Source organism: Pseudomonas sp. 86_A, assembly GCF_017491705.1.
GTDB classification, from domain to species: Bacteria; Pseudomonadota; Gammaproteobacteria; order Pseudomonadales; family Pseudomonadaceae; genus Aquipseudomonas; species Aquipseudomonas koreensis.
In genome coordinates this window covers 364,047-474,320 of sequence record NZ_JAFGYS010000001.1, presented here as the reverse complement: position 1 = coordinate 474,320, position 110,274 = coordinate 364,047, and the positions used below count along the sequence as shown (strand labels likewise).

Here is a 110,274-nt window from a genome sequence, read left to right as displayed (position 1 = left end):
CAAACGTGCGTCCGGGTCTGAAGATTCCGTTCGCCATGATCGGTGCCGAGCTGCCGGGCGACTTCAAGATCAAGAAGGCCAAGCTGCGTGGCGTCGAGTCCAACGGCATGCTCTGCTCGCAAGCCGAGTTGCAGATCGGTGAAGGCAACGATGGTCTGATGGAACTGCCGGCCGATGCGCCGGTGGGCGAAGACTTCCGCGTGTATCTGGACCTGGAAGACGCCAGCATCGAGGTCGACCTGACCCCGAACCGCGGCGACTGCCTGTCGCTGGCCGGTCTGGCCCGTGAAGTCGGCGCGCTGTATGACGCTCCGGTCACCCGTCCGGTGGTCATGGCCATTCCTGCCGTGCACGATGAAGTGCGTTCGGTGGAGGTGCTGGCGCCTGCCGCCTGCCCGCGTTACCTGGGCCGCGTTATCCGCAACGTAGACCTGTCCAAACCGACCCCGCTGTGGATGGTTGAGCGCCTGCGCCGCGCCGAAGTGCGCAGCATCGACGCTGCCGTCGACATCACCAACTACGTGATGCTCGAGCTGGGTCAGCCGCTGCACGCCTTCGATCTCGCCGAAATCAATGGCGGCATCCGTGTGCGCATGGCTGAAGAGGGCGAGAAGCTGGTTTTGCTCGACGGTCAGGAAGTCAGCCTGCGTAACGATACGCTGGTGATTGCCGACCACACTCGCGCTCTGGCAATTGCCGGCGTGATGGGTGGCGAGCACAGCGGCGTGTCCGCGACCACGCGCGACGTATTCCTCGAAAGTGCGTTCTTCGACCAGATCGCTGTGGCTGGCAAGGCGCGTTCCTACGGCCTGCACACCGACGCTTCGCACCGTTACGAGCGTGGCGTGGACTGGCAACTGGCCCGTGAAGCCATGGAGCGCGCCACTGGCCTGCTGCTGGAAATCACCGGCGGCGAAGCCGGCCCGATCATCGAAACTGTCAGCGAGCAGCACCTGCCGTCGATCGCGCCGATCACCCTGCGTGCGCAACGCATCACCCAGATGCTGGGGATGGAAATGGATTCGGCGCAGGTCGAGCGTCTGCTCAGCGGCCTGGGTTTGAATATTTCCGCTGACGGTGCAGGGCAGTGGCGCGTAGAAGTGCCAAGCCATCGCTTCGATATCAGCCTGGAAGTCGATCTGATCGAAGAGCTGGCGCGTCTGTACGGCTACAACCGCCTGCCGGTCCGTTACCCGCAAGCGCGTCTGGCGCCACAAGCCAAGGTTGAAGCGCGCAGCGAATTGCCTGAACTGCGTCGTCTGCTGGTTGCCCGTGGTTATCAGGAGGCGATCACCTACAGCTTCATCGATCCGAAGCAGTTCGAACTGTTCAATCCGGGCGTCGAGCCGCTGTTGCTGGCCAATCCGATTTCCAATGACATGGCTGCCATGCGCTCGTCGCTGTGGCCGGGTCTGGTCAAGGCGTTGCAGCACAACCTGAACCGTCAACAGGATCGCGTGCGTCTGTTCGAAAGCGGTCTGCGCTTCGTCGGTCAACTGGAAGGCCTGAAGCAAGAGCCGATGCTGTCGGGTGTTGTCTGTGGCAGCCGCCTGCCGGAAGGCTGGGCGCAAGGTCGCGACACGGTCGATTTCTTTGACGTCAAGGCTGACGTTGAAGCGGTGTTGGGCTTTGCCGGTGCACTGGATTCCTTCACTTTCGCCCCGGGCAAACACCCGGCGCTGCACCCGGGTCAAACCGCGCGCATCGAACGTGACGGGCGTGAAGTCGGCTTTATTGGTGCAATCCACCCTGAGTTGTCCAAAGCACTGGGCCTGGATCGTCCGGTGTTCGTCTTTGAGCTGGTTCTGGCGGAAGTGGCGTCCGGAAAAATGCCGCAATTCCACGAGTTGTCGCGCTTTCCTGAAGTGCGTCGTGACCTTGCATTGATCGCGCACAAAGACGTCGCGGCCTCGGCCGTGCTGGACGTAATCCGTGAAAATGCAGGCGAATGGCTCACGGATCTCAGGCTGTTTGACGTGTATCAGGGTAAAGGTATTGATCCTGATAGAAAAAGCCTTGCAGTTGGCTTGACCTGGCAGCATCCATCGCGCACTCTTAATGACGATGAGGTGAATTCGACGACGCAAAATATCCTCACCTCGCTCGAACAAAGGTTGAACGCCACGTTAAGGAAGTGACGTATGGGGGCTTTGACGAAAGCTGAGATGGCGGAACGTCTGTATGAAGAGCTGGGCCTGAACAAGCGGGAAGCCAAGGAATTGGTTGAACTGTTTTTCGAGGAAATCAGGCACGCTCTTGAAGACAACGAGCAGGTCAAATTGTCCGGTTTCGGCAATTTCGACCTTCGGGACAAACGCCAGCGGCCTGGCCGCAACCCGAAAACGGGGGAAGAAATCCCGATCACGGCTCGCCGTGTGGTCACCTTTCGTCCAGGGCAGAAGTTGAAGGCCCGAGTTGAGGCTTATGCTGGAACCAAGTCATAACGACGAACTACCCGTCATCCCGGGCAAACGCTACTTCACCATTGGTGAAGTCAGCGAGCTGTGTGCGGTAAAACCACACGTGCTGCGCTACTGGGAGCAGGAGTTTCCTCAACTCAACCCCGTCAAACGCCGCGGAAACCGCCGGTATTATCAGCGCCAGGATGTGCTGATGATCCGGCAGATCCGCGCGCTTCTTTACGATCAGGGGTTTACCATCGGCGGCGCACGCCTGCGTTTGTCCGGCGATGAAGCCAAAGACGACACCACCCAATACAAGCAAATGATCCGCCAGATGATTGCCGAGCTTGAAGATGTACTGGTGGTTCTCAAGAAATAAAAAGCTGCGTTTGAATACTTCCAGTTTTCAAACGCTTGCGATATATTCTTGAGCGCTCTTCGAGATGAAGAGCAGGTTTCAGACCAGTCGGGGCGTAGCGCAGTCCGGTAGCGCACTAGCATGGGGTGCTAGGGGTCGAGTGTTCGAATCACTCCGTCCCGACCATATATTTCAATGACTTAGCCGCTTTCGAGCGGCTTTGTCGTTTTTGCCATAGTGACTTTTCGAGTGACCTTGGCCTTTTCTTCACGCTTCCCTCCTTTTCAGAGTCGTCAGCGCTGGTGCGCGCGAGTCGGTTACCCGGGCGATCATGTGGTGCTGCACCTACATGGGCGTCGACGATGCGAAGGTCGCCCACCAGATCAATCAGGAGTTCGTGGAGCTGACGGCAGATCCGCAAATGATCACCGCATTGGTTGGACTCTGGCAGAACGGCGGCTTCGCCAAAGCGGACCTTCGGGCATACCTCCGCAAATTGGGCCTGATTGCGCCTGAACGCACAGACCAGCAAATCGATGGCGAGCTGGCAGAGCAGAGCGACGGGGTGGGCCTGGACGACGAGGACAAAGTAGATGGTGGCAAACCAAACAATCCTTGACGCCACGATCCGGCACGCGGTCTTCCTCGAAAAGCTGAAGGCTGGGGAGGTCGGCAAGTTTGCGCCCTTCCTGAAGGAGATCGACCGCTCGATTCGCGACCGGCTCACCCAGTCGGATCTGACCGAGTACAACGTGAAGCGGCTGGAGCGTTGCTGAAAGAGGTCGACAGTCTGTTGCTGGGCATCTTCGACCGCTACACCGCGCAATTGAACCTCGACCTGATCGACATCGCCAACTACGAGGCTGAATTTGAGGCGTCGAGCCTGGCCCGGTCGGCGCCGGTGGGTGTCTCGTTGGATGTGGTTGCGACCACGGCGGCGGCTATCCGCACCGCGGTGCTGACCAATCCCCTCAGTGTGCGCGGCACCGGTGGCGGCAAGCTGCTGAAGTCGTTCATCAAGGGCTGGACCAGTGCCGAGCGCGAGCGCGTCACCGGCACGATCCGGCAGGGCTTCTTCGAAGGGCAAACGAACTTCCAGATCATCCGCAACATCCGCGGCACTAAGCTGGCCGGATACAAGGACGGCATTCTTGCGACCACCAACCGCAACGCAAGCACGGTCGTGCATACCGCAATCCAGCATGTGTCGTCTCAGGCGCGCATGGAGGTGGCCAAGGCCAATACGGACATCGTGTCCGAAGTCGAGATGGTCGCCACGCTGGACAGCAAGACCAGCCAGCAGTGCCGGTCGATGGATACACGACGGTTTCCGGTCGATTCCGGTCCGAGGCCACCGTTTCACCCCAATTGCCGTACCACGTTCGTCCTGCTGACCAAGCTCAGTGAGATGTTCGCTAAGGGCGCTACCCGGGCGGCGGTGGGCGCAGGTGGAGCAGGGCAAGTCAGTGCGAGCTTCGCCTATTACCACTGGCTTCAGCTACAGCCTGCATCGTTTCACGATGTGGCAATCGGGCTGGTGCGGGCACAGCTTTTCCGCGAGGGCGGTCTGAGTGTTGAGCGCTTCGCGGAGCTGCAGCTTGATCGCAACTTTGCGCCGCTCACTCTTGCGCAGATGAAGGCTGTAGAACCTCTGGCTTTCGAAAGAGCATCGCTTTCATAAGTATTTCATCGTTGGCATTTAGCTTTCTGGTCCCGAAACTTGTCCATTAGGCCAAAGAACTGAATCGGCCATTCGGTCATGGCAATTTTGCTTTGCAGTGCAACTGCATCGACCTCAGCTTTGCTCTGGACATCCAGCATCGCTTTCACGGCGATTGTCACTTTGAGCGCTGAATTAGCCATTTCTGGCGGTGCATATGCAATTAACTCAAATCCCGAACGAATGACTTTCTCTGCATCAGGTCTCGATTCAGCGAAGGACAGCTTTTCGTTGGCCCCTCTACTGATTAAGTCTGCAATATTTCCCAGAAATACCTCGGTTTTTTCTCGAATTTTCATTTCTTGATTATCAATTCTTTGGATACAGCTCTGAGCAACGACCTGCTTCGTAGATTCGTGGCTGGCAAACCATGTTAGCCCCGCTCCGACAGCTGCCACCAAGCCCGTTATGAATGCTGCGTATATGGCCTCAGATGTCCGGTTTTTTTCTGTAGCGCCGTTATTTGCCTTAATTCGAAATACACGTCTCATCTTTTTCTCGTTGCTGAGTGGTTCTGCTCTCTGGGGCAGCTCATACAGCCTAACGGTCAATTTTTAAATTCCCACCGCTTCGGCGGTTTTTTTATGCCTGCAAAGCGGGCATCACATACCCAAGGGGTGCATCAACGTGGCAGAAGAAAACGAAATCGACCTGGAAAACCCGGCAATCAAGGCCGCTATCGCGACTGCCGTTGAGGCTCCGTATCTGGTCTGAAAACCAAGAACTCCGAATTGCTGGGCAAGCTGAAGGAAACCACCGGCAAGCTGACGCAGTTTGAAACCCAGTTCGAAGGCATCGACATCGACGCCGTCAAAGGCTTGCTCAGCCGGGCCGGCCAAGACGAAGAAACCAAGCTGCTGACTGAGGGCAAGGTGGACGAAATCTTCAATCGACGCACCGAGCGTTTGCGTGCGGACAACGACAAGCAGTTGAAGGCCCTCACCACCCGAGCAGAGAAGGCCGAAGCATTCGCCGCCAAGTTCCAGTGCAAAGTACTGGGCGACTCGGTACGCGGGGCAGCACTCAAGGCCGGCGCACTTCCTGAAGCAACGGACGACATCATCCTGCGCGCCAAGGGCGTGTTCTCGCTGAACGAAGAGGGCGAAGCGGTCGCCGTTGATGAATCCGGCCAGGTCATCCTCGGCAAAGACGGCAAGACCCCTCTGACCCCGGTCGAATGGGCGGAATCACTGCGCGAAAGCGCACCTCATCTGTGGCCAAGGGCTTCAGGGACACAAGCCCCGGGCGGGGGTGGCGGCCAAAAGACCACGGTGCTGGAGATCATGAAGTTCCTCGACCGGCACGCCGGCGCGAAAGCGTTTCTCTGGACAACGCCGCTCGGCGAACTCGGCCTGTTCACCTGCAAAAATCCCGCTCCCACACCAATGGGCGGCGGAGTCTTCAAACTCACCGCCACGTTCGAGCGGGCATTCCAACCATAAGGGGCAATCATGCCGCTGATCAGTGATATCCAGGTGCTTGAGCCTGGCAGCGAAGTGCTGCTCTTTGAATTGGACTGCACGGACTATGGCGCGGACGTGCTGCACTTCCACGGGCACGCGATACCGCACACGGCGGCCGAGCTGATTGCCGCAGGCGACAATGCCGACCAACTGCCGGCGAAGGCGATCTACTGGCAGGGCAACGAGTACAGCGCCTGGCCGATGCAGATCGACGGCATTGAGGCAAACGGTGACGGCACAGCCGTTCGGCCCACGCTGTCGGTCGGCAACGTCAACGGGCGCATCACCGCGCTCTGTCTGGCGTTCGAGGATCTGCTCGAGTTCAAGCTGACGATGCGTCACACGCTGGGCACCTACTTGGACGCGGCGAACTTCCCGGCCGGCAACCCAAAGGCAGACCCAACCCAAGAGACGATCGAGGTCTGGTACATCGACCAGAAAACGAACGAGGACGGAGAAAACGTCAGTTGGGAGCTTGCCAGCCCGGGCGATGTCGGCAACGAGTCGATTGGGCGGCAGGCCACGACCCTCTGCCACTGGTGCCTCACCGGCGGCTACCGCGGGCCGAACTGCGGCTACACCGGCCCGTACATGACCAAGGATGGCGTCGTAACCGATAACCCGGAATTGGACGAGTGCGACGCAACACTGGGTAGGGGCTGCATCCCACGCTTCGGCGAGGGCAACCCGCTGTCTTTCGGCGGCTTCCCGGCCGTTTCGCTGATCGCACGGAGCTGATGTGCGTAAACACATTTTGAACGCGATCCAGGCGCACGCGGCGGCCGAGTACCCGAAAGAGTGCTGCGGCCTGTTGATCGCCGTGGGCCGCAAACAGCAGTATTACCCGTGCCGCAACATCTCGACCGAGCCGAACGAAGAATTCCGGATCGACCCGGAGGAATACGCGGCAGCGTAGGACCTCGGCGAGGTGATCGGCGTGGTGCACTCGCATCCGGATGCCACCAGTCGCCCGTCACCGCGCGACCTGGCCATGTGCGAGGCGACGGCCATGCCGTGGCACTTCCTCAGTTGGCCCGAGGGCGATCTGCGAACCATCACACCGTCCGGCGAGGTGCCGCTGCTGAAGCGGCCCTTCGTCCACGGCGCGTGGGACTGCTGGCAGGTCTGCGCCGACTGGTACAAGCGCGAGTGGGGGCTGGAGTTCGAAGCCTTCAAGCGCGCCGACGGCTGGTGGGAGAGCAAAGACAACACCAGTCTGTACGAGGCGAACTGCGAAGCCGCCGGCTTCTATCGGGTCGACCAGCCGCAGCGCGGCGACATGATTGTGATGGAGGTGGGACGGACGGTTTACCCGAACCACGCCGGGATTTTTCTCGGCGCCGATCCAGCGTTGTCCGGCGAGGATGCCGCGACCTTCGGCCCCGGCCCGTTTGTGTTGCATCACTTGTATGGCAGGCCGTCGGAGGTCATTGTTTTCGGTGGCCCGTGGCTGGACCGAACACGCCTGATTCTCAGGCACAGGGGGGCAGGATTAAGCACATAATGTCGAAGAGTTTTCCGTGGTGGAGGCAAAGACCGTCGAATGATAATCTCATTTTTTTCAGACGATGAATCGCAATGCTCGACAAGCTTCTAACTACTGCACTTGCATGCGCTGTTTTGCTCAGCTCCCCATCTGCAATGGCTTGGACTGATGACGGTGGGAAGATAGTTTTTAGTCGTGGCGAAATAGACCATTGTTCGCAACTAGCCCTCGACGCTGGCGCGATAATGCTCGGCAGGCAGGCAAATGAGCCGCCTTATTTTGATCGAGACCAATATGAAGTGCCATCAGCGGCGAGAAAAAGCATGCGGGAAAGTTTGTCACGAATGGTGCTTACCTACCCCGTACGAGACACTGCTGAAGAAAGGCAGAACGATCTTAAGGACTTTATGAAGTCGGCGAAGCTGATCTGCATAAAAGCCTATATGGAGTCGGTTCCTGCGAGCCCTCACGCACATACAGCAGCACCCTGACCCTTTCGGTGCACAAATTTTTGCACGCTTCCAGCGGGTGTTACATTGCCAGCATTTCCACAGGAGTGAACTGAATGAAATTGATCGTAGGGGCGTTGGCGGTAGCGCTGTTGGCGGGGTGTTCTCCAAAGAGGCAACCACTCGATAATCGTGACCCTTGCCTAGATTCGGCCCCCCTGAAAGCTCAGGTTTTAAAGCTTGCTTAGATCGTCGAGCCCAAGCTCTGAAGGACCTGCTTGAGGGCACTGGTAGAAAACAGTATCAAATAGTTTTCGATGAGAAGGTCGATCCCTGACTCGAAACCACAAGCGCAACTGTAATTGGTATTGGAGCAGTAGCGCTGCGTGCTTCAGCCGATCTGCAGTCGGAGCCGTAAATGGAGCTGTTTCGCTTAAACGAACTCTTTTTCGAGCACAATTGCGTAGCTGCGATGAATCTCGAAATGGTGGATTTCAAATACAACCTCACGCTGACTATGTCTTCCTCGGAAGACCCAGAGACAGAGGGTGTAACGGCTGTTTTTCATGACGTCAGCGCACTGAACCTAAGCGGTTTCGGTGGCGGACTGACCCAATTCATGGACCTCGTTGTGACTCGCATCGACGATGGTCTGGATAAAATCAGGTACGAGCTGAGGGATATTGAGAACGAAAAAATCTCGTTCTATTTCTTCACCTTCACCATGCGAGACCACAAGGAGTAAATATGCGGATTTTGATAGGAGCGCTGGCGTTGGCGCTGTTGGCGGGGTGTGCAACTTCGCCGGTGCCATCTGGAAAGGCTGACCCTGTGCCGAGCTCGCGCCTGTTCGCGTATCAGAAGCCGGCCTCCGGTGACGCAGTCTTGATCGTTACCCGTGATTCCGGTTTTGTCGGTAGCGGCTGCAACACATCCGTGAGCATCGACGGGCGAAAAGCTGCCGAGATTGGTTCTGGTGAAACTGCAAAGTTCTACGTCGCCGCCGGTGAGCACATCGTCGGCGCATCATCATGCGGTAGCGGGCTTAAAGAGCGAGAAGCCAACATAAAGACTGGTGCAACAAAGAAATTCAGGATATCCATCGACTCATCAATGAGCATGGATTTATCACCCACGATGCAATGACAAAGCCGCCCACGGGCGGTTTTTTTATGACCGGAGAAAGCTGTGGCAGCGACGGCAAGCAACAACCCAGCCATGACGACCATTCTTCTTTCAGGCCCGCTTATTAAGCTGTTTGGTCGTGTCCATCAGCGCGAGCTTGGCAGCAAGTCCGTTGGCGAGGCATTCAAGGCGTTGAAGTGCACCATCGAAGGATTCGAAGGCGCCATTAAAGATCTTGAGCGCAAAGGGATGCGTTTTGCGATTTTCAGAAACCGGAAAAACGTGGCTGAAAAAGACTTCGGCCTCGGCGGTACCCAAGAGATTCGTATCGTCCCCGTCATTTCCGGTAGCAAGCGAGCGGGCCTTCTTCAAACGATCATCGGCGCAGTTCTGGTCGTGGCCGGCTCGTACTTCGGCCAGCCCTGGGCTGTGCAGTTGGGTGCTGGACTGGTGGCTGGTGGCGTGATTCAGATGCTCAGCCCTCAAGCGAAGGGCCTCAAGCAAAGCGCTTCCCCGGAAAACGCACCGTCCTACGCCTTCGGCAGCGGCAAGAACACCACGGCCAGCGGCAACCCGGTACCGATCTGCATCGGCGAACGCCGGTGGGGTGGGATGATCATCTCGGCCTCGATCTTGGCCGAAGACAAAGTGTGATCCATTGACAAGTTGACCCATTGTCGGTACTTTTCAGGCAATGTGGACATTTTAGTAAGTAGGGCGCTTAAAGGCGCTTTTTTTGTGCCTGCTGAAAAGCGCTCGGTGGGGGCTTTGACAAAAAGTAGGGAAAAATGGCACCATTTCGCCATGATGTGACAGAAGTATCTAAAGCGCCTTGAGCGCTTTTTTTGTGTCCGAAAGTACGCGCCCCCGAAGTTGTTCGGACCTGTCGCCGCCCGACTCACACAAACCTTATACGTTCCAGAAATACAGTTATTGGCGTTTGAGATCGAAAATTCTCACCAGCGCCGAGACAGAAAATAGTCGGGAAACCGACACCCTGAACCGGAAATGATCGACAGGTCATCCGGGCAGTAAATAAGCCTCGGAAGCGCTTCTGCGCACCGGGGCTTTTTTGTGCCCAAGAATCCCTAAGGGGATACCCGTGCAGGCTAGGTTCGCTACCGAAAAGGGTCGGTTTCGCTCCGCCTACGCCTCTGCCTGCACAACTTTCCAGGCGGAAGGAGCTCACCATGAACAACGTCATCCCATTTCACTACGAAGGTCAGGCTGTCCGCTTTAATAGCGAGGGCTGGATTAATGCCACTGATGTGGCGAAGCGATACGGTAAAAAGCCCGTTAAATGGCTCGAACTCACCAGTACGAAAAACTACATGGCGGCACTGTCGCGACACCTTGGTTTTGATGTCCGTAATTCGGACTTCAAATTGGTGGAGACATCTAGGGTCAGAGGGATGGCGGGTACTTGGTTGCACCCCAAACTTGCCGTCGCTTTCGCTCGTTGGTTGAACGATGACTTTGCGGTGTGGTGCGACCTGCATATCGATGCATTGTTACGAGGCGAGCTGAATGAAAAACAGCAGTTTGATCGAGCGTGCAAAAGGCTGGGTGAAGCGCAAGCCGTTGCAAGCCTTAGCGGAAAGGAGCTCGCCAAATTTCGGTGGAAGAAGCCTGGACTTGTTCATGATGTTGAGTATTGGCGTGATCAGCTGCAGCTCACTTTAGGGCTCGACGCTGCATAGCGCACCAGCAACAACAAGATGCCCGCCATTGAGCGGGCTTTTTTTCGCCTGGAGGAAAGCATGGGCGCAGCGGAACAGATCGAGATTTACGGTGAGAAGGGCGGCAGCAGCAAGCCGAAATCGCCGGTCGAAGCCAGCGACAGCCTGCGCTCGACCAACCTGGCGAAACTGCTGATCGCCGTAGGCGAGGGTGAGTTCGACAGCGTCCCAACCGATTACGACATCTACCTGGACAACACGCCGATCCGCGATGCCAGCGGCAACTACAACTTCCCGAACGTGAAGTGGGACTGGCGCCCGGGCTCGGTAGATCAGACCTATATCCCAGGCATTCCGTCGGTGGAGAATGAGACCTCGCTGAACATCGAGTTGCGCAGTGATGCGCCGTGGGTGCGCTCGATCAGCAACACCCAGTTGTCGGCGGTGCGCATGCGCCTGGCGTGGCCGGCGCTGCAACGGTCCGATGATGAAGGAAATGTCGGCGGTTACCGTATCGAGTACGCGATCGACGTCGCCACCGATGGTGGCGCCTATCAGCAGGTGCTGGTGGACGCCGTCGATGGCAAGACCACTACGCGTTACGAGCGCTCGCGCCGTATCGATTTGCCGGCCGCCACCACTGGCTGGCAGATCCGCGTGCGCCGCCTGACGCCGAACCAGAACAGCAACAAGGTCGCCGACACCATGCTGGTGGCCGGCTACACCGAAGTCATCGACGCAAAGCTGCGCTATCCGAACACCGCGCTGCTCTACATCGAATTTGACGCCGAGCAGTTCACCAACATTCCGGCCGTGACGGTGAAGTGCAAAGCCCGGCGCTGGATGGTGCCGAGCAACTATGACCCGATCTCCCGGACCTACACCGGTACGTGGGACGGGTCGATGAAGTCGGCCTGGACCAATAACCCGGCGTGGATCACTTACGGGATCTGCACCGAAGAGCGTTTCGGCCTGGGCAAGCGCATCAAACCGTTCATGGTCGACAAGTGGGAGCTGTACCGGATTGCCCAGTATTGCGACCAACTGGTGCCGAACGGCTTGGGTGGAACCGAGCCACGCTTTCTCTGCGACATGAACTTGCAGGGCAAGGCCGACGCCTGGTCGCTGCTGCGTGATATCTCGGCGATCTACCGGGGCATGACCTACTGGGCGCAGGGCCAGCTAGTGATGCAGGCCGACATGCCGCGCGCGCAGGACTTCGACTACGTCTTCACCCGGGCCAACGTGATCGACGGCAAATTCTCCTATGGCAGCGCCTCGGCAAAGACCCGGTACACCCGGGCACTGGTCAGCTACGACAACCCGGCCAACAACTACGACACCGACGTCATTCCGTTCGCGGATCTGGAACTGCAGCGCCGCTACGGCGACCGGCCGACCGAGCTGAGCGCCATCGGCTGCACCCGCGCTTCCGAGGCCCAGCGCCGCGGCAAGTGGGCGATCTTGAGCAACAACCAAGACCGCACCGTATCGTTCAAGACTGGCATGGAGGGCGTTATTCCGCTGCCTGGTCACATCATTCCGGTGGCTGACTCGCTGCTGGCCGGGCGGGAGGTCGGCGGGCGGATCTCGTCAGCGGCTGGCCGCGTGGTGACGCTTGATCGCGATACCCAGGCCAAGGCCGGCGACCGGTTGATCATCAACCTGCCGGGAGGCCGCGCCGAGGGCCGCACCGTGCAGAGCGTCAATGGCCGTGCCGTTACCGTGACTGTCGCCTACAGCGAGCCACCGGTCGCGCAGCTGCAATGGGCGCTCGACGCCGATGATTTGGCGATCCCGCTATACCGCGTGCTGCGCACCAAGCGCACCACCGAGGGCGACTTCGAAATCAGTGCGCTGCAGTTCGAGCCGAGCAAGTTCGCTCACATCGATACCGGCGCGCGCCTGGAAGAACGGCCGATCAGCGTGATTCCGATCACCGTCGTACCGGCGCCGGCGAGCGTGAGCCTCACATCGACGTCGTCGGTGGTGCAGGGCTTGGCAGTGGCCACCATGACCATCAGTTGGCCCGCCGTGGATGGCGCAGTCGGCTATGACGTGGAATGGCGCAAGGACAGCGGCAACTGGATCAAGGTCCAGCGTACCGGCATGACCAATGTGGACGTCGTCGGCATCTACGCCGGTGTCTACGTGGCCCAGGTGCGGGCGGTAAGTGCGTTCGATATCTCGTCGCAATGGCGCAATTCGATCCTGACCAACTTGAAGGGTAAGCAGGGGCTGCCGCCGGCGCTCAGCTATCTGACGGCAACGCCGCTGTTGTTCGGCATCTACCTGAAGTGGGGTTTCCCTGCTGGCGCGGAGGATAGCCAGCGGACTGAAATCTGGTATGGACCCACGACGCAGCTTGATGCGGCAACGAAGCTGACAGACCTGGTCTATCCGCAAAGTGACTTCTCCATGCTCGGCCTTCGCGCTGGCGTGACGTTCTACTTCTGGGGACGGATCGTCGACAAAATCGGCAACATCGGGCCGTGGTATCCGATCGGCATGGGTGTGCAGGGGCAGTCGAGCGCGGATGCGGCGGCAATTCTGGAGATGATCGCCGGCGAGATCGGCCGCACGGAGTTGGGTCAGGATCTGCTCGACGAAATCGACAAGATCCCCGGCCTTCAGGCTCAGATCGATGCGCTCGACGGATTGAAGGGTTACGACCCAGAAGCCACCTATGAAGAGTACGACCTGGTGGTGCAGGGCAAGCGTATTTATCAGGCTACCGGCCCGGTACCAGTCGATAAACCACCGCCAAACCCGCTCTACTGGCTGGACGTTGGTCAGACGGTGGGAACGGTAAATGGCCTTGCTCAGCAGGTGGCGACAAACACCGCCGAGATCATTGAGATCGATGGCGTTGTTACTGCCCAGGCCACGGCCTTCGAAGCCCTTCGCGCCTCTTATCGAGACGACGACGGCGCAGGCGATCTCGCGGACGCGATCAAAAGCTACACCAGCACCGCTTCGCTTGCGTCCGAATCGAAGGTTCGAGCCTCCGAGAACGAGGCAATGGCAAGGCGCGTAACGACGTTCGACGCGAAAATCGGAGAGAACGCGGCGAACATCACCGAACTGGAAGAGGTGGTGGTTACAAATCAGCAAGCCACTGCGCAGCAGTTGAGCCAGCTGAGCACCACTGTAGGAAACCAACAAACGGCGATTGAACAGAACACGTCGATCGTCAACGACGTGAATGGAAAGATCACCGCAAGTTGGTCGGTGAAGATGCAGTACAACTCAGGCACTGGCCAGTACATCGCAGCGGGTATTGGTCTCGGCATTGAGAATACTGCTGCTGGATTGCAAAGCCAGTTTCTCGTCGCAGCTGACCGGTTTGCCATCGTCAATACGATTGCCGGCGGTGCCATCTCGGTGCCGTTTGCGGTTCAGGGTGGGCAGGTGTTCATGAACTCGGCGTTTATCGCCGACGGAACGATCACCAACGCCAAGATCGGCAGCTACATCAGCTCCACCAATTACATCGCCGGCCAGCAAGGCTGGATTCTCAACAAAGACGGAACGCTTGAAATCAACGGCATCGTGCCAGGTCAGGGGCGACTGGTGATTAACTCGCTGAACGTTTCGGTTTATGACGCCAACAACGTGCTGCGCGTTCGTCTCGGCTATTTGGGGTGATAAATGGCACACGGAATGCGGATTTGGGGCGCCGACGGCGCCCTTCAGGTCGATGAGAACTCTTTCACCATTCGGGTAGTGTTGTCGACGCTGGTGACTTTCACTAACGCGGCGAAGACCAACCAGGACTTTTCGGTCCCCGGTGTTGGGCCGGCGAACGGCTGTGCGATTGTGATCCCAATCGGTACGTATACCAACCAACAACAGCAGTTCGAAACTGAACTCGTCGACAACCTGGCAAGGGTCTACAACCACACGCGAGGGTACGCCAGCACAATCGCTTCGGGGACGATGAGACTAATCGTGATGAGGTTCAACTGATGGCGGGATACGGCCTTCAATTCACAAACAACAGCAACGTGGTGACCATCGATTCCGAGTTTGCCCGGTTGATGGTCATTGCCAGCGGGAGATATGCACCGACTGAAGAAGGCGGTATGGGCTCGACAACTTACTTCGATAGGCCGGTGACATCGCAAGAGCCGCCGCTGGTTTTTGTCCGCCCGGACAACAGCGCTCTAATTGCAGGTCTGAGCAATGTGCGGTTGATAGGATCGGCCGGGAACTGGACTGGGTTCTATGTTCGGACTTACAGCAGCGCCACTGCTCAGCCGAACGGCCGCTATTTCGTGGCCGCGTTTGCCGCACAAGCTGTCGCCCAGTACGGCATGCGGCTTTGGGACGGAACCGGAAAGATGCTGTTCGACTCCGGAACGCCTAACGCCATATTTACGCGTTCTTTCCAGAGCTGGACATACATTAAATCGGATCAGGATGATCAGGGCCTGTACCGAAATTACTACTCTGTGCCGTTCAGCTTTCCCCAAAACGAATTCATGCTCATCAATAATTTTGGAATGACCATGGTTTCTGGTGGGCCGATCCCAAGGCAGTTGTATTGCACATGGGATTTCTCAGGGAACACGCTCTACGCAGTCACGGTTGCAGCCAACAACCCATTCGCCTTTTTCCTGCCGTCAGTCTTTGCGAAGCAGGCGGTCTAAACCAATCAATAGGAACACGCCATGCCCTGGTACAAAACCGGGACGGTTTCTGTCGTCCAAAATTCCAATGCGGTGATCGGTGCAGGTACTGCTTTCATTGCCAACAGCCGGGTCGGCGACGGCTTTCGCGGGCCGGACGGTCGCTGGTATGAGGTGACCAACATCGCCAGCAATACCGCTCTGTCGATCTCGCCGAACTACGAAGGCCAGACAGTGGCTGGCGGTTTTTACTCGATCATGCCTGTGCAGGGATACCAAAAGGACCTGTCCGACCAAGTGCGCGCCATCCTCAATGACTACGGGGAGAAGCTGGCGGCGCTCGGCACCACTGGCAACTACGACATTTTGCCGGCCAGCAAGGGCGGCACCGGAATCGACAATCTTTCAATTTTCATTGAGGGATTGTTGGGTGCTGCGGATGCGGGCGCTGCGCGATCAACCCTTGGCTCGGCCAAGTCGGGCGCCAACAGCGACATCACTTCCTTGTCAAATCTGACGACAGCGCTGTCTCTCGCTCAGGGCGGAACCGGTGGTAAGAATGCTGCAGATGCCCGTACTGGCCTTGGGCTGGGCAGTGCGGCGATCGCCGCGATTTTAGGCACGGTCTCTCAAAGCGGTGGCGTTCCCACAGGCGCGATCTTTGAATTCGGATCGAGCGCTGCCGGCTCCTGGGTGAAGTTTGCCTCCGGGCTGATGATCACCGTGCAGTCGTTGAACCTGACCTTGAGCTGGAGCGCGGTGGCAGCGAACCGATATGCAGGTCGGGTGGTAGGGAATACGCCCGCAGCGTTCGCCGCTGCACCGCTGCTGTTCGTTCAAGTGCGAGATCCCTCTGTCGCAGGTCGCGCAGCGTGGTGCCCTGGGGCAGATGCAACCAATGGCAATACTTTCAGTGTTTTCCTGGCTTCTCCTGCTGCATCGACGGTCACGTCCAGCATTATTTTCAATATTTTCGCAATTGGGAGGTGGTTCTGATGAGGATTGAATTGTGCCCTTTACGGAGCGACAACACCCTGAGCGTTATACGAAGCGGTGATTCGCTTGAGATCAATGGCGAGGTGTTCGACTTCTCGCCACTGGCAGACGGTGACACCTTGCCGGCAACCGAGATCAACTCGCAATGGTTTGCAGGCCAGGTCGATCGCGTCGATGGCAAGCTGGCGCTGACTATATTCTTGCCGCTTCCTATCAACTTCAGTCCAGAGCAGGCATATCCTGAGCCGCTGCTCGATGTTCCTGACGGTGCTGTGAACCTGCCTCAGCCATTGTCAGATCCTGCTCTTGCCGTGGAGGCTGCCGAATGAATATCGATTGGAGCAAAGTGGTCACCAAGGCGATGAAGGATTCTGTTCTGGCTGCTGAGGCGCTTGCTCTGGCAAAAGCCTAGCTTGCGGCCCGCAACAGCACTGCAGTGTCACAGATTGCCCGCATTCAGGATCGAGTCGACACGATTGGCTTCGGGATTGAAGCAGGGGAGGCAACTGATGAGGATGTTGCCGAACAGGCTTCACTGCTCATCACGCTGAAAGCCTGGAAGGCTTACAAATTCGCGCTGGGCAAGATCACGGTTCAGCCAACCTGGTATCAGGCTCCCGTGTGGCCAGCAGAACCTCCGGTCCCTGAGATTGTGGCCGCGCCAATGCTGAGCGCCGCCGAAACGATGTGATCCGACACGATCAACGAAACCCGCCATCCGGCGGGTATTTTTTTGCCTGGAGAAAAGTGATGACTGCAACCGATAAAGACCGCGACATCCTTGCCCGAACGATTTGGGGTGAGGCACGCGGCGAATGTACGGCCGGACAGATCGGCGTGGCATGGACATCGGCACCGCAACCGCAACCGCAACCGCGAACGGCTTCGTGGGGGAGATCTTCCTGAGCCCATGACTACTGATAACCAGCTATAGCATCAGAATCAATCTCTCCATATCATCGCGACCTACAGGATTGCTATCGATCGTTTGTGATGTGGAGAGGGTTAGTGAAAAACAGGGATTTGAGCGTTGATGTTCTGCGCGGTCTGGGAATATTGTTGGTTGTTTCTGGGCATGCAAGTAGCGGGGCGACAATGGTCGCCTTCGCACCTTATTCTTTTCATATGCCGTTATTTTTCTTTGTTTCCGGTTTGTTTTTTTCTGAGTATAAAGTTGATGGCGTCATATCCACTATAACTAAGAATGTAAGAGCATTGCTGTTGTACTCGACTGCTTTCTATTTGTTTTATGCTGTCGTCTGCTGGGTTATTTCTCGTATCGGTTTCGATGCTTTCGCTCAGCCGTTCAGCCTTGAACTCTTGATCGGTAATCAATTCACAACGGGTGGGGCGTATAAGTTTACTTCTGCTTATTGGTTTATTCCCTGCCTGTTTTTTGTGAAGGTGTATTTCTCTGTTATCCACTCTCGCTTGGCTGTTTTATTTGAAGGGTTCGGCGAAAAGGTGGTGTCAATAGTTTTTTTCTGCTTGTATTTATTGCTTGCTTTTCTAGCAGTGATTTACAGCATGAAAATGTATGCTGAAAACTATGCTCCACTTGACAAGATAGTCTTATATCGCTTTATGTTTGCGATGTTTTTCTATTACCTAGGCTCGGTTGTCGCCAGGTATAATATTCAACGTTTTTTCAGCAATGTGCTCGTGTTGGCTGCGATATATGTGGTGCAGCAACAGCTGCTTGTGTTCTCCGGGAATCTTGATTTTTGGATGCAGGTTTCAAAATACCAAGCAAATTATTTGCCAGTGTTCGGCAGCGTGTTGGGGATAGCGTTTTTTTACGGGATAGCTCAAATTGTATCTAGCAACAAGTCGTTCGCCAAAATTCTCGGTTATATAGGTGAGAACTCCTTTCCTATATTGCTGCATCACCTGTTCGGATTTTTTGTTTTGAATGTCCTGCTCTGTGTCTTTGGTGTTATAAAGCCATCAGCTGTAACAAGTCAATACTATCAGCTTGATACCGTTCATTCGTGGCCTTTCTATATTGTTGCCGCAGTTTTGTACTCGCTGGCATTTGATCGATACATTGTTGTTCCGATTAAAATGTTTATCAAAAGGCGCATTTTTGGCGCTTCAGAAAAAGTGCCAGCCTGAATAGTAGTATTGAACACTTAAACCCGCTTCGGCGGGTTTTTTATTGTCTGGAGAAAAGCATGTCCATCACCGCGCAGCAGCTGCTGCAGATCCTCCCGAGCGCTGGCAAGCAAGCCGGCGTTTTTGCACCCCTCCTCAACGCAGCTATGCAGCGCTACCAGATTGTCGGCACGCTGCGAGTTGCTGCGTTCATTGCCCAGATCGGTCACGAAAGCGGTCAGCTCGTGTACGTGCGCGAGATATGGGGGCCGACTGCGGCTCAGCGTGGCTACGAAGGCCGCAAGGACTTGGGCAACACCGTGGCAGGTGACGGACTCAAGTACCGTGGTCGCGGCTTGATCCAGGTGACCGGGCGGGCAAACTATGCCAAGTGCAGCGAGGCGCTGGGCCTGGACCTGATCAACCACCCGGAGCTGCTGGAGCAGCCGCAGCATGCCGCGATGTCGGCGGCGTGGTTCTGGGCCACCAACGGGCTGAACACCTTGGCCGATGCAGGCGACAACGCGAACATCGGCAGCATCATCAATACCGGTCGACGCGGGCGCGTGCCGAATGGTGCAGATGATCGCGCGGCGTTGTACGCCAGGGCGCTGAAGGTGCTGGCGTGATTGCCGTTCCGGGGAGAACGGCGGGCGCTGTGGCGCTGGTGCTGATCGGCGCCGGCAGCGCCTGGCAGTTTCAGGACTGGCGCTACGGGAAGCAGTTGGCCCAGCAGGCCCAGCAGCACGCCGAAACCCTCAATCAACTGACCTCGGCCGCCGCCACCGCGCAGCAGGCCGAGCAGGACAAGCGTCTGGCGCTCGAGCAACGTCTGGCGGCCAGCGAGCAAACCCACTTCAGGAAAATGACCGATGCTCAAAAGGACCAAGATCGCCTGCGCGATCGCCTTGTCACTTCTGATTTGCGGTTGTCAGTCCTCATCGACGCAACCGACGCTGCCAAAGGCTGTGGAGTGCCAGCCACCGCCGGCGCCGGCGGCGTGGATCGTGCAGCCGTACGAGCCCGACTTGCCCCGGCGCATGCTCAACGAATTATCGCCATCACCGACGAAGGCGACCGGGGGTTGATCGCGCTGCAGGCGTGCCAATCTTACGTTCAGGAAATATCCCGCTGATGTGGGAAGGGGGACGCGAAAGAATTCTCGCCCTTCAGACTCTGAATCTCTGTCGCCAGGTGAGAGATGTGCCTGTCCTTCGCCATCAGCTCCCAGTTAGTTTTGATCGTGATGTCGTTTGCTCGCCGGTTGGCATCGGCAGCTTCAGCCTTGGCTGCGATCAACTCAGCCCGTAGAGAATTCCTTTCCGCCGTGAGCGCATCGTTGTCGCGCACCAATCCCTGGATATTTCCCACTGCTCGTTCGAGCATGAGAGTGAGCGCTTCGAATTCGTTCTCGTACATCCGGAGTTGATGCCGGCAGGTTTCGAGCGAAGTCGGGTTACCGAGCCAATCGTCGGTTTCTTCTATATAGAGGGGATCCACGGATGACGCCTTTGCTGTGTACTGTTTGGATATACAGTGATCGAGGCGTGACAGGTGGGCGAGGGCGAGGCGAGAAGCTGTAGGATTTTTGATTGGTGTACGTCGGCAGGAAGCCGGGGAGGGAGCAGAACACCGTAGGAAAATACAGCGCTAAGTTGTTGATTCTTATAGCGAGTACCTTCGATTTTTTACCCTGCTAATTTTGGTGTGTTTCCTTTATCTATCAATAGGTTGCGTTTGTTTCGGGGTCACCTTGACATGGTAGCTCCCGTGCGGCGAGGTGCTTGAGCAACGTTTTTTCCGAAGGCATGATTCTATTGTGCCAGTACCTTGAAGTATTGTATGACCTCGGTTGAGCAGGCACGTATAGCCTGACCTAAAGAGGAATCGGTAGTGAGCGAAGTTTTAACGTTGGAAGCGTTTCCACATTCCATAATGGTAAAAGAGGGAGAGGAACTGGCGCAGCAGGGTAGGGAAGCTGTGGAGTGGCTCCGGACTTTAGGGGTATCGACACCAGCCGACCGCTACCATGGGTATGTGCGGGCTATTGAAGCTTTCGGGAAATTTCAAGGTGATGAAGCAGCAGTAAGAAAAACAGCGGACACTTTTGTTAATGCCAATGCCGAACTATATGAGCTGATCAGGGTTCGCACAGCCCTCTTGCAGGTCGACTCGCAGGGATACCTAGATACGCTAAAAAGGATATCGCAAGGACAGCCGTTTCGACACATCGCGGATAACGATCCAGGAAGGGACTACCTCTTCGAGATGTCTATCGCAGCCCGTCTTTTAAATGCTGGGCATGAGGTAGATCTAAATCAGATTGCTGATATCGTCGCTCAAGTCAATGGGCGAAAGGTTTACGTAGAAGCAAAGCGTATAAAATCCAAAAGTAAGGTTGCTTCTAGAGTTTCGGAAGCAAATAAGCAATTGAAGAAAAGGTTAGCTCAGGATAAATCGAGTACTTCCCGGGGGATTGTAGCTGTCAATATCACGGATGTGATATCTCCTAATTGCGAGACTGTCCTTGTCCAATCCGAAAGTCATTTGCGTGACAAGCATTCTCGCGTCTTCAATGGATTTATCACAGAAAATCCGGACTCCTTTCATAAAGGAGAGCAGTCGAAATGCCTGGGCGCATTCATTGAATCAAGCTGGCAAGGCTGGATTTGGGACGGCGATTCAGATCCGAGACTCTTTTTCTGTCGCGGTGCTACTTTCAAACTTTATCGAGTAACTCAATCCGAGGAGGATTATGTTCGGGATTTCATCCCAAAGCTTGCCAATCAGTTTGGTTGAATTCCTCCGGTCGGCTTCCTCGGGTCGTGCGCAAAACCTCCTCTGGAGGCCGCGTATTTCCGTTTGCATAATCACAAAAAAACAGATGTTTTGTTATGGCTAAAAAAGGATTTTGTCATTATAAAACAATGACTTAGGTCGCTACAGTTCCCAGCATGGGGTGCTAGGGGTCGAGTGTTCGAATCACTCCGTCCCGACCATATATTTCAATGACTTAGCCCAACTCTAGTGAGTTGGGCTTTTTCATGCGCGGGAGTTTTGCGGGGCGGCTCAAAAATCACTGTACGCAAGCAGGTCAATGCAGAACCCTGCGGCTCTCGCCAATCCTGATTCGGTCCAGCGCCCGATTCAACGCGTCCAGTGCATCCAGAAGCGCTTTTGCCTCTGCTTCTCGGCCGTCGCCCCACAGGCGCTCTGCCATTTTATTGAGCGCCTGGATCGAGCGTTCGATATCAGCGGCGGTGGTCGCAGCGGCTGGGGTTTGCGCGGGTTTCTTGGGCATTGGTTATTCATCTGCAGGACATTGACGATCCCCAACATGATCGGCGTTCACTGCAGCTCAATCCAGTGCTTACTGTTTCGGCTTGCTCTGAATATCTTCTGAATCGCTGGAGGTTGCTGCGTCTTTCTCGGTTTCTTTCGATTCTGCACCGGAGTTCGATCCCGAGGCTTCTTCCCCCTTTTTGTTAGCTTTTTCTTCGTTGGACTCGGACTGGTTGCTGGCCTGATTTACGCCCGGGATGGCGGTGGGCGGCGCGGCAGAGCCTGCTTTTTCAGCGGCCAGTGAGAGACCTGTGCCAGTCAGCATCAGGCTTGCCAGCGCCAGGGTAGCGATCGTCTTGTTCATGTCCAGGCCTTCCGTATGAGGGATGTACTGCATTGGAGGCGCTGCACGGGCCTGCGTGCGGCTCACTGGACGAGCGGTAGGCTTTGAAACAATGCGGCAAATTGCTGGCCCCCAGGTTTTGCCAGAGCGGGCAAACTCGCCTTTTTTCAAAAGGTTAGGTTGGCCATATGCGGACGATTGTCATAACCGTTGCAACGCTTTCCCTGGCTGCGTTCGCCTCGGGAGTCCAGGCGAAAGAGTTGAGCAAGAGTCATCGTTTTGCCTGTACGTGGGGTTCGGACATTGCCGCCGGTGCCCAGCAGTCGAAGCTGTCGGGGATCTCGTTGTACGGCGCGCGTAAACAACTGCAGGTGCGCAAGTTCCAGCAACCGTGGATGCGCATGACGGCGATGGGCATTACCGAGCAGACGTACAACAGCACGTCGAAGCTCAAACCTGCGGCGGTCAAGCAGACCTATTACGAACAATGCGTGCGGCACGAGCTGGCCCAGCGCTAATCAAAAAAGCCCAACCTGAAGAGGTTGGGCTTTTTCGTGCCTATGAAACGTCGGCGTCACTTGTCAGTCTCGCAATTGACCATCCACGCCACGCCAAAACGATCGACCAGCATGCCAAAACGCACGGCCCAGAATGTCGTCTGCAGCGGCATGTCGACCCGACCGTCCTTGGCCAGCGCGTTAAACACCCGCTCGGCTTCGGCAATGCTGTCGACATTGAGGGAGATCGAGCAACCGTTCATGCCCCCGGTCGGCCGGTCAGGTGTGGTGTCGGAGGCCATGATCATCTGGTCGCCAACCTTCAAGCAGGTATGGTTGATGAGGTGGTGGTGCTCTTTCGACACGTGTTCGGCGGCGGGTGTTTCGCCGAAGGTCATCATCGCTTCGAGTTTGCCCTGCAAGGCTTGTTCGTAAAAGGTGAAGGCCTCGCGGCAGTTGCCGTTGAAGATCAGGTAGGGATTGATTCGCATGGTGGCGTTCCTGGCAGTAGGCGCGGAGAGAGGCGATTTTCGCCAGGTTCCGCGAAAGGCGGTTAAACCATAGCAAAGCATTGGACGTCGCAATGGTCAGCGTTTTTCCAGATGTTTTTCTTCTGAAAACGCCGCGCTTCAGCACGGATAAAACCTGCGGAGTACCATGACACCCTGTACGACCTATCGAGCTTGATCTGCCATGCCTTTGATTTCCCGCTTCAACGCCCTGTTCGATCAGGCCCGGCGCGCCTTGCTTCTGGTCTGGGCGACATCACGCGGGTTGTTTCTGGGCCTGGTGCTGGCGACGTTGGTTGCCGGTGTATTGCCGGCATTGGCCGCTTGGCTGGGCCAGCGCATTGTCGACGCGGTGGTGGCGGCGATGCAGTTGCATGCGCAGCAGGGCGATGCGCCGCTGTGGCCGGTGTTGCGTTATGTGCTGATGGAGGCGGGGGTGTTGGCGCTGTTGTCCGCTACGCAACGGGCGTTGTCGGTCCAGCAGTCGCTGTTGCGGGTGCAATTGGGGCAGAAGGTCAACACGCTGATTCTGGAAAAGGCGCAGACCCTGTCGCTGGTGCAGTTCGAGAACTCCGAGTTCTACGACAGGCTGGTTCGCGTGCGCCGCGAAGCTTCGACCCGGCCGCTGGCGTTGGTGATGAAGTCGCTGGGCCTGATCCAGAACCTGATCATGCTGATCAGCTTTGGTGTGCTGCTGGTGCATTTTTCGCCGTGGGCGCTGGTGCTGCTGGTGGTCGGCGCATTACCGGTGTTCTTCGCCGAAGCGCATTTTTCCGGCGACGCTTTCCGTTTGTTCACCCGTCGCGCCCCAGAAAGTCGGCAGCAAAATTACATCGAAACCTTGCTGTCCCATGAGGCCTACATCAAAGAGGTCAAGCTGTTTGGCTTCGCCCCGTTGCTGTTGCAACGCTATCGGGACACCTTTGCCAAGCTTTATGCCGAAGACCGGCGCCTGACTTTGCGTCGCGATGGCTGGGGTTTCGGTCTCGGCTTGCTCGGCACTGGCGCGTTCTATCTGGCCTATGCCTGGGTGGTGATCGACGCGGTGCACGGCAACATCAGTCTGGGCCAGATGACCATGTACCTGGTGCTGTTCAAGCAGGGGCAGAGCGCAGTCAGCAGCAGCTTGAGTGCAATCAGCGGCTTGTATGAGGACGGTCTGTACCTGTCGAACCTGTACGAATACCTGGCTGAACCGGTGCTGGCCGATTCCGGTCACCTCACTGTCGGCGCGCAACCGGGCGATGGTCTGCGCTTTGAAAATGTCGGTTTCCGCTATCCCGGCGCCAACCGTGCGGCGCTCGAAGGCATCGATCTGCATCTGGTGCCGGGCAAAAGCATTGCGCTGGTAGGGGAGAACGGCTCAGGCAAGACCACATTGATCAAACTGCTGACCCGTCTTTACCGGCCCGATCAAGGCCGTATCCTGCTCGATGGCAGCGACTTGCAGGATTGGGAGGAGACCACATTGCGCCGGCGTATCGGCGTGATTTTTCAGGACTACATCCGTTACCAGTTCACCGTGGGTGAAAACATCGGTGTCGGCGATACTTCGGCGTTCGATGAAGAGTCACGCTGGAAGTCCGCGGCTACCGAAGGCATGGCGGCGCCGTTCATTGAGGGCCTCGATCGTGGTTATGCCACGCAGTTGGGCCGCTGGTTTGCCGGTGGCCAGGAATTGTCCGGTGGGCAATGGCAGAAGATTGCCTTGTCCCGGGCGTACATGCGCCGTGACGCCGACATCCTGATCCTCGACGAACCGACCTCGGCGCTGGACCCAGCGGCGGAAGCGGCGGTGTTCGAGCATTTCAGCCAGCACACCGAAGGTCGCATGACCTTGTTGATCTCCCACCGTTTTTCCAGTGTGCGCAACGCCGACCAGATTTTGGTGCTGGAGGGTGGGCGGATAATGGAGCAGGGCGATCACGACAGTCTGATTGCCGCCAACGGACACTACGCCAGCCTGTTCGACTTGCAGGCCCGTGGCTATCGCTAGGAGTCCTGCGCGCTGCGCGCCACCGCCGGCCCGGCCACGTGGGGCGCGGATCTGGACTGCATCAGTGCATCGATCGCCTTGCGGTAATTCTGCCCGCCCAGCGCCATGCTGTTGTTGTGCGTGGCACCCGGTACCAGCAGCAGTCGCTTGGGTTGTCGGGCGGCGTTGAACAGTTGCTCGCTGAAGCGCGGCGGCACGAAAGCGTCGGCCATGCCGTGCACCACCAGCAGCGGCATGTGGATCTCGGCGATCTTGTCGATGGAGTCGAACTTCTGCGACAGCAGCCAGCGCACCGGCAGCGAAGTGTTTGCCACGGCGGCAGCCACATCGGCGAGGGAAGTGAAGGTCGATTCGATCACCAGGCCTTTGACCGGCAGCGGCGTATGGTCCCGGGCCGCGTCCTGGCCGAGTTCGGCCGCCAGATCAATCGCCACCGCACCACCCAGGGAGTGGCCGTAGATCAGGCGTTTGCTCGGGTCGGGTTGCAGCAGTTTGAAGCGTTCCCACGCCACCCGGGCGTCTTCGTACACGCTGCTTTCCGAGGGCAGATCACCCTTGCTCTGACCGAAACCGCGATAGTCGATGGCCAGCACCGAGTAGCCCGCCGCGCGCAATTGCTCGATGCGGAACAACTGCCCGGTGAGGTTCCAGCGCACGCCATGCAGATAGAGGATGGCCGGAGCGTTCGGCCGCTCCGCCGGCCACCACCAGGCATGAATGTTCTGCCCGGCCTTGAAGCTCTTGGGCTGCAAGTCGAGCTCCTGCACGCTGCCCGGCAAGCCGTGATACCAGCCAGCGGTGCCCGGTTCGATACGAAACAGCAGCTTGCGCTCGGTGTGTTCGAGGACGGCACAACTCGTCGGCACGCCAATGATCAGCGCAGCCATACAGGCGAACGCCAGACGGCGGCGACGCAGACGAGTCATGAAGGACAGGAACATTAAACGGTTCACCACAGCGCAGACAAAGAAGGCTTTTTACCAGAAGGCTTGGTCTGCGCGTGACTTTTTCGACCGCCGTGCGCCCTTAACGATTACAAAATGCTGCGGCTCAATCCACCCGCAGCACGATTTTGCCGATGTGGTCGCCGCCTTCCATGCGCGCGTGCGCCTGCGCGGCATCCTGCAGCGAATAGACCTTGTCGATGATCGGCAGGCAGCGCCCGGCCGCCAGCACCGGCCACACGTGTTGGCGCAGGTTTTCGGCGAGTTCGGCTTTTTCCGCTGCGGTTCGCGCACGCAGCAGCGAACCGGTGATCACCGCGCGCTTGGCCATGATCCCCAGCAGGTCGACATCGTTGGCCTTGCCGCCACCGAGAAAGCCCAGCATCACCAGCCGGCCATCCATCGCCAAGGCACTGACATTACCGTTGAGGTACGAGGCACCCATGATGTCGAGGATCGCGTTTACGCCCTTGCCGGCAGTTTTCTCTGCGATGACGGTGGCGAAATCCTGCTCGCGATAATTGATCGGCTGCCCACCCAGTTCGCTGATCGCCGCGCATTTTTCCGCGCTGCCGGCGGTGGCGAAGGCCTCGATGCCAAACTCGCGGCACAGCATCAGCGCGGTCGTTCCGATGCCGCTGGTGCCGCCGTGAATCAGCACCCGCTGACCATGCTGGGCATCACCGAGGCCGAACAGGTTGGCCCACACGGTAAAGAAGGTTTCCGGGATGGCGGCGGCCTGAATCCAATCCAGCCCCTCGGGAATCGGCAGGGTCTGCCCGGCGGGCACCGTGCAGTATTCGGCGTAACCGCCACCGTTGGTCAGCGCGCAGACCTTGTCGCCCACGGCAAACTGACTGACACCGGCACCCAGCGCCACGACTTCGCCGGCCACTTCCAGGCCGGGGATCGGGTTCATGCCGGGTTTCATCGGGTATTTGCCGGCACGTTGCAGGGCGTCCGGACGATTGATCCCGGCAGCCCGCACGCGGATCAGCACCTCGCCGTCCGCGGCCACGGGTAGCGGCACACGCTTGGGTTGCAAGACCTCGGGACCACCGGGTTGAGTGATTTCGATGCGGGTCATTTCATTGGGCAGTGTCATATCCGGTCCTGTTGCGTAGGAAGTCTGTAGGTGGGAGTTCAAGGGGCGGTAATGATTCCCTGTAAAAGCATCCAGCCTTGAGCATTGAGGTGAGGATATCGGCTATTGTTGCTGCTTTGGCGCAGCGATTTGGCGGCACAGTGATGCAAATCTGCATCAACAGGAGTTGAGATGAATTGGGATGATGCGCGGGTGTTTCTCGCAGTCTGTCGTGAGTCGACGCTGCGCGGGGCGGCGCGAGTGCTGGGCGTGGATCAGGCTACGGTCGGTCGACGGATCACCGCGCTGGAAAAGTCCTTGAGCGCGACGTTGTTCCTGCGTACGTCCGACGGCTACGCGCTGACCGCGGTCGGTGAGGCGGCGCTCAGATCCGTCGAGAAAATGGAGCATTCGGCGCTAGAACTCGAGCGGCAGATCCAGGGCCTGGATGATCGTCTGACCGGCACCGTGCGGGTCAGCACCACCGATTCGCTGGCCATCGATTTCCTGATCCCGGCCATCGCCCGCCTGCATGCACAGCATCCGGACGTGCGTGTGCAACTGGACGCCTCCACACAGATCCTCAGCCTGGCCAAGCGCGAAGCGGACATTGCCGTGCGCAACGCCCGTCCTGACAACCCGGACCTGATCGCCCGGCGAATCGCGCGCTGGCCCACCGGGCTGTTCGCCGCGCAGGCTTACGTCGATGCTCACGGTAGCCCTGAGCCGGGCAGTGCCTTCGCGGGGCATGATCTGGTGGTCTATCAGCCATATCTGCAGAGCAATAAAGACCTGACGCTGGTGGGGGAGCCGATCAGTCGCGGGCGTATTGTGGCCAGTCTCGGCTCCAGCCTGTTGATACGTCGTGCGATTGCGGCGGGCATTGGTGTAGGAGAAATCCCGGTGTACATGGGCGAGCGCGACGGGCTGGTCAGGCTCTGGCCGCAGCGTACCCGGCCGCAGCCCTATGAAGTGTGGTTGGTGACCCATGCGGATCTGCGCCACACCGCGCGGGTGAGGGCGGTGATTGAACAGATCGTCGAGGTGTTTGCCTCGGAAAATGAGTAGCGCGCACTGGCATCGGCGAACTCACAGAGCCTGACGAAACGGCCTACGCCGATAGCAGAAACCGCTGGCTTGTAGGCCGAAGGACCGAGGGCTATCGTTTCAAAGGCTGGTGCAAGGCAGCACGCTTGCACTGGTGTGACATACCACGGACGGTATGGGTAGCCCGATAAAGGTGTCGAATTGGAAGCCAGGGAATTCAGTCACGTTCAAAGCAGTGACACAACGAGTAAAGGCCAGGGAATGCAAGTCATGGGCGCCATCAGTCGCGAAGAATTCAATGCCAGGATCGAGACCATCGAGACACGAATGGATGCTCGACTGGACGCGGTATCAATGAAAATCGACGGGTTTTTATCTGTTCAGGTAGAGCGAGACAAACGCTACGATCTGATTACGCAAGAAATGCGCAGGATTGCTGACGGCGCGCAGGACGCAGCAAGGCAAGGGGCGACCGTCAAAGCCAATGTCTGGGCAGCAACCGCCGTCCAGTTACTGGGGATAGTCGCCATCGTCGTCGGTGCTTATTACGCCAATCAAGCGAATATGTATGTCGCCATACAAACGACCTTCGCGGCGGTTCAAGCAGGCAAGGACGCTCACGCACCAAAACCGTCGGTGCTGCCAACGCCACTGCCTCCACAATAAAAAACGGCCTTCAAAAGAAGGCCGTTTTTGTAGGCGTTACAACCCTGCGTCATGGCATTTGCGGCAATTCCTGCGGCCGCAGATCAAACACCAGTACTTCGGCATTCACGCCGTTGCTCAAGGTCAGTGCCTGTTCTTCACGAACCCGCACGCCGTCGCCTTCCTGCAACTGTACGCCGTTGAGTTCAACGCCGCCCCGCGCCACATGCACGTAGGCGTAGCGATTGGCTTGCAGTTCCAGCGTCGCGCTTTCCTTGCCGTCGAACAGGCCGGCGAAGACCCGTGCGTCCTGACGTACCTTCAGTGAGCCATCAGCGCCGTCGGGCGAGATGATCAGTTGCAGGCGACCGCGTTTTTTCTGCGCGCTGAAGTGCTCCTGCTGGTAGCGCGGCTTGGCGCCGGCCACTTCCGGCACGATCCAGATCTGCAGAAAGTGCACCGGCCGGGTCGCCGAATGGTTGAACTCGCTGTGGGCCACGCCGCTGCCGGCACTCATCAGTTGCACGTCACCAGGGCGAATTACCGAACCGGTGCCGAGCGTGTCCTTGTGCTCCAGCGCGCCTTCCAGCACGTAGGAGAAAATTTCCATGTCGCGGTGCGGGTGCTGGCCGAAGCCCTTGCCGGCCGCGACGCGGTCGTCGTTAATCACCAGCAGGTCGGAAAAACCCTGCTCACGCGGGTTACGGTAGCTGGCGAAAGAAAAGGTGTGGAAGGACTTCAACCAGCCATGATTGGCAAGGCCGCGATCGGAAGCTTTACGAAGCGTCAGCATGATGATTCTCCTTGCGGGACGTTGATTCGTCCGAGTGAGGAGAAGGTTACTGTTAACCGATCCGCGCAATAAGTAGGTGGAATCTGAAACACTGTCCTGCTCAGGTTGACAGTTTTGCGGAGTCGATCACGCATTCTTTTCGCCGCGTGCCACGCACTTGGCCATAATGCGAGGTCTGGTTCCCTTCCTAGATGGCAGTGATGTTCACCCATGAAAACCGTGGCAATGGTGCTGTTCCCCGACTTTCTTCTGCTCGACATGGCCGGTCCCATGGAGGTGTTTTCCGTCGCCAATCGCTACCTCAAACCCGAAGATCACTACCACTTGCTCACCTTGGGGACCGAGCGCGGGATGCTGCGCGCCTCCAATGGCGTGCATGTGCAGACTGACCTCCATATTGACGACCCGTACCCGGCCTGCGACCTGCTGCTGGTGCCGGGCGGCCCGGGTGCCTACAACGAAAGACACCCGGCGCTGCTCGCCTGGCTGCAACGGGCGGTGGGCCAGGCCGGCTGTTACGGTTCGATCTGCACCGGGGCTTTTGTGCTCGGGCATGCCGGTCTGCTCGATGGCTATCGCGTGACCACCCACTGGAACTACACCGAACGGTTGATCAAGGCGTTCCCCAAGGCGCACGTGGAGACCGACCAGATCTACACCGAAGACCGCCATCTGATCACCTCCGGCGGCGTGACCGCCGGCATCGATCTGGCGTTGGCCGTGGTCGCAAGGGACCACGGGAAAAAAGTCGCCCAGGACGTGGCCAAGGTCTTGCTGGTGGTGATGAAGCGTCAGGGCGGGCAGGCGCAGTTCAGTCCGCTGATGGCGGCGGTGGCCCCGCAGGAAACCGCCATCACCCGGGTCCAGAATCATGTGTTGGAACACCTCGACCAAGCGTTCACGGTCGAGCGCATGGCCGCTCTGGCGAACATGAGTACCCGGCACTTTGCCCGGGTGTTCGCCCGCGATGTGAACATGACGCCGATGGAGTTTCTGCAAAACGCCCGTATCGATTGCGCGCGCAATCTCCTGGAAACCAGTGAGCTACCGTTGAAGACCGTGGCCTATAAAAGTGGTTTCGGCAGCGTGCGCCACATGCGCTTTCTGTTCGTTGAAAAGCTCGGCCTGACCCCGGCGCAGTACCGCGAACAGTTCAGCTAGAGCGGTTTTGTCCGTGCGGGGCACCCGGATGTCCGTGCTGCGCCCCGTCCGGAGGTTGTGCCGTCACCTGCGCCTGCCAAGATAAAGCTAACGCTTGGAAGGGAGAGGCACCGGACGCCGAGAGCATCATGCTCGCGGCCGCTGGCGCTGGAAAACGGCATGAACAGCCACAACGATTTGCCCGCTGCATCGGTCCTGCATTTCGGGCCATACGCTTTTCATCTGCGCCAACGGCTGGTCCTCGACGGTGATCGGCAGTTGCGCATGGGCGGGCGGGCCCTCGATATCTTGCAGGTGCTGGTCGAGCGCGCCGGGCGGGTGGTGCGCAAGGAACAACTGATTGCCTTGGTGTGGCCGGACAGTGTGGTTGAGGAGATCAACCTGCGGGTGCACATCGCGGCGTTGCGCCGGGCGCTGGGCGACGGCGAGAACGGCCAGCGCTACATCGTCAATGTGCCGCAATGCGGCTACAGCTTCATTGCCCCGGTGCACGGCCAGAGCGTCGCGCAAGGGGGGTTCGAAACCCTGCAGGCGCCGCAGCATAATTTGCCCGCACGCCTGACCCCGGTCATCGGTCGCGATTCGCTGGTCGGCGGTCTGGTGCGGCAAATGCCGCTGTGCCGGCTGATGACGCTGACCGGTCCCGCCGGTGTCGGCAAGTCCACGGTGGCACTGCGGGTCGCCGAGCTGCTGCTGCAGCATTATCGCGATGGCGTCTGGTACCTCGATCTGTCGGCTACCGAGGATGTCCCGTCGTTGCTCGACCACCTGCTGCAGACCCTCGACATCTCGTTCGAATCGCTAGCCTCGCGCCATGCCTTGCTGGTGCTGGATAACGGCGAGCGGCGTCGCGAAGCCTGCCGTGCACTGGTGGAGCGACTGCTCTTGGCGGCGCCGCGTCTGGCGCTGCTGGTCACCAGTCGCGAACCGTTGCAGGCCGACCTCGAGACCGTGCAACCGATTGCACCATTGACCGTCCCCAAAGCGTCGACTCCAGGCAGTGTCGACGAGATCATGGGCTATTCGGCGGTGCAACTGCTGGTCAGCCGCGCCCGCGCCCGTCAGCACGATTTCAGCCTGCGTGAGCAGGATCTGCCCATCGTGGGCGACATCTGTCGGCGGCTCGACGGCTTGCCGCTGGCTATTGAATTGGCAGCCGCACAGGTCGATGCGCTGGCGCTGGTGGGGCTGCAGACGCAACTGGACAACGGTCTGCGCCTGCTCAGTCATGGCCGACGCACCGCGGTGCCAAGGCTGCAGTCCATGAGCGCCGCGCTGGGCTGGAGCTATCAGGATCTGCGGGCCAGCGAGCAACGGGTCTTGCAGCGGCTGTCGGTGTTCAAGATGGCGTTCACCGAAGAAGCCGCGCAGCGGGTGCTTGACGGTGCGCATCTGACCGCAACCATCGAGCGCCTGGCCGCCAAGTCATGGCTGATGGTGGAGCGGGGCAGCGATCCGCTGCGCTATCGGATGCTCAACACCATTCGTTGCTATGTGCGTGAACAGCTGCAAACCAGTGATGAACTGAGCGCTATCGTGCAGCGTCATGCCCTGTATCAGGGAGTCAACCGATCAGGCGCGGGCGTGCAACTGGCCGCGCAACGCGTCGAGCAGTAAGCGCACCTTGCGCAAGTCCGGGGTGGCATAGCCTTCACTGAAACGTTGGTAGATCGGCGTTAGCAGATCCAGCGCTTCACGGTAGCGTGATTGGCGCTGCCACAGCTGGGCCAGCGACGTTGCGCTGCGCAGCTCCCAGGCCAGGGCACCCTGGGATCGGGCGATGGCGAGGGCGTTTTGCAGCAGGGCTTCAGCCTGCTCGCGCAGGCGTCCCTGCGGACAACCCGCCTCCTCAGCCAACAATCGCTCAGCTTCGGCCCGCAACACTTCTGCGGTGCTCCAGCCCGCCGCGCCACTGTGTGCCCGCTGCAGCAGCGCGTCATCGATGTAGCGCGCATCGAGCGTGACCATCAACTCCTTGATCAACCCGTCCGCCGGTGGAACCGGCTGTGCCAGGCCGTCATCGATGACCTGCGCATAGTGCCGTCCCCACGTGTGGAACAGCAGCACCGAGTGCTTCTGCGCCTGCTCCAGCAACAGCTGCAACAGCGCGCGGGCGGTGGTGGCGTCGCCGTTGTAATGCGCGATCAGGCAGCTGGCCAAGGCCAGGGTGTAGCAGATCGAGGTGCCGTGGTTGATCTGCACGGCGATGTCCAGTGCCTGCCGGGCGCTACGCCACGCCTGTTCGGGAAATCCTTGCAGCCACAGGACCCGGGCGAGAATGGTCAGCGACGCCACGCTCTGGTCGTACTGCACGCCAAAACCGTGGGTGAAGCGGTTGCGATGGCCGCTGTGGGCCATGCGCTGGATCACTTGCTCGGCGCTGAGCCGGGCCTGTGGCTGGTCGCCGGCAAAGTGCAGGGCCAAGACCCGCAGGCGGTGGGTGCTCAACGACAGCAGCGGATCGTCGTGACCGCGCAGACGATCGAACTGTTCGCTTTGCTGCAGTGCTGCCTGGTAATGGCCGCAACTCAGGTTGACCGCGAGGTGTCCGGATATCGCGCGCAACTGCCCGGCGACATCGCCATGTTGCTGCGCCAGCGCGTTGGCTTGGGTAAATGCCTCGATGGTTTCCGGCGCGCCGCCCCAGGTGTGATAACCGGCGCTGCCGAGTGCCAGTTGCAGGGCAATTTCCAGCCGAGGGCAGGGCTGCTCGGCGCCGGCGAGCAAGGTCAGGGCCAGACGCACATGAGCGCCATATTCCTTGAGCAATGACAGCTCCTGCCACAGCGCGGCGGAAGTGGCCGTCAGGCGGATTCCGAGCGGGCGCGTACCGGCGCCGTGCAAACTCCAGTCGAGGGCGGCGCGCAGGTCTTCCAGCCCTCGGGCGTAGCGTTCGATCCATTGCGTGGTCGGGGTGTGCTCCCACTCGGTTTGCGCCTGCTCCATCAAGGTCAGACAGCGTTCGGCGTGGCGCTCGCGCAGGGTGTCGCGTTCGCCGCTGAGCTCGAGTTTTTCCAGCGCGTAATGGCGCGTGGTGTCGAGCAAGCGGTAGAACACCTCTTCATCGCCGACATCCACATTGAGCAGCGATTTGGCCACCAGTTGCGTGACCGCCGCGAGCACCTCGGTGGGCTCGATGTGCTGGCCGACAACCACGGCCGCGGCCGATGCCAGGCTGAAGCTGCCGCGAAACACCCCGAGGCGGCGCAGGCAAGTCTGCTCGCAGGGGGTCAGCAGGTTGAAACTCCAGTCCAGCGTGGCATGCAATGTCTGATGCCGCGCATGGCGTTGGGGGTTGCCCGCCGCCAGTGGATGCAGGTGATCCTGCCATTGCTGCAGCAAGCCGCTCAGGCCCAGGCTCTCGACCTGCGCCGCGGCCAGCTCCAGCGCCAAAGGAATACCGTCCAGGCGCCGGCAGATTTCAATCGCCAGCGGCAACTCGGCGTCGCTCAGTTCAAAGTGTTCGTGGGCGACCATGGCTCGTTCGACGAACAACTGCAGGGCGGCGAAGGCCATTGCCTGCTCGCGATCAAGGTCGGTGGAAGGGCAGTCGAGCGAGTCCAGACGCTGCACGAACTCGCCTTCGGCGCGCAGGCTTTCACGGCTGGTGGCCAGAATGTGCACCTGTGGCGCACCGCGCAGGAGGTTTTCGGCGAGCTGCGCGACGGCATCGATCAGGTGCTCGCAATTGTCGATCACCAGCAGCATCTGCCGCGCGCGCAAATCGTTGATCACCGCCGCCAGTGGCTCGCCGTCGTGCACCGCCAGATTGAGCAGGGTCGCCAGTTGCGAGGCGATCAGCGCCGGATCATTGAGCGGCGCCAGATCCAGCAGGCGGATCCCGTCGCGATAGCGTCCGATCAATTGTTCGGCGACGCGCAAGGCGACTGTGGTCTTGCCGATCCCGCCGGGGCCGACCAGGGTGATGCAGCGTTGCAGCGGTAGTTGCTGCATCAGGCTGTCGACCAGCGGCTGGCGGCCGATCATCCGCGTGTGGCGCAACGGCAGATTGTGCCGCGCCGGGGCCGCTTCGCGCAGACGTTGATCAGCGGCCTGCACGGTCAGCGGGGCGACGAAGCTGTAGCCGCGCTGGGCCACGGTGACGATATAGCGCTGGCCCGACTGACCGTCGCCCAGCGCTTTGCGCAGGGCCGCCATGTGCACCCGCAGATTGATGTCTTCGACCACGCTGTCCGGCCACACGCCGGCAAGCAACTGCTGTTTGCTCACCACTTCGCCGGCATGCGCCAGCAGCATCAGCAGAATGTCCATGGCCCGACGCCCCAGACGCAGCGGCTGGTCACCTTCCATGACCAGCCGTTGCCCGGTGTAGATCCGGTAGGGGCCGAAGCCAATGGCCTGATTCGGGGAAAGACTCAACAGCACACTCCTGCGGTGATGCGACGATCCCGGCACAGAGCTGCTGCGTGAAGACGCAGACCGTCTGGTGCAAGGTATCGGAGCATATTCCTCAGGTTTGGCCATCAGTGCAACGGCAGGCGCTTGGGTCACGCTCAAAAGGTCATGGGCCGGGTCCGGGGGTCTTTTTTTTCACGCGTGACCTGACAGCGCCAGGCGAACGGATTGATCCCTTCGCTGCGAGTGAACATGTGACAGAAATGCGCCTGATCGCAGAAGCCGCATTCCAGGCTGATCTGCGTCAGGCTCAGGCCGGTGTGGCGGATCAGCAGCTTGGCGCGGGCGATCCGCTGTTCGCGGATCCAGTCCTGCGGCGCCTGGCCGGTGCTGGCCTTGAACGCCCGGGAGAAATGGCTGCGCGACAACGAGCAGGCGCGTGCCAGCTCGGCCACTTCCAGGCTTTCTCCGAGGCGTTCGAGGATCAGTTGTTTGACCTGCCGCTCCCGCTGCGGGCTGAGGCCGCCGACGGACGGCTTGCGGGGTTCGCTGGCAGGGGCGAGGGCGACGGTTTGCTGTAAATGAGCCATGGCCAAAGTCCGTGTCGTGAGGGCAAAACAACGCTGCGCAGAGGCTTTCATTGTTAAGACGCAAGGCGTCGGCTGACGAGTTAATCGTTGTTAATTCGCAGGCCTGACCCGGACGCAAACTGCCGTTGATCGGCTAAAGTGCTCAGCACTTGCGACTGGTTTTAAAAGGAAGTGTCACCCATGAACCGTAACGATCTGCGCCGCGTCGACATGAACCTGCTGGTGATTTTCGAAGCGCTGATGTTCGAAAAGAACCTGACCCGCGTCGCCGAAAAACTGTTCATGGGCCAACCGGCGGTCAGTGCCGCGTTGGGGCGGTTGCGCGACCTGTTCGATGATCCGTTGCTGCTGCGCAACGGCCGCAGCATGGAGCCGACCGCCCGCGCGCTGGCGATCCTGCAAGAGCTGCAACCGGCGATGGACGTGATTTCCGGCGCGGTCAGCCGGGCCAAGGAGTTCGACCCGGCGAGCAGTTGTGATGTGTTCCGCATCGGCCTGTCGGACGACGCCGAGTTCGGCCTGTTTCCACCGCTGCTGCGACAACTTCAGCAGGAAGCGCCGGGCATCGTCGTCGTGGTGCGGCGCGCCAACTACCTGCTGATGCCGGCACTGCTGGCGTCCGGGGAAATCTCCGTCGGCGTGAGCTACACCACCGATCTGCCGGCCAACGCCAAGCGAAAAAAGCTGCGTGACATTCCCTGCAAGGTGCTGCGCGGTGACGACCGGCCGGGGCCGCTGACCCTCGACGAATACTGCGAGCGTCCGCACGCGATGGTGTCGTTTTCCGGCGACTTGAGCGGCAACATCGACCTCGACCTGGCCAAGCTCGGCCGCCGGCGTAGGGTGGTGCTCGGTGTGCCGCAGTTCAGCGGCTTGCGCGCCTTGCTCGCCGGCACCGAAATGATCGCCACCGTGCCGGACTACGCCGCCTGTGCGCTGGTGGAAGGCTGCACGTTGCGCGCCGAAGACCCGCCGTTCCCGATCGATGCGGCGCAACTGTCGATGGCCTGGAGCGGGGTGCACGACAACGACCCGGCCGAGCGCTGGCTGCGTTCGCGGATCAGCCAGTTCATGGCGGCGCCGCTGGATATCCCGCCTGCCTGACATCTTCCCCGTGCAGGAGCTGCCGAAGGCTGTCGCGTCTGTTGCTAACTGAGCACATCCATTCAATTTTCCCCCGCCCGCACCGAGCATGATTCAACCCGATAAAAATTAAAGGGTGGGGGTCATGACCGCATCACAACGCGATGAACGGGCACAGAACATCGGTCTGCTGTTTCTACGGGTCAGCGGCGGATTGTTTCTGCTGTGGGTTCACGGCTTGCCCAAGCTGCTGAACTTCAACGCGCAATTGCAGCTGATCGAAGACCCGTTCCACCTCGGTGCCCACCTGACCTTATGTCTGGCGATCTTCGCCGAAGTCCTCTGTCCGCTACTGATCGTCGGCGGGGTGCTGGCGCGATTGGCCTGCTTGCCTATTCTGTTTGTGCTGCTGGTAGCGCTGCTGGTCGTGCACCCGCAATGGAGTGTGGCCGAGGGGCAGTTCGGCTGGCTGCTGTTGATCCTGTTCGCCACTGTGTTCATCGCCGGGCCGGGACGGCTGGCGCTCAATGTTCGCCTGCCCGGAGTACTGCGTTATGCCTGAAGCCCTGAGTCAAAAAACACCGGGGGCCGAGGAAATCGTCACCCTGATCGTCAAGCACCGGGTCAAGGCCGGATTTGAACAGCCTTACGAGGCGTGGCTGCGCAACATCGTCCGGGTCGCCGGGCTGCGCGAAGGCCACCTGGGGGTGGACGTGGTGCGCGGCAAGCTTGCCGGCCTCGACACCTACACCTGCGTGCTGCGCTTTCGCTCCACCGAGGCCATGCAGCTGTGGCTGGAGTCGCCACAGCGTCAGGCGCTGGTCGACGAAGCGGCGCCGATGCTCGCCGATGGCGACCAGACCGAAGTCGCGCCGATCAATGAATTCTGGTTTGCCCCGCTGGCCGATGCCGCTCGTCCGCCGCCGCGCTGGAAGCAAGCGCTGATCACCTTGCTGGTGATTTTTCCGCACACGCTGCTGGTGCCGCTGATCTGGGGGCCGCTGCTGAAGTGGCATCCGCTGCTTTCCAATTACGTGGTCGCCACGTTCCTGATCACCCTGACCATCGTGCTGTCGGTGGTGTACGTGTTCATGCCCCGCGTGACCCGATTGTTCGCGCCGTGGCTGGAGGCCGGGCAGCCCCATGCCCACCTCGAACCCGGCAAACAGCCGTCACGCTGAACCCCATTCATCTACTCGAAAGGAACCGCGATGAACGCCGATCTGATTCTGTTCAATGGTCAATTTCATACCGTCGACCGCAGCAAACCGTTGGCCAGTGCGGTGGCGATCAAGGACGGCCGCTTTGTCGTCGTCGGTAACGACACCCAGGCCATGGCCCTGCGCGGTCCGGCCACGCAAGTGGTCGACCTGCACGGGCGCTGCGTGATCCCCGGCCTCAACGACTCGCACCTGCACCTGATCCGTGGCGGCCTCAATTACAACCTCGAACTGCGCTGGGAAGGGGTGCCGTCGCTGGCCGATGCCCTGCGCATGCTCAAGGAACAGGCCGACCGCACGCCGACCCCGCAATGGGTGCGCGTGGTCGGTGGCTGGAACGAATTCCAGTTCGCCGAAAAACGCATGCCGACCCTCGAAGAACTCAACCAGGCCGCGCCGGACACCCCGGTGTTCGTGCTGCACCTGTACGACCGCGCGCTGCTGAACCGCGCGGCACTGCGCGTGGCCGGCTACACCCGCGACACGCCGAACCCGCCGGGTGGCGAGATTGTCCGGGATGCCAACGGCAACCCGACCGGGATGCTGGTGGCACGGCCGAACGCGATGATTCTGTACTCGACGCTGGCCAAGGGGCCGAAGCTGCCGCTGGAGTATCAGGTCAACTCGACCCGCCAGTTCATGCGCGAACTCAATCGCCTCGGCCTGACCAGCGCGATCGATGCCGGCGGTGGTTTCCAGAACTATCCAGACGACTATCAGGTGATCGAACAACTGGCCAAGGACGACCAGTTGACCGTGCGCATCGCCTACAACCTGTTTACCCAGAAGCCCAAGGAAGAGCTCAGCGACTTCCAGAACTGGACCGGCAGCGTCACCTTGCACCAGGGCGACGACTACCTGCGGCACAACGGCGCCGGCGAGATGCTGGTGTTCTCCGCCGCCGATTTCGAAGACTTCCTCGAACCGCGCCCGGATTTGCCGCAGACCATGGAACAGGAGCTGGAACCGGTGGTGCGCCACCTGGTCGAGCAGCGCTGGCCGTTCCGCCTGCACGCCACGTACAACGAATCGATCAGCCGCATGCTCGACGTGTTCGAGAAGGTCAATCGCGATATTCCGTTCAACGGTCTGCCGTGGTTCTTCGACCACGCTGAAACCATCACCCCGCAGAACATCGAGCGGGTGAGGGCGCTGGGCGGTGGTATCGCGATTCAGGACCGCATGGCGTTCCAGGGCGAGTACTTCGTCGATCGCTACGGCAAGCAGGCCGCCGAAGCCACGCCGCCGATCAAACGCATGCTTGCCGAAGGTGTACCGGTGGGCGCCGGCACCGACGCCACGCGGGTCTCCAGCTACAACCCGTGGACCTCGCTGTACTGGATGGTCAGCGGTCGCACCGTCGGCGGTCTGGCCTTGTACGAAGAAGGTCTGCCGCGCACCACCGCGCTGGAACTGTTCACCCACGGCAGCGCCTGGTTCTCCTCCGAACAGGGCAAGAAGGGCCAGATCAAGGTCGGGCAACTGGCGGACCTGGCAGCGCTGAGCGCGGACTTCTTCCATGTCGAGGAAGAAGCGATCAAGTGGATCGAGTCGGTGCTGACCGTGGTCGGCGGCAAGATCGTCTACGCCGCCGGCGATTTCGAAGACCTCGGCCCACGCTCGATACCCGTGCTGCCGGACTGGTCGCCGGTGGTCAAGGTGCCCGGTCACTGGCGGCCGACTTCACCGTTGCAGGCACAAGTGCACCAGTGCGTCGGTGCCTGCGCGGTGCACTCGCACAGTCATGAAAAAGCGCGTCTGTCGAACGCGCCGGTCAGCGACTTCGCCGGGTTCTGGGGCGCGTTCGGCTGTTCCTGTTTCGCCTTCTGAAACGTACAAAAAAAGCGCCGGCCATCCGGCACGGCGCTTCCTGCAACATCCATCCCAAGGAGTTTCCCATGAGCGTTCCCTACAAGCGTCTGAACAAAGATGATGCGGTCGTGCTGCTGGTCGATCACCAGACCGGTCTGATCTCGCTGGTGCAGGACTTCACCCCCAACGAGTTCAAGAACAACGTGCTGGCGCTGGGCGACATCGCCAAGTTCTTCAAGCTGCCGACCATCCTCACCACCAGCTTCGACGCCGGCCCCAACGGCCCGATCGTGCCTGAGCTGCGCGAACAGTTTCCGGATGCGCCGTTCATCCAGCGCCCGGGCCAGATCAACGCCTGGGACAACGAAGACTTCGTCAAGGCGATCAAGGCCACCGGCCGCAAGCAACTGATCATCGCCGGTGTGGTGACGGACGTTTGCGTAGCGTTCCCGACCCTGTCGGCCATCGCTGAAGGCTACGAAGTGTTCGTGGTCACCGACTCGTCCGGCACCTTCAACACTACCGTGCAACAAGCCGCATGGGCGCGGATGACGGCGGCCGGTGCACACCTGCTGAACTGGTTCGCCGTGGCCTGCGAGCTGCAGGGCGACTGGCGCAACGACATGGAAGGCCTGGCGCATCTGCTGTCCGAACGCCTGCCGAACTACCGCAACCTGATCAACAGCTACACCAAGTTCACTGCCAAGTAATTGCTTGAACGGGAATGCCCGCTTGATTGCGGGCATTTTTATGTTCAGTAAAAAGAGCCGCAACCCACCAGCCCCCTGTGGCGAGGGAGCTTGCTCCCGCCGGGCTGCGCAGCAGTCCCCCGACATCTTGTGAGCGCTGCGCACTCAAGCGGGAGCAAGCTCCCTCGCCACAAGGTTCGGCGTTCAACTGTTTGATGGGGCTAGCGCTTTTGCAGCCAACCCAAAAACCCACCCTTGCGCATCTGCACCGGTTTCGCCATCAGCGCGAGGCGGCTGTTCTGCTGTCGCACGGCCTGCAGTTTGTTCAGTGCCTGGCCGACTTCGCTGCGCTGTGCCATGCACTGGCGGGTCAGGGTCTTGTCGAGGCGGTAGATGATGCTCGAGGTCAACGCGGTGAACGTGGCTTGCGACGGCGTATCGGCGAGCATGCTCTGTTCGCCCATGACTTCACTCGGCCCCATGCGCCCGGCTTCGGTCTGGCCGCTGCCATCGGGCACGGTCGCACTGACCACGCCAGTGGCGATCACGAACAGACTATCGGGCACTTCATTCAGCCCCAGCACCACCTGACCGGCCGCGTACTGCTGCGCGACCATCGATTCGGCGAGGCGATCGCGTTCCTCATGGCTCAGCGAACGGAAGACTTTCACTTCATCGAGCAGCGCCCGGGCGCGGGTCGAGGGCTCGATCACGCCATCGGGATGCCGGGAAATACCCGCCGCTTCGAGATGCCGGTGGGCGAGGTCGAACAATTGATTGCGCACTTCGCCTTTCTTGCTCAGTTCACTGATGAAACCGCTGGCGACATACTCCGACATCTCCTCACCGGCCTCTTTCAACACGGCTTTGGGCGGCGGATTCAACAGCAGGCTGCTGCTGCCTTGGAGAGTGCGGTCGAGGGCGTCGAGCACCCGCCGAGGGCGGATATGGTTCGGCACCTTGATGCTGATGGACACACCATGCAGGTTGGTCGGGCGACTGAGATTGACGATCTTCGCCTTGGCCGCCACCGAATTCGGCACCACGGCCAGGGTCCCGGTGCTGGTCAGCAGGTGTGTGGCGCGCCAGTCGATGTCGAGCACCTTGCCCTCGACGCCGTCGATCACCACCAAGTCGTCCACCTGATACGGCTTGGTGGTGTTGAGCACGATCCCGGAGAACACGTCGCTCAAGGTGCTCTGCAACGCCAGACCGACCACGATCGCCACCACCCCGGACGTCGCCAGCAAACCTTTGACCGGCAACTCCAGCACATAACCGGCGGCCGCGACGATCGCCGCCAGAAACACCAGCGCGCCGATCACGTCCTGCAACAGCCGACCGCTGTGACCGATGCGCCGCATCAGGATCAGGCCGATGATTTCGGTGAGCACACGTGCCGCGTACAACCACCAGAGAATGCCCAGCGCCGTCGCACCCAGTTGCGCCACTGGGTCATCGGCAAACACCGGCGCGAGCAACGGGCTGATGCCGGCGTTGATGATCAGCGCACTGAAGCCGAGAAACAGCGCCAGCCGAATACCGACTCGCGGAGCGCGATGTTTGAACGGCGCGAGGTGCCAGAGCAGGGCGTCGAGCAGCAGCAGGGCGGCGCTCCAGGACAGCGGGTGGGCGAGGAGGAAGGACATGACAGGTTCCACGATGATGAGCGCTGCTGTGGCGAGGGAGCTTGCTCCCGCTGGGTTGCGCAGCAGCCCCAAGAAACTCTGCCAGGCAGAGATTTTGTGAGTGCTGCGCACTCAAGCGGGAGCAAGCTCCCTCGCCACACAGAAGGGTTAACCAAAAAATCTCGCCACACCGTGAGGTGTAGCGAGACATTGGGCTCAGTTCAGATGCGTCTTCAACTCAGCCGCCGCCTGCCGCACGGCCGCTTTCACTTCCGGAATCTGGCTCAGCGGATTGAGCAGGCCAAAGTCATGAATCATCCCGTTGTAGCGCACCGAGGTCACCGGCACGCCCGCTGCATCCAGATGCCGTGCGTAGCCTTCGCCTTCATCACGCAGCACGTCGAACTCGGCGGTCTGCACCAGCGCGGCGGGCAGGCCTTTGAGCTGGTCGCTGCTGGCGTTCAGCGGCGAAGCGTGGATCTGACTGCGCTCGGCCGGGTTGGTGGTGTAGTTGTCCCAGAACCACTGCATCATGCCTTTGGTGAGGAAATGGCCCTCGGCAAACTGCTGGTACGAGCCGTCGTCGAACTGCGCGTTGGTCACCGGCCACATCAGCAGCTGGAAGCGCAGCGCCGGGGTTTTCTGTTCCTTGGCCATCAGCGCCACGACCGCCGCCATGTTGCCGCCGACACTGTTACCGGCCACCGCCAGACGCTTGCCGTCGACACCGATGTCCTTGCCGTGCTCAGCCACCCATTTCGTCGCGGCGTAGGCCTGGTTGATTGCGGTCGGGTACTGCGCCTCCGGCGACGGCGTGTAATCGACGTACACCGCCACGGCGCCAGAGCCGACCACCAGATCACGAATCAGGCGCTGGTGGGTCGGGTAATCGCCCAATACCCAACCGCCACCGTGGAAAAACATGAACACCGGCAACTCACCCTTGACCTTGGCCGGGCGCACCACTTTCAGGTTGATCGTCTGGCCATCGACGGTGATCGCCTTGTCGCTGACTTCCACCCCGGAGAGGTCGACTTTCACCGAAGCCTGAGCCCCGGTCAGCACCGCACGCGCGTCTTTCGGGCTCAGTTGCTCCAGCGGTTTGCCACCGCCGGCGGCGAGGGCTTCGAGGAAGGCCTGAGTGTTGTGTTCGACACCCGGGCTGCCAGCGGCAAACGCGTTGCCGATGGACAGGGCGAGGAGGGACGCAGTCAGGGTCTTTTTGATGTTCATGCTTAATTCCTTTTTTGATGAGTTGTGTGCCCTGTAGGAGCTGCCGAAGGCTGCGATCTTTTGATCTTTAAAAGATCGCAGCCTTCGGCAGCTCCTACAGGTTTGGGGTTGTTCTCAAACCGTGAGCACAGATTAATGAGCTGCCTGAAAGTGAAAAAGCGGCTATAAAGCGTTTAACTGTCCACCAGAGAGTGACAATGAACCCGTTCGAAGACATGCGTATTTTTTGTCAGGTCATGGACTCCGGCAGCTTCACCGCCGCGGCCGATCAATTGGGCCTGTCCAAGCAGTTCGTCAGCCGTCGTTTGATGCAGCTCGAAGAGCGCCTCGGCGTGCGGCTGTTGAACCGCTCGACCCGGCGCCTCGACGTCACGCCACTGGGCCAGAGCTACTACGAGTCGGCGCTGCGCCTGCTGGGCGAAGTCGAACAGGTCGAGCAGGGCATCGCGGGGCAGACCGCCGAGCCGCGCGGGACGATTCGCATCAGTGCGCCGCTGTCGTTCGCTGTGGCGCATCTGGGCTGTCTGCTGCCGCTGTTCCTGCAGCGCTATCGCGAGGTCACCGTGGAAGTGGACTTGAGCGACCGTCCGGTGGACCTGCTTGGCGAAGGCTACGACCTGGCGCTGCGCATCGGCGTGCTGGAAGACTCGACGCTGATCGCCCGGCGCATCGCCTCCATCGAACGGGTGTACTGCGCCAGCCCGGCGTATCTGGCCGAACGCGGTACGCCGCTCAACCCCGAAGACCTGCACGGCCACGACTGCCTGCCGTACGGCCACGGTCGCTCGGTGCAGTGGCGGTTCAATGCCGGGCAGGGCAAGCCGCTGTTGGTGAATGTCACCGGGCGCATGCGCGTGAACAACGGCGAGTTGCTCAGGGACGCGGCGGTGCAGGGGATGGGGATTACCTATCTGCCGACGTTCATTGTCGGCGCGGCGCTGAAGGATGGGCGACTGGTGCCGGTGCTCGACGACTACCGCACCGAGCCGCTGACGTTATCGGCGGTGTACCCGCAGCATCGCCAGGCTTCACGTCCGGTGCAGGCGTTGGTCGAATTCCTGCGTGAACGTCTCAATTCGACAACCACCAACTCCCTGTAGGAGCTGCCGCAGGCTGCGATCTTTTGATCTTGCTTTTAACCAGAATCAAAAGATCGCAGCCTGCGGCAGCTCCTACAGGAGGTGTATTTCAATTCGGAATGTTTAAAGGTTGTGAAGCAAACGCGGAAGCTTCCCACACTGTTTTCAGGTTGTCCCTAGGACGTCCGGTCTCTAGCCTGTGTTGGTCGCTGCCAAATCAGCGACCGGGCCTGGAAATCCGATGACAGAAGCGCGCACATGCGCCATTCATAACGTATCCTTGCGCGCCTTTGAGGTGTGCGCTCCGTTATGGCGGCTGTGCGCGGGAGACCCTAGGGTCTGCCGGGTTTGCTCTCTGTCCCGGATTTCCAGCCTGCGTACAGCTGCCACCCATTCGCCTGGAAATCGAATGGGGCCCAGCTATAACCATCGCACAGAGTAGATCACCATGAAAAAACCTACGCCCAATCCCCCCGAAACAGACACCGACCCAACATCCCCCTACGCCGCCATCGACAGTCAGAAGCTCCACGACGCGGCCGAACGCGCACTCGATTACTACCTGAATCCGACGGCCGAAATCATGGCCACGCCGTACTCCCCCAACGAGATGTTCTTCGTCAATCCCAACGCCAATACCGAGTCGCTGCTGGCCAACGCTTACGAATCCTTGGCCTGCGCCTCTGTCATGCTCGGTGACTTCGCCGCGCTGCTGCAAGGCACGCATCGCAAGACCCTGCTCGGCATCGCGCAAGTGGTCATGCTCGGTGAGCTGGCGGTGAACAAGGCGCTGGATAACGTCGAACTTCCCACATAACACCCGTGTGGGAACGAGCCTGCTCGCGAACGCCGTGGTTCCGGCCGTGAAGATGTTGGCTGTCCCGACGCCTTCGCGAGCAGGCTCGCTCCCACAATGGATCCACGGCGCGGCTTACAAAGTCGCAACAACCGCATCGATCCGGCTGTTCTAGACTCGGCACCGCTCAATCACGAGCAGTACCGGAGTGCGCCATGGAAGTGCTCAACCCTAAAACCGCCATCGACAGCAATCGACAAGCGTGGAACGATTCCGCTCGCCATCACCGTGAATCGGCACAATGGCAAGCGTTGCTGAACGACGTGTCACGCGCTGATTTCTCCTGCCTCGACGACACCTTGCACGGCCTGCTGGAGCAGGTCGGTGTGCACGGTCAAGAGCTGATTCAACTCGGTTGCAATAACGGCCGCGAAAGCCTGTCGCTGTTTGCCCTCGGCGCGCGCAGTGTGGTCGGCGTCGATCAATCGGAGGCGTTTCTCGAGCAGGCTCGCGAGTTGAACCAGCGCTCGCCGTACCACGCCGAATTCATCGAAAGCGATATCCATCACCTGCCGGCCTCGCTGCACAGTCGCTTCGACGTGGCGCTGATTACCATCGGCGTCCTCAACTGGATGCCCGACATCGGCGAGTTCTTTCGCCACGTGGCGTTGACCCTGAAACCGGGCGGCAAACTGGTGATCTACGAAACCCATCCGTTTCTGGAAATGGTCGACCCCGACGCCGAAGACCCGTACCGCCTCGCCAGCTCCTACTTCCGCGCCGAGCCATTCGTGCAGCAAGAGCCGATCGTCTACGTCGGCAAGGTCGAGCAGCAGGCCGCCAAGTCCTACTGGTTCGTGCACACCCTCGGCACCATCTTCAGCGGCGCCATCGCGGCCGGGCTGAACATCGCGCATTTCAAGGAATATGCGCATTCGAATCGGGAAGAGGTGTATGACCAGTATCTGAATCGCGAGGCGCAGATGCCGATGTGCTTCACCCTGGTCGCCAGCAAGACCTGAGAGTTCGTTGCCCCGTCTGGCCCCATCGCGAGCAGGCTCACTCCTACAGTTGATCGGTGTCGTACACAAGATCCCTGTGGGAGCGAGCCTGCTCGCGAATGCGGCCTCACTGCCGCCGCAGATTCCAAGGTCGGCTCAAGCCTGCGTCACCGCACTCACCACCGACCGTTCCGGTTTGCGCAGCGTTTCCAGGCGTGAGCCTTCGTAGCGGCTTTCGCGGTAGAAGCGCCAGCGGCCGAACAGGCCGTAGACGTGGGTGATGCGTCCCTGTTCGTGGTAGCCCATGCGCAGGTGCAGTTTCATCGCCGGGATGTTGCGGGTTTCGCAAGTGTCCACGACGGTGTGGCAGCCCTGGGCGGCCATGGCTTCCCAGAGGGCGACTTGCACGTCCACCGACAGGCTGGTGCCGAAATACGGCCGGGCCATTTCGCCGCCGAATTCGAAGAACTCACCGGGTTTGACCGGGAACCAGCAACCGTAATAGTGGCGGTCGTGGTAGTCGCGAATGCTGCCCCAGATGAACGCCACCGCGTGGCCGTCGGCATCGAGGTACATGTGCCCGGTGTGGCCTTCGGCGGCGAGTTCGGCCATGGTCTCGACGCGGTCACCGAAATGTTTGGCGAACGCCCCGGTGTTGTGCGGCGTGATATCGACTTTGCGCAAACCGTCATACGGACGCAGTTTGTGCGGCGGCACCGGCGTCACCAGATCGCGCTGCATCCACAGCAACTCCCAATGGAAGAACACGTAGCGCTTCCACAGACTGGCGAAGAAATGGCGAAAGCCTTTTTGCCGGATACGATCACGCAGTTTTTCGATGACGTTCATGTTGCCCTCCTTGGCCTGGGCCCGGTGTGGTGGTTGTGGCTGTTGTGGGGATGAATCAATCGAGTGCCGCAGCACCCCGTAAAAAATCCTTGTTCAGATCGGCGTAGGACACCCGTGGCACCCCCGTCAGGCGCTGCTCCAGCACGCGACTCAGGGATTCGTCGGGGTTGAGGTAGGCATCGCCGAAATCGCTCCCGAGCTGATTCGGGTGGGCGACGATTTCCAGCACGCCGTCACTCGGCGCCGGGGCGTTGCGCAGGTCGACTGGCGTACACACGTAATCGGCGGTGGCCCCGGCCAGACGTTGCAAACGCCAGTTGAGTAAACCTTTGAATATTCGTTTGGGCAGGCTGAGGTTGTGCCCCAGGTTGCGCGCCAGGCGAACCGGCACCCCTTGATGGGCGGCAAACCGCGCGACGATTTCGCCGATCGGCCAGATGTTGTGCACATGCTGGTGCGAGTCGATGTGGCTCGGCCGCACGCCGTGCTCGACACAGCGCTGCCACTGCGCCTGCAGCTCTTCGCGCACCGCGTCGCGATCCTCACGGTTCAGCCACAAGCTGTGACGCGGCAAGCTCAGATCAAACACCCCGTGGCCATCGCAGAAGGTGCGACTGCGCAGGATCGCCGCACTCAGCGGCCGGCCGTACGTCAGGTTGAAATGCAGACCGACGCGACCTTGCAGCGAAGCGTGCCGAGCCAGGGCGCAGGCCGCTTCGAACGCCGGCATGTTGGCCATCGCTGTCGCAGAGCTGATGACCCCGGCCTGAAACGCCGCGAAGATCACGGCGTTTTCGTTCGGGCTGAGACCGAAATCGTCAGCGTTGACTATGACTTGGCGAGGCATGTTCGCCCTCCGTGGTGATCGTGACAGGTTGTACGACCGGCGCAGGTCTGGCGGCGCGTCTGGCCCGCCATTGCTGCACCGTCGGTTTCAAGCGATGCCAGAGGCGCAGCCCCAGCCCCAGCAGCAGGCCGCTGGGCCGCCAGGAATAGAAGCTCCAGCGCCAGTGTTCGAGTTGTCCGGTCATGCGTTCGTGCAATTGGTGGCTGGAGTTTTCCAGGCTGACCCGCGAGGCATCGATCCAGCGCCAGTGCTCGTCCAGCCCCCAGCGAATCCATTCCTCCAGCAGCACGCGGCCGCTGCCCAGGTCGGCGTATTGCGGCAGGAACGCGAGGTTGTAGTCGTACAGTCGGCCGTGTTCGAGCAGGCCGAGGCGATAGCTGATGCAGCGCCCGTTGAGTTCCAGGGTGACCACGCGCACAAGGCCTTGGGCGGCGAGGGCGGTGAAGGCATTTTCGATGCATTGCCGGCTGCGTTCGCTGGCAAAAATCCCCACGCCTTCGTCACCTTTCCAGCTCACCGCTTCGACGTCGCCGAGCACCTTCAACAACGGCGGCATGCTCAGCGCGTCGGGGGTGATGCGTCGCACTTCGGCGCCACACGCGGCGATCCGTTTGCGCGCGCGGCGCAGCTTGTAGCGCGGGTCGCCGGAGACCTCCTGATGATCGGCCTCGCTGACCAGGTGCACCGGCACCCGACAGCTCAGGCGTCGCTCGCCAGTGGAACTGGCGGCCATCCATGGGGTGAGGGCGCTTTCTTCCCCGGCCGGTTCGGACAATTCGTTGAGTTGCAGCAGCGCGTGGGGCAGCCGTTGGCGGATCAGCCGCAAGGCCTGGCGCATGCCTTGGTCATCGAGCAGTGACAGCAACGCCAGACGATCGGCCAGTGGATAGCCCAGATGATGCAGGACCCGGAACGGCACCCCGGCAACGCGCTCACGACCGGCCACCAGCGGCAGGCACAGGCGCAATTCGTCGGCTTCCCAACCCAGCAGAACGTGCAACCGTTGACCCTCGCCCAGGGTCAACTGCGCGGCACGCAACCAGCCGAGGTGGTTGAACGGTGTGGAGTCTGTCACCCGCAGACGCAGCGCTTCATAGGCGGCTGCCGGGAAGTCGGCGGCGCACAGCGAGGTGCGCCATTCGAATCGCGCCGTCATGGGCTCAGGCCGCCGTTGCTTGGACAGGTGGACGGGACGGTTTGCGCAGCGCATCGAGCCGCGAGCCGCTGTAGCGGGTTTCGCGGTAGAAGTGCCAGCGACCGAACAGGGTGTAGACGTTCATGATCCGGCCTTGCTCGGTGTAGCCCATGCGCAGGTGCAGTTTGAGCGCCGGGATGTTGTGGAACTCGCAGACGTCCACCACCTTGTCGCAGCCCTGTTCCGCCATGGCTTTCCACAGCTGCAGTTGCAGGTCTACCGAGAGTTCGGTGCCCCAGTAGGCGCGGGTCAGTTCACCGCCGAATTCGAAGAACTCGCCGGGTTTCACCGGGAACAGGCAACCGTAGTAATGCCGGTCAAAATAATCCCGCGCACAGCCCCAGATGAACGCCACGGCATCGCCCTGATCGTCCAGGTGCATGTGCCCGGTGTGGCCTTCGTTGGCCAGCTCGGCCATGGTCCCGACACGGTCGCCGAAGTAGCGGGCGAAGGCGCTGGCGTTGTCGGCGGTGATCTTCACCACCCGCAGCGGCGCATAGGGTTTGAGGCTGTGCGGCGGCACCGGGCTGACCAGATCGCGCTCCATCCACAGCAGTTCCTGATGGAAAAACACGTAATGTTTCCACGCTTTGCCGAGGGTGGCGCGCAGGCCTTTTTGTTTGATGTGCTGGCTGAGTTTGCTGACGATACCCATGTTCTGTACTCCGGCGTTCCGGCAGGGCGAACGACTGTGGCGAGGGCGCTTGCTCCCGCTCGGCTGCGCAGCAGTCGCCAATGGGGGTGCAAGTGTTGGGGCCGCTTCGCAGCCCGGCGGGAGCAAGCTCCCTCGCCACAGGTTTGTGTCCGCCATGCATTGTCTGAAATTCAGGTTCATGACGCGCTCCAGCTCAGGGCGAACAGGGTTTCCCCCGGCAACTCGAAGCTGACGCGTCCGTCGCGGCAGGCAAAGGGCGCGTCGCGGCTGCGGTTGTCCGCGCCGAAGTAACGCAAGGCGCCATTGTTCAGCGGGCACTTGGCGCCGCTCAGGTCGACACGCTGCAAGCGCGTGCCTTTGTTCACGCCGAGCAGGCCACGCTGGTCGTCACCGGCCATCGCCAGCACATCGACTTCAAAGCCATCGTTCTCCAGCCACAGCACCTTGTGCAGCCAGTGCCGGGCGATGAACTGCTGGGCGAAGCCGACCGGTTTCAGCTCGAAGCGATCATCGCCCAACACCCGCAGCATGCCCTTGGGGTACTGCGGCTCGTCGGCGGCCTGAAACCAGTTGAGCATGCTCAGCAAGCCGTCCTGCGACGCGTTGATCACCACCGACGCCCACCACAGCGAGGCGTAGTGGGTTTCCTGATCGTAAGGACTGAGGCTGGAACCGCTGGACAGGTTGGTCTGGTCCAGCAGCAAGGCTTTGCGCGGGTGGCCCAGGGCGTCGAGGCCCACCAGTTCCGCGGCGCGGCGCACACTGGCGCGGTAGACGCGGGTGGCGAGCAGGTCGCGGATCATCCATTCGTGCCATGCCAGCGCATCCACCTGATCGGCGGACTCGCTCAGCAAACGTCGCGCCCAATCGATGCCGCGCTTGTCTGCCGCGTTGTCGGCGAACGGCCCGTTGACCAGCCGCGAACTGGCCGGCATGGCGATGCGCACCCCGGCCTTGGCGTTCGCCGGATCGCTGCGCACCTGCCGGGCCATGCTGGTGAAAATTGCCCGGTATTGCTCGAAGCTCGAATAGTTGAGGTTCGGCTCGTCGGCAAAACCGATGTAGTGCGTGCCTTTACCGCCCAGCGCGCGGGTGCCGGCCAGCCAGGCATCGAGGCCGCTGTTGCTTTGCACGTCGGCGCGCAAGTCAGCCTGGCGCTGACTGCCGGCAAGCAGGGTGATGTCCTGGCGGATGCCGAAGCGATCCTGATAGACCTGGCGGAACGCGTCTTCGAAATGCGGATTCTTCGCCGTGACATCGACAAAGCTGTAGTAACTGCCGGCGGTGGGTTTCAGTGCATCCAGTGCGGCATGGCTGGCGGCGGGCGGCAGCACGTAGGGCAGGGCGATACCCAGATCCGGCGTGCGTCCGAGGATTTTCTCGTGCAGGGTCAGGTGGATCTGACCGGTCTCTTCGCGCACCGGTTGGAGTTGCTGCGCCGTCTGCGCAAACCGGTTGGCCGTGCCGTCGAGCCAGAACGCCGCTTTGCCGCTGCCTTGCAGGCGCAGGCGCCAGACTTGCTCGCGCGCGCTGACCGGCAGCGCCACTTGATCGAACTGCCAATAGGCGCGGTACGGTTTGAGCGCCAGCGTCAGTGATTGGTCATCGCCCACCCGCTGCGCCTGCAAGGCGTTGACCCCACCATGGAACTTGCCGGCGAGCACCGCGTGTTCCCCCGGCGCGACTTTGAAATACAGCTCGTCGCCGTTCTGCGTCTGCGCGCTGAAGTGCACCTTGGCCGGCTCGAACAGCGCCACGGTGTGCTCGTCGTGTTCGACCCGGTAATTGCGGAAGCTGTAGCCGGGGATTTCCAGGCGATAACTGGCGGCGCCCGGCAGCAACGGCCAGCTCTGGGTGCCACGGGTTTCGCTGGCCTTGATCAGGCGTTCGCCGTGCAATTTGCCTTGGCCGTCGAGCAGGTACAGGTGCTCTTCGTTGGCGGCGGCCTGCCAGGCCGGGGTCCAGCGCACGGTCACGGTGTCGGGGCGATCGGTTTGCAGGTACAGGCTGCCGTCACGGATTTCGCCCCAACGCATCGACGCGGCAAAGGCGTCCAGCGACAGGCCGAGACCGAGCAGCAGGGCCAGGGCTTTCATACGGCCTTCCGGTGCAACATCTGCCACATCGGCGCGACGTCGCTGGGCAGGATGATCAGGGTTTGCCAGAACGGTACGCCACTCAAACGGCAGTACAACACCAGCATCGCCACGGTCACCGCCAGATAGGCAATCGACGAGGCCGCTGCCGCGCCAACGATGCCGTAGGCCGGGATCATGATCAGGTTCAGCGCCAGATTGAGCAGGGCGCCCAGGCCCATCAGCAGCGACACCGTGCCGGGACGGTTTTTACCCAGCAGGTCCAGACGCAGGATGCTCGCGTAGCACAACCCGAGCAGCCCCGGCAGCAACGCCAGCAGTGCCGGATACGCCGGTTGGTAGGCAATGCCGAACAGGGTGACGATCAGCCAGTTGCCGATCACCGCCATGCACAGGCACGCGCCAAGCATCACGGTGGCGGTCAGGCGCAGCGCCAGTGGGGTGACCTTGTCCATGCCTTCGTCCTGTTGCAGCAGGCGCTTCATCAGCGGCGTGGTCACCGCTTCCGGAACGATCAGCAGCAGTTCGGCAGCGGCGCTGGCCATCGCGTAATGACCCAGCGCGGTGCTGCCGAGCAGGGCGCCGATGAACAGGTAATCCGAACGCAGAATCACCTGCTGGAACAGCAAATCCGGATGGCTGCGCGCGCTGTAGCGCAGCAGTTCGTTCTGGCTGGCGCGATCCCATTGCAGTTGCAGCGGTTGCGCGTGTTTGAGCCAGACCCAACCGGCCAGCACCACCAGGCTGATCCCGGCCAGCCAACTGATCAGCGCGGCTTCCAGCGCCGCGCTTTTCCACATCCAGAACAGCGCGAGAAACAGCAGCAACGGCGCCAGCGATTCCACCAGACGCAAGGCGTTGAACGCGACCACGCCGCCGGATGCGTTGTGCAACGTCAGCAGGCCGCTTTTCAAAACGGTCAGCGGCACCGCCAGCAGCAACAGCCAGGCGAGCAGACCGAGTTGCATCGTCACATCTAGCTCACTGCCAAACTCACGCGTCAGCGCCACCACCAACAGGGTCAGCAAAGCGGCAAGCAGACAACCGAACACCAGCACCTGACTCAGCAGCAGGCCCATCGGCCGTTGCTTGGCCGCCTGATAGCCGACGGCCGAGTTCAGCCCGCCACTGGTGGCGGCGCTGATCAAGTCCGGCAAGGTGCTGAGCAGGGCAAACAGCCCGCGTTCACTGGGCCCGAGGATCCGCGCCAGCAGCACGTTGCGCAGCAGACGCAGGGCGATCATCGCCAGTTTGGTGCCCATGCTCAGCGCCAGATGCTTGAGGTAGTGGCTACGACTCATGGCCGGTTGCCGCGAAAGATGCGCCACGACAGCAATTCCGGATTGCGTGCGGTGCGCTGGCTGACGCCAAAACGTGGCAAGTTCAGCGGATCACCTTCGCCGCGATAGATGCCGGTGCCGGTGCCCAGGGCAAACGCATAGTCGTGCGCGGCAATCTGCTTGCGCACGCGTTCGTCGTTGTTGCCATTGGGGTAGCAGTACACCGGCAGGGGCCGGTTGCAGCCGTTGTTCAAGGCGTCACGGCTGCGACTGATTTCTTCGTTCAGGCGCACGTCGTCCAGTTCGGTGAGGATCGCGTGGCTGGCGCCGTGCGGGCCGAAACGCACCAGGCCCGAAGCCTCCAGCGCGCGCACTTGATGCCAGTCCAGCGCTTGCGGCAATGACTCCGGCGGACATTCGTCGGTCAGGCGTTCGAGCATCTGCGGTTCGACGGTCTTCAGGCTTTGCAGGTAATGCAGCAGCGACAGGCTGCGTCGATCGACGTCGATGTCATCGACCAGCACTGGCAACGGATGCCCGATGGAGTGCAGGCACTCGATCAGGTGCATGCGCGCCTTTTCGCCGTGGCTGCCCCACAGGGTTTCACCGAGGCTTTCCCACCAGAAGCGCTGGCGGCTGCCGATGAAATCGGTGGAGAGAAAGATGCTCGCCGGCACCTGATGCTTTTGCAGCAGCGGGAAGGCGTTGACCGCGTTGTCGCGCCAGCCGTCGTCGAAGGTCAGCGCTACCCGTGGGCGTTCGCTGCGCAGAGCGTTCGGCGTGAGGATGTCCATCAGCGGCACGCAGTCGAAGTGCCGGCGCAGCCACACCAGGAGGTGCTCGAAGGCTTTCGGCCCGACGCACAGTTCATTGCGGTGTGGCAGGTCGGCGGCGCGGTCGTTGGCCAATACCCGGTGCAACATCAGGATCACCCCGGCGCCGTGCAATTGGTTTCGTCCGACGGGCGAATTGAGGTAAAGCCAGCCACTGGTGCGTTTTATTAATTGTTTGATCGCCATGGCTTGAGTCCTCTAACGGTTCTGTTCGGGATTCCACTGGGCATATCGGTGGCCACGCAGGAACTGCCACAGGCCGAGACTCATCCCGGCGAGGGTGACCAGCAGGAACGCGGCCAGACGAAACGGTTTGGGCAAGCGATGTTGCGAGTCCAGCAACCCGGCCAGCGCAATGGCGTAGCCGAACAGTTGGGCGATCAGGGCCAGTCGATAGAAACCGTGGTCGTCCCACAGCCAGAAGTTGCTCAGCAGCAACGGCAGCAGGAGGATCGGTGCCAGGCGGCGGATCAGCTTGTGGCTGATCAGCGCCAGCGAATACAGGCCATGTTTGAGTGGGTTGAGCAGCTCACTGCGTTGGGCGAGGCTTTGCAGGCCACCGACGGTGACGCGCTGACGGCGGCGGAACTGCTTGTCCGCTTCGTCCACGCCGTGGTCGATCACTTGCGCCTCGGGCACGTACACAATGCGCTTGAACGCCACCGGTGCACAGGTGCTGAGAAAGAAGTCGTCATTGACCTCCGCCGGCACGCTCTGGAACAGCTCGCGACGCAGCGCGAGCAGGGCGCCGTCGGCCGAGACCATGCAGCCGGTGCGGTTCTCGACCCGGCGCAGCCAGCCTTCGTAATGCCGATACAGGCTGTCGCCGACGCTCAGGCCGCCGCCGGTCACCGGAATCACCATGTGCCCGGCGCAGGCGCCGACGTTCGGGTCATTCAGTGGCGCGAGCAGGTAGCCGAGGGTTTCCCGCGACCATTGGTTGTCGGCATCGGTGAACACCAGGATGTCGCCGGCCGCCAGCGCCACGCCGGCATTCAGCGTCGCCGCTTTGCCCTGGCGCGGCAGGTCGAGCACGCTGATGCGCGAATCAACCACCTTGTGCGCGCAGGCCACGGTGTCATCGGTGGAGCCGTCGCTGGCGAGAATGATCTGCAACGTGGCCGGTTGGTAATCCTGCGCCAGCAGCGTGCGCAACTTGTGCTCGATGTGCCGCGCCTCGTTGTGCGCGGCAATCACGATGCTGATGTTCAGCGGTGGCGCCGGGGTGTGGCGCCAGGCCGGGAACAGCGGCGCCAGCACGGTCAGCAGCAGCGGATAGCCGAGGTAGGCGTACACCGGCAGCAGCAGGCACAGCCAGAAAATGAATTCAGCCACGGGCAGGCCTCCTGGCGGTCCAATGACACAGACTGAGTAGCAACGCCGCGCCCGCCAGATGCAGGCGCAACCAGTGCAGGCCCCACAGTTGCAGGGTCAGGCCCACGTCGTGATGGCGTGAACTCTGGCGAATGCTCAGCACCAGTGCCGGTATCGTGGTCAGCAGCACCATGACGGCGGCGTGATGCGGGAAGCCGTTGAGCAGCGCGGAAATCGCCAACAGGTCGAGCAGCCACGCGCCGAGCGAGAGCAGCGGAAAGCGCAGCAGCCGCAAGCTGAAACCGTGGGTGCGCAGCAGTTGCAGATGACTGCCCTGACGCCACATTTCCTTGCCCATCCACTCGCGCCAGTTCATCTCGTAGCCCCAATGCAGGGCCACGCTGCTGTTCACCGACAGCAGCCGCGCGCCTTGTTCGTGCAGGCGCAGGGTGAATTCCTTGTCCTCGCCGGTGCGCAGGTGTTCATTGAACCCGCCGACCTTGTCGAACCAGCGCCGGCGCATCAGCAGGTTGGAACTGGGCAACCAATCCACCGCGTGCGACCCCTGACTCGACGGGCGTAGCGTGCGCCGTTGCCAGGCGGCGGCGTACCACGGCGCGGCGGCGGGGGTGTGCAGGTCGAGACCGAAGACGTCGGCCTGACCCTCGGCTTGCAGTTCGAACAACGACTGGAGCCAGTCCTCGGGCATCTCGACGTCGGCGTCGATGAACGCGATCCACTCGCCGCTCGCCAGCAGTGCGCCGCGATTGCGCAGGGCGCCGATCAGCAGCCCCGGCAGCACCAGCACCTGCGCGCCAAATGCGCGGGCGATGTGCGGACCGTCGTCGTCCGAGCCGTTGTCGACCACGATCAATTCGCACTCGAGATTGGCCGCATGCGCGGCTTTTTGCGCGGCCAGCAGCGTGCGACCGATATGCCGGGCCTCGTTGTACATCGGGATGATGATGCTGATCCGGCTCATGCGCGGGCCTCGCTCAGGGGGGCTTGTTCGGCTTTGAGGCGCAGGACGCTGGTCAGCGCGAGCATGATCCACACGTATTTCTGGTTCGGTGCGCTGAGGAACATCAGGAACAGGGTCAGCGACAGGAAGCTCACGCCGAGGTGGGTCATCAGGTCCGCCTGTTGCCAGTCACGTCGTTGCAGCCACGCGGCGCGGGCGCGGATCAGGTTGTACAGGCCCAGGCCGAGCATGCCGACGAACAGCAGGCCGGCAGGAATCCCCAGTTCACTGAAGATTTCCAGGTAGGTGTTGTGCGCACGGCGGTACAGGTCGCCGATCTTGCGGTTGGCGGAAAACGCCTTGGCGTACCCGGTGGTCGCGTAGTGCAGCGGGAAGGTGCCGGGGCCGGAGCCGAGCAGCGGGTTCTCGCGGATCATCTGCCCGCCGACCACGATGTACGAGGCGCGGCGGCCGAGGGATTCGTCGTCGTGGCCCTTGGCCCCGGCACTGAGCACGCTCAGGGATTGAATGCGCGCGATGTAACCGGCGGGCATCGCGTAGATCGCCAGCGGAATCACGATGGCCGCGCCGAGCATGGCGAACCCCAGGTGCCGTGGGCGGATCCGGGTCAGTTGGGTGCGGTAGTGCCAGCCGCCGATCAACAGACTCAAGGCCACCACCACCAGCCCGGAGCGCGACTCGGTCTTGGTCATGCCACCGAGCAGCAGCAGGCAGCAGGCGCCCCAGAACAACCGGTGCAGCAGGTTCGGCCCGCGAATCACCAGCAGCAGCGCCAGCGGAATGGCGAAGGCGATCAGCAGGGCGAAGGCGTTGGGATCTTCGAGCAACCCGGCCGCGCGCCCCTGGTCCTGGAATTTGGTCGAGAACATGGCCATGGCGCAGGTGGCGCTGACACTCAGGGTCACCAGTCTGGCGAACAGGTCGAGGTTCAACTCGCGACCGATCAGCAGGGTGATGACAAACAGGATCAGGCCGACGCTCAGCTCGCGCAGATGCCCCAGCGACATGCCCAGGTCATCGGTGTTGAGCAGGCTGAGGAAATACAGGACCAGAAACCACAGCAAAAACCGCCAGATATTGCTGCGCAGACGCTCGGAGGGAATCTGGTGCATGGCCAGTTGCAGCATCAGGATCACCGCCAGTGACGCGCCGATCAGTTTGCTCCCGGACAGCGCACTGTCCTTGAAGAAGCCTTCGAACGGCACCAGCGCGGCAATCCCCAGCAGGCCCCAGGTCGGCTTGCGATACAACACGGTGAAACCCACCAGGGCAAAGACTGCGCCCGGCGCCAGAAACGGATAAGGGCTGGCGAGCAGACCGATGCACACCAGGCCGAGCAGAGTGACGATCGAGAGCGGGAAAATCATGCGCGTGCCTCCCGTGCCGTGCGGATGTACAGCTGCGACCAGCGTTCGGCCAAGGCCTTGAGGTCGTAGCGATCCTGTTGCGTACGCTTTGCGTTGTCGCACAACTGCCGGGCCAGATCCGGCTCGATCAGCAGGTTGTCGAGCTGGCGGGCGAGGGCGGCGCTGTCGGCGGGTGTCGCCAGCAGGCCGTTATGTCGATGTTCCAGCACATCCGGAATACCGCCGACGGCGAACGCCACCACCGGCACGCCGGCCTGCATGGCTTCGAGCAGAATCATCGGCGTGCCTTCAGTGCGCGAGCTGATCACCAGGGCATCCAGGCGCTGCCACCACGGTTGCATGGCGGTCTGGTAGCCCGGCAGGCGAATCCGTTGCGACAGTCCGGCGGCGTCGATTCGCGCCTGCAGCCTGTCGCGTTCCGGGCCGTCGCCGAGCATCACCGCATCCAGTTGCGGATGCTGGTGACACAGCGGAATCAGCGCATCGAGAAACAGGTCCGGGCCTTTCTCGCTGCTCAGGCGCCCGACGTAACCGGCCAGCCAGCGCTGGCGGTCAACGGTGCTGATCAGCGCGGCAGCGGCCGGCAATCCGTTGGGGATCACCTGCAGCTTTTCCGCCTGCACGCTGGCCTGACGATGCAGCACGGCGATGCTCTCGGCCACGCACACCACGCGGTCCACCGACGCGGTGCGGCACAGCTGCAGACTCAGCCAGGTGTAGAACTTCTGCTTGTGGCTGCGCGGGGTGAAGCCGTGCTGGGTGATGACCAGCGGCAACCGCAACAGCGTCGCGCCGACCCAACCGAACAGCAGCCCCTTGAAGTTGTGGGTGTTGATCAGCGGCTGTTCGCTGCGCCGGGCGCGCAGGTGACGCAACAACTCACCGAGTCCGGCACAGCCACGGCAGTCCACCCCGGCCTCGCGAAAGCGCGCGATCAACGCTGGCGGTGCATCGAGAAACAGCACTTGGTGCTGCCCGGGGGTCGCCAGACAGTGATCGAGCAACATGCGCTCGGCGCCATAGAAGCCGCCGCTGCTGAGCAAATGAATGATCGGCAGCGCGGCGTTCGGGGTGGACAGCGTGTTCAATTGCGCACCCAGTGCACAAAGCTCGGCACGGTCCAGTTCTTGTGCGGATTGCTCGGCAGCACGTTCTCGTCGTTGATCACCAGCAACACCGGCAGGCCCAGTTCGTGGGTGATTTGCGCAGGGTGTTTGAAACGGTGATCGAAGAACTCACGCACATAGACCAGGGCAATCGCCAGCAGCAGCCCGGTGAACAGCCCGAACGGGATGATCAGCAGCGGTTTGGGGAAGGCCGGCTCCGTCGGTTCGAACGGCGGGCTGAGGACCTTGGCGTTCGACAGGTCGTCGTTGAGCGCACCGGCCGTGCTGCTTTCGGCAAAGCGCTGCGCGTAGGTCGAGAACGCCGTGTGCAGCGCGTCGATTTCAGTGTCCATCTGCCGCAGCTTGCTCTGGGTCTGCTGCAACGTGTGGATGCGGTTCTTGAAGTCGGCGATGCGCGCGGTTTTCTGATTGATCACCTGTTGCACCACGGCCAGGTCGTTGGTGCGCTCCTGAATGCGGTTGCTCACCACTTTGAGGAACTGCTGGCGGGTGCGGGCGATCTGCTCGCGGGTCAGCAGCATCGGCTCGCTGCCGGGCTGGAACACCGCAAGGTCATTCATGTAGCGGCTGACCTGGGTGGTCAGTTGCTCGCCCAGTTGTTTGACTTCGCGATCCTCGAACGCCACGTTGTCGACGGTGGTGGTGAAGGTATAGGGGAAGGTGTAGTCGTTGAGCTTGTTGGTGCTGGCGGCGGCCAGCGCGGTTTTCAGGTATTCGAGCCAGCGCTGGCTCTGCAACAGGCGGTCCTGGTACAGGTTCAGGGCTTGCTCTTCGGTGTTGATCGCGTTCAGGCGGAAGGTGATTTCTTCCTTCGGATCGGACGAGCCGACACTTTCCAGCAGGGCCTGGCGATTGCCTTCCAGGCCGTCGAGACGCACCTGATACAGGTGCTTCTTGGTTTCGTAGAAGGATTGCGGCAGGTCGATCGATTGCAGCGCCTGACGGCTGCCCAGATAGTTTTGCAGCAGGGTGGCGACGAACGTCGTGCCCTGGTGCGGATCGGGGAAGCTGTAGACGATCGAGATCACGTTGGAGCCGGGCAGGGTCTCGATCTTCAGGCTGTCGAGGGCCTGTTGAGTGAGGCCGTCGAGCACGGTGTCGCGCACCGGGTCGGTTTGCAGCCCGAGCATGTTGCGCAGCGGGTTGATCACATACTCACGCAGCGGCGAGGAGACGTAGCGCCGGAACGGGTCGCTCACCAGTTTGGCGAACATGCCCACCGGCGGGTTGTACTCGCCCTTGTCGCGCAGCTCGCTGATGGTCTGGCGGATCAGCGCCGGTGACCGCAGGATATTGCTTTCGGTTTCCATGTCCGCCAGCGACGGCGGAATGAAGGTGGCGTTATCGACCGTGAGGGACGTGGTGGCGTCACCCTGGGAGAGTTTTTTCGACTGCACGATCACCTGGGCGGTGATATCGAAGCTCTGTTTGAGCACCAATGGCAGCAGCAGGGCGATGACTGCAAAGATCAGGAAGACCCGTTTCACCAGTTGCTTGTTGGCGAAGAAGATCCTGAAGAACTCATGCAGGTAGTTTTCCTTTGGATTCATGATCGTTCACCTGGGAGTCAGTTACTGCTGCTGCTTTTGTTGTCGACGCGGTAGCCGAAGCTGAATCCCACGCCCTGGAACAACACCACGTCTGCCAGTTGCCGAGCCAGATCGCCGGCACTTGCCAGTTTGGTTTTCGGCACGAACAGCATGTCGTCGGGTTGCAGGTAGGCGATCTGCGACGCGTCGCCCGCCAGGGCTTTTTCCACGTCGTAGTGCACGGCCTGCACCTGATTGCCGTTGCGGCGCATGATCACCACCGAGTCCAGACGCGCCTTGACGTTGGTGCCGCGCGCCAGGGTCAGCGCTTCAAGCACCGACACCGGACGGCGGATCGGATAGGACCCCGGCTGGCCGACTTCGCCCAGCACGTAGATCTCGTTGCCGGCGGTGGATTTGAGCAACACATCGACGCTCATCCGTCCCGGCAATTGCGCGTACTTCTGGTTGAGGAAGGTTTCCAGTTGATTGACGGTCATGCCTTGCAGCGGCACGGCGCCGATTTCCGGGAAGCTTGCATAGCCGTCGGTACCCACGGTGATCTCGCGGCTCATGCCGGTGGCCGGGTGATTGAGGGCGCTTTTCAGGTTCTGCTCATTGGTCAGCGGGCTGATGATTTGTACCGTCAGCTGATTGCGGTTGGGCTGGAACAGCTGCTTGCGCTGATAGGCGCGCTGGATTTCATTGCGCGCCTCATCGCTGGTCAGCCCGGCGATTTTCACCGAGGTGTTGGCCCCCGGCAGGTTGATGGTGCCGTCGGGCAGCACCAGTTGGTTGCCGTTGAGCTGGCTGGCGGCGGTGAAGTTCAGGCCGATCTGGTCACCCGACTGCACGCGGTAGGCGTCCGAGCCGCTGGTGCTGATGTGGAAGATCACATCCAGCACGTCTTGCGGGCGCAGGGTCTGTTCGACCTTGGGCATATCGGTCGCCTGGGCGTTGGCCGGCGTGGCGGTGAGGATATTCACCGGCATGTTCTGGGTTTCGGAAGTGCTGGAGCAGCCTGCAAGCGGCAGCATCAGCAGAACAAGTATCTTGGCGTTCATGGCGTCATCCTTCGCGTTTGCTTACAGGTTTTTGTAGAGCCACTTGGGCATGTAGTACTTGCGGCGGTTGAACACGCTGCCGACCACTTTTGCCCCGGCCTGGGTCAGGCGTTGCACGGCGGCCTGGGCGACTTCCCAGCGGGTGTCTTCGCCGCGCACCACAAACACCACGCCATCGACCTGAGTGCTGAGCACCAGCGTGTCGGCGGCCGAATACACCGCGTCACCGTCGATCACCACGAAGCGATACTGGCTGCCGAGTTGATCAAGCAACGGCCCCAGGCGCTCGGCCGTCAGGTGTTCCAAGGTGCGGATCGGCCGGCCGTTGGGCAGCACATCGAACGGCAGGCTCGACACCTGTACCACGCAGTCCTGCAACAGCGGCGTGTTGTCCGGGTTGAACAGCAGGTCGCGCAGGCCGCGCTCCTTGCCCAGATTCAGTTGCTGGGTGAGGTTGCCCGCCGACTGGCTGGCATCCACCAGCAGCACCTGGCCGCTGCTCATCTGCGCCAGTTGGCTGGCCAGCGCCAAGGCACTGGTGGTGGTGCCGGCGCCGGGGTTGGCGGCGGTCAGAAAGAGGATCCGCAGATCCAGGTCCAGCACGGTCGAGATCAGGTTCGATTCGCTGGGGTTGGCAATGCTCAGGCTTTTGTTGGTTGAACCGTCCATTAGCTTGCTCCGTGGCCGCTGAATACTTTGAAGGGGGTTTTCAACAGGATCTTCAGATCAAGCAAAAGGCTTTGCTCGGCGATATAGCTGAGGTCCAACTCAACGCGCTGGTCGAAGTCGATGTTGCTGCGCCCGGAGATCTGCCACAGGCCGGTCATGCCGGGGTAGATGCTCAGGCGCGCGAGATGGCTGTCCTTGTAGCGGTAAGCGTTGAACGAGGTCGGACGGGGGCCGACCAGGCGCATGTCACCGGTCACCACGTTGATCAGGTTGGGCAGTTCGTCGAGGCTGGTGCGCCGCAGGAAACCGCCGATCCCGGTGATGCGTGGGTCCTTGTCGATCTTGAAATCAATGGCGTCGACCCCGTGCTTGTTGAGGTGGCGCAGCGATTCCTTCAGCTCTTCGGCGTTGCACACCATGGTGCGGAACTTGTACATGCCGAATTTGCGGCCGCGATAGCCGGTGCGTTTCTGCACGAACATCACCGGTCCCGGGCTGGTGAACTTGATGGCCAGCGCCAGCCCCAGCAGCAGCGGCGAGCACACCACCAGAATCACCAGCGCACCCAAGCAGGCCAGCACGCGGTTGGTGCGCGACAGCGTCCACGGCCGGCCACCGTCTCGGCCGGTCAACCAGCCACGGCCCTGCATGTGGATGGCGGTATCGAGGCGCATTCGATGCTCGGGATCCATGCGCTTGTCGCGGCGCATCTGATGGATCGGTACACCTTGCTCATGTCCAGTCATGGGGTCCTCCGCTGATGTTCAGCCGCGAGCGGCGCGTGGGCGATAGGCAGTGGGGTAGTAGTCGCGAAACCAGGCGATGAAACGCCCCAGTCCTTCATCCAGCTCGATCCGGGGCTGGAACCCGGTGGCCTGGGCCAGATCGTCGGTCTCGGCACAGGTGTTGAGCACATCGCCCGGTTGCAGGGGCAAGAGCTCGACAATGGCTTTCTGGCCGAGGTGTTTTTCCATCAGCGCCAGATAGGTTTTCAGCTCCACCGGGTGGTGGCCGCCGATGTTGAACAGGCACCACGGCGCCATGCTGCTGCCCGCGTCGGGGTGTTCGCGGTCCCACTCCGGGTGGTTGTGCGGCGGATGGTCGGTGAGGCGCGCGATGCTTTCGACGATGTCGTCGATGTAGGTGAAGTCGCGCTGGTGTTCGCCGTAGTTGAACAGTTTCAGCGGCGTGCCTTCGGTGATCGCCCGGGCGAACTGGATCGGCGACATGTCGGGCCGACCCCAGGGGCCGTACACGGTGAAAAAGCGCAGGCCGGTGCTGGGAATGCCGAATAGGTGGCTGTAGCTGTGGGCCATCAGCTCGTTGGCTTTTTTGGTCGCGGCGTACAGCGACAGCGGGTGATTGACGCCGTCGTGCACCGAATACGGGGTGTGCTGGTTGGCGCCGTATACCGAACTCGACGAGGCGTAGATCAGGTGCTTGACCGGATGATGCCGGCAGCCTTCAAGAATGTTCAGGAAACCGCAGAGGTTGCTGTCCAGATAGGCCTTCGGGTTTTCCAGCGAGTAGCGCACCCCGGCCTGCGCCGCGAGGTGGATCACCACTTGCGGCTGCTCGCGGACAAACAGCGCCTCAATTGCGGCGGCATCGGCCAGATCAATCCGCGCCAGCGGGAAATGCCCGACCTGATCGCGAACCCATTGCACGCGATCGTGTTTGAGTTGCGGATCGTAGTACCCGTTGAAATTATCCAGACCGACCACCGCATGCCCGTCGCGCATCAGCCGCAACACGCAATGGGCGCCAATGAAGCCGGCTGCGCCGGTGACCAGGATTTTCATGGGCGCAGTCCTTGCGGAGCGATGTGGCGCAGGCCGATGCCGCTGTAATGCAGGCCGGCGGCAGCCACGTGTTCCGGGTTGTAGAGGTTGCGACCGTCGACAATCACCTTCGAGCGCAGCTTGCTTGCCAGCAGCTCGAAATCGACCACGCGAAAATTCTTCCACTCGGTGCAAATCACCAGCGCGTCAGCGTCTTCCAGGGTGTCGTCGCGGGTGGCGCACAGGTGCAGGTCGTTGCGATAGCCGTACAGGCGCCGGCATTCGGACATGGCTTCCGGATCGTAGGCCTGCACGCTGGCGCCTTCGGCCCACAACGCGTCCATCAGGTAGCGGCTGGGGGCTTCGCGCATGTCATCGGTATTGGGTTTGAACGCCAGGCCCCAGATCGCGATCGACTTGCCGGCCAGGCCTTGCGGAAACTGCGCCTTGAGTTTGCTGAAGAGGATGTGCCGCTGGCTGTCGTTGACGTCGGTCACGCTGCGCAGCAGTTTCAGCGGCATGCCGTTGTGTTCGGCGGTGTGCAGCAGGGCACGCAGATCCTTGGGGAAGCACGAGCCGCCGAAGCCGCAACCGGGGTAGATGAAGTGGTAGCCGATGCGCGGATCGGAGCCGATGCCTTTGCGCACGGCTTCGATGTCGGCGCCCAGCAGTTCGGTGAGGTTGGCCAGTTCGTTCATGAAACTGATGCGTGTGGCGAGCATCGCATTGGCCGCGTACTTGGTCAGCTCGGCGCTGCGGTTGTCCATGAACATCAGTTTTTCGTGGTTGCGGCAGAACGGCGCGTACAGCTCGCTCATCTGCTCGCGAGCCGCGTCGTCACGGGTGCCGACGATGATCCGGTCCGGGCGCATGCAATCGGCGAGGGCGCTGCCTTCCTTGAGGAACTCAGGGTTGGACACCACTCGCACCTTGAGGCTGCTACGGTCACGGCGCAGCAGTTCTTCGTTGGCCTTGGCCGCGACCTGGTCCGCCGTGCCGACCGGCACTGTCGACTTGATGATCAGGGTGCGATCAGCCTCCATGTACGAGGCGATCTGCCGGGCCACATTGAGCACGTGGCTCAGGTCGGCGGAGCCGTCCTCATCAGCCGGAGTACCCACGGCGATGAAAATCAGCTCGGCATGCTCCACCGCGTCACTGGCCTGGGTGCTGAACAACAAACGCCCGGCCTTGATGTTTTCTTCAAGGGTGGTGGAGAGTCCAGGCTCACTAATAGGCGGCACGGCTTGTTGCAGTTGCTTAATTTTATTGGGGTCAATATCAACACATAAAACCCGATGCCCTACATCTGCAAGTGCGGCGGCTTGAATTAATCCGACATAGCCTGTGCCAAATACGCTCACGTCCATCTGCGCACCCTCGATAGAGCGAAAAGAAGAAGTTCGGAAGAAGACTGTAAAAGGGGTATAGCGCAGGGTTTGGAAAGCGTGTCAGCAAAATGACATGTTGCACCTGTATAACACTTGAGCGCTTTTTGGCGATTGGCCATCAAGTCATTGCTGCGATTGGATTTGTTGTTTTTCTGCAGATTTGTTCAGAATTAAAATAAGCGATGGACGGTTGTAAGTCACTAATTTAAAGGCTTGTAGCGTCTCGTGTGTGTCAGATTTGAGTCACCGTTTTTTTGACGCTTTCTAAAAGAAACAGTCAATTCTTGCGCTTTGATGGCCGGGTGCTAGTGTCAGGTTCTGACCGACAAACCTTTGACTCTCTGCCGTTTTGCACGTCCGGTGTCGCCATGTTCAGATATGCCAAAGAATTACTTTTAATTGTTTATTTACTCCTTTATTCCGAATATTACATTGAGCGGTTAAATGCTATCGGCGTCAGTTTTGCTGTACTTCTTTTTGGCGCGATGTTTTTGGCGCTTACTTTAGCGTTATATCTAACGGCTTATATTCGCCAGGCGCTCATTCGCCACCTGTTCGCAATAGCACTGTTTGTCTCGGCGGTGTTTTTTGATGTCTATACCCGGGTCACCGCGGATTACCTGAGCTACAGCAGCTTTGTGTCGCTGGTGTACTCCGGCGGCTTCCTCCAGGAGGCCGCCTACCAGTATCGCGACGCGATCATTCACGGCGCGCTCAGTGGCCTGCTGTTGCTGTTCGGCATCGGTCTCAAGCCGCGTCATGCACTGGTGGTGCCCAACGCGTTGCGCGTGGCAGCGCCGGTTTGTGGCGTGTTGCTGTTGAGTACGGTGTTGTTCCTGCGGGCGGGCGAGGGCGCGCGCGGTTTGCCGATCATGTACACGCCGCTGGCCTATCTGAACCTGTTCGCCTATGAAGCGCTGCACAACACGGTCGGCCCGCGTGAGCCGGTAACGTTGGCGCGCAACACCGCGGCGATCAATCACGACATCGTGCTGATCATCGACGAAAGCATCTCCGGCAATTACCTCGACATCAATGCGCCGTTCGGGGTGCACAGCAACCTCAAGCAGGCGCACCCTGGCGTCGACATCTTCAACTACGGCTACGCCGCGTCCATCGCCAACTGCAGCGCCGACACCAACGTCACCCTGCGCTACGGCGGGACCCGCGCCGATTACACGCGGATCAACAGCACCCTGCCGTCAATCTGGCAGTACGCGAAGAAGGCCGGATTGCGCACCGTGTACATCGACGCCCAGCGCACCGGCGGCAATTTGCAGAACCTGATGACCGACACCGAGAAAAAGGACATCGACCAATTCGTCCAGTTTGACCAGACCAGCGTGCGTGACCGCGACATGACCGCCGCCGCGAAGCTGATCGAATTGCTCAATGATGATCAGCCGGAGCTGGTGGTGATCAACAAGGTCGGCGCGCATTTCCCGGTGCACGACAAATACCCCGATGCGTTCATGGCGTATCGTCCGACGCTGCCGCGCGGGCAGTTCACCGAAGTGGCCGATACCGGCAAGCGTGACGGTTTCAACGGCCAGCCGGACGATTGGGTGCTGTACCGCAACGCCTACAAGAACACCGTGCTGTGGAACGTCGGCGAGTTCTTCGCCCGGGTCTTTGCCCAGGCCAAGCTGAATAATGCGCTGTTGATCTACACCTCCGATCACGGTCAGGACCTGCATGAACGGGGCAACCCCGGGCTGAATACGCACTGCGGCGGTGACCCGGTAGAGGAAGAGGGGCTGGTGCCGCTGGTGGTGATCCAGGGCGATCAGTTGCACGGGCCGGACTGGGCGCAATCGTTGCCGGCGAACAAGGATCGCTCCAGCCACTACAACATCTTCCCGACCCTGCTGCAGGTCATGGGCTACGACCTGGCGGGAATCGAGGCGGTGTATGGCAAGCCGCTGACGGTGCCGACGGCGGATGACTTCACCTTCAACTACCGCTTCAATGCGCGGTTGGGGGCCAAACCTGAGTGGAAGCACATTGACCTGAACACCATTGTCACGCCGGGTGAGGCGGCGAGCCGTGTGGCAACCGGGCAGTGAGATTTGCGTTGGGCCAGCGGGCCTCATCGCTGGCCTGCCAGCTCCCACAATTGGAATGCGATCCCTTGTAGGAGCTTGCCTGCAAGCGATGAAGCCAGATCAAACACCACTGATCTGAAGAGGTCGCAATCCGCTATCCTTGCCCCACACTGACCCAACGGATGGCGGCATGCTTCAGGTTCAAGGCGTGTTCAAAAGTTACCTCACCCCCCAAGGCCCGTTACCGGTGCTGCAAGGCATCGACCTGACCCTCGAGCCCGGCAGCAGTCTGGCGCTGATGGGTGAATCCGGCAGCGGCAAAAGCACTTTGCTGCACCTGATCGCCGGCCTCGACAAGGTTGATCGCGGCAGCATCCGCAGCGGCGAGCATCGGCTGGAAAGCATGAACGAAGCGCAATTGGCCGACTGGCGGCGCACTGAAATCGGTCTGGTGTTCCAGCAGTTCAACCTGATCGGCAGCCTGCGGGTCGAGGACAATCTGGCGTTTCAGGCGCGTCTGGCCGGGCGCCATGAGCCGCGCTGGCAGGCGCATCTGGTGCAGCGTCTGGGGTTGGGCGAGTTGCTCAAGCGTTATCCCGAACAGTTGTCGGGCGGCCAGCAGCAGCGGGTGGCTTTGGCCCGAGCCTTGGCGTCGCGGCCGAAACTGCTGCTGGCTGACGAGCCGACCGGCAGCCTCGACGAAGCCACCAGCGATGAAGTGCTGCGCCTGTTACTCGAGTTGCTCGACGACACGCCGACCACGCTGTTGATGGTCACCCACAGCCCGCGCGTTGCGGCGCGGCTGGCGCAACGGGTGGTGTTGTCCAGTGGCCGGCTGACGTGAACGTTTTCTGGCAAACCCTGCGCGCGCTACTCAGCCATTGGCGGCGGCATCCGGTGCAATTTTTCAGTGTGCTGACCGGGTTGTGGCTGGCGACCAGCCTGCTGACCGGGGTCGAGGCGCTGAACAGTCAGGCCCGCGACAGTTACGCCCGGGCCAGCCAGATGATCGGCGGCGAACCTCAGGCCAGTCTCGCCACGCCGAGCGGTGCGACATTCACTCAGCAGTGGTTTGTCGATCTGCGCCGCGCAGGCTGGCCGGTTTCGCCGCTGTTGCAGGGGCGGCTGCTGCTCAAGGAGCACGACAATCAGCGTCTGCAACTGATCGGCATCGAACCGGTGTCACTGCCGGCGGACTCCGCAGTGGCCGGGCAGGCGATGCCGATCGAGCGCATCGTCGAGTTCTTCTCGCCGCCGGGCGCTACGTGGATTTCGCCTGAAACACTGCAAGCCTTGAACCTCAGCGAAGGCGCCACGCCGCAAACCCTCAACGGCCAGACCCTGCCGCCGCTGCGCGCGCAAAAGGACATGGCGCCGGGGGTGATGCTGGTGGATATCGGCGTCGCGCAAACCTTGCTCGACCAACCCGGGCAATTGTCGCGGTTGTTACTGCCCAAGGATTTTCAGGCCGAGCTGCCGGCCGCGTTCCAAGGGCAGTTGCAGCTCAAAAGCAGCGCCGAAGAAAACAATCTGGCGCGCCTGACCGAGAGCTTTCACCTGAATCTCGACGCCTTGGGATTTCTCTCGTTCGTGGTCGGGCTGTTCATCGTTCACGCGGCCATTGGTCTGGCGCTGGAACAACGGCGTGGATTGTTGCGCACCCTGCGCGCCTGCGGGGTGAGTGCGCGGATGCTGATCGGCAGCCTGATCGTCGAACTGGGCGTGCTGGCGCTGGTCGGCGGAGTGTTCGGCGTCATCAGTGGCTATTGGCTGGCGAGTGTTTTGCTGCCGGATGTCGCCGCGAGCCTGCGCGGTCTGTACGGTGCGGAAGTGGCGGGGCAGTTGCGTCTGAGTCCGTGGTGGTGGTTCAGCGGTATTGGCTTGAGCCTGTTCGGCGCGTTGCTGGCCGGTGCCAACAGTCTGTTGCGCGCGGCACGCTTGCCGCTGTTGGCGGTGGCGGATCCGCAGGCCTGGCATCAGCAGCATGCGCGCTGGTTGCGGCGCCAGGGTTGGCTGGCGGCGTTGCTGGGACTGATCGCGCTGTCGGCGTTGCTGTTCGGTGACAGCCTCGGCAGTGGATTTGTGTTGATGGCCGGGCTGCTGCTCGGTGCGGCGCTGGCGTTGCCGGTGGTGCTCAGCGCGGTGCTCACTCCATTACTCGGGCGCAGTCGCTCGGTGCTCGGCCAGTGGTTTCTCGCCGACTGTCGCCAGCAACTGCCGGCGCTGAGCCTGGCGCTGATGGCGCTGCTGCTGGCGCTGGCGGCCAACATCGGTGCCGGCAGCATGACCGCCGGTTTTCGCCAGACTTTCAACGACTGGCTCGAACAACGCCTGAGCGCCGAGCTTTACCTCAACCCGGTCAATCCGGCGCAATCGCGCGAGCTGTACAGCTGGCTCAAACAGCAACCGAGCGTCAGCGCGGTGCTGCCCAACTGGCAGGTGGCGGTGACCCTGCAAGGCTGGCCGGCGGATGTGTTCGGGGTGATCGATCATCCGTATTACCGGCAGCACTGGCCGCTGCTCGACGGGATTGCCGGGGATCCGTGGGCGCACCTGGCGAACGACGACGCGGTGATGCTCAGCGAACAACTGGCGCGGCGCCTGAAGGTGCGCGCGGGTGATCATCTGCGCCTGCCGACCCCGGGCGGAGCGTGGTCACCGCGCATCGTCGGGATCTACGCCGACTACGGCAATCCCAAGGGACATCTGCTGGTCAACAGTAATCATCTGCTGCGCCTGTGGCCGGCGCTGACACCCAACCGTTTCAACCTGCGCATCGCACCGCCCGACATCCCAGCGTTTTTGACTGCGCTGCAAACGCGCTTTCAGCTCGATGACAGTCGCATCGTCGATCAGGCGCGGCTCAAGGGTTGGTCGGTGCAAGTGTTCGAACGCACCTTCGCCGCCACCGCCGCGCTGAACAGCCTGACCCTGGCGGTGGCGGGTGTGGCGCTGTTCATCAGCCTGCTGACCCAGAGCCAGAGCCGCCTCGGACAACTGGCGCCGCTGTGGGCCTTGGGCGTCACGCGCCGCCAGTTGATGCTGCTCAACCTCGGCCAGACCTGGCTGCTGGCGGTGCTGACGCTGGTGCTGGCGCTGCCGTTGGGGATTGCGTTGGCCTGGTGCCTGGACGCAGTGATCAACGTGCAGGCGTTCGGCTGGCGTCTTCCGTTGCGCATATTCCCGCTGCAACTGTTGCAGTTACTTGGGCTGGCGTTGCTGGCGACGCTTTTGGCTTCGGCGTGGCCGCTGTATTCGTTGTACCGCACACAACCGGCGGACCTGCTGAGGACGTTTGCCCATGAGGATTAGCCTCGTTGCGCTGTGTCTGGCGCTGCTGCTGGTTGGCTGTGATCAACCGCAACCTGATCAAAAGGGCTTCGCCGGGCTCGGCGATCAGGCTGCGCAATTCACCCCGGTGGTGCCGGGGCGGGTATTCAGCTTCCCGGCGGATCACGGCGCTCACGAGGGATTTCGTATCGAATGGTGGTATGTCACCGCCAACCTCAAGGACCCGCAGGGCAATGATTTCGGTGTGCAGTGGACGCTGTTTCGCAGTGCTTTGAAACCGGTGCCGCAGCAACCGGGCTGGGGCAATCAGACGATCTGGCTCGGGCATGCGGCGGTGACCTCGGCCACCGCGCATCATGCCGCGGAGCGTTATGCCCGGGGCGGCGTGGGACAGGCCGGGGTGAACGTGGCACCGTTCGAGGCATGGATCGATGATTGGCGCTTTGCCGGTCAGGCACCGGAGCCGTTGAGCGACATGCAACTCAGCGCGCGCGATCAATCGTTCGCCTATCAACTGCACCTCACATCCAGTCGGCCGCTGGTGCTGCAGGGTGATCACGGCTTCAGCCAGAAATCCGAGCAGGGCCAGGCCTCGTATTACTACAGCCAGCCGTTTTTTCAAGCCAGCGGCACCCTGCAAATCGACGGCCAGACCTACACCGTCAGCGGCCCGGCCTGGCTGGACCGTGAGTGGAGCAGCCAGCCGCTGACCGCCAATCAAACCGGCTGGGACTGGTTCTCCCTGCACCTGGACAGTGGTGAACACGTCATGCTCTACCGCATGCGCCAGAAGGACGGCGCACCGTACCTCACCGGTACCTGGATCGCGGCCGACGGTCAGGCGCAAACCCTGCGCAGCGAACAAATCAAACTTGTCCCGCAAGACACCGCGACAGTTGCCGGCCGCGCGATGCCGGTGCGCTGGACCATCAGCATTCCCGACAAACACCTCGACATCAGCCTGTCGGCACTGAACCCCAACGCCTGGATGAACCTGCGCATTCCTTACTGGGAAGGGCCGGTGCGGATCAGCGGCAGCCATGGCGGGCGTGGCTATCTGGAGATGACCGGCTACTGACCGGTGCACTGCAACTAATGTCGGAGCTGCCGCAGGCTGCGATCTTTTGACTTTGATCTTGAAAAAGATCGCAGCCTTCGGCAGCTCCTGCAGGGATTGGGTTGAACTCCGTTTCGTCGCGCAGCCTCTACACCGTAATACCGTGGAGGATTGAGCATGAGCGACGACCTGCAACCCCCAGACCTCACAAGCTGGCAGCGCCTGTTCGACGACCAGACCTACTGGCAGCAATCCCCCGACGCTCACTATTTCGATCTGCAACGCATCGCCGACGACCTGCTCGGCCAGGGCGCGATCGATCTGGAGCAGTGGCAGATCCTGCGCGCCAAGGCCGATGACCTGCACAAGGATTCGCCTGCTGTGAACGTCGCCCGTGAACTGGATGATGCGCGGCGCGAAAAATTCGGGCCTTGATGCGCGATAAATGAATGAGGATTCAGTTTCACATAGTGCAAAAGAATTGCATAAAGAAGGCCCCTTGTGGGGCCTTCGTCGTTTCATCCCGATAGCCGCCTGTTCGATACGCCTGGTTCCCAGGTAGCCAAGGCAGAATCCTGCGGGCGACCTTTGCAGTCGGCGCCGGCATCGAGGATGGCCAGCGCCTGCGAGAACAGTCGAAGTCCCATAGGCGCCAATTCCCGGCGCCATAACACTTGTGGCGTGTCGTCTGGTCGGATGTGACACCAGTCCTGGGCGAGTATCGGGCCGGTGTCCGCCCCGTCATCCAGCCAATACACCGTGCCGCCCGTCACTGGTTCCTTCATGTGAATAGCCCAATGAACCGCGTCCCGTCCTCGGTGCCTTGGCAGCAACGAGGGGTGATAGCCCAGCGCGCCATGCGCGGCCTTGGCGCGGACTTCTTCATTTACATATACGTGGGCGTGAGCGGTGAGGATCACGTCGCATACCGGCACCTGGTCAGCGTCCAAACAACCCTGAGTACAGCCGACCGGCACGCCGTGCTGTTGTGCTGCAGCATAGAGGCGGTCGTATTCTCCATCGGCGCCGAGTGCCGGGCTGATGGCTATCACCACCTGGTGACCTTCAGCCAGGCAACGTTTCAAAAGCTCGGCCGCCAGCCACTTCTGGCCGATGATCGCTACTCGCATGCGCTCTCCCCAAGGTAACGAAAACCCTGAACCGCCCGGAAGTGGCCACCGAAACCGCTGCCGGCGCTGGCGTGTCGGCCGAGACGGCGGTTGCTCTCCTTAAGGCTTTGGCGGCTCTTGGCGTAGTTGCCGCCTATCAAAGCGGCCGAGACTTGTGTCCAACGCTTGTCCCGGCGAAGCGCGGCCGCGAGTCCGGGGTGGCTCGTATGGAACAGCGTGCGTAACGGGCGGCCGTAGCGGTTACTCCCTTCCAGCCACTGGCCGCACAAGGCGTTCAGGAAACGCATCCCGACCCCGGCGCCTTGCCACTCAGGCATCACCACCAGGCGGCACGCCCGCGCCTCAATCAACCCCGGCCGGGTTGAAAACGCGATATGTGCCACCGGTTCCCCGTTGACCCAGCCGACGTAGTGCGTGGACGCGACCATCGGGGGCAGCTTTAGATAGTGATGCGGCTCAAACAGGGCATAGTCGCGCTGCTTAGCCTCGCGGATCTCAAGCTCAAAGCCTGGTCTTGGCCGAAGCCACCCCCGATGAAATTCGCCGGTACCGGTGTCGTAAACCCAATCGGGCTGCACCCAGTCGAGGATGTCGTAGTGGCAGGACAGGAGAACGACCTGCCCGGACGTCCGGCGCCAAGCCTTGGCGAAAGCGGCAGCGCCCACGCGAGCGATCTGCCGGTCAACTACCGAACTGAACTCATCGACGACAGCCATGCCGGGCGCTTCACAAACGAGCCTGGCCAGGTTCGCCCGGAACTGTTCCCCATTGGACAGCACCGCAAAAGGTCGAAGCCAGGTCGGCACCGAGCCCAAGCCAACGGCCGAAAGCGCGCCGGTCACATCATCGAAAGACCCCATCGGATCTATCGCATCAATGATCGGCAGGTTTTTCGGCCAACGCGGGTTGTAGAGCGCGCCGATGGCCTTGCCCAGCGTCGTTTTGCCAGAACCTGACGGCCCGACAATGACGCCGATCTTCCACGGCAAATCCTCAATCGGCAGATCGGACGCGATGTCGACATCGCAGCCCGATTCCACGTTGAATAAGGATTTGACCCGAGCGGCCCGGTAGCTATTGAAGTCGGAACAACGGTGGGAAACCTGAACCTTCATACGCACACCACCCGGACTTTGTAGCCAAGGGACTTGAGCTGTTGAAAGGCGCTCTGTTGCTCTGATTCATTGGGACAAACCACGATGACGCCGAACTGCGGTTTGTATTTGAACCCGTTACGGCCTGGGGCTTTGCGTTGCTTTTCCATGACAGCCTCTATCATCGGCGCTCGGCGGCGCTTGAGAAACGAGGCTCACGGCCTTCTGGTGGTTGAATGCCCCGCAGCGGGGGCACTTTATTTGAACTTCGCTCGGCGGCAAAATCTTCGCGAGCAACCTACGGCACTGACCACAACGGACTTCTTGCATCATCTGCAAACCTTTTGCACTTCTGGTAGGCTCCCGTCCGCTCGCGCGAGCGAGGGGGCCTAGGTCGGTTCGCAGGCTACATCTGCCTACAGACGGCCGGTTCAGGTGCTCCAACACTTGAACCGGCCGCCCTCTTTTATCTCACCACGTGCACAGCTCGCCCACGGGCGGAAGCATCCATAAATGCTGCGGCGTTACCCGGCGCAGACTTTCACAGCGGTACCAAGGCTCGCCCGCTTCGGCCGCCGACCAGGCGATCAGCTCGGAACAGAACCAGGCGTCCCGCTCCTGCCAGTCACGATGCAGGCCAAGGCCGAGGACGGCTGTCCAGTCATAGGGTTTGCCGAGTTGGCTATGGGCGGCCTCAATGATCCGCTGAGGATCGCGGGCCGGCAGTTCAACAAGGGTGGAATCGCTCGCCCGGCTGATAGCGTCCTTGAGCTTGATCTGTCGCACGCCATAGACCGGCGTAGCTTCAATCACCTCGCCATTGGCCACCAAAGCCACGTGGTTCCAGCGTGACCAGGTGGCCGCCCTGATTAGGGCGGCCATCGGACTGCGGGAGCGGCTGAACAACAATTGAATGGCACTCATGGTTGGCCTTTCGCGTTACCGACGCCTGTGGCAGCGTCCTGAATGGCTTCAATTGCGGCCGCAGCAACCTGCTTTGCCTCTTCATATGTGCCGGCTGCGATCTTTTGCCGAATCAGCTCTTTCGCCTGCAGCCGAAGTTCACGAATGAGGTAAAGCACCTCCGCGTATTGCGCGGCCTCGGCGAGGATGCTGTCGGCGGCTTCGGTGGCCGTGCGCCCATTGATAGCCCACGCCGCGACAGCGCGCGGCACAGCGTCGGCGGGATACCCGGCGTCTTTAAACAACTGTGCCTCGGATGCCGCCCGGTCGTACTCAACTGCTCGTAACGGGTCACCAGCGACAGCCTGGCGCACTTTGTCGGCGAAAAAGTCCACCTTTGAACAGAGTTCATAGTCCGTCGGCGCCGGCTCTCCATCGTGAACCCAATGGCCTACCCATTCGCCCGTGTCCTTGTTTCTTTTGCCAACGAAACGAGGATTCCAGCATGGCTGCGGGAGTGGCGCGGCTGTCCAATCCGAATACCCGGCGTTGTCTTCCGCTGTATGAAGAAAGCCACCGGCTGCGCTAATTACAAAAATCATGTTTGCCTCCTAAGCGGCTTGCACGCAGAAACTTAACTGGCAGGCGTATCCACTCGCGCCAGCAGTAGAACCAATCGAATAATCGAGAACGACTTCTCCGCTCACCTCAGCCCGCCATGACAGAAAGCCGAAGCCCAAGGGGCTTTGCGTCACCCAGTCACCGGTTCCACAGACCCGAATGAGGGGCCGGAAGCCCGGCGGGAGAGTAAAAATCAGAAGCGCGCCGTTGCCATTACTAATCCACCTGCTGATATCAAGGCTCACATAGACGTTGCCGTTTGCTTTCCAGAAGCGGGACGAATTGCCGTCCGCAAAACCGTTCACCAGCGCCGGCACGCCAATATTGGGCGCAGAAAAGGCTGCAATGGCGTTGTTCACCACTTGGTTTGTTTGGGTGGCGGTATAGGTGTCAGCGATCCCATAGCCTGCGAGAGTGGTTGGCTTTCCGCTGGTGATTTTTGACCAGTCCAAGCCAGGAATATCTGCTGGTGAAAGCGCTGCATTACCGACAACCAAACCTTTAGCGTTGACGGTGACCTTCGAATAGCTGCCCGCTACTACGCCTGAGTCGACAAGCGTTATGGCTATGCCGACGTTAGCTGTCCCATCGAATGCCGCGCTGCCACCCGCCGCCCCGCTGATGGAGATACTTCGGGGAGTTTCGAGTTTACGTGCCACGAGGGCCGTTCCGTTTACCCCCGACGCGCCGTCAGTAATTCCGTACCCGCCAAGTGTTGTTGGCTTGCCGGAGGCGATCTTGCTCCAGTCCAAATTCGGGATATCCGAAGCGGCCAGCGCGCTACCTGCTGTCACCAGCCCTTTAAGGTTCACGGTGACTTTCTGGTAGGTGCCTGCCGCAACGCCGCTGTCAGCAAGGGTTAGCGAGATATTTGCATCCGCGCTGCCGTCAAAGTTGGCGCTGCCAGTGGCGGCCCCGCTGACAGACAACTTGCGCGCCGTTGCAAGCCTGGTGGCCTTGAACGCGGATATTGTGCCGTCGACAAGCCCTTCGAACTTCGCCCTCAGCCACACGGTTCGGCTCGCAAGGGCCCTTGCCGCCTTGTTAGCGATTCCGTCAGGGCCGCCAAGCACCGGATCTGCCGTCTCGATCTGGTAAACGCCTTCTGCCCATTCGGACGGCTCAGGTAGGTTTGCCATCAGTTGCTACTCCCGTGGTTGTATTGACCGTCGTAATTCGCCAAGCCGTTGTACCGAAGCGGTACAGCCTGATAGTCGAGGTCGACCAATCGGCAGCGCGCAGGAGCGACGGTGAGAAGAAGGCGGCGCAACATGGCCGCTTGTTCGTTGGTGATGACCCGCTCCAGAAGCGCCACCCGATAAAGCGACCAAACCGAATCGCTGTCCGCACCGGGGCTTACGCCTTCGTCGATTCGGATTTCCCCGAAGCCCAATACTCGGAAAACTTCCCGAATCGCCCAGGGCGTGCCCTTGAAACGGTGCAACTCAGCGGCGCTTTTGATGAGGTTTCGTTTAGCGTCATCTGATTCGGCGAGCAGCCATGCCACCTCATCCATGAGCGAGAATTGGTCAGCCAGGTGCGGGAGGATCGAGGGTTTCATCAGGTCGACGAGATAGACGAGCATCGCATTGATGTCTATCCCGTCCAGCGACTCCTGGAGCAAATCGCAAAGGATCGAAAAGCGCTCGTCGCTGGCCAGCGCCGGCGGCAATTCTTGATCAGCCATTTGCCACCCCCGCGTCTATGAGCAAGATCGAGGAGCAATTGGCCCATTCGTTCGTTTCCAGCACACGCAGTGCGCTCGGGAACTCGAGATCGGCCCTGTAAACGCCATTCACCTGCAGAAGCGCGGTTAGTTGCTCCTTAACAAGATCTCGGCCCAACCCGGCGCGGCGATCTTGTGAGTAGGCGTAAGCGGCCGCATTTGCGGCGGCCATAGCGCCGGTCCGGTCAGCTTCGGCGTAGAACGTGATTCGGGCCTTGATCTGATAGCTGACTTCAACCGGCGAGTACGCGTGCACGGTATCGCACAGGGGGCGCAGTTTTTCGCCGGTAATCTGAGAGCGGACGCGCTCCAGCAATTCGGCAGATGGCAGGCCCGTATTCGTAAGTGGGAACAGCGCAACGTGGCCGTCCGGCTGCCCCTCATCGGGGCCGTGTACCGCAACATCGGTAATCGACTGATGAACCGCCAGCGCGTGATATCGGTAGGCGCCTCGGCTGCCGGCATTACTGAACGCTTCAGGCGCAAGAATGATTCGCTCGCGGTAGCGGTCATCTTCTTCATCCTCGGCGCCATCAACGGTTGTAGTGATGTTGGCGGCCGTCATGCCCGCCGCTGGCGGGCCGGTGATGATGCTGATTTGGCCGGCGGCCCAGCCGTTGCCCAGTACGCCAGCCGTCAGGCATGTCGAAGTCGCGTTGATTGCAGTTTGACCAACTGGAATAACGACGTCCTGATCGGTCAGAAACGTGAGCTTGCCATCTTGGGTGCTGACTTTCGTGCCGGCACGAATCAGCAACGGTTGCGGCACCGCCGTAGGCACTGCGAAGCGCAGCGTGCATCGAGCAGGAATCGCTAGCAGTCTAGGGGTCGCGACCAGTTCGCCCAGGTAATCCAGAATCGGGCCTTTCGCGTACCGCACCAGGAGCTGCTGACCGCCGTTCTGAATCGCCGCCTCTAGGCGGGTCACGGCATAAGCAATCTGGTCAATGAAAAGCCGCTCAACCTGTGCCGGATACAAGGTTTTGCCCGACTTCTCCTCATAGCGGGCGATGAGCGCGGCTTCAGTTGCCGCAGGGTTTACGTCCACAAAAACAGGTTTAGGCAGCTCGCGCAAAGGGCACCTCCGTCAACTGTAGGACGCCATCTGCTACCCGCCACTGCACCCTCAACGTGATCCGTGGGGCCTCTATAATCACCTCGACCTTCGCAACAGAGACGCGGGTTTCCCAGCGGCGAATCGCGTCGACCGCCTCGCGCACCAGGTGTGGCGTCACTCGGTTCTCGGGCCAATCAAGGTAAAGATGGAGATCACTGCCGAACTCTGGCCGGTGCGGGTCGCTGCCTTTCGGCGTAGACAGCACGATATGAATCGCTTGATCGATATCGCGCAGGCCCTCGACAACCTCTCCCGGTGTTCCGAGAGCGGGCTGCCAATGTGCGGCGGTGATGCTGGTGTAGGGAATGGGCGTCGTCATGCGCCTATCATGCGAAACCAGCGGAGCGGCGGCTTTTAATCGGCTTTAAAGAGGATGAAGAAAGCGCGGCCGCGAAGGAAAAGCCTGTTCTCTTGGCGCAAAGCATCGTAATTTACGCGCCATAACTACAAGGACGTTTGGGGGTTGAGTGGGAGCTTATCGTCTGCTGTTGGCCGTTCTTGTGGCCGTTTCTCATATGGGCAAAACGTTCTTGGGGCTAAACCCCGGAGTGGTTGCCGTGATTTCTTTTCTGATCATCAGCGGTTTCGTCATGACTTCGCTGATCGAGCGCAACTACAAGGCGCCGGAGAAAGTCGGCCTGTTCTACCTGGACAGGGCCTTGCGCCTTTATCCTCAGTTCCTTTTCTACTTCGCCGTCTCCTGCGCCGTGATCTATTTCCTGCTGCCCGGCACGCCTCAAGCGGCCGAGTTGACGCTGAGAAATATCGCCGCAAGCCTGCCGATGGTGCCGCTCGGGTTCTACATGTTTGGGGCCGCCGGGCAAGAAATCTTGCCTCCGGCTTGGTCGCTTGGGCTTGAGATGTGCTTCTACCTGGTGATCCCTTTCCTGATCATCTACAAGGCGCGTGGCGTTGCCTTTATCTTGTCCGTTGCCGTGTTCATGGCCGCATGTCTTGGCTTCATAAATACCGATCTGTACGGCTACCGCTTACTGCCGGGCGTCTTGTTCATGTTCCTGTGCGGCAGCTACCTGTACAAACCCCAGGCGAAGGGCCTAGCGATCGCTGCGGGCACCGCTTTGGCGGCGGCAGCGGTTTTCGTGGCAATCATGGCGGGGTTGATCGAACGCCGGCCTTTCAATGCCGAGGTGACCGCTGGCATAGCGCTGGGCATACCGGCCGTGTACTTGCTGACGAAACTCAAATTCCACCGGGTTGACGAGTTCCTCGGGAACATCAGTTACGGCGTGTTCCTGAATCACTTTGTGGTGATGTACTTCCTGCGCGCTTTCTGGCCGGTTGCCTACGATGGGCACATCGTTGCAACGGTGCTGGTTCTGTCGTTCCTGCTAAGCGGCGTTTCGTACTACTGCGTTGAGCAGCCGGCCTTGAAGCTTCGGCATGCGCTTCGGGCCGGTGCAAAGTTTGGCGTGGGTCAAGTGCGGGGCAGCGAAACAGCGGTTTAATGCGTGTGATGGTTGGAGTTGCCGCCGCCGTCGAGGACTGAACCCACGGCCTTGACGTTGCCTCCTACATCCAGATTGCCGGCAATCGTGAAATTGCCGGTCGCTTTAATGTCGGGGCTATCCAGAGTCACCAGCGGGGCCTTGACGGTCACCGGCATGCCGCATTGAACGTCGAGATTTTTGTCGCAGACGAGCTTGGTTTGCCCGACACACGCCAACGACATGACATGCGCGGCGCGGTTATAGGTGACGGTCGTCCCGTCACTGAAACGGACATAGTCCGTGTCTTCGTCCGTAACTGGGGGCGGTTCCTCGGTTGAGTAGACGCCGCCGAGGTACACGCCGCCTACGCCATCCGAGTCCAGCAATACCGCGACTTGCTCCCCCGGCTCAGGCATCAAGGGGCGGCGCTTCGTTCCCTGGGTATTACGCTGCGGAACGTTCAACCAGTAGCTTTCAACGCCGTCGCGGGCATCCAGCCGAACGCGTATCCGGCAGGTCAGGTAATCAACTTTGCTGACTTCGCCGTATTCCAGCTCGACGCCCATTATTTGCTCCCCATTGGTCATGCCACTGTTTCGTGCTGAATGCCGTAAGTCGACAGCGCGAGATCCGGCTTGATCTTGTCCGCCGTCAGCCCGATTGAGGGCGCCGACACGCGGCAGGTTGACGGCTCTACGGTGTAGCCGCCGCTCCTGGTCATTCGGTGCTGCGATGAGTTGATAAGGTAGTTGCCGCCCAACATGCCGGCGGCAATCAGGGTTACGACGTTACCGCTGAACAGGTTGGGCCGCCCCATGGACGACCAACTGCCGGTAGTTCTTTCGCGGTTCGCCTTGGCCAGCTCCGCTTTGGCCTTCGCTTTGGCCTCTTCCTCGGAAGCGCTGCGCTTGCGGCTTTTTTTGGTATCGCCGCTGGTGGTGCTTTTGCTCACGCTGCTGGGTACCGCAACGGTTTCGCCGTTTTCCATTTTGTAGGCCACCAGCTTCTTTTTCGCGGGGTCTTTGTGCTTGACCTCAGCGGCCTGCGGGATGTCCTTGATCTGGTCTTGCAAACTGATGCGGCTCAGATCCCCAAGGCTGAAGGTGGCGACGGGCGCTGCCTTGGCCAGCTCACTGATCGCGTGAAAGACCAGGCGCGGCCCCGTTACTTTGAAGGCGTAGTCGTATTCCCCAGCGAGATCCCGTAGAAATTCCAGATCCGAGTTTTGCTGAGTAAGCCGGTCGAGTTTGATTGGCTCGATGCTGCCAACGAGCTCCAACCCTTGGCGGACAGCGATCTGCTTGGCAACGGCATCAAGTGTGGTGTTTTCGTAGGCCCGGTGTTCCGTGGTTCGCAGGGAGGCTTTAACGCCGGTCGCCAGGCCGTCGATAGTCACGGTGAACGGCGGGCCGCTTAGCTCGACACGGTCAATCTCAAATCGGCCGACCGTTCGTGGTGATTGGCCCTCCCAACCGATAGCCAAACTCAACGTATCACCGTGACCTGGATACCACGCATCACGCCATTTGCCCTCAGAGTCCTCCAGTTCCACCGAAAGGCTGTCAGCCTGGCCAGTCAGGAAATCTGAGTAGGTCAACGACAACAAATGAACGCTCACATTTCTGGTGATGTTGCTCTGTTGGTAAGTGAGCACAAAACGAGCCTCGGGAACCTGAGCGGGGCTTATCGCATCCATGGGGGCAGATCCTCTGCAGAAGGCGCCGGCTCAAGTACCGGGATCGCCAGAGTCAAACCGGCGGGCAACGCGGCTGTAATCGGGACGTGTGGGTTTGCTTCGATGATCGGGATATACCGGAGGGCATCGCCGTAGTAGTGCCACGCTAATTGATCCCAGCGTTGGCCTTCGGTTGTGGTATGCGGAATGAACATCAAGCCCTCCTTGTGAGTACTTGCGCGGCCAACCCCGAAAGGCGAGCGCTGGCTCCGGTCATCTTGGTGAACGCCTGATCGAGCGACTCCTTGGAGGCGGAAAAACGTTCCACGATGTTGCCCAGGTCTACGGGGTTGAGGCTCGATCTGGCGCCCATGACCCCGCTGAGAACGTCTTCGCCGAGGCGCGAAAGATCGGCGCCATCGTTGAGCAGTCCCGCCATGTCTTTCAGCCCCTGCAGGGGCTCGATGGCGCGGGCAGTGACGCCCAACAACTGGGGCACCTGGCCAAGGATCATGGAGGGATTTCCGCTTTTGACCGTTTCGTACAGGTTCTGGCCGGCTTTCAAGATATTGCCGGCGGTTTTCGCGTGGCCCAGCACCATTTGCGTCGTACTGGGTGACGGCATCAGGCGCGAGAGTAAGCCGGGGGTTCCCGCCCCGGCGGCGGGTGTGCCCGTGACCGCCGGATCGAGCAAGCCGGGCCGGGCAACTTTCCGCGTAAACGCCCCGGTGTATTCCTTCAAGCTGATTTGCACCGTTGCGGCTTGTATTTGACCGACAGCCGTGGCGCGGCGGGTCGTGTTACTCAGGTTGACGATAACGTAGGGGCCAAGGTATTCGCCGCTGCCCATCACAAAGGCCAGAGGCTCATGCTTGCTCTTGGCAAGGCGTAACGCCCGCAGGCGCTCTTCGGGGTCGCCCAGCAACGGGTGCAGCTCGATGGTGAGGTTGCACTCATCCAGCCCCTCGCCAATCCACTCCAGCAGCGGCTTGCCCTGAATGCGCGCATGCTCGGCCCAGTCGGCTGAACCGCTCTGATCCATCCCGGTGACGCCGCCTGAAACGGTGAATTCGATGTCTCCCAAAATGGCGAACATTAAACGGTTACCTCATCTGACGCGCCGTAACTGAGGCGGCGTTTATCGCGCAGGAAACGCTCCATCATCCGCGTCCATTCGGCGTAACTGGCCTGCAAGCCCTGATTGATTTGATCCATACCAGCGCCGGCTGGCACGTTGATTTGAGGCGCAAACGTAAATTGCATTTGCCCACTGGCTCCGCCGGCTGCGCTATTCAGTGGCCCGCCTCCAGAGGGAGCCATCAGTCCGGCTCTGGAAACAGACGTTGGATTAGGCGGCGACATATCCACATTGGTCTGGGCCGCCATGCCAAGCGCGGCTTCGCGCACCAGGCCGGCTTGTGAACTGATGCCGATGGCGGCGCCTTCACTGATGTTTGCGCCGTACCCAATGAATACCCGGCTTGGCGATTGGATGCCGAGCTTCTCGGTGAACCAGCCTTGAATGGAGTCCCCGAACCCCAGCACCGTGTCCTTCAGCGAACCCGCCATGCTGGAGATGCCGTTGATCAAGCCGCTGATGATCATCCCGCCAAATTCGGAAAACTTGCCGGGCAACTCGAAACCGAAGTAATTCATTACCGCCGCGAAGGCGCGGTAAAACAGGCCGACCGGCGAGAAGTTGACGATTGTTGCCGTGATACCGGAAATCCCGCCGCTGAAACCCTGCTTGATCTCAGTCCACAAGCCGCTGACGAAGGTCTTGATCGGCCCCCAGTAGCGGTAGATCAGATATGCCGCGACGGCAATCCCGGTGATTGCCAGGCCAATGGGGTTCATCAGCAGCGCTCTGCCGAGCCAAAGAATGGCTTGGCCGGCGAGCTTCAATCCAAACAACAGTGTTCCGCCCAGTATCTTGCCCAGGAACAAACCGGCGCGCGCAAACATCATGAGCGGAGCGCCTACGGCCATACCCAACCCGCGCAGGAATAACCCGCTGTAACGGGCAACCTTGAGAAAACCGCTGCCGGCGCGAGCCAATCCCGTGATCAATGGAGTGAATTTGCCCGCCACCCACATCCCGCGCAGTAACGTCCACTTGGCAGACAGTGCGGTCACTGTAGTGGTCATAGCGGTGAATGGCGCCATTACCAGGTTGGCGCCATACGCCACGCCAATGATCGCCATTTTTCCAAGTAGCAGCCCGCCGACGAGGCCAACAACGCTTTTTATAAGTGCAGGGTTTTCGCTTGCCCATACTGAGAAAGAGCGCATGAGGGGAACAACTTCCCGGCTCACGTCAACAATCGCCGGCAACAGCGCATTGCCGACCGATATCCCAATGTCAGACAGGTTGATGCGCAGTTCTTTGAGCTGCTCCTTGGAGCTGCCCATGCGCTTCGCCCAATCCTGGTCGAGCACGCCTTTATCCGCCGCGTCCTTACTACCCTGTTTGATGCCGCCGAGATCCTTCTGGTTGGCCAGCGCCGGACGGACAAACGACAGCACCTGCTGATCGGCGAACAATTCACCGAGTTTGTAGGCTTCATCGAGCCGGGACAGTGCCGTCTCGCGCTCTTTCTGATCCTTGATGTCGAGCGCTTTGCTGTACGCCGCCGCTGCCGCCGGGCCCTTGGTGCCCAAATGCTTGGTCAAGATATTGATCATGGCCTCGGCGGGAGAAAGCCCCTCGCTGACCAGGTTCTTCATGCTACTTTTCAGATCGATGCCGGCCTTTTCGAAAGCCTTGATCGTCTCGGGCGCGGTGAGCTTTGAAAGGAAGTTCTTGAAGTTGTTGGCTGCCTCATCGTTAGTGCCGGCGCCCCGGCGGGCGATCTGTAGGGAAGCGCCGATTTCAGCGACTGCGCGTTCGCCAGTGATACCCAACGCGGCGAACTGGGGCGTCAGTTGAGGCAGCCACTTGGCCATGTCCGCCAGTTCGAATTGGCCACTTTTACCAGCGAACGCCAGCATGTTCATGGAGCGCTCAAGGCCGGCTGCGCCAATGTTCAAATTGTCATTCAGCGCGATGGCTACCGACCCGAGGTCGTTCATGCTTGCCCGCGTAGCCGTTGCCGTTTTAGCCATCACCGGGGCGTAGGCTTCCAGCTCTTTGACGTTGGAAATGCCGCCGGCAATCAGTACGGCCGTGCCCTTGGCCACGTCGGTTTGAGTCTGGTTCCACTTGATGGCGGCGCCGCGCATGACATCGCTGAGGCCTTTCTCTTGGGCTTCGTCAAAGCCGCCGGTAATAGCGATATCGCGGGTTTGGTCTTGAAAGTCGATGGCGGTACGCATCGACTGAACAATCGGCGCCCCAAGCGCTGCGCCCGTGCCGGCTACTTCCAGCGCCTGGCTGCGCAAATCCCCACGTTTGTTTTTCAGAGATTCGCCCCGAGCGATGCTCGCGGTGAGGCGATCCTGTTTAACTTTGAGCTGGTCAATCGCACGCCCGACCTGGTCATATTGCCGGCGAAGGCGCTCGATGCCCGTGCCGCCCTTCGCAAGCGCGGCAGACAGTTCGGTGCCGATGAGTTTTTGCTTAGCGGAGAGGCCATCAGTGGCCCGGCCAAGCTGTTGAACGGTCGATTTCGCCGATCCAAAAGCCGCGCTGAGGCTGCCGGACACGACCGCGCCGATCTTTAGTCCAACCAGTACTTCGTTAGCCATAAAGTTTGCTACGCTATGGGCATGATTGAAAAAGCCGCTTTACGCACCGCCAAGACTCTGTACGCACTCGCCATCGGCGCCGGTGTGATCTGGCTCGCCTGGCTTTGCCTGGCTCACCTGCCGCTGTGGGCTGCGGTTGTCGTGTTCTGCATTGGCTTGCCATTACTGGCTTCGGTTGCCGCCCCTATCGCAGCGGGCGGCGCTTGGTTGGCGGGTCTGGCGGTTGGCTTGGCCGCATTCATTGGCCGTTCGCTTTATCGGCGAGTTCGATCCGCCGGTTGATCTCACGCCTGCAGGTCTCTACCCAACGCCAATACTCCGCCATGTCCAGCCGCCTGATTTCAGACGGCTGGAACCTCAGCACCAGCACCAGTGCTTCGTCCCAAGACTCCAGCAAGGTCTCCTCCGCTAGCCATTTCCCGCAACACCTCGGTGGCTAACTTCGAATCGGCAATATCGAACTCGCCAAGATCTTCCAGAGTGACACCCAGCATCTTTGCGATAAGCAAATCTTCCATCGCGCCTTCATCTTTCGTAACGGCTTGAGCGGCGGTGATGTCTTTGCGCTTCAGGCGCTTGATCGGCAATTTTTTGATCGTGTTGCCGTCGCCGCTTTTGACAGGGAATTTGAGGATGAAGCTGAGTTCGTCGGCCATTTTTATTGCTCCAGGAGAACCATGTTTTAGGAGCCCTGATGATGGCAACCGATGAATACGCTGGCTTTTAATCGACTTTAAAGAGAGGATCGAAACGGGCCTTGGTTGCGCCCAAAAAACACTTTGAGAAGGACTACTACAGTGTCGAATGCGAACAAATTCAATGAAGTGATAGATCAAATAATGCGCCAGTTGATTGATGCCTGCCCCGAACCAGTAACTATTGGCCTCAATCTTACGAGCAAAACGTTGGTCAACGGCGAATGGGTTGCGCGCGACACCCGAAGCGTCGAGGAGCAACGTTATCAACGCAACTGCATTGATTGGCTAAGGAGTGAGGGGTTGATTCGCGGAGCGGATCAGTACGTTGTTACTCTTAAAGGGATGGAGCTTTTCAAGGCGCTTCCCGAGTGCATAAAGAATTGATTGTGGGCATCGATACAAAAGAAGAAGGCCGCTAAAAAGCGGCCTTCTTTGTTTCTACACTTAAGCTTGCCCGATGTTCTGTCGGTACTTGGCCAACTGATCCTGCCCGCCAACCTTGAAGATATTGGCCAGCCAATCCAGCAATACGATTTCCTGCCCATTCAGCACCTGCCGCACGTAGGTTGCCGAAAACGGGGTTTCGTACTTGGTCGGATCTCGCGGCTTGTGGCCCCCGAGCTGGTACTCCTTGCCGGTGATGGTCATCGTGGTAACCAGCGGCAGCTCCTCAACGAGGCCGGCGCTGTTGAACACCTGGACGTTGTTGCGGCACTGCAACTGGACGCTTTTAAACGGCGTCACAAGCTTACTGGCCGCCTCGTAATACAGGCTGTTCCAGACGAACTTGCCCTCCAGCTTGTCGATGCCGTCCGGCAGCTCGATCAGGCCGACCATCCCAAGCCCCTGAAAGTCGCTGGTCACGGTTTTGATGGAGCCGAGGTCGACCTCTTCCAGTTTGCCGAAGAAGCTTGCGCCGTCGAGGTAGACGTTGGCGTTGGAGATGCGGTGAGCGCTGAAGCCGGCCATTACTGAGCCCCCAGGTTGACCAGGTATTCCCCGGTGATTTCGGTTTCAAAAGTGCCGCGTTCGAACGGCAACGGAATGCCCAGCTTGTAACTGAACAGCACATGGCCCAGTTCCAGCTCGGTTTGCGGATTGCGGGCCGGGTCATACCAGCACTCGCCGCCAAGCAGCGCCTCGTCGCCGATCAGTTTGCGAAACAGCAGGTTCACGCTCTCGGTGATGCTGGTAGTCAGCGACGTGGTCACGGGCTGGTCGACAAACTGGAGGGAGCTGTAGCGGATCGATTCATCGATGACGTCCTTGGTTCGCCGGACGTTTTCGAAGTTGCGCATGTGGGTCACGGTCGGCCAAGCCGCCGTCCGGTTGCCCCACAGGCGCAGGCCGGTTCCGAAGGAGTTGAAAACGGTCGTGATGCCGTTTTCGTTCAGCAGGTTGACATCGCTCGACGGGTCATCGATCCGCGCACTGAGTGGGCGCTCCAACCCGATAACGCCGATCAACTCCTGGTTGGAACTGCTCCACCAATAGCCCTTGTCGTTATCGACCTTGGCCCGCAGACCGGCGGCGCGGATCGACAACGGTTGCAGCCGCGTGCCATCGGTTACCGCGTCGTACACCTTCACATGCGGATAGCAAAGTCGCACACGGTCGCTGCTGGTGTTGAAGTTGATAGTCCCGGACGGCCCGCGCCCCGCGATGACCTGCTGAACGGTGGTTCCGATTGGGGCGTCGATGTACGCAACGCCGCCGACCTGGGTCGCGGAAGCGATCAGTTCCACGCTTACCGAATTGAGGGTGCTGAAGCCAGGCGCAATGAAGATTTTCCCGAAGTAGCCCAGCAGGTTGTAGCTGTCCTGAAACGCCTTCAAACCGGTGCGTTTCCCTGCGAGGGTGACGCTGCCGATGATATCGGCCGGCGTGACCTTGCTCGGGTCTGCGTAGGCGTAATCAGCTTTGACCGGGCCGTTAACCGGTATCGTGCCGGTGGACAAACGCTTTACCCGGCCGGTCAACATGTCGATGGAGTAGTCGGTGTCTTTGGCGTAGGTGTTCGTGCCCTCGGGCGACTTGAGCGTCAGTGTTTGGATCGCGCCGTGTTCCAGCTGCAGGAGATCGTTGTCGTTGAACGAGCGCTCTTGGCCTACGACACTGGTGCGGTGAATGGCGGGGTCGAGAACGTTTACGACCAGCACCGTGCCGGCGCCAAAGTCATAAATGCCTTCAAGGGCTTCCGGGATACTGAAACCGGGGAGGTGCGAGCCGAACTGGGCGCCGTCAATCTCGTTCAGAGATTGGATCAGTTGATTGACCGGCCCGGTAGGCGCGGTGCCGACCAGGGCAATGACGGCGGATTTGACCACCTTGATCGGGCGCGGGCCGCGTTCGACTTCCAGCGTTTCGATACCGTGCAGATAGTTGGCTGCCATCGGGCCTTACTCCTTTTCGATTTTTTGAGGCGCGGGAGAAACTTTGGCGGCGGCCTTCGTTTCGGGCGCAAGCGGTTCCAGATGTTGGAGTTCCAACAGCACCTGGGTGTATTCGTGATCGGCCGGCAACTTGACGGACTTGCCCGGCGACAATTGCACCTCCAACAACTCACGCTGTACGCCAACCCGGAGGGTGGCGGCGCTCTGAGGGCCTTTGTAGAGGTAACGGGACAGGGTCATTGCATTTCCTCAAATCGGGGTTCGGTCAAAAGTGGCCCGCTCTCCGGGGCCACGAATTGAAGTTGTGTGGAGCGCGTGGCGAAGTCCTGGGCGTACTGCCAAACGCCGTTCATATGGCCGATGAAATGTTCGAAAACCGGGCGGCACGCCTGGTCGCAATGTGGGGCGCGCCATCCGGTAAGGCAGGTTCGGATGCGGTCGAGATACGGAATGACGCCGTCCTTGCCGTTCAGTTGGCGGAATACCAATGTCAGTCGAACCGTCATGCTTCGGGCCTGGAACACCGCATCCGTGCTTTCCGAACCAGCAAAGCTGGATCTGCCGTAAGCCAACAAAATCGCGCCTCGGGGGTGATTCAACCGGTACTGGAGCGGGTTCTCGGGGAACAGCTCGACCATCAGCTCTTCGCTGAAGGCCGCCCGCAAACGCTCAAGCATTGCCTCCATCAATTGCTCGGTTTGGGTTTTGGCCGGCGCTTCGTCCATCAGTAGCGCCCCCACGTTTCCGCATCGAACTGCTGCTTGCGCACCCGGACGCGAATCTCGCCCGGCTCCGGCGCGGCTTGGCCTGTGGGCATGCCCAGCGTGACCACGCCGTCCCGGATGCTTTCCAGCAACTTGATGGTGTCTTTGCGGCTGTCCTTCACCGCATCGGGCAACGCGCCCTCGGGGCGGCGCTGGTACAACCAATGCCGCGCCAGATACACCACTGCGTCCCGCAGCACGGTCGGCACCGGATCGAGCGGCAGGTTGTAGCGGCCCCGAAGGTAGCCATCCACCAACTCTTCCGCCTGCCGCACGCCGTCCTCGATCACGTTTTCGTTGGGCGACATGGCGGCCGGGTCATCGTTGGAGAGTTGAATCAGCGTCATCTCCGGGATGGCATTGCCTATATCGGCGCGGGTGCAGTAGCGCATGGGTTAGCCCGCCTTCAGCTCGACCAGGGCCTCGGGGAACAGGCACATGGCCAACGGGTTAGCCTGGGCTTCCAGATCCCAGCCTTTGCCCATCTTCCGTTCCTCGGCCTTGCTGTAGAACGGCTGGCCGATGGTGTTGACGGTTTCGTTGTAGTTCGCCGGGGCGTTGAACATGCGGAACACGCCACGGGCCACCGGGAATACCTGGGCAATGTCGGCAGGAATGAAACGCTGCCCGCTGACGGTGACGTCGTACTCGATGAACTCGATGCCGCCGAAGGTAAAGCCCGAGCGCACATCGCCGCCGAGGCGATCCTGCGCCTCCTGGTAGTTAGCGAATGCGGCTTTGACCTTTTCATGATCGATCATCGCATCGAACCAATCCGGGCCGCACAGTGCGCGAAAACCCGTGACCATCACGCCGCCGAGTTTGGACTCGGAATAACGTTTGGCGTCGAGGCACGCTTTGCGCACGTTGGTACCGGCGTTGCCCAGCGCCACGGTGATTTTCTTCTGACTGACTTCGAATTCTTTGTAGAGGTCGGTGATGACTTCGCCGTCCGCGTCCAGCAGTTTTCCGCGCAGTGCGCCCACGCGCTGGAATTCACGGGTGGCTTCAATGCTGTTTTTCAGCTCCTGCAGGTTGTCATTGATCACCGTCGCCACCGGCGCGGTGGCGGACTCCTGGCCGAACGCTGCAACGCCCTGCAGTTGGCTTGGCAGGATCGGCCGGTTGAGCGGCAGGTGCAGGGTTTCGAACGTTTTGCGTTTACGTTTGCTGCCCTTGATGGGGGCCGGGTCATCATTGCGTGAGGTGTTGGGCACCAGCACCAGGCGGCCCTCGCGCTCATCGATAATGACGCTGGTGCTGGTGACGCCTTTTTCATCGAACAGCCCCATCGCGCCGACTTTGCCGGGGATCGAGGGGAGCTTGTTCACGGCGGCGGTGAGGTTGGCGACGCTGAACATGTCTTGCAGATTCATGGACTACTCCAGATCAGAGGGCCGCACGGGCAACGATGCCCAGGGCGTTGAGTTCATCGAGGGCGGTAGCCTTCTGAGCTTCGGTGACGCTCGCCGGCCAGGTCAGTTCAGCGGACTCAATGACGGCGCCACGCGAGACCACTACGCCCGGCTTATCCCCGGCAGTGGCGTCCACCGCTTCAATCAGCACCGCCACGGTTTTTTTAGCCGCGCCGGTGCCGGCAAAATCAAGCGCCTGGTATTTACCGGACACCTTCGCCAGCACTTGGCCGAACGCATAGTTCGCCCCGCCCAGCAGCGTGATCTTGTCCTTCGTCCAGCCGGGGCAGACTTCGACCAGCAGCAAATCGCCCGGATCTTTCGGTTGGTTAAACGTGGCCATGGGGCCTCCTATCATTTGTTGCGGGCTTCGGCGTCGGCCAGCAGTGGGTTTTTGGTTTCGGGAACGGTCTTACCGGCGCGCTGCTTGGTGGCGATTTCGGCGAAGCTCACGCCGCCGGCCAGGTCAGCGAAGATCGCCTTCAAGCCGTCGACCAACGGCTCGCGGGCGTCCTCTTCGCCGAACTCCAGCGGTGTTTCGCTGGCCTCGGCGTAGTCCAGTGCCGCGATCACCGCCGGGGCGTGAACCGGCTTCATGCCTGCCTTCACCAGGCTCTCGGCGAACTCAACGTTCGCGGCGTGAATCGAGTCCTGCGCGGCTTGGCGGGCATCCTTGTCGCGCTTGGCGATGTCGGCCTTCAGGCGTTTGTTTTCCGCAGCCAAGGCGGCTGGGTCTTTGTCGGACATGCTGGTTACCTCTGTGGGCTGGTTGGGTTCGGAGAAAGCGGGCTGAGCGCCCGGTTCGGGCTGGCGGGCAATTTCGGCGAGGCTTTCAATGGCCCACGACGGGGCCACTTGGTCGGCGGTTTCCTTGTCGAACTTGCCGATGAACCATTCGCGCAGGCGGCGCCACATGTCCGAGTTGAGTTCGTGGCCGTAGTCGCCAAACTCGACGACGCCTTCCTCGGCGTCGGCCAGCTCAATCGGGCGCAGGCCTTTTACTGACGGCGGCTGAGCGCCGAGGAAGCCGACGTGGCGCAGGTAATACACGCCCGGCACCGGGTTGTTGGCGGCATCGGGGTGATAGAACGAGGCGGAAATTTTCTTGTAGCTGCCCTTGGCTACCAGCTCGGCAAAGGCCGGGTCGACCTGTTGCGGTTCTGCGACCAGGCCACTTGGGGTAACGGCCAGCGACTTCACCCAGCCGGCCGCTGGGGCGTCATGCTTCGGGTGTCCGATGACCATCGGGGCTTCGTGCAAGGCCGGGTCATACGCGCTTACAGTGGCGGCCAAATCAGACTCGCTAAAGTCGATTCGGGCGCCGTTCATGGCGGTATGACTGCCGGGCTTGAAGATGTGCAGTGGTTTCATGGCTGTGCGCTGCGTGGAGGTGATGCGCACAGACTGGGCCAATCATCCGCCCAGGACTTTTAATCGAGTTTAAAGAGTCAGGAACCCGGAGCTAACCAGCCGCCCTTCGCAGGGTGATAGGCTGGTTGCAATGCTTCATGGGTTAAACACAACGTAAAGGGATCGACAGTGGACAAATTGACTACCCCACGCGGTGAAAGCAAAGGCCCGAGATCACGGCTGATCAAGATTGCTGAAGTTGTTGGGAAGGTTGGAGTAAGCGCAGTACCGATTCCGCCTCTGGTTTCAGAGGTAGCGAAATTAGGGCTAGAAAAAATATTTGCCTATGTCCGTCAACGGGATGAGCAGCGCATCCTAGAGTTTTATCGTGCATTCCTTTACAGGAATGAATTGCCAGACGCAGACATCCTTGAGACGGAAATAGAGGAGAGCAATTTCCATGCGCTGCTAAACGCTTGCGTCTCTGATATCGAAGAGGAGAAAACCGTCCCGTACGCAAATCTCACCAGGTCAATTGCATTAGGTCGGGTAAGCCCAGAGCTGCGACGACATTTCATACTCACGCTCAAAGACCTTTCTTGGGAGGAGCTAGATCTACTGAGAAGAATTTACGTGGTGACTACGCATCCAGTTATCCCTAAGAGGGGCAAAGACTTTGACGTAACTCACTTACTTACCTACCACCCGAGTCAAATATCCGAAACTCTTGCAGTTGCGAACCTGAAAACCAAGGGAATGATAGAGGACGAAAAACTCTCAAGCGCCGGTAGCAGCTTTGTCACCGCCTGTTCTAATGAGCACGATCTTGAGCCAGGTATTTACGACTACAAGGTTTGGTCAGGCTTCACATGCTTGATACTGACTTTGAACGGCAAGCGTTTCAGCCCCGCTGAAGGCGAAATGCTTGCAGCAACATTGAGATCTGCCTGCATCCACTCCCACTCGGTGTCAGCGGTAGGTGGGTTTGAGGGAATGGGCGATAACCTGTTGTCTCGCGTGAGCACGAATTGCTGCGTGATGTTGATAGGCCAGGAATTTGAGGTCACACCGGCCAGCTTGGAAGCGATTTCAAAGATTGCAGATACAAGGCCTGTCGTTCTAGTGCTTAGCAACCGAGAGGCCATCAATGAGGAACCTTTCACGCGGTTGCCCAGCATTAGAAGGGATCTGAATGATGGAGATGCCTGGAGAGTAGGAGCTGTAAATTTGCTAATCGAGGAGATAAACAAGCGAGGTCTAGTGAAGGAGGCCAATGAGTAGCGCATGATGCCGTACTGAAGGGGTTTATAAAGCGTTTACAGCACTTTTTCCTTGCAAGGTTCGATGCACCGCAGCCGTAACAGCACCAGAGGCCTTCTGGCGCGGTTACAGGCGTGCGGCCTTTTGCAGATGATGCAGGGCCAGTTCAAGGATCGCTTCCTCCGCTTCAGGCTGAATAACGCCCTCGGCGTCCATCGGCAAGAACGGCCGGCTCGGGATGTCTCCCCACAAATGCGGGAAATCCGATTTGTCCCCGCCGAAGTGCATCATCGCCGCGTAAGGTTTGTTGCTGCCGACCAGCGCGGAGCTTTCGGTTGCGGCGCTGGTCACAGATGCCGCCAATCCCGCCGAACTGATCTGCAGGATCTGGCCGGGCCAGTTGCCGCTTTTTTCCCGGCGCTCGGTGGTGACATCCGACAAGTCCGCCCAGTCTGGCCGGCCCTCGCTTTCAAAGTTCTCCTCGGTTTGGCTCAGCAGCTCGGCAGCGGTGCTGCGCATCAACGGCGCAAGATCCCCGACCGCCCATTCAACTTTGCGCAATGCGTTCTGCAGGCGCTGGTGATCCAATTCAACGGTGAACATGATGCGCCTCCTATGCGGCCGCTTCTTTGCGCTTCAACGCCTCGGCCAGCCCAGTGCCTGGCGCGTGGTTGAAGCCCGGATCTGTGCGGAACGTAATGGCCCGAACTTCGGCGTCAGTGGTACGCAGGCCGGTAACCGTGGCCGTTCTGATTTCGCCGGTACGTTTGTCCGTTCCGGTCTCGACGGTTTCGGTGAATGAGCGGCCGGCGCTCGAAACGACTTTCAGGCCTCGACGTTTGACGGCCGCCTCGGTCAATGCAACCACGCGGCAACGGCAGTTGAACCCGTTGGGCGGGAAGATCGCCGACCAGATTGGGTCATCGTGCCGGAACACCTGGCCGTGTAGCGCCCGGTGACTTGGCCGGGTCTTGCCGTCTAGGATGGCCACATACATCCAGTACGGGTGCGTCTCGGTGGTTTGCTCCATCTCCGCCTTGCGGCCGGCCATGTATGCGCTTTGCAGATTGGTCTGATAGATCGTCTTGAGCCGGCGCGGGCTGCCCAGCTGCACCAGCTCGCCAACACCTTCGCTATCAACGATGACCTGTTGCCCCCACCAGCCCTGGGCTTCCAGCGTTGGCTGCATATTGGTGATGAACTGCTTGAGGGTCTGGCCCTCCTGAAGCGCCGTCTCCAGCGCGGCCCGAATGTCCGACAGCAGATCGAGGCGCATAGCCTTGGCAACGGTGAATGCCTGGTCATGCGCCTGGTCGAGCATCTCTTGCCAGTTCCAGGTGACCGCGTAGCCCTTGAACTTGAGGTAAGCGATAGCCTTTTCCGGCTCAAGGCCAAACACGGCTTTGAGGTCGGCGGGGCTGAGGCGTTTATCGGAAGCGGCCATATCAGTCCTCCCGGTCGGCGTTGGCGCTCAGGCGGCCCCAGGTGTTCGCGATGAACAAAAGATTGGCGAGCTGTTCCTGAAGTGCCTCGGCGTCCATTTTCGGAAATGCCTCGGCCAACATGCCGAGCGCTTCAGAGTCATTACGGGCCCGTTGCAGAACTTCAATGAACGGGGCCACCGCCTGTTCTGCCTGTTGTTGCAGCGTGGCGTCGGGAATGCTTTCGATGGCCTGGTCGAGCGCGATCTGATCCAGTAGAGGCCGCACGGTCGCCTCGGCAAACTCCGGCGAATCGACGGCGGCCGGCGCGGAAGCGAGATCGCCGTCCTGCAGGTTGTAGGTACGCTTCCAGTACGCATCGGTGAATTTCACGCCGGACTCGGTCAGTGCCTTGTCGCGCTGGGCCAGGGTCTTGTCGATTTCCTCCTGTTCCCACAACTCGTACAGCGGCGCCGCAACGTCGGTGCCGAAGTTAAGATCGACGACCAGTCGAATGCATGCGTTGAGTGAAGCGGTAACGATGCCGGCATCGCCGTCGCGAATGTCCTTGGTCACCTCGGCGCCGGCTGTCGCGCTGGCGCGGGTGCTGTCTTTCTCCGTGGTCTGGTTTTGCCCGAGCATGGCGACGTTGATTTCGCTCCGGCAGTACTCCAGCAGCTCACGGTAGACCTCGGCGCTGCCGGCCTTGCCGGCGGCTTCGATGATCTGGACGCTGGAGTCGTCCGGGATTGCCGCCACGGCGTCTTGCACCATGGCCTCCAGGCTATCGAGCAGCAAATCGGTTTCACTGTCGGCCGCGCCGCGAGGGTGCTTGCCGATCACCCACGGGCTGCCGTACTTCTCGGTGAATTGAACCCAAAACTTCAGGCCGCCTTTCATGAACGTCGCCGGCCAGAAACACATGCTCAGATCCGGGAACCCGTAGGGGTTCGCATAAGTGGCATCCTGCCGCGCAACGATGAACCGCTGCGGGTCGCACAGCTCGCCGTCCTGGCCTGCTTCCTTTGAGCGGAAACGAAGTTCGTTGTCCTTGTCGTAGAAGAACCACTCGGCCGGCTTGCCCAGAAGATCATCCGGCACCAGATTCAAGCCCACCGGTTTCCACATCAGCTCGACCGGCTGATACCCGAACAACGGCGCATCGAGCAACTCGCGGATGATGCGGTCGAGGTCGAGATCAGCGAGCCAGTCACGAATAAAACGCTCCACCTTGTTAGGCGCATCGCCGCGCTTGAGGCCGCGCTCCAGTGACAGTACAGAAGCTTTGCGGCGCCGAACGTTGCCGCCCACCAATGCCGAGCTGCGCAGGTCGCGGTAGACCGTTATATCTTTGCCCTGAGCCTTGAGGATCGGGTCAGGGTTGGGCAGATTGACGCCGCTGGAACCGCTCGCGCTGGAGCGCCCACGGGTGGCGATATGTTGATCGAGCGTGGAGCTGCGCTTCGCATCGGCAAAGCTGACGAATTCAGTGGGGCTGACCCACAAGCCTCTCTTGTTCATGCGTACCCCTGAGTAATGCGTTTGCCCTGACGAGGGCGGCGTGATTTGACCGACACGGGCCCCGAGGTGACTTCAAGCGTGGCGAAGTTGGCCAGCGCGCCGGCCCCCGCGAAGTCGCCGTGGCGATAGAGATCCGGGTCTTTGAGGTCTTGCGAACGGGCCTTCACGATCATCGGGATGCCGTCTACCGTCTCGATGGCGCGCACGTCCTGGTGCAGGTTGTCGTCCTGGGGCAACGTGATGGTGCTGTCTTCAAACAGCCCGACAAATTTCGGCATCCACGCGCCGTACCAGGCCCGGCTGATTTTCACCTGCTTGATGAGGTTTTGGCCGAACTCGTCGGCGGTCTCCTCGGCGAGTGTTTCGCCGTTGCCCGAAGCGTCGAGCGCCGCGCCGCTGAAACGAGGCAGACGGCGAAGGGTGTAGAACAGCACCAGCTTCTGCTGGCGGGCGGGCACGCGGTGCATCTCAATGACAAAGGGCACGTCCCGGTGGCGAGACTCGTCGACCGACATCGGGCAGGCGATAGAGAAGTCACGGTGGCGTGCGTAGTCCATGCCCAAGTAGTGGCGCAGATCTGGCGCGAGCTGGCTCACCTGCGGCGCCAGATTCCGCTCTATCCAGTCCTCAACATAGGCATCGCGGCGGTGAACGGGCTGCTGTGTAAAATCGTCTGGCAGCGCCAGGCGCAGGACGATTCGGCCGGGGCGCATGGCCTCATCGATCCACACTCCGGGGATGCATACGCCGTTTCCGTCGCGGGGAATGGCGTCCAGTTCTTCGCGCATTTGAGCTTTGCGCGGGCCATATGCGTTGCGGATTTTCTTGTACCAGGCCTCTTTGTCCTCGGCGGTAGCTTTCTTGCCGGCCATGAAACAGACCCGCTCAAACAAACCATTGGCCACCGCGTCGTCAAAGGTAGCCCGGTAGACTTCCGCGCTGTCGCCGTAGCGTTTGTCCCGGATGTCGTTGACCATCTGGTTGAACGCGTTGCCCTTGCCGTTGTGGGTGCTGATGATGACGATGCGACCGCCCCAGATCAGCAGCGCCGTGGCGGCATCGAGGACGGCGGAAACGTCCCGGTGAAACGCGGCCTCGTCGATGATCACCTTGCCCTGCAAACCGCGCACGCCAGCCGGGTTACTGGACAGCGCGACGATCTTGAAGCCGGAGGCGTAGCGGATGCGGTACGCGTTGATTTGGCGGGTGTTGCCGGTTTCGTCTTGGTCATCGAACAGGAACTCTTCAATCTCACTGACGCCGGACGCCTGAGCCTCGGCCATCACGCGGCTGAACTTGGCGCAGTAGCCGATGAACTCCAGGCCTTTTTCCTTGGTATCGCCAATGTAGAAGCAGTCCATGCCCCCGGCGGCTTTTTGAGATGCAGCGGTAATAACCGAGTCCAACGCCTCGGCGAAGGTGATGCCTGTACGCCGACCTTTCTCGCAAAGTTTGATTTGCGCGTTGATGCTCAACCAATCCGATTGGTGAGCCATCAAGATTCCTTCGTCGAGCGGATTGTATCCGGCCGGAATTTCCCGAACGCTTGGCGGAAGCTCCTCCCACTCGACAACCCGCAGGGTGCTATTCGAGGGTTTCATTGCTTCACGCCCAGAAATTTCTGGCGCCAGAACATGGCCTGTTCTTCGGTCATGCCTTTGGCTTTCACGGCGCTGTCCAGCTCGGCCTCTTGCTCGCGGAGCAGGCGTTCGCGTGCGGCGCGCTCGATGGTCTGGCGCTCCTTCACGCTCATTGTCCGCGCCTCCATGGTGGCCTTGGCGGCGCGGGCGAGCGCCGACACTTCGGCAATGGTGACCTCATCTTTTTCATGCGCGCCCATGGCGGCCTGATAGGTCAGCGTCGAGATGGCTTCGACCAACAGCGCGCCGGTCTTGTCCGAAGAGTCCTCGCCGAACGCGCCCACAAATGCCTCGGCCATTTCTCGCTGCTGGCGGGCCTTTTCGGTCAGCTCATCGAAGCCCACTTTGAAGCGGCCCAACGCGCTACGGCTCGGGGCTTTCTCGTTGGGGAACCGCGCGCGGATATCGGCCAACATGTCGTCGAGCGTCATCCGGTCGTCGCGCAGCAGCTTTTGGATGTACGCCTTGACCATGGGAGGCAGACGGTTGATCGAGGATTTGCCCGCCATGGTCAGGCCCCCGGCCGTTTGATGCCTGGCACACGGGCGCGGCCAGCGGCGATGTCCTGCCCGCGCTCGGTGAGGGTCGCTACCAGTACCGGGCCCACGTCGGAAATGCTGAGGGCACCTTGCTCGGCCAGCCATTGCAGTTCAGTTTTCACCTGGTCGCGGCTGGCGGTGTGGCCGTAGTTGTCGAGCGCCGTGTTCAGCACCGAGCTGTTGGCGCGGTAGCCGGGCATTTCGACCAGTAGCCGCAGGATCACCAGCCGCATGTCTTGGCGCAAAAAGTCGGAATATTGGGTCATGTCTTGTCTCGCAGCAGGTAGTCATTGATCCGATCCAGCGAACGGGCCAAAGGGCCAAGCGCATCCTTGACCCCGGAAAGCTCGGCGCGCACCGCCTTCATATCGCCCAAAAGGTCGGTCACGGCGGTCTGGTCAGGGAGGTGGCGAACATGCTCCTCGAGCGCGACGATCCGGGTGCGCAACTCCAGCAGTTCCTGAGCGCTCGCCGCTTGGCGTTTGGTCAGCCAGGTGTAAAAGCCGAGAACCGTCAGGATCAGCCATTGCACGGTTTGAAAACCGAAGTTCAATTCGTTCAGGTTCATCGAAAGCCCCGTCGTGTTTGGTGGTTCAGAGCGTCCATGCAATCGGCGCAGTGTTCTGTGCCCGGTTCGTTTTGGCGCCGATCCTCCGGGATCGCATCGCCGCAGGTTTCACAGCGGTAGGCGGAAACGCCGGAGCGGATGAACATCCCGCTCTGGCGCGCCCGCTGTATCGCCTCTTGGCTGTCGTCATCCGCAACATCGCCTACATCCATAGGGCGTCAGTCCTTTTCTTGTAGATCGAGCAGCCCGTTGAGCTGGGCAAGGTTGCTGCGGGCCCACAGGCCATAGTCTTGGGCGTGGGCGAGGATGTCGGACGGAGTGACGCCGCTTTCCAATAGTTCGGCGTCAGAGCCGGCGGCGGGCCAGGCCGCTTTTTCAGCAGCGGAGGCAGCGGCGGCGGTTCTTGGGGCGGGCACGCCGAGGGCGGCGTTGAAGTCGCGCACCCAGCCAGCAGTGAACACGCAACGAGGAACAGGCTTAACGGCAGCGCCAGGCGCTGGAATGTATTGCGTCGATACATGGGGAATGCGCTCCTGGAGCTGACGTTTTTCTTCGGCATGCTGCGCAATGGTTGCGCTCAGCAGTGCCTCGGTTTCGTTGGCGCGGGTGACCTGCTGCAGCAGCAGAACGCGGCTTTCGTTCGCCGCTGCCGTAGCCTTTTCCGCGAGTTGGGTTTTGAGGTTCGCCAGGCTTGTGTCCCCAAGCGCCTTTGCGTAGCTGTACGCAAAGCCTGCGGCGGCAGCGCCGCCCGCAACAGCGCTGACCAAACAGGCGAAAACGATGGCGAGAATCCGGGCCGAGCGCGGCCACACAAACGGCTCAAGCGCGCCCATGACGCTGCCTCCGGCGGTTGCGCTCTTTACGGGCTTGGCGTTTGGCAGCGGCAACGCCGGTTTTGCCATGGCGGTAGAAACGCACAACTTGGGGGCCGCCCCATGTGCCGAGAGCCGAATAAGGAGCGGCCCACGAATGGCTGCTAAAAAGGCCGGCAAGCATTGCGGTGAATGCCCGGCCGAACAGGTTCAGCCTCATTTGAGCGCCTCCTGATCCGGCCCCTGTTTCACCAGCCGGGCAACGAACAGCGTCAGGGCCAACCCGCTGTTGAGTGCGGCGTATGCGGCGGGCGAAAGCTGAGCCTCCCACATGGGCAACAGTTGAAGCTGAGCGAACCCCAGGAGCGCAATCAGTAGCCCCAACTGGACACTGTAGAGCCGGTAGCAACGGCGCCAGTTGCTGATCAGTCTCATGCGGGCGCCCCCACGGTTTTGCCGTGAGTTACGCCGCGCTCTATGCCCGCGAGCAACAGCCCGTCGGCAATGAGGCTATCGCCGTACCAGCCGCCGCCGGGCAGCGGGCCGGGGCCGTTCTCATGGCGGACGATTGCCGACACCAGGACGCGCATGACATCGAAATCGTAGACGTCTACGCCTTCTGAGTCCGGGGCGCGGCCCAAGGCGCGGGCCACGGTCAGCACATAGGCCTCGGTGTTGTTTTCGGTTGGCGGCGCCCAGCGCTCGATGATCTCGCGCACCGTATCGATCCGGCTGCCATCGGCGGCCTGACGCTTGTCCTGGTAGGTGATCAACACGCGGGCAATGGCACGGATGCCCCAGCGTGGCGCCGTGAATTGAACAAAGCTGGCGTCAGACTGGGCGGCGGCCATTCCCTGCCAGCGGACACCTTTGGCGTGGCGGATGTTGCCGGGGTTGAAGTTGCGGATACCGCGAGGGGTTTCGGGTCGCATGGACGCCTCCTGTAGCGGCGCCGCAGTTTCCGGGCGCCAGAGATACACACGCCGCCATCATGGGCGGCGTGGTACAGGAGGGCTTTTAATCGAGTTTAAAGAGCCATCGCCTTACGGCTTTGACTTGTCTTTGACCTTCGTAAGCGAGTGCGCGCAAATGTCAAAAAACGGAGAAAAGAGTCGTTGGAAAAAGCCGATTGGCACGTACTCATCAGGAGAGCCGCCATCTGCCCGCACTTGTTCGTTGTGACAAATGCAGTCGAGTACACGCAATGCAGGGGGCTCATCTGATTCGATGCCCAATCTTGCTTCAGCGATGGACTTCAAAAGAGCCTCTGACGGGGGCTGCAGCATCCGCTGCTCAAGTTGGACGTATCTGCGCATGAAGTCGCTATGGTCGCGTGCGCGCATTGCGCTACCCCAGACCAGATTAACAATCCCGAAGACTGCAACGCAGCCGGACGCCCAGAGCGCAAAAATCTTTGCGTCATGGCCCTGAAGCACACTAACAAATGCGGCCGATCCAAAAACTAGCGATGCAATGCTGTAGAGCCGGTCGACTCGGTCATAGAAACGGCGTCGACATTGATGATATCGAGCGGATCTACGAACTCCGAAAAACATGTGATCCCAACGTTGACGAAGATCAGCTTCGCTCTCCATTGCCGCCTCCGCTATCAGGTTTTCTCGAAGGGGGGGCAACTGTATCGACTACCTCAGGAAAACCAGATTTACGGTGAACTTCGCCCCTCTTGTTGCTCCCCTGGTCATTGGTTACCCGGTGTTTTTCATTCCCGTCGGGCTTTGGGCCCTTATCATTGTTTTTTTGTGTCATCGTGATTGCTCCTAGCTCTATCACTCGGTGATTGGCGTATTTATTTTTCTAGTGCCGGCAGTGCAAAACAGCCGCGATTTGAAGATTACAATCTGAACAGGCGAATCAACCATTGGCCGAGCGCTTTAACGATGTCATCGCCGTGGTCAATCCAAATTAACCGAATCAAAACACATAGTGCGACGACCCCAGCTACGAGTGCCGCCGACACCATGCCCAGTTCGAACAGAAAGGATGGGGTGATGCGTATCTCGTTTTTGTTGGCCCACATGATCAATAAGCCCAAGACCACCAAAACGGCAAATGCAAAGGCTGCCAACTTATCGCGACTTTCTTGCGCCAAGGCTTCGCGTCGACAGTGGTTGCAAACCCGTCCGCCTGCCGGGACGAGCCTGGTTTCGCAGCTTATGCAGGGCCGGATGGACAGCTGCGCGAGTTGCTCCGGCGTCAAATTCAACGTGGCCTTTTCGTAGTAATCGCGTCCTGCGACCCTGTTGTTATGTCCGTCTATGTGCATCTCCCCACCTCATTCCTTCGTATGAAAATCCCTTCCTGCTACACGGTTACCTGAGCCAGACACAGTTGTTGTCGTTGTTGGCGCCTGTGCCCCCACGGCGCCGCCTGGCTCGCCCAAGATGATGCTGGCAAGCATTCGTTTCCTACTGGCCGCATCGAGTGCGCGGTATCCATCCAGCAACATTTCCTCATCCGGCGCCATCTGCGGTCGCGCGGCCTGAACGCGTTCGCCGATCAAGACGTACTGCGCATCCACCCCCACAACCAACAGTTTCGCCAGCAAATCGGCCGGGCATTTTTGCCGGCCAGACACGACTTCTTTCAAGCGTTGCGGGCTTGGTTCGCCCGCAGCACGGGAGGCTGCGGCCAACGAAAGGCCGCAGCGGTCAATTTCTTCGCGCAGGCGAAGGTGTAAATGTTCCACCAAATCATTTGACACGGTGTAAATATCCCACCAAAATAATTCAAACAAACAGCAATCATCTTTGCATCACAGGAGCCACCACCATGGCCACCCATGCCAAAGCCCTAACCGCCGACCAGGTGAAAGAAAGCTTCCGTCAGCGCGGCAAAACCATCACCGATTGGGCTACCGAAAACGGCTACACCCGCAACGAGGTTTATCGCGTACTCAACGGCCAGGCCAAAGCCAACTACGGCAAGGCGCATGACATTGCCGTCAAGCTCGGCCTCAAACCTTCCCCAGCGATGGCCGCCTGATGATCACCCTCCAGAGAGCGTCCGGCGGGCGTCACGCGCATCGGCCAACTGATCGCACAGCCAGGCAAGTGTTTTCGTTGCCTCGGCCTCAATCGGTTGTCCCGGCCATTGAATGGGGCGAAGCGCTCGGTCAATCCGCCCCGGCGCTACCAACCCCTCAACCTCAAGTATCGCGGCCAGGCGTAACCAGCCCTGCGCCAATGCGTTCACTTGAGCCTCTAGCCTTTCAATCTGGTCGGTCATTTCTCATGTCCACGTTTGCGAATGTACCCCAAAAATTTGCACCCGCTGTAATCCTTTTGCATATGTGCAAACCGGCTTTTTGTTTGGAAGACGCCCGTGTAGGAACATTCCAATGAGCCGGCGTCGTTGGAAAAACATGCAGCCAACCTCACTGCGCCACGCGCTTGAGCTGTGCAAGGACTTCGCCAAGGAAATCCAGAACAAGAGCGTGGATCGGATCGCCGATGAAATGGGGGTCGCGGATCATTGGTCGGTCTACAAATGGTTACAAACTGGCCGCATGCCGGCCAACCTGATCCGGCCTTACGAACGTGCCTGTGGTTGCGATTACGTCACCCGGTGGATTGCCGCCAGTGCGGGCCGCCTGACTATCGATATCCCAACGGGCCGGAACTGCGCCGCGCAGGACACCCAGGCCCTGCAAGAACTACTCACCACCGCGGCCGGACGGCTGCTGGCGTTCTACTCGCAGAACTGCGAAGCCGAAGAAACCCTGGCCGCGATTCAGGCCGCAATGGAAGGCCTTGCCTGGCACAAGGGCAACGTCAGCCAGACCCAAACCCCACAACTTGAACTGGAGGAGCGGCCATGACCCGCACCGTATCCAGCGCGGGCCGAGTGTTGCGCGTTCTCAAAGCATTAAAGGGCCACACGGTTACCGGGCTCAGCAACGCCGAGCTGGCTCAGCTGGTCGGCGACAGTCCGAGCAACGTTACTCGGGCTGTGCAAGTCCTGATCGAGGAAGGTCTTGCGGTGAAGCTGGATAACGGCCGATTCGCCCACTCCATCGCAATGCTCCAAATCGCCCAATCACACGCCGAACACATGGCCCGTGTGACCGGCCGCTTGCATGAAATCACTCAGCGGGTTGCCGCTGGCTCGCAGATCTAAGGAGAAGCCCATGGCTCGTACAAAAACCCAACCCGTTGATAGCCCGGAGCTGCCCGTTCTGGATGGCGAAATGTTGACCGGCAACCAGAACGCGATGGCAATCCTACAAGCCTCTCACAGCGATGAGCGCGACCTTGTTAATCAACTGCTCGGCCAAGCCCAAATGGCCGACTCTTTCGCGAAATTTTCGCTGACGGTCAGCACTTCCAAACTCGCGTACGTCAAGGAAAACAAGCTCTACCGGGCGTTGAGCGGTAAGAAAACTGCTGACGGTCAGCAGTTCACCGGCACATGGGACGAGTTCTGCTCGCTGCTTGGACGCTCGCGTCAGCAGGTTGATGAAGACATTGCCAATCTGCGCACTCTTGGCGAGGAGGCACTCGATTCGATGTCACGCATGGGCATCGGTTACCGCGAGCTGCGCCAGTACCGCCGCCTTCCACAGGACGAACAAGTGGCGCTCATCGAAGCCGCCAAGGCTGGCGATAAAGAAACCTTTATAGAGCTTGCAGAAGAGGTCATTGCCAAACATGCCAAGGAGAAGGAGGCGCTGACTCAGCGGCTCGACGACGTCAACGCCGACTACGAAGCCCAAGGCGAAGTCATGGCCAGCAAAACCAAGGAGCTGGACAGTGCCAGGCAGGAGCTGGAGAAGAACCGCAAGCGCATTCAAGCCTCAACGCCGGCTGAAGTCATCAAAGAACTCCGTGGCGAACTTGCCGGCATTCAGTTCGAAGTCGAGGCCAAGATTCTTGGCGAGTTGCGCAGTGGCTTTTCACAGATGGCCGACCACGGCGCCGCAAATGGGGAAGACCACCGTGCCTATCAGGCGGATCTGATTCGGCAACTGGAAGTCACCCTCGCCACCGTTCGCAGCGAGTTCAACCTGCCCGAACACGCGGGTGGTGAACCCCCGGTGTGGATGACGGCGGCCGAGGCCTAAGCCATGAATCCGGTACAGATCCAGCAGTTGGCCCAAATCGCCCAACGCGCCGAGAACGCCCCGCACGGTCAGCGTACCGCCGTTTACCAGGCGGGCGCGGCCGAGCTGGGTGTGTCCCTCCAAACCCTGCAGCGCAAGCTGAAGGAGATCCGCGTGGCCAAACCCCGTAAGCGCCGCAGTGATGCAGGTTGCAGCGCCTTGCCGATTGAAGAGGCGCGGCTGATATCTGCCGTCCTGTTGGAGTCGATCCGCGCAAACAATAAGCAGTTGTCCACTATCGAACGGGCGGTCGAACGGTTGCGGAGTAACAACCTGATCATGGCCGGCCGTGTGGATATAGAAACGGGCGTATTCATCCCCTTGACCTGCGGCGCAATCAGCCGGGCACTCCGCGCTTACAAATTGCACCCGGAACAGTTACTGCACGATGCCCCGGCGGTGTCGCTGGCCAGCAAGCACCCCAACCACGTCTGGCAGGTGGATGCGTCGATCTCGACTCAGTTCTATCTGGCCGATGACGGGGCGCGGGTGATGAACAAGGCCGAGTTCTACGACGGCAAGCCCGGCAATCTGAAGAAGATCGAGCGCCAGCGGCTTTGGCGCTACGTGATTACAGACCACACCAGCGGCACTCTGTATGTCGAGTATGTACTCGGCGCGGAGTCCGCCGAGAACCTGTGCAATGTCCTGATCAACGCAATGCAGAAACGCGGCGAATCAGATCCGTTCCACGGCGTGCCGTGGATGTTGATGACCGACCCCGGCGCGGCAATGACCAGCGGCATTTTTCGCAACCTCTGCCGCGCTATGTCCATCGACCTGATTATCAACCAGGTCGGCAATGCTCGGGCGAAGGGACAGGTTGAACAAGCCCACAACATCGTTGAACGGGAATTCGAAAGCGCCCTCAAGTTTGGGGCGGCTGAAAGTCTGGAGCAGATCAACGCGTGGGCCGGCAAGTGGATGCGTTACTACAACGCGACCTCCATTCATACCCGCACCCGGCGCACCCGTTACGGCGTCTGGCAACTGATCCGCCAGGAACATCTACGCCTTGCCCCGAGCGTTGAAGTCTGCCGTGAACTGGCTGTCAGCACGCCAGAACACCGCAAAGTCAGTGGGTTGTTGCGTGTCTCGTTCCGGGGCGCTCAGTTTGATGTCAGCACAGTGCCAGACGTGATGGTCGGCGAAAAACTGCTGATTACCCGAAATTGCTGGCGCGACAAGGACACCGCGATTGCCGTGTTGGTCGGAAACGATGGTCGTGAGAACTACCACGTCATCGAGCGAATCGGGGTCGATGAATTCGGCTTTGCCGAGACCTCCGCAACCATCGGTGAGACGTACAAACGCCATGCCGAAACGCCTGCCCAGTTGTCCCGCAAGGTGCTGGAGCAAATCGCTACGGGCACTACCAATCAATCGGACGCCGAAGCGGCCCGTAAGGCCAAGGCTATTCCGTTCGGCGGCCTGATCGACCCGCACAAACACGTAAACGACACCGTGCTGCCGGCCTACATGCCACGGCGCGGCACCAGCCTCAACGTCAACGCCCCAACTGTCGAGCTTGCCCCGCTAAGTCACGTCGAAGCCGCGAAGCTTCTGCGCCCGCGCCTGGGCAACCTTTGGACGGCCGACACGTTTGGTTGGCTGCAGCAGCGTTACCCGGAAGGAGTTCCCGAAGAGCAGCTCGACGCCATAGAGGCTGAGCTGAAACGACCCGTTGAGGTCATGCGCAAACCGTTCAGCCTGGTACTGGCTGCGGTTGGAGGTGAGTGATGTTGAAACTAAAACACGTTTTGCAGGGGGTGGGCCGCCCTCAATCGGCCTTGGCCGAATCGCTGGGCGTCAGCGGCGCCACCGTCGCCCAGTTGCTGAACCACGGCCAATGGCCGCGCAGTCTGGACAGTGACGAACTACAGGGGCGCATTCGTGTGTTCCTGACCGAGTCCGGCGCAAATGACGCCGATATCGCCAACGCATTTGAAGAAGTGGATCTGCCGTGCGCCAACACGGCAGATCCGGCCCTTAAGAAAGAGCCGTCCGGGGAGGACGAACCTATGTTACTGCCAAAACAGACTATTCAGCCAAATACCCGTAAAGCGTTCGGCCTGTTCCGCGACCCCTTTGACGAGTTGCAGTGCGCCCAGGACATGTGGGTCAGCCCTGATATTCGTTATGTCCGTGAGGTGATGTACCAGACGGCCCGTCACGGCGGCTTCCTCGCGGTCGAGGGGGAATCGGGCGCGGGAAAAAGCACGCTTCGCCGGGATCTGGTGAACCGCATCGCCGAAAACAACGACCCGGTAATCATCATTGAGCCCTACGTATTGGCGTCTGAGGACAACGACACCAAGGGCAAATCCCTGAAAAGCACGCACATTGCCGAGTCGATGATGGCGGCCGTTGCGCCGTTGGCCAAACCCAAGAGCAGCCCCGAGGCGCGGTTCGCTCAATTGCACAAAGCATTGAAGGAGTCCCATGCGGCCGGCTACCGCCACTGCCTGGTCATCGAAGAGGCCCACAGCCTGCCGATTCCTACGCTCAAACATCTCAAACGCATCCTTGAACTGGAGGTCGGCTTCACCAAACTGGTCAGCATCATCATGATCGGCCAGCCCGAACTGGGCGTGAAACTGAGCGAGCGCAACGCCGATGTGCGTGAGGTCGTGCAGCGCTGTGAGCGAGTCACGCTGACGCCCATTGAGTCGGCTCGGCTTGAAGAGTTTCTGAAGTTCCGCTTCGACCGGGCCGGCAAGGCGCTCGCCGAGGTCATCGACGAAGGCGGCATTCAGGCAATAGCAGCACGGTTGTCTCAGCCGAAACGCAGCGGCGGCCGTGATGAAGTCGTTTCGCTCCTTTACCCGCTGGCCATCGGCAATTTGATGATCGCAGCAATGAACCTCGCCGCGAGCCTCGGCGTGCCAGTTGTTACTGCCGATGTGGTCAAGGGGGTGTGACATGGCCGCACTCTATCTCGTACCAGCCCCGGCTCCGGCCCAGCCGCTGAGCATCCTTGCCGAAGAATTCCCCAAGAAACTGGCGGCGTTCAACGATCTGACCCGCGATATGCGCGAGGCGGGAATCGTCATCAAGGCGTTGGTGCTTGCAGACAACAAGATTTTTGTAGATCCCGACAGCCTTGATCTGCTGTCACGCCGCTTTGGGCATGAACTTCGGAGCATGCGGTGCCACGCCGAAGGCCGGCTTGCACGCAATACCGCATCGATCCGTGGCGTCGGCGTTGTTTGGTTCACGCGGGTAAAGGAGCAGGACAAATGAGCCAGTCCCTGAACGCCTCGATTGAGGCCCTGCAAGACGCGGTATGGACGGAGCTGCCGACCATGTCGTGGAAAGACGCCATGAATCACGTTTCAACGGTGCTGGAGCATGTCCACCGCCCATCCGCGCCGGCTGAGCATCTGGCGGCGGCCAGCGCCGCAATAGCAGAAAGCCGGTTTTACGATGCCGGCCGGCATCTTCGCAGGGCACTGACCGCTCTCGACCTTCGATCCGGTGAACGCGTTGTACGTCAGGCTGAACTGTTGGACGCCTTCGACCAGGCGCACTCGGCGATGCCTTTCCTGTGGCTGGAGATTGGCTACAACCGGGTCAGCGATTGGCTAGTCACCGTTACCGACAAATCCGGCGGTGCTGAGCGTGTGGTCGTACAGGTCGGCGGCTTGGGCGCTGATGAAACTTGCCGGCGTGCGGCTGAACAGCTCCGCCAAATTCTGAAGGATAAAAACAATGACCAACAATGACGCTTTGCAAGTCCCGGCCGGTTACCGCGTCGACGCGCTCGGGCGAATGGTGCCCGAGGCCTCCATCAAGCCTACGGATCTGTTACGCGACAAGGTGGTGATCGAAGCCGTCGACCAGGCCATGGCCATCAGCGCGATGTTGCTCAAATTCAAGGCGCAGGTTTTCGGTGAAATTGACGCGCTGCTACAGATCAGCAAAGAACAGTACGGCGTCGTTTCGCGTGGCACGAAGGGCAATCTGACCCTGATCAGTTTCGATGGGCGCTACAAGCTGATGCGGGCCAACCAGGATCAGATCGAGTTCAACGAACACCTCCAGTCAGCCAAGGCGTTGCTCGATGAATGCGCGCATGAATGGACGGCCAACTCGCACCCAGGCGTCAAAGTCCTGATCAATGACGCATTCCGGGCCGACCGTAACGGGGAGTTACGGACGGCTCGAATTCTGTCGTTACGCCGCCACGAAATCGACGACCCGCGTTGGAAAAAGGCGATGGAGGCTATCGGCGATGCGATTCAGGTCGCGGGCAGCCGGAGTTACATCCGTTTTTACAAGCGCGTTGGCGACACGGATCGGTACGAAGCCATTCCACTTGATTTGGCAGGGGTGTGACGTGGATAACAACCGCACGCTCGAAAAAATCAAAAAATGCCTGGAGATGGCGAAGTCTAAAACCAGCAACCCGAACGAAGCTGAGATAGCACTGCGTCAGGCCCATAAATTGATGGAGCTGTACAACCTCGAAATGGGCGACGTTTTAGCCAGCATGGCTTGCGAGGTCAAAATCGCCGCCGGTTCGGACGGCGTGCCGCCCACTTGGCGCGTGCGACTGGCTCAAGTGTGCGCCCACGCATTCGGTACACGGGTGCTTATTACTCATGGGTGGCACGGCGGCGGATTCTTGTTCGTGGGGTGCGCAGCAGCGCCCGAGCTGACCGGTTACGCCTATGAAGTACTGGTGCGACAACTTCAAAAGGCACGTCGTGAGTTTCTCTCTCTTCCAAAGCAGAAGCGGTGCAAGCGCTCCACGAAGGTTGCGAGGGGAGATCACTTCGCCAATGGCTGGATTGATGCGGTCTACGAAAAGGTTGATGAGTTCGCGGGCGTAGATGACAACGTCGCCGAAGCCATCGAAGCGTTCATGGACAAACATCACCCGGATGTGGAAACCACTGAACTCAAACGCCGCAAACTCAAGTCCAGGGACGAAGGTGCCGTGTCAGCAGGCTACATGGCGGGCAAGTCGGCTCAATTGCACCAGGCTGTGAGTCACCAGCCCCGCGCACGTCTGACGGCGGGGGTTTGAGAATGGCGACTACAAGCACAGGGAAACTCAAGTCTGGTGTTATGGAGTTCCAAGCGATCTGCGATCAATGCCAACGGCCTCGCGTTGTCGGCAATCACACCGAATGCAGCCGGGCCCGGCAGCGGCTGTACCACTCACGCGATGACCGTCAGATCACCACACGGCCACGGTCAGGGGGTGCGCAGTGAAAAAAGCGCCTGCTGATTTGGCCCGCCTGTCTCTGATCAAGCTGATCCACGTCGCCCGGCGCGAGCTGCGCATGGATGACGACACGTTCCGCCTGATGTTGGCCGGCATGACTGGATTGGACGGCGCGACGTCTTCCGCAGACTTGAGCGTTCCAAACCTTCAGCGGGTTTTGGAACAGCTCAAGCAGCGCGGCTTCACAGTCCGTCCAAAAGCAGCGAGTCAACGCCCGAAGGCGGCCGACGGGCAGTCCAAGAAAATACGGTCAATGTGGCTGACGCTACACGGGCTTGGCGCGGTTCGCGATTCATCCGAGGAAGCGCTGGCAAAGTTTGTGCTGAACATGACCGGCGTTGCGGCCTTGCAATGGCTCACCGCCGCGCAGGCCAGCCGGGTGATCGAGAACTTGAAACAATGGCACCTGCGCGTTGCGCGGGCCAGTGCTGCCGTGAGGGGGGATGTATGAGCGAAATCAGAAGCAAGGGGCCTGAACTGCTGATAGACCTCACCGAACACATCGCGGTCGCGCTCTGTGAGCTGGTGATGATGGAGGAGCCTCGCGCTCGCCACGTCGCGCAGGAAATCGCTGACC

At 60.4% G+C, this 110,274-nt stretch carries 120 protein-coding genes, 1 tRNA gene and 7 pseudogenes (2 of these 128 running past the window's edge); 60 read left to right on the top strand and 68 right to left on the bottom strand.

Translation table 11 applies throughout. The features are described from left to right. The 6 genes and pseudogenes from pheT to J5M57_RS02305 all read left to right on the top strand — a co-directional run. Window positions 1-2,138, top strand: the 3' portion of a protein-coding gene (gene pheT / locus J5M57_RS02330; RefSeq protein ID WP_207848822.1) for a phenylalanine--tRNA ligase subunit beta. Its footprint begins 241 nt before the window's first position; the window shows 2,138 of its 2,379 coding nt (coding positions 242-2,379); its start codon lies beyond the left edge, outside the window; its stop codon occupies window positions 2,136-2,138. A 3-nt stretch (window positions 2,139-2,141) separates the two neighbouring features. Further along, window positions 2,142-2,444, top strand: a complete 303-nt coding sequence (ihfA, locus tag J5M57_RS02325; RefSeq protein WP_002553164.1) for an integration host factor subunit alpha — start codon at window positions 2,142-2,144, stop codon at window positions 2,442-2,444. After that, window positions 2,425-2,781 carry a MerR family transcriptional regulator gene (locus J5M57_RS02320; protein ID WP_003179985.1) on the top strand — a complete coding sequence of 119 codons (357 nt, stop codon included), beginning with the start codon at window positions 2,425-2,427 and terminating at the stop codon, window positions 2,779-2,781. The genes ihfA and J5M57_RS02320 overlap by 20 nt, the downstream gene beginning before the upstream one ends. Window positions 2,782-2,869: 88 nt before the next feature. Continuing rightward, window positions 2,870-2,946: transfer RNA gene (locus J5M57_RS02315), tRNA-Pro, on the top strand. 124 nt (window positions 2,947-3,070) lie between these two features. Further along, a pseudogene (locus J5M57_RS02310) lies at window positions 3,071-3,379 on the top strand (hypothetical protein); the annotation flags it as partial. Further along, window positions 3,354-4,441, top strand: a pseudogene (locus tag J5M57_RS02305) (minor capsid protein). The pseudogenes J5M57_RS02310 and J5M57_RS02305, both read left to right, overlap by 26 nt. A gap of 5 nt (window positions 4,442-4,446) precedes the next feature. On the opposite strand, the gene J5M57_RS02300 reads toward J5M57_RS02305, so the two are convergent. After that, window positions 4,447-4,971, bottom strand: a complete 525-nt coding sequence (locus tag J5M57_RS02300; protein WP_207848823.1) for a hypothetical protein — start codon at window positions 4,969-4,971, stop codon at window positions 4,447-4,449. Window positions 4,972-5,107: 136 nt separating this feature from the next. On the opposite strand from J5M57_RS02300, the pseudogene J5M57_RS02295 reads away from it, so the two are divergent. From J5M57_RS02295 to J5M57_RS02220, 18 genes and pseudogenes are all read left to right on the top strand, one after another. After that, window positions 5,108-5,742 (top strand): annotated as a pseudogene (locus J5M57_RS02295) (hypothetical protein); the annotation flags it as partial. A 9-nt stretch (window positions 5,743-5,751) separates the two neighbouring features. Next, window positions 5,752-5,922 (top strand): annotated as a pseudogene (locus J5M57_RS02290) (phage tail protein); the annotation flags it as partial. Window positions 5,923-5,931: 9 nt separating this feature from the next. After that, window positions 5,932-6,681 carry a phage minor tail protein L gene (locus tag J5M57_RS02285; RefSeq protein WP_207848824.1) on the top strand — a complete coding sequence of 250 codons (750 nt, stop codon included), beginning with the start codon at window positions 5,932-5,934 and terminating at the stop codon, window positions 6,679-6,681. Between the two features lies 1 nt (window position 6,682). Next, window positions 6,683-7,447: pseudogene (locus tag J5M57_RS02280) on the top strand (C40 family peptidase). Window positions 7,448-8,296: 849 nt separating this feature from the next. Then, complete coding sequence (locus tag J5M57_RS02275; protein WP_207848825.1) at window positions 8,297-8,623, top strand: hypothetical protein; 327 nt, start codon at window positions 8,297-8,299, stop codon at window positions 8,621-8,623. A gap of 2 nt (window positions 8,624-8,625) precedes the next feature. After that, window positions 8,626-9,024, top strand: coding sequence for a hypothetical protein (locus J5M57_RS02270; protein WP_207848826.1), 399 nt, complete (start codon window positions 8,626-8,628; stop codon window positions 9,022-9,024). Between the two features lie 72 nt (window positions 9,025-9,096). Then, complete coding sequence (locus tag J5M57_RS02265) at window positions 9,097-9,657, top strand: tail assembly protein (protein WP_207848827.1); 561 nt, start codon at window positions 9,097-9,099, stop codon at window positions 9,655-9,657. A gap of 536 nt (window positions 9,658-10,193) precedes the next feature. After that, entirely contained in the window at window positions 10,194-10,703 is a 510-nt protein-coding gene (locus tag J5M57_RS02260) for a KilA-N domain-containing protein (RefSeq protein WP_039772320.1), read from the top strand. Window positions 10,704-10,763: 60 nt separating this feature from the next. After that, entirely contained in the window at window positions 10,764-14,330 is a 3,567-nt protein-coding gene (locus tag J5M57_RS02255; protein ID WP_207848946.1) for a phage tail protein, read from the top strand. 15 nt (window positions 14,331-14,345) lie between these two features. Next, window positions 14,346-14,651 carry a hypothetical protein gene (locus J5M57_RS28905; protein WP_243435195.1) on the top strand — a complete coding sequence of 102 codons (306 nt, stop codon included), beginning with the start codon at window positions 14,346-14,348 and terminating at the stop codon, window positions 14,649-14,651. Beyond that, window positions 14,648-15,334, top strand: a complete 687-nt coding sequence (locus J5M57_RS02250) for a hypothetical protein (protein ID WP_207848947.1) — start codon at window positions 14,648-14,650, stop codon at window positions 15,332-15,334. The genes J5M57_RS28905 and J5M57_RS02250 overlap by 4 nt, the downstream gene beginning before the upstream one ends. A 21-nt stretch (window positions 15,335-15,355) precedes the next feature. Further along, a complete protein-coding gene (locus tag J5M57_RS02245) occupies window positions 15,356-16,309 on the top strand; it encodes a phage tail protein (RefSeq protein ID WP_207848828.1) in 954 nt (317 codons plus the stop codon). Then, the gene (locus tag J5M57_RS02240; protein WP_207848829.1) at window positions 16,309-16,638 is read left to right on the top strand and encodes a hypothetical protein; all 330 of its coding nucleotides are present in this window, start codon (window positions 16,309-16,311) and stop codon (window positions 16,636-16,638) included. The genes J5M57_RS02245 and J5M57_RS02240 overlap by 1 nt, the downstream gene beginning before the upstream one ends. Further along, window positions 16,635-17,000 (top strand): annotated as a pseudogene (locus tag J5M57_RS02235) (phage tail protein). Before J5M57_RS02240 ends, J5M57_RS02235 begins: the two are co-directional and overlap by 4 nt. A gap of 59 nt (window positions 17,001-17,059) precedes the next feature. Then, a pseudogene (locus J5M57_RS28900) lies at window positions 17,060-17,158 on the top strand (cell wall hydrolase); the annotation flags it as partial. 159 nt (window positions 17,159-17,317) lie between these two features. Next, the gene (locus J5M57_RS02230; RefSeq protein ID WP_207848830.1) at window positions 17,318-18,424 is read left to right on the top strand and encodes an acyltransferase family protein; all 1,107 of its coding nucleotides are present in this window, start codon (window positions 17,318-17,320) and stop codon (window positions 18,422-18,424) included. A 59-nt stretch (window positions 18,425-18,483) separates the two neighbouring features. Further along, window positions 18,484-19,032 (top strand): glycoside hydrolase family 19 protein, encoded by a 549-nt coding sequence (locus J5M57_RS02225; protein ID WP_207848831.1) that lies wholly within the window; start codon window positions 18,484-18,486, stop codon window positions 19,030-19,032. Then, complete coding sequence (locus J5M57_RS02220; RefSeq protein ID WP_207848948.1) at window positions 19,032-19,538, top strand: lysis system i-spanin subunit Rz; 507 nt, start codon at window positions 19,032-19,034, stop codon at window positions 19,536-19,538. The genes J5M57_RS02225 and J5M57_RS02220 overlap by 1 nt, the downstream gene beginning before the upstream one ends. Here J5M57_RS02220 and J5M57_RS02215 read toward each other — a convergent pair. Then, on the bottom strand, window positions 19,520-19,903 hold the full coding sequence (locus J5M57_RS02215; RefSeq protein WP_347709562.1) for a hypothetical protein: 384 nt from the start codon (window positions 19,901-19,903) through the stop codon (window positions 19,520-19,522). The genes J5M57_RS02220 and J5M57_RS02215 overlap by 19 nt on opposite strands. A gap of 393 nt (window positions 19,904-20,296) precedes the next feature. Here J5M57_RS02215 and J5M57_RS02210 point away from each other — a divergent pair, with 393 nt between their 5' ends. Continuing rightward, window positions 20,297-21,202 carry a hypothetical protein gene (locus J5M57_RS02210; RefSeq protein ID WP_207848832.1) on the top strand — a complete coding sequence of 302 codons (906 nt, stop codon included), beginning with the start codon at window positions 20,297-20,299 and terminating at the stop codon, window positions 21,200-21,202. A gap of 295 nt (window positions 21,203-21,497) precedes the next feature. Here the strand turns inward: J5M57_RS02210 and J5M57_RS02205 are convergent, their stop codons facing one another. Together J5M57_RS02205 and J5M57_RS02200 are read right to left on the bottom strand one after the other, a co-directional pair. Beyond that, complete coding sequence (locus J5M57_RS02205) at window positions 21,498-21,704, bottom strand: hypothetical protein (protein WP_169843682.1); 207 nt, start codon at window positions 21,702-21,704, stop codon at window positions 21,498-21,500. Window positions 21,705-21,773: 69 nt separating this feature from the next. Next, a complete protein-coding gene (locus tag J5M57_RS02200) occupies window positions 21,774-22,049 on the bottom strand; it encodes a hypothetical protein (protein WP_207848833.1) in 276 nt (91 codons plus the stop codon). A 167-nt stretch (window positions 22,050-22,216) separates the two neighbouring features. Here J5M57_RS02200 and J5M57_RS02195 point away from each other — a divergent pair, with 167 nt between their 5' ends. Continuing rightward, window positions 22,217-22,546, top strand: a complete 330-nt coding sequence (locus tag J5M57_RS02195; protein WP_064588191.1) for a hypothetical protein — start codon at window positions 22,217-22,219, stop codon at window positions 22,544-22,546. Window positions 22,547-22,602: 56 nt separating this feature from the next. On the opposite strand, the gene J5M57_RS02190 is transcribed toward J5M57_RS02195, so the two are convergent. Next, a complete protein-coding gene (locus J5M57_RS02190) occupies window positions 22,603-23,016 on the bottom strand; it encodes a VOC family protein (RefSeq protein WP_207848834.1) in 414 nt (137 codons plus the stop codon). A gap of 202 nt (window positions 23,017-23,218) precedes the next feature. On the opposite strand from J5M57_RS02190, the gene J5M57_RS02185 reads away from it, so the two are divergent. Then, window positions 23,219-25,030 carry an ABC transporter ATP-binding protein gene (locus J5M57_RS02185; protein WP_207848835.1) on the top strand — a complete coding sequence of 604 codons (1,812 nt, stop codon included), beginning with the start codon at window positions 23,219-23,221 and terminating at the stop codon, window positions 25,028-25,030. Here J5M57_RS02185 and J5M57_RS02180 read toward each other — a convergent pair. Beyond that, window positions 25,027-25,971, bottom strand: a complete 945-nt coding sequence (locus tag J5M57_RS02180; RefSeq protein WP_207848836.1) for an alpha/beta fold hydrolase — start codon at window positions 25,969-25,971, stop codon at window positions 25,027-25,029. The two genes, J5M57_RS02185 and J5M57_RS02180, sit on opposite strands and share 4 nt — an antisense overlap. 109 nt (window positions 25,972-26,080) lie before the next feature. Next, window positions 26,081-27,079, bottom strand: a complete 999-nt coding sequence (locus tag J5M57_RS02175) for an NAD(P)H-quinone oxidoreductase (RefSeq protein ID WP_207848837.1) — start codon at window positions 27,077-27,079, stop codon at window positions 26,081-26,083. Between the two features lie 171 nt (window positions 27,080-27,250). Here J5M57_RS02175 and J5M57_RS02170 point away from each other — a divergent pair, with 171 nt between their 5' ends. Continuing rightward, window positions 27,251-28,126, top strand: coding sequence for a LysR family transcriptional regulator (locus J5M57_RS02170; protein ID WP_207848838.1), 876 nt, complete (start codon window positions 27,251-27,253; stop codon window positions 28,124-28,126). Window positions 28,127-28,375: 249 nt separating this feature from the next. After that, complete coding sequence (locus J5M57_RS02165; RefSeq protein WP_207848839.1) at window positions 28,376-28,771, top strand: hypothetical protein; 396 nt, start codon at window positions 28,376-28,378, stop codon at window positions 28,769-28,771. Between the two features lie 49 nt (window positions 28,772-28,820). Here the strand turns inward: J5M57_RS02165 and J5M57_RS02160 are convergent, their stop codons facing one another. Beyond that, window positions 28,821-29,543: a pirin family protein gene (locus J5M57_RS02160; protein WP_207848840.1), complete on the bottom strand. Its 723-nt coding sequence runs from the start codon at window positions 29,541-29,543 to the stop codon at window positions 28,821-28,823. A gap of 210 nt (window positions 29,544-29,753) precedes the next feature. Between J5M57_RS02160 and J5M57_RS02155 the strand changes: the two genes are divergently transcribed. Together J5M57_RS02155 and J5M57_RS02150 are read left to right on the top strand one after the other, a co-directional pair. After that, window positions 29,754-30,704 carry a GlxA family transcriptional regulator gene (locus J5M57_RS02155; protein WP_207848841.1) on the top strand — a complete coding sequence of 317 codons (951 nt, stop codon included), beginning with the start codon at window positions 29,754-29,756 and terminating at the stop codon, window positions 30,702-30,704. Between the two features lie 159 nt (window positions 30,705-30,863). Next, window positions 30,864-32,321 (top strand): winged helix-turn-helix domain-containing protein, encoded by a 1,458-nt coding sequence (locus tag J5M57_RS02150; protein ID WP_207848842.1) that lies wholly within the window; start codon window positions 30,864-30,866, stop codon window positions 32,319-32,321. On the opposite strand, the gene J5M57_RS02145 is transcribed toward J5M57_RS02150, so the two are convergent. Next, window positions 32,277-35,084 carry a winged helix-turn-helix domain-containing protein gene (locus tag J5M57_RS02145; protein WP_207848843.1) on the bottom strand — a complete coding sequence of 936 codons (2,808 nt, stop codon included), beginning with the start codon at window positions 35,082-35,084 and terminating at the stop codon, window positions 32,277-32,279. The two genes, J5M57_RS02150 and J5M57_RS02145, sit on opposite strands and share 45 nt — an antisense overlap. Window positions 35,085-35,218: 134 nt before the next feature. Next, window positions 35,219-35,650, bottom strand: coding sequence for an AraC family transcriptional regulator (locus J5M57_RS02140; RefSeq protein WP_207848844.1), 432 nt, complete (start codon window positions 35,648-35,650; stop codon window positions 35,219-35,221). Window positions 35,651-35,830: 180 nt separating this feature from the next. Between J5M57_RS02140 and J5M57_RS02135 the strand changes: the two genes are divergently transcribed. The 5 genes from J5M57_RS02135 to ycaC all read left to right on the top strand — a co-directional run bounded on the left by J5M57_RS02135 (window position 35,831) and on the right by ycaC (window position 40,475). After that, on the top strand, window positions 35,831-36,754 hold the full coding sequence (locus J5M57_RS02135) for a LysR family transcriptional regulator (RefSeq protein ID WP_207848845.1): 924 nt from the start codon (window positions 35,831-35,833) through the stop codon (window positions 36,752-36,754). A 124-nt stretch (window positions 36,755-36,878) separates the two neighbouring features. Continuing rightward, the gene (locus J5M57_RS02130; RefSeq protein ID WP_207848846.1) at window positions 36,879-37,295 is read left to right on the top strand and encodes a DoxX family protein; all 417 of its coding nucleotides are present in this window, start codon (window positions 36,879-36,881) and stop codon (window positions 37,293-37,295) included. After that, window positions 37,288-37,914: an antibiotic biosynthesis monooxygenase gene (locus tag J5M57_RS02125; protein WP_064588177.1), complete on the top strand. Its 627-nt coding sequence runs from the start codon at window positions 37,288-37,290 to the stop codon at window positions 37,912-37,914. Before J5M57_RS02130 ends, J5M57_RS02125 begins: the two co-directional genes overlap by 8 nt. A gap of 30 nt (window positions 37,915-37,944) precedes the next feature. Then, window positions 37,945-39,783: an amidohydrolase gene (locus J5M57_RS02120; RefSeq protein ID WP_064588176.1), complete on the top strand. Its 1,839-nt coding sequence runs from the start codon at window positions 37,945-37,947 to the stop codon at window positions 39,781-39,783. 68 nt (window positions 39,784-39,851) lie between these two features. Continuing rightward, window positions 39,852-40,475, top strand: a complete 624-nt coding sequence (ycaC, locus tag J5M57_RS02115; protein ID WP_207848847.1) for an isochorismate family cysteine hydrolase YcaC — start codon at window positions 39,852-39,854, stop codon at window positions 40,473-40,475. 200 nt (window positions 40,476-40,675) lie between these two features. Here ycaC and J5M57_RS02110 read toward each other — a convergent pair whose 3' ends face one another. Next, the gene (locus tag J5M57_RS02110) at window positions 40,676-42,103 is read right to left on the bottom strand and encodes a mechanosensitive ion channel family protein (protein ID WP_207848848.1); all 1,428 of its coding nucleotides are present in this window, start codon (window positions 42,101-42,103) and stop codon (window positions 40,676-40,678) included. A gap of 195 nt (window positions 42,104-42,298) precedes the next feature. Next, window positions 42,299-43,315 carry an alpha/beta hydrolase gene (locus J5M57_RS02105; RefSeq protein WP_207848849.1) on the bottom strand — a complete coding sequence of 339 codons (1,017 nt, stop codon included), beginning with the start codon at window positions 43,313-43,315 and terminating at the stop codon, window positions 42,299-42,301. A 197-nt stretch (window positions 43,316-43,512) separates the two neighbouring features. Between J5M57_RS02105 and J5M57_RS02100 the strand changes: the two genes are divergently transcribed. The 3 genes from J5M57_RS02100 (at window position 43,513) to J5M57_RS02090 (ending at window position 46,212) form a co-directional block, all read left to right on the top strand. Then, the gene (locus tag J5M57_RS02100) at window positions 43,513-44,415 is read left to right on the top strand and encodes a LysR family transcriptional regulator (RefSeq protein ID WP_207848850.1); all 903 of its coding nucleotides are present in this window, start codon (window positions 43,513-43,515) and stop codon (window positions 44,413-44,415) included. A 427-nt stretch (window positions 44,416-44,842) separates the two neighbouring features. Further along, window positions 44,843-45,211 carry a DUF6124 family protein gene (locus J5M57_RS02095; protein WP_207848851.1) on the top strand — a complete coding sequence of 123 codons (369 nt, stop codon included), beginning with the start codon at window positions 44,843-44,845 and terminating at the stop codon, window positions 45,209-45,211. 194 nt (window positions 45,212-45,405) lie between these two features. After that, window positions 45,406-46,212, top strand: a complete 807-nt coding sequence (locus J5M57_RS02090) for a class I SAM-dependent methyltransferase (protein ID WP_207848852.1) — start codon at window positions 45,406-45,408, stop codon at window positions 46,210-46,212. Between the two features lie 135 nt (window positions 46,213-46,347). Here J5M57_RS02090 and J5M57_RS02085 read toward each other — a convergent pair whose 3' ends face one another. The 17 genes from J5M57_RS02085 to J5M57_RS02005 all read right to left on the bottom strand — a co-directional run bounded on the left by J5M57_RS02085 (window position 46,348) and on the right by J5M57_RS02005 (window position 65,149). Further along, window positions 46,348-47,040 (bottom strand): N-acetyltransferase, encoded by a 693-nt coding sequence (locus J5M57_RS02085; RefSeq protein WP_207848853.1) that lies wholly within the window; start codon window positions 47,038-47,040, stop codon window positions 46,348-46,350. A 55-nt stretch (window positions 47,041-47,095) separates the two neighbouring features. Next, window positions 47,096-47,887, bottom strand: coding sequence for a ChbG/HpnK family deacetylase (locus tag J5M57_RS02080; protein ID WP_207848854.1), 792 nt, complete (start codon window positions 47,885-47,887; stop codon window positions 47,096-47,098). Further along, window positions 47,859-49,043, bottom strand: coding sequence for a GNAT family N-acetyltransferase (locus J5M57_RS02075; RefSeq protein ID WP_207848855.1), 1,185 nt, complete (start codon window positions 49,041-49,043; stop codon window positions 47,859-47,861). The genes J5M57_RS02080 and J5M57_RS02075 overlap by 29 nt, the downstream gene beginning before the upstream one ends. Window positions 49,044-49,047: 4 nt before the next feature. Further along, complete coding sequence (locus tag J5M57_RS02070) at window positions 49,048-49,737, bottom strand: N-acetyltransferase (protein WP_207848856.1); 690 nt, start codon at window positions 49,735-49,737, stop codon at window positions 49,048-49,050. Between the two features lie 176 nt (window positions 49,738-49,913). Next, on the bottom strand, window positions 49,914-51,833 hold the full coding sequence (locus tag J5M57_RS02065) for a hypothetical protein (protein WP_207848857.1): 1,920 nt from the start codon (window positions 51,831-51,833) through the stop codon (window positions 49,914-49,916). Beyond that, window positions 51,830-53,134 carry an oligosaccharide flippase family protein gene (locus J5M57_RS02060; protein ID WP_207848858.1) on the bottom strand — a complete coding sequence of 435 codons (1,305 nt, stop codon included), beginning with the start codon at window positions 53,132-53,134 and terminating at the stop codon, window positions 51,830-51,832. Before J5M57_RS02060 ends, J5M57_RS02065 begins: the two co-directional genes overlap by 4 nt. Beyond that, a complete protein-coding gene (locus J5M57_RS02055) occupies window positions 53,131-54,132 on the bottom strand; it encodes a polysaccharide deacetylase family protein (protein ID WP_207848859.1) in 1,002 nt (333 codons plus the stop codon). The genes J5M57_RS02060 and J5M57_RS02055 overlap by 4 nt, the downstream gene beginning before the upstream one ends. A 12-nt stretch (window positions 54,133-54,144) precedes the next feature. After that, window positions 54,145-55,281 (bottom strand): glycosyltransferase, encoded by a 1,137-nt coding sequence (locus J5M57_RS02050; RefSeq protein ID WP_207848860.1) that lies wholly within the window; start codon window positions 55,279-55,281, stop codon window positions 54,145-54,147. Next, window positions 55,274-56,242 carry a glycosyltransferase gene (locus J5M57_RS02045; RefSeq protein ID WP_207848861.1) on the bottom strand — a complete coding sequence of 323 codons (969 nt, stop codon included), beginning with the start codon at window positions 56,240-56,242 and terminating at the stop codon, window positions 55,274-55,276. Before J5M57_RS02045 ends, J5M57_RS02050 begins: the two co-directional genes overlap by 8 nt. Then, window positions 56,239-57,609: an O-antigen ligase family protein gene (locus J5M57_RS02040; protein ID WP_207848862.1), complete on the bottom strand. Its 1,371-nt coding sequence runs from the start codon at window positions 57,607-57,609 to the stop codon at window positions 56,239-56,241. The genes J5M57_RS02045 and J5M57_RS02040 overlap by 4 nt, the downstream gene beginning before the upstream one ends. Continuing rightward, window positions 57,606-58,697 (bottom strand): glycosyltransferase family 4 protein, encoded by a 1,092-nt coding sequence (locus tag J5M57_RS02035; protein ID WP_083368655.1) that lies wholly within the window; start codon window positions 58,695-58,697, stop codon window positions 57,606-57,608. The genes J5M57_RS02040 and J5M57_RS02035 overlap by 4 nt, the downstream gene beginning before the upstream one ends. After that, window positions 58,694-60,286, bottom strand: a complete 1,593-nt coding sequence (locus J5M57_RS02030; protein WP_083368656.1) for a Wzz/FepE/Etk N-terminal domain-containing protein — start codon at window positions 60,284-60,286, stop codon at window positions 58,694-58,696. The genes J5M57_RS02035 and J5M57_RS02030 overlap by 4 nt, the downstream gene beginning before the upstream one ends. Before the next feature lie 17 nt (window positions 60,287-60,303). Continuing rightward, window positions 60,304-61,329: a polysaccharide biosynthesis/export family protein gene (locus tag J5M57_RS02025; RefSeq protein ID WP_064588127.1), complete on the bottom strand. Its 1,026-nt coding sequence runs from the start codon at window positions 61,327-61,329 to the stop codon at window positions 60,304-60,306. 21 nt (window positions 61,330-61,350) lie between these two features. Further along, the gene (locus tag J5M57_RS02020) at window positions 61,351-61,998 is read right to left on the bottom strand and encodes a CpsD/CapB family tyrosine-protein kinase (protein WP_169843716.1); all 648 of its coding nucleotides are present in this window, start codon (window positions 61,996-61,998) and stop codon (window positions 61,351-61,353) included. Next, window positions 61,998-62,744 (bottom strand): sugar transferase, encoded by a 747-nt coding sequence (locus J5M57_RS02015; protein ID WP_207848863.1) that lies wholly within the window; start codon window positions 62,742-62,744, stop codon window positions 61,998-62,000. Before J5M57_RS02015 ends, J5M57_RS02020 begins: the two co-directional genes overlap by 1 nt. Window positions 62,745-62,762: 18 nt before the next feature. Then, complete coding sequence (locus tag J5M57_RS02010; protein ID WP_169843718.1) at window positions 62,763-63,800, bottom strand: NAD-dependent epimerase; 1,038 nt, start codon at window positions 63,798-63,800, stop codon at window positions 62,763-62,765. Then, on the bottom strand, window positions 63,797-65,149 hold the full coding sequence (locus J5M57_RS02005) for a UDP-glucose/GDP-mannose dehydrogenase family protein (RefSeq protein ID WP_064588123.1): 1,353 nt from the start codon (window positions 65,147-65,149) through the stop codon (window positions 63,797-63,799). The genes J5M57_RS02010 and J5M57_RS02005 overlap by 4 nt, the downstream gene beginning before the upstream one ends. Before the next feature lie 389 nt (window positions 65,150-65,538). On the opposite strand from J5M57_RS02005, the gene J5M57_RS02000 reads away from it, so the two are divergent. The 5 genes from J5M57_RS02000 (at window position 65,539) to J5M57_RS01980 (ending at window position 71,998) form a co-directional block, all read left to right on the top strand. After that, window positions 65,539-67,236: a sulfatase-like hydrolase/transferase gene (locus J5M57_RS02000; protein ID WP_207848864.1), complete on the top strand. Its 1,698-nt coding sequence runs from the start codon at window positions 65,539-65,541 to the stop codon at window positions 67,234-67,236. 169 nt (window positions 67,237-67,405) lie between these two features. Beyond that, window positions 67,406-68,059 carry an ABC transporter ATP-binding protein gene (locus tag J5M57_RS01995; RefSeq protein ID WP_083368660.1) on the top strand — a complete coding sequence of 218 codons (654 nt, stop codon included), beginning with the start codon at window positions 67,406-67,408 and terminating at the stop codon, window positions 68,057-68,059. Then, window positions 68,056-70,527 (top strand): FtsX-like permease family protein, encoded by a 2,472-nt coding sequence (locus J5M57_RS01990; RefSeq protein WP_207848865.1) that lies wholly within the window; start codon window positions 68,056-68,058, stop codon window positions 70,525-70,527. The genes J5M57_RS01995 and J5M57_RS01990 overlap by 4 nt, the downstream gene beginning before the upstream one ends. Beyond that, window positions 70,517-71,584 carry a lipocalin-like domain-containing protein gene (locus J5M57_RS01985; protein WP_207848866.1) on the top strand — a complete coding sequence of 356 codons (1,068 nt, stop codon included), beginning with the start codon at window positions 70,517-70,519 and terminating at the stop codon, window positions 71,582-71,584. Before J5M57_RS01990 ends, J5M57_RS01985 begins: the two co-directional genes overlap by 11 nt. A 156-nt stretch (window positions 71,585-71,740) precedes the next feature. Then, window positions 71,741-71,998, top strand: coding sequence for a hypothetical protein (locus J5M57_RS01980; RefSeq protein WP_207848867.1), 258 nt, complete (start codon window positions 71,741-71,743; stop codon window positions 71,996-71,998). Between the two features lie 83 nt (window positions 71,999-72,081). On the opposite strand, the gene J5M57_RS01975 is transcribed toward J5M57_RS01980, so the two are convergent. The 10 genes from J5M57_RS01975 to J5M57_RS01930 all read right to left on the bottom strand — a co-directional run bounded on the left by J5M57_RS01975 (window position 72,082) and on the right by J5M57_RS01930 (window position 78,473). Further along, complete coding sequence (locus J5M57_RS01975) at window positions 72,082-72,693, bottom strand: formyltransferase family protein (protein WP_207848868.1); 612 nt, start codon at window positions 72,691-72,693, stop codon at window positions 72,082-72,084. Next, window positions 72,684-73,808: a GNAT family N-acetyltransferase gene (locus tag J5M57_RS01970; RefSeq protein ID WP_207848869.1), complete on the bottom strand. Its 1,125-nt coding sequence runs from the start codon at window positions 73,806-73,808 to the stop codon at window positions 72,684-72,686. The genes J5M57_RS01975 and J5M57_RS01970 overlap by 10 nt, the downstream gene beginning before the upstream one ends. Continuing rightward, window positions 73,805-73,957, bottom strand: a complete 153-nt coding sequence (locus tag J5M57_RS01965; protein ID WP_165557507.1) for a hypothetical protein — start codon at window positions 73,955-73,957, stop codon at window positions 73,805-73,807. The genes J5M57_RS01970 and J5M57_RS01965 overlap by 4 nt, the downstream gene beginning before the upstream one ends. Next, entirely contained in the window at window positions 73,926-74,126 is a 201-nt protein-coding gene (locus J5M57_RS01960; RefSeq protein WP_207848870.1) for a Com family DNA-binding transcriptional regulator, read from the bottom strand. Before J5M57_RS01960 ends, J5M57_RS01965 begins: the two co-directional genes overlap by 32 nt. Before the next feature lie 132 nt (window positions 74,127-74,258). Continuing rightward, on the bottom strand, window positions 74,259-74,711 hold the full coding sequence (locus J5M57_RS01955; protein ID WP_207848871.1) for a YiiX/YebB-like N1pC/P60 family cysteine hydrolase: 453 nt from the start codon (window positions 74,709-74,711) through the stop codon (window positions 74,259-74,261). Next, complete coding sequence (locus J5M57_RS01950; RefSeq protein ID WP_207848872.1) at window positions 74,708-75,292, bottom strand: phage tail protein; 585 nt, start codon at window positions 75,290-75,292, stop codon at window positions 74,708-74,710. Before J5M57_RS01950 ends, J5M57_RS01955 begins: the two co-directional genes overlap by 4 nt. 9 nt (window positions 75,293-75,301) lie before the next feature. Beyond that, on the bottom strand, window positions 75,302-76,450 hold the full coding sequence (locus tag J5M57_RS01945) for a hypothetical protein (RefSeq protein ID WP_207848873.1): 1,149 nt from the start codon (window positions 76,448-76,450) through the stop codon (window positions 75,302-75,304). Next, window positions 76,450-76,998, bottom strand: coding sequence for a phage tail protein (locus tag J5M57_RS01940; RefSeq protein WP_207848874.1), 549 nt, complete (start codon window positions 76,996-76,998; stop codon window positions 76,450-76,452). The genes J5M57_RS01945 and J5M57_RS01940 overlap by 1 nt, the downstream gene beginning before the upstream one ends. Continuing rightward, window positions 76,991-78,112 carry a baseplate J/gp47 family protein gene (locus J5M57_RS01935; protein ID WP_207848875.1) on the bottom strand — a complete coding sequence of 374 codons (1,122 nt, stop codon included), beginning with the start codon at window positions 78,110-78,112 and terminating at the stop codon, window positions 76,991-76,993. The genes J5M57_RS01940 and J5M57_RS01935 overlap by 8 nt, the downstream gene beginning before the upstream one ends. Continuing rightward, window positions 78,096-78,473: a GPW/gp25 family protein gene (locus J5M57_RS01930; protein WP_207848876.1), complete on the bottom strand. Its 378-nt coding sequence runs from the start codon at window positions 78,471-78,473 to the stop codon at window positions 78,096-78,098. Before J5M57_RS01930 ends, J5M57_RS01935 begins: the two co-directional genes overlap by 17 nt. A gap of 148 nt (window positions 78,474-78,621) precedes the next feature. Here J5M57_RS01930 and J5M57_RS01925 point away from each other — a divergent pair, with 148 nt between their 5' ends. After that, window positions 78,622-79,620: an acyltransferase gene (locus tag J5M57_RS01925; RefSeq protein WP_207848877.1), complete on the top strand. Its 999-nt coding sequence runs from the start codon at window positions 78,622-78,624 to the stop codon at window positions 79,618-79,620. Here the strand turns inward: J5M57_RS01925 and J5M57_RS01920 are convergent. Genes J5M57_RS01920 through J5M57_RS01900 form a run of 5 tightly spaced genes read right to left on the bottom strand, consistent with a single transcriptional unit; the run spans window position 79,617 to window position 84,964 of the window. Beyond that, a complete protein-coding gene (locus tag J5M57_RS01920; protein ID WP_207848878.1) occupies window positions 79,617-80,168 on the bottom strand; it encodes a phage baseplate assembly protein V in 552 nt (183 codons plus the stop codon). The two genes, J5M57_RS01925 and J5M57_RS01920, sit on opposite strands and share 4 nt — an antisense overlap. A 17-nt stretch (window positions 80,169-80,185) precedes the next feature. After that, window positions 80,186-81,298, bottom strand: coding sequence for a late control protein D (locus tag J5M57_RS01915; protein ID WP_207848879.1), 1,113 nt, complete (start codon window positions 81,296-81,298; stop codon window positions 80,186-80,188). Next, the gene (locus J5M57_RS01910; RefSeq protein ID WP_207848880.1) at window positions 81,286-81,492 is read right to left on the bottom strand and encodes a tail protein X; all 207 of its coding nucleotides are present in this window, start codon (window positions 81,490-81,492) and stop codon (window positions 81,286-81,288) included. The genes J5M57_RS01915 and J5M57_RS01910 overlap by 13 nt, the downstream gene beginning before the upstream one ends. Further along, complete coding sequence (locus J5M57_RS01905; protein WP_207848881.1) at window positions 81,492-82,373, bottom strand: phage tail protein; 882 nt, start codon at window positions 82,371-82,373, stop codon at window positions 81,492-81,494. Before J5M57_RS01905 ends, J5M57_RS01910 begins: the two co-directional genes overlap by 1 nt. Then, window positions 82,373-84,964: a phage tail tape measure protein gene (locus J5M57_RS01900; RefSeq protein ID WP_207848882.1), complete on the bottom strand. Its 2,592-nt coding sequence runs from the start codon at window positions 84,962-84,964 to the stop codon at window positions 82,373-82,375. The genes J5M57_RS01905 and J5M57_RS01900 overlap by 1 nt, the downstream gene beginning before the upstream one ends. A gap of 15 nt (window positions 84,965-84,979) precedes the next feature. Here J5M57_RS01900 and J5M57_RS01895 point away from each other — a divergent pair, with 15 nt between their 5' ends. Continuing rightward, the gene (locus tag J5M57_RS01895) at window positions 84,980-85,246 is read left to right on the top strand and encodes a hypothetical protein (RefSeq protein WP_243435184.1); all 267 of its coding nucleotides are present in this window, start codon (window positions 84,980-84,982) and stop codon (window positions 85,244-85,246) included. A gap of 59 nt (window positions 85,247-85,305) precedes the next feature. On the opposite strand, the gene J5M57_RS01890 is transcribed toward J5M57_RS01895, so the two are convergent. Continuing rightward, entirely contained in the window at window positions 85,306-85,620 is a 315-nt protein-coding gene (locus J5M57_RS01890) for a phage tail assembly protein (protein WP_207848883.1), read from the bottom strand. Window positions 85,621-85,803: 183 nt separating this feature from the next. Between J5M57_RS01890 and J5M57_RS01885 the strand changes: the two genes are divergently transcribed. Beyond that, on the top strand, window positions 85,804-86,046 hold the full coding sequence (locus tag J5M57_RS01885; protein WP_207848884.1) for a hypothetical protein: 243 nt from the start codon (window positions 85,804-85,806) through the stop codon (window positions 86,044-86,046). A gap of 60 nt (window positions 86,047-86,106) precedes the next feature. Here J5M57_RS01885 and J5M57_RS01880 read toward each other — a convergent pair whose 3' ends face one another. Genes J5M57_RS01880 through J5M57_RS01845 form a run of 8 tightly spaced genes read right to left on the bottom strand, consistent with a single transcriptional unit; the run spans window position 86,107 to window position 91,605 of the window. After that, window positions 86,107-86,631 (bottom strand): phage major tail tube protein, encoded by a 525-nt coding sequence (locus J5M57_RS01880; protein WP_207848885.1) that lies wholly within the window; start codon window positions 86,629-86,631, stop codon window positions 86,107-86,109. After that, window positions 86,631-88,055, bottom strand: a complete 1,425-nt coding sequence (locus tag J5M57_RS01875) for a phage tail sheath subtilisin-like domain-containing protein (RefSeq protein WP_207848886.1) — start codon at window positions 88,053-88,055, stop codon at window positions 86,631-86,633. Before J5M57_RS01875 ends, J5M57_RS01880 begins: the two co-directional genes overlap by 1 nt. A gap of 6 nt (window positions 88,056-88,061) precedes the next feature. Next, the gene (locus J5M57_RS01870) at window positions 88,062-88,295 is read right to left on the bottom strand and encodes a hypothetical protein (RefSeq protein ID WP_207848887.1); all 234 of its coding nucleotides are present in this window, start codon (window positions 88,293-88,295) and stop codon (window positions 88,062-88,064) included. Continuing rightward, a complete protein-coding gene (locus J5M57_RS01865; protein ID WP_207848888.1) occupies window positions 88,292-88,780 on the bottom strand; it encodes a Gp37 family protein in 489 nt (162 codons plus the stop codon). The genes J5M57_RS01870 and J5M57_RS01865 overlap by 4 nt, the downstream gene beginning before the upstream one ends. Then, window positions 88,780-89,211 carry a DUF1320 domain-containing protein gene (locus J5M57_RS01860; protein ID WP_207848889.1) on the bottom strand — a complete coding sequence of 144 codons (432 nt, stop codon included), beginning with the start codon at window positions 89,209-89,211 and terminating at the stop codon, window positions 88,780-88,782. The genes J5M57_RS01865 and J5M57_RS01860 overlap by 1 nt, the downstream gene beginning before the upstream one ends. Window positions 89,212-89,214: 3 nt before the next feature. Beyond that, a complete protein-coding gene (locus J5M57_RS01855) occupies window positions 89,215-90,195 on the bottom strand; it encodes a major capsid protein (RefSeq protein WP_207848890.1) in 981 nt (326 codons plus the stop codon). Between the two features lie 13 nt (window positions 90,196-90,208). Further along, a complete protein-coding gene (locus J5M57_RS01850) occupies window positions 90,209-90,577 on the bottom strand; it encodes a head decoration protein (RefSeq protein ID WP_207848891.1) in 369 nt (122 codons plus the stop codon). Between the two features lie 11 nt (window positions 90,578-90,588). Continuing rightward, window positions 90,589-91,605: a phage protease gene (locus J5M57_RS01845; RefSeq protein WP_207848892.1), complete on the bottom strand. Its 1,017-nt coding sequence runs from the start codon at window positions 91,603-91,605 to the stop codon at window positions 90,589-90,591. A gap of 168 nt (window positions 91,606-91,773) precedes the next feature. Here J5M57_RS01845 and J5M57_RS01840 point away from each other — a divergent pair, with 168 nt between their 5' ends. Further along, a complete protein-coding gene (locus tag J5M57_RS01840) occupies window positions 91,774-92,865 on the top strand; it encodes a hypothetical protein (protein ID WP_207848893.1) in 1,092 nt (363 codons plus the stop codon). Window positions 92,866-92,970: 105 nt separating this feature from the next. Here J5M57_RS01840 and J5M57_RS01835 read toward each other — a convergent pair whose 3' ends face one another. The 14 genes from J5M57_RS01835 to J5M57_RS01770 form a co-directional block, all read right to left on the bottom strand. After that, window positions 92,971-93,447: a phage virion morphogenesis protein gene (locus J5M57_RS01835; protein WP_207848894.1), complete on the bottom strand. Its 477-nt coding sequence runs from the start codon at window positions 93,445-93,447 to the stop codon at window positions 92,971-92,973. Window positions 93,448-93,457: 10 nt separating this feature from the next. Further along, entirely contained in the window at window positions 93,458-94,288 is an 831-nt protein-coding gene (locus tag J5M57_RS01830; protein WP_207848895.1) for a phage minor head protein, read from the bottom strand. Window position 94,289: 1 nt separating this feature from the next. Further along, window positions 94,290-95,786, bottom strand: coding sequence for a DUF935 family protein (locus tag J5M57_RS01825; RefSeq protein ID WP_207848896.1), 1,497 nt, complete (start codon window positions 95,784-95,786; stop codon window positions 94,290-94,292). Then, window positions 95,783-97,387: a hypothetical protein gene (locus tag J5M57_RS01820; protein ID WP_207848897.1), complete on the bottom strand. Its 1,605-nt coding sequence runs from the start codon at window positions 97,385-97,387 to the stop codon at window positions 95,783-95,785. Before J5M57_RS01820 ends, J5M57_RS01825 begins: the two co-directional genes overlap by 4 nt. Continuing rightward, on the bottom strand, window positions 97,384-97,935 hold the full coding sequence (locus tag J5M57_RS01815) for a phage protein Gp27 family protein (protein WP_207848898.1): 552 nt from the start codon (window positions 97,933-97,935) through the stop codon (window positions 97,384-97,386). Before J5M57_RS01815 ends, J5M57_RS01820 begins: the two co-directional genes overlap by 4 nt. 2 nt (window positions 97,936-97,937) lie before the next feature. Next, window positions 97,938-98,231, bottom strand: a complete 294-nt coding sequence (locus J5M57_RS01810; protein ID WP_207848900.1) for an ArsR family transcriptional regulator — start codon at window positions 98,229-98,231, stop codon at window positions 97,938-97,940. Next, the gene (locus tag J5M57_RS01805; protein WP_207848901.1) at window positions 98,228-98,533 is read right to left on the bottom strand and encodes a DUF2730 domain-containing protein; all 306 of its coding nucleotides are present in this window, start codon (window positions 98,531-98,533) and stop codon (window positions 98,228-98,230) included. The genes J5M57_RS01810 and J5M57_RS01805 overlap by 4 nt, the downstream gene beginning before the upstream one ends. Continuing rightward, complete coding sequence (locus J5M57_RS01800; protein WP_243435201.1) at window positions 98,530-98,679, bottom strand: TraR/DksA C4-type zinc finger protein; 150 nt, start codon at window positions 98,677-98,679, stop codon at window positions 98,530-98,532. Before J5M57_RS01800 ends, J5M57_RS01805 begins: the two co-directional genes overlap by 4 nt. 72 nt (window positions 98,680-98,751) lie before the next feature. Next, window positions 98,752-99,366, bottom strand: coding sequence for a lysis protein (locus J5M57_RS01795; protein WP_207848904.1), 615 nt, complete (start codon window positions 99,364-99,366; stop codon window positions 98,752-98,754). A gap of 195 nt (window positions 99,367-99,561) precedes the next feature. Next, on the bottom strand, window positions 99,562-99,780 hold the full coding sequence (locus J5M57_RS01790; RefSeq protein WP_207848905.1) for a hypothetical protein: 219 nt from the start codon (window positions 99,778-99,780) through the stop codon (window positions 99,562-99,564). Beyond that, on the bottom strand, window positions 99,777-100,277 hold the full coding sequence (locus J5M57_RS01785; protein WP_207848906.1) for a structural protein: 501 nt from the start codon (window positions 100,275-100,277) through the stop codon (window positions 99,777-99,779). The genes J5M57_RS01790 and J5M57_RS01785 overlap by 4 nt, the downstream gene beginning before the upstream one ends. A 111-nt stretch (window positions 100,278-100,388) precedes the next feature. Beyond that, a complete protein-coding gene (locus J5M57_RS01780) occupies window positions 100,389-100,940 on the bottom strand; it encodes a hypothetical protein (RefSeq protein WP_207848907.1) in 552 nt (183 codons plus the stop codon). 257 nt (window positions 100,941-101,197) lie between these two features. Next, window positions 101,198-101,629 (bottom strand): hypothetical protein, encoded by a 432-nt coding sequence (locus J5M57_RS01775; protein WP_207848908.1) that lies wholly within the window; start codon window positions 101,627-101,629, stop codon window positions 101,198-101,200. Between the two features lie 9 nt (window positions 101,630-101,638). After that, window positions 101,639-102,100, bottom strand: coding sequence for a hypothetical protein (locus J5M57_RS01770; protein WP_207848909.1), 462 nt, complete (start codon window positions 102,098-102,100; stop codon window positions 101,639-101,641). A gap of 35 nt (window positions 102,101-102,135) precedes the next feature. Between J5M57_RS01770 and J5M57_RS01765 the strand changes: the two genes are divergently transcribed. Further along, window positions 102,136-102,348: a DNA-binding protein gene (locus J5M57_RS01765; RefSeq protein WP_207848910.1), complete on the top strand. Its 213-nt coding sequence runs from the start codon at window positions 102,136-102,138 to the stop codon at window positions 102,346-102,348. A 3-nt stretch (window positions 102,349-102,351) separates the two neighbouring features. Here the strand turns inward: J5M57_RS01765 and J5M57_RS01760 are convergent, their stop codons facing one another. Then, a complete protein-coding gene (locus J5M57_RS01760) occupies window positions 102,352-102,591 on the bottom strand; it encodes a hypothetical protein (protein ID WP_207848911.1) in 240 nt (79 codons plus the stop codon). Window positions 102,592-102,703: 112 nt separating this feature from the next. Here J5M57_RS01760 and J5M57_RS01755 point away from each other — a divergent pair, with 112 nt between their 5' ends. The 11 genes from J5M57_RS01755 to J5M57_RS01705 form a co-directional block, all read left to right on the top strand. Continuing rightward, a complete protein-coding gene (locus J5M57_RS01755; protein ID WP_207848912.1) occupies window positions 102,704-103,183 on the top strand; it encodes a hypothetical protein in 480 nt (159 codons plus the stop codon). Then, window positions 103,180-103,482: a helix-turn-helix domain-containing protein gene (locus J5M57_RS01750; protein ID WP_207848914.1), complete on the top strand. Its 303-nt coding sequence runs from the start codon at window positions 103,180-103,182 to the stop codon at window positions 103,480-103,482. The genes J5M57_RS01755 and J5M57_RS01750 overlap by 4 nt, the downstream gene beginning before the upstream one ends. Window positions 103,483-103,492: 10 nt before the next feature. After that, window positions 103,493-104,425 (top strand): hypothetical protein, encoded by a 933-nt coding sequence (locus tag J5M57_RS01745; RefSeq protein ID WP_207848915.1) that lies wholly within the window; start codon window positions 103,493-103,495, stop codon window positions 104,423-104,425. Between the two features lie 3 nt (window positions 104,426-104,428). Continuing rightward, window positions 104,429-106,204 (top strand): DDE-type integrase/transposase/recombinase, encoded by a 1,776-nt coding sequence (locus tag J5M57_RS01740; RefSeq protein WP_207848916.1) that lies wholly within the window; start codon window positions 104,429-104,431, stop codon window positions 106,202-106,204. After that, entirely contained in the window at window positions 106,204-107,385 is a 1,182-nt protein-coding gene (locus J5M57_RS01735; protein ID WP_207848918.1) for an AAA family ATPase, read from the top strand. Before J5M57_RS01740 ends, J5M57_RS01735 begins: the two co-directional genes overlap by 1 nt. Window position 107,386: 1 nt before the next feature. Beyond that, the gene (locus tag J5M57_RS01730; protein WP_207848920.1) at window positions 107,387-107,707 is read left to right on the top strand and encodes a hypothetical protein; all 321 of its coding nucleotides are present in this window, start codon (window positions 107,387-107,389) and stop codon (window positions 107,705-107,707) included. Beyond that, window positions 107,704-108,189 (top strand): hypothetical protein, encoded by a 486-nt coding sequence (locus J5M57_RS01725; protein ID WP_207848921.1) that lies wholly within the window; start codon window positions 107,704-107,706, stop codon window positions 108,187-108,189. The genes J5M57_RS01730 and J5M57_RS01725 overlap by 4 nt, the downstream gene beginning before the upstream one ends. Continuing rightward, window positions 108,176-108,802, top strand: coding sequence for a DUF3164 family protein (locus J5M57_RS01720; RefSeq protein WP_207848923.1), 627 nt, complete (start codon window positions 108,176-108,178; stop codon window positions 108,800-108,802). The genes J5M57_RS01725 and J5M57_RS01720 overlap by 14 nt, the downstream gene beginning before the upstream one ends. A gap of 1 nt (window position 108,803) precedes the next feature. Further along, window positions 108,804-109,496, top strand: a complete 693-nt coding sequence (locus J5M57_RS01715) for a DUF2786 domain-containing protein (RefSeq protein ID WP_207848925.1) — start codon at window positions 108,804-108,806, stop codon at window positions 109,494-109,496. A 184-nt stretch (window positions 109,497-109,680) separates the two neighbouring features. Then, entirely contained in the window at window positions 109,681-110,148 is a 468-nt protein-coding gene (locus tag J5M57_RS01710; protein ID WP_207848926.1) for a regulatory protein GemA, read from the top strand. After that, window positions 110,145-110,274: the start of a Mor transcription activator family protein gene (locus J5M57_RS01705; protein WP_207848927.1), read on the top strand. 233 nt of this gene lie beyond the right edge of the window; only the first 130 of its 363 coding nucleotides appear in the window; its start codon is at window positions 110,145-110,147; the stop codon falls past the right edge of the window. Before J5M57_RS01710 ends, J5M57_RS01705 begins: the two co-directional genes overlap by 4 nt.

Coding starts and splice junctions, on each gene's coding strand:
- J5M57_RS02200 (WP_207848833.1), bottom strand. CDS start 22,049: ATGAACAAGACGATCGCTACCCTGGCGCTGGCAAGCCTGATGCTGACT.
- J5M57_RS02140 (WP_207848844.1), bottom strand. CDS start 35,650: ATGGCTCATTTACAGCAAACCGTCGCCCTCGCCCCTGCCAGCGAACCC.
- J5M57_RS01835 (WP_207848894.1), bottom strand. CDS start 93,447: ATGTTCACCGTTGAATTGGATCACCAGCGCCTGCAGAACGCATTGCGC.
- J5M57_RS01975 (WP_207848868.1), bottom strand. CDS start 72,693: ATGCGAGTAGCGATCATCGGCCAGAAGTGGCTGGCGGCCGAGCTTTTG.
- J5M57_RS01985 (WP_207848866.1), top strand. CDS start 70,517: ATGAGGATTAGCCTCGTTGCGCTGTGTCTGGCGCTGCTGCTGGTTGGC.
- J5M57_RS02150 (WP_207848842.1), top strand. CDS start 30,864: ATGAACAGCCACAACGATTTGCCCGCTGCATCGGTCCTGCATTTCGGG.
- J5M57_RS02160 (WP_207848840.1), bottom strand. CDS start 29,543: ATGCTGACGCTTCGTAAAGCTTCCGATCGCGGCCTTGCCAATCATGGC.
- J5M57_RS02180 (WP_207848836.1), bottom strand. CDS start 25,971: ATGTTCCTGTCCTTCATGACTCGTCTGCGTCGCCGCCGTCTGGCGTTC.
- J5M57_RS01780 (WP_207848907.1), bottom strand. CDS start 100,940: ATGGAGAGCGAAGCTGATCTTCGTCAACGTTGGGATCACATGTTTTTC.
- J5M57_RS01745 (WP_207848915.1), top strand. CDS start 103,493: ATGGCTCGTACAAAAACCCAACCCGTTGATAGCCCGGAGCTGCCCGTT.
- J5M57_RS02130 (WP_207848846.1), top strand. CDS start 36,879: ATGACCGCATCACAACGCGATGAACGGGCACAGAACATCGGTCTGCTG.
- J5M57_RS02260 (WP_039772320.1), top strand. CDS start 10,194: ATGAACAACGTCATCCCATTTCACTACGAAGGTCAGGCTGTCCGCTTT.
- J5M57_RS01795 (WP_207848904.1), bottom strand. CDS start 99,366: ATGGGCGCGCTTGAGCCGTTTGTGTGGCCGCGCTCGGCCCGGATTCTC.
- J5M57_RS01965 (WP_165557507.1), bottom strand. CDS start 73,957: ATGGAAAAGCAACGCAAAGCCCCAGGCCGTAACGGGTTCAAATACAAA.
- J5M57_RS01820 (WP_207848897.1), bottom strand. CDS start 97,387: ATGAAACCCTCGAATAGCACCCTGCGGGTTGTCGAGTGGGAGGAGCTT.
- J5M57_RS01895 (WP_243435184.1), top strand. CDS start 84,980: ATGGGCATGATTGAAAAAGCCGCTTTACGCACCGCCAAGACTCTGTAC.
- J5M57_RS01775 (WP_207848908.1), bottom strand. CDS start 101,629: ATGCACATAGACGGACATAACAACAGGGTCGCAGGACGCGATTACTAC.
- J5M57_RS01980 (WP_207848867.1), top strand. CDS start 71,741: ATGAGCGACGACCTGCAACCCCCAGACCTCACAAGCTGGCAGCGCCTG.
- J5M57_RS02170 (WP_207848838.1), top strand. CDS start 27,251: ATGAATTGGGATGATGCGCGGGTGTTTCTCGCAGTCTGTCGTGAGTCG.
- J5M57_RS02195 (WP_064588191.1), top strand. CDS start 22,217: ATGCGGACGATTGTCATAACCGTTGCAACGCTTTCCCTGGCTGCGTTC.
- ycaC (WP_207848847.1), top strand. CDS start 39,852: ATGAGCGTTCCCTACAAGCGTCTGAACAAAGATGATGCGGTCGTGCTG.
- J5M57_RS02080 (WP_207848854.1), bottom strand. CDS start 47,887: ATGCCTCGCCAAGTCATAGTCAACGCTGACGATTTCGGTCTCAGCCCG.
- J5M57_RS28905 (WP_243435195.1), top strand. CDS start 14,346: ATGCGGATTTGGGGCGCCGACGGCGCCCTTCAGGTCGATGAGAACTCT.
- J5M57_RS01755 (WP_207848912.1), top strand. CDS start 102,704: ATGAGCCGGCGTCGTTGGAAAAACATGCAGCCAACCTCACTGCGCCAC.
- J5M57_RS01850 (WP_207848891.1), bottom strand. CDS start 90,577: ATGGCCACGTTTAACCAACCGAAAGATCCGGGCGATTTGCTGCTGGTC.
- J5M57_RS01720 (WP_207848923.1), top strand. CDS start 108,176: ATGACCAACAATGACGCTTTGCAAGTCCCGGCCGGTTACCGCGTCGAC.
- J5M57_RS02155 (WP_207848841.1), top strand. CDS start 29,754: ATGAAAACCGTGGCAATGGTGCTGTTCCCCGACTTTCTTCTGCTCGAC.
- J5M57_RS01765 (WP_207848910.1), top strand. CDS start 102,136: ATGGCCACCCATGCCAAAGCCCTAACCGCCGACCAGGTGAAAGAAAGC.
- J5M57_RS02105 (WP_207848849.1), bottom strand. CDS start 43,315: ATGAACATCAAAAAGACCCTGACTGCGTCCCTCCTCGCCCTGTCCATC.
- J5M57_RS01870 (WP_207848887.1), bottom strand. CDS start 88,295: ATGACCCTGTCCCGTTACCTCTACAAAGGCCCTCAGAGCGCCGCCACC.
- J5M57_RS02090 (WP_207848852.1), top strand. CDS start 45,406: ATGGAAGTGCTCAACCCTAAAACCGCCATCGACAGCAATCGACAAGCG.
- J5M57_RS02135 (WP_207848845.1), top strand. CDS start 35,831: ATGAACCGTAACGATCTGCGCCGCGTCGACATGAACCTGCTGGTGATT.
- J5M57_RS02015 (WP_207848863.1), bottom strand. CDS start 62,744: ATGACTGGACATGAGCAAGGTGTACCGATCCATCAGATGCGCCGCGAC.
- J5M57_RS01800 (WP_243435201.1), bottom strand. CDS start 98,679: ATGTTCATCCGCTCCGGCGTTTCCGCCTACCGCTGTGAAACCTGCGGC.
- J5M57_RS02270 (WP_207848826.1), top strand. CDS start 8,626: ATGCGGATTTTGATAGGAGCGCTGGCGTTGGCGCTGTTGGCGGGGTGT.
- J5M57_RS02030 (WP_083368656.1), bottom strand. CDS start 60,286: ATGAATCCAAAGGAAAACTACCTGCATGAGTTCTTCAGGATCTTCTTC.
- J5M57_RS01900 (WP_207848882.1), bottom strand. CDS start 84,964: ATGGCTAACGAAGTACTGGTTGGACTAAAGATCGGCGCGGTCGTGTCC.
- J5M57_RS01855 (WP_207848890.1), bottom strand. CDS start 90,195: ATGAATCTGCAAGACATGTTCAGCGTCGCCAACCTCACCGCCGCCGTG.
- J5M57_RS01740 (WP_207848916.1), top strand. CDS start 104,429: ATGAATCCGGTACAGATCCAGCAGTTGGCCCAAATCGCCCAACGCGCC.
- J5M57_RS01955 (WP_207848871.1), bottom strand. CDS start 74,711: ATGAGTGCCATTCAATTGTTGTTCAGCCGCTCCCGCAGTCCGATGGCC.
- J5M57_RS02255 (WP_207848946.1), top strand. CDS start 10,764: ATGGGCGCAGCGGAACAGATCGAGATTTACGGTGAGAAGGGCGGCAGC.
- J5M57_RS01845 (WP_207848892.1), bottom strand. CDS start 91,605: ATGAAACCACTGCACATCTTCAAGCCCGGCAGTCATACCGCCATGAAC.
- J5M57_RS02075 (WP_207848855.1), bottom strand. CDS start 49,043: ATGACGGCGCGATTCGAATGGCGCACCTCGCTGTGCGCCGCCGACTTC.
- J5M57_RS01890 (WP_207848883.1), bottom strand. CDS start 85,620: ATGGCCGACGAACTCAGCTTCATCCTCAAATTCCCTGTCAAAAGCGGC.
- J5M57_RS02245 (WP_207848828.1), top strand. CDS start 15,356: ATGCCCTGGTACAAAACCGGGACGGTTTCTGTCGTCCAAAATTCCAAT.
- J5M57_RS01865 (WP_207848888.1), bottom strand. CDS start 88,780: ATGGACGAAGCGCCGGCCAAAACCCAAACCGAGCAATTGATGGAGGCA.
- J5M57_RS02165 (WP_207848839.1), top strand. CDS start 28,376: ATGGGCGCCATCAGTCGCGAAGAATTCAATGCCAGGATCGAGACCATC.
- J5M57_RS01905 (WP_207848881.1), bottom strand. CDS start 82,373: ATGTTCGCCATTTTGGGAGACATCGAATTCACCGTTTCAGGCGGCGTC.
- J5M57_RS02070 (WP_207848856.1), bottom strand. CDS start 49,737: ATGGGTATCGTCAGCAAACTCAGCCAGCACATCAAACAAAAAGGCCTG.
- J5M57_RS01750 (WP_207848914.1), top strand. CDS start 103,180: ATGACCCGCACCGTATCCAGCGCGGGCCGAGTGTTGCGCGTTCTCAAA.
- J5M57_RS01860 (WP_207848889.1), bottom strand. CDS start 89,211: ATGCGCTACTGCACCCGCGCCGATATAGGCAATGCCATCCCGGAGATG.
- J5M57_RS01815 (WP_207848898.1), bottom strand. CDS start 97,935: ATGGCGGGCAAATCCTCGATCAACCGTCTGCCTCCCATGGTCAAGGCG.
- J5M57_RS02285 (WP_207848824.1), top strand. CDS start 5,932: ATGCCGCTGATCAGTGATATCCAGGTGCTTGAGCCTGGCAGCGAAGTG.
- J5M57_RS01790 (WP_207848905.1), bottom strand. CDS start 99,780: ATGAGACTGATCAGCAACTGGCGCCGTTGCTACCGGCTCTACAGTGTC.
- J5M57_RS02125 (WP_064588177.1), top strand. CDS start 37,288: ATGCCTGAAGCCCTGAGTCAAAAAACACCGGGGGCCGAGGAAATCGTC.
- J5M57_RS02225 (WP_207848831.1), top strand. CDS start 18,484: ATGTCCATCACCGCGCAGCAGCTGCTGCAGATCCTCCCGAGCGCTGGC.
- J5M57_RS01940 (WP_207848874.1), bottom strand. CDS start 76,998: ATGGCTGATCAAGAATTGCCGCCGGCGCTGGCCAGCGACGAGCGCTTT.
- J5M57_RS02055 (WP_207848859.1), bottom strand. CDS start 54,132: ATGGCGATCAAACAATTAATAAAACGCACCAGTGGCTGGCTTTACCTC.
- J5M57_RS02040 (WP_207848862.1), bottom strand. CDS start 57,609: ATGATTTTCCCGCTCTCGATCGTCACTCTGCTCGGCCTGGTGTGCATC.
- J5M57_RS02005 (WP_064588123.1), bottom strand. CDS start 65,149: ATGGACGTGAGCGTATTTGGCACAGGCTATGTCGGATTAATTCAAGCC.
- J5M57_RS01915 (WP_207848879.1), bottom strand. CDS start 81,298: ATGGATGCGATAAGCCCCGCTCAGGTTCCCGAGGCTCGTTTTGTGCTC.
- J5M57_RS02100 (WP_207848850.1), top strand. CDS start 43,513: ATGAACCCGTTCGAAGACATGCGTATTTTTTGTCAGGTCATGGACTCC.
- J5M57_RS02175 (WP_207848837.1), bottom strand. CDS start 27,079: ATGACACTGCCCAATGAAATGACCCGCATCGAAATCACTCAACCCGGT.
- J5M57_RS02020 (WP_169843716.1), bottom strand. CDS start 61,998: ATGGACGGTTCAACCAACAAAAGCCTGAGCATTGCCAACCCCAGCGAA.
- J5M57_RS01970 (WP_207848869.1), bottom strand. CDS start 73,808: ATGAAGGTTCAGGTTTCCCACCGTTGTTCCGACTTCAATAGCTACCGG.
- J5M57_RS01885 (WP_207848884.1), top strand. CDS start 85,804: ATGCGCCAGTTGATTGATGCCTGCCCCGAACCAGTAACTATTGGCCTC.
- J5M57_RS01930 (WP_207848876.1), bottom strand. CDS start 78,473: ATGACGACGCCCATTCCCTACACCAGCATCACCGCCGCACATTGGCAG.
- J5M57_RS01735 (WP_207848918.1), top strand. CDS start 106,204: ATGTTGAAACTAAAACACGTTTTGCAGGGGGTGGGCCGCCCTCAATCG.
- J5M57_RS02300 (WP_207848823.1), bottom strand. CDS start 4,971: ATGAGACGTGTATTTCGAATTAAGGCAAATAACGGCGCTACAGAAAAA.
- ihfA (WP_002553164.1), top strand. CDS start 2,142: ATGGGGGCTTTGACGAAAGCTGAGATGGCGGAACGTCTGTATGAAGAG.
- J5M57_RS01825 (WP_207848896.1), bottom strand. CDS start 95,786: ATGAACAAGAGAGGCTTGTGGGTCAGCCCCACTGAATTCGTCAGCTTT.
- J5M57_RS02120 (WP_064588176.1), top strand. CDS start 37,945: ATGAACGCCGATCTGATTCTGTTCAATGGTCAATTTCATACCGTCGAC.
- J5M57_RS01760 (WP_207848911.1), bottom strand. CDS start 102,591: ATGACCGACCAGATTGAAAGGCTAGAGGCTCAAGTGAACGCATTGGCG.
- J5M57_RS02190 (WP_207848834.1), bottom strand. CDS start 23,016: ATGCGAATCAATCCCTACCTGATCTTCAACGGCAACTGCCGCGAGGCC.
- J5M57_RS02265 (WP_207848827.1), top strand. CDS start 9,097: ATGACGACCATTCTTCTTTCAGGCCCGCTTATTAAGCTGTTTGGTCGT.
- J5M57_RS01880 (WP_207848885.1), bottom strand. CDS start 86,631: ATGGCCGGCTTCAGCGCTCACCGCATCTCCAACGCCAACGTCTACCTC.
- J5M57_RS02065 (WP_207848857.1), bottom strand. CDS start 51,833: ATGAAAGCCCTGGCCCTGCTGCTCGGTCTCGGCCTGTCGCTGGACGCC.
- J5M57_RS02085 (WP_207848853.1), bottom strand. CDS start 47,040: ATGAACGTCATCGAAAAACTGCGTGATCGTATCCGGCAAAAAGGCTTT.
- J5M57_RS02095 (WP_207848851.1), top strand. CDS start 44,843: ATGAAAAAACCTACGCCCAATCCCCCCGAAACAGACACCGACCCAACA.
- J5M57_RS02000 (WP_207848864.1), top strand. CDS start 65,539: ATGTTCAGATATGCCAAAGAATTACTTTTAATTGTTTATTTACTCCTT.
- J5M57_RS02045 (WP_207848861.1), bottom strand. CDS start 56,242: ATGAGCCGGATCAGCATCATCATCCCGATGTACAACGAGGCCCGGCAT.
- J5M57_RS02010 (WP_169843718.1), bottom strand. CDS start 63,800: ATGAAAATCCTGGTCACCGGCGCAGCCGGCTTCATTGGCGCCCATTGC.
- J5M57_RS02320 (WP_003179985.1), top strand. CDS start 2,425: ATGCTGGAACCAAGTCATAACGACGAACTACCCGTCATCCCGGGCAAA.
- J5M57_RS02240 (WP_207848829.1), top strand. CDS start 16,309: ATGAGGATTGAATTGTGCCCTTTACGGAGCGACAACACCCTGAGCGTT.
- J5M57_RS01950 (WP_207848872.1), bottom strand. CDS start 75,292: ATGATTTTTGTAATTAGCGCAGCCGGTGGCTTTCTTCATACAGCGGAA.
- J5M57_RS01730 (WP_207848920.1), top strand. CDS start 107,387: ATGGCCGCACTCTATCTCGTACCAGCCCCGGCTCCGGCCCAGCCGCTG.
- J5M57_RS01995 (WP_083368660.1), top strand. CDS start 67,406: ATGCTTCAGGTTCAAGGCGTGTTCAAAAGTTACCTCACCCCCCAAGGC.
- J5M57_RS01920 (WP_207848878.1), bottom strand. CDS start 80,168: ATGGGCGTCGAGCTGGAATACGGCGAAGTCAGCAAAGTTGATTACCTG.
- J5M57_RS01945 (WP_207848873.1), bottom strand. CDS start 76,450: ATGGCAAACCTACCTGAGCCGTCCGAATGGGCAGAAGGCGTTTACCAG.
- J5M57_RS02110 (WP_207848848.1), bottom strand. CDS start 42,103: ATGTCCTTCCTCCTCGCCCACCCGCTGTCCTGGAGCGCCGCCCTGCTG.
- J5M57_RS02025 (WP_064588127.1), bottom strand. CDS start 61,329: ATGAACGCCAAGATACTTGTTCTGCTGATGCTGCCGCTTGCAGGCTGC.
- J5M57_RS01830 (WP_207848895.1), bottom strand. CDS start 94,288: ATGGCCGCTTCCGATAAACGCCTCAGCCCCGCCGACCTCAAAGCCGTG.
- J5M57_RS02060 (WP_207848858.1), bottom strand. CDS start 53,134: ATGAGTCGTAGCCACTACCTCAAGCATCTGGCGCTGAGCATGGGCACC.
- J5M57_RS01910 (WP_207848880.1), bottom strand. CDS start 81,492: ATGTTCATTCCGCATACCACAACCGAAGGCCAACGCTGGGATCAATTA.
- J5M57_RS02185 (WP_207848835.1), top strand. CDS start 23,219: ATGCCTTTGATTTCCCGCTTCAACGCCCTGTTCGATCAGGCCCGGCGC.
- J5M57_RS01725 (WP_207848921.1), top strand. CDS start 107,704: ATGAGCCAGTCCCTGAACGCCTCGATTGAGGCCCTGCAAGACGCGGTA.
- J5M57_RS01875 (WP_207848886.1), bottom strand. CDS start 88,055: ATGGCAGCCAACTATCTGCACGGTATCGAAACGCTGGAAGTCGAACGC.
- J5M57_RS01785 (WP_207848906.1), bottom strand. CDS start 100,277: ATGCGACCCGAAACCCCTCGCGGTATCCGCAACTTCAACCCCGGCAAC.
- J5M57_RS01810 (WP_207848900.1), bottom strand. CDS start 98,231: ATGACCCAATATTCCGACTTTTTGCGCCAAGACATGCGGCTGGTGATC.
- J5M57_RS02275 (WP_207848825.1), top strand. CDS start 8,297: ATGGAGCTGTTTCGCTTAAACGAACTCTTTTTCGAGCACAATTGCGTA.
- J5M57_RS01805 (WP_207848901.1), bottom strand. CDS start 98,533: ATGAACCTGAACGAATTGAACTTCGGTTTTCAAACCGTGCAATGGCTG.
- J5M57_RS02205 (WP_169843682.1), bottom strand. CDS start 21,704: ATGCCCAAGAAACCCGCGCAAACCCCAGCCGCTGCGACCACCGCCGCT.